The sequence below is a fragment of the Brevibacillus sp. SAFN-007a genome, from assembly GCF_051967035.1.
GTDB lineage: Bacteria > Bacillota > Bacilli > Brevibacillales > Brevibacillaceae > Brevibacillus.
The window spans coordinates 1-95,086 of the sequence record NZ_JBQCKK010000015.1 but is presented as its reverse complement, the minus strand read 5'-3'; the positions used below and the strand labels follow the sequence as shown (position 1 = coordinate 95,086).

The window sequence follows — 95,086 nt, the reverse complement described above, 5'->3', positions numbered from 1 at the left end:
AGGTGACCCGTAGGGGATTCGAACCCCTGTATGACAGCGTGAAAGGCTGCTGTGTTAAACCGCTTCACCAACGGGCCGTGAAAGTTTATGGCGGATGGAGTGGGATTTGAACCCACGAGACGAGTTATCCCCGCCTACACGATTTCCAATCGTGCTCCTTCGGCCGCTCGGACATCCATCCATGTATGCAAGGAAAGGGTTCAAAGTGATCGACCTTATTTGCCCTTCAGAATTCACATATTATCACAAGCTTGTCTGCTTGGCAAGAACTTTTTTGATTTCAGTAAAAAAGTTCACTGTCATATAACTTTTCTGTCAGGCACAATAGCCATTTTAGCGCGGTGACCATGTGCTGTCAACGAAAAAATAACAAAAAACGCCTATTTCTTTTCTCTGATTACGCCATCTTTGCAAGCTACGCATTTATCATTACCTGCGAAATCAAATTTTACTCCGTGCGCAAAGGCTTCTTTCACACGCATACCTGTACCCTCTGGCACTAGAAAGACCGGGGCCAGCAAGCTTTTGGGGCTGGCCGCCACCGCAAATGATGGTATACTTTCCCATAGGACAAGATTGGCGGTGGAAGGCCACGGCGCAGCTTCCTGCAAAGGGGGGGACGCTGATGGTCTCGCTCGGCACGCTCTACCTTTGCCTGAAAGTACTGGCAACGCTGCTCAGCCTCTGGTTTAGTGGCAGAAAGCTGTACCGATGGGCAAGAAAACGGCGTAACAAGCGAAAACCCACCGCCTAAGGTTGACCGCCCGACGGTGGGTTCGCTGGTTTTGTAATCATGCGCGCCGTGGGTGTGCCACAGCTTCTTGTCCCGGGAGTCCAATGCCGCTGCAACGGTGTTGGCTCCTTTTCATTCGTATGCCGAAAAACGCAAAGTCTATACTCCCAGTTTACCACCGTCCCCTTCCTCCTACAAGGAAGAGCGCACCAAAATGATGCTGCTTGCCTGCCACGGTTGATTTTCACCATTCACTGATTGCGCTCATACACCAGGCGCAGCCCTTTTAGAGTCAAATAAGGATCGACCACGTGAATGCACGATGTCTCGTCTGCCACCAGCGAGGCCATCCCGCCTGTCGCTACTACTGTCGGCTCGGTCTGGTACTCCGCTTTGATCCGGCGCACAATCCCCTCGACCTGCCCCACAAAGCCGTAATAGATACCCGCCTGCATGGCCGCAATCGTATTTCGTCCTACGACGCTCGCCGGCTTGGTGATTTCGATGCGCGGAAGCTTTGCCGCGCGGCTGAACAGCGCCTCCGTGGAAATTCCGATGCCGGGCGCAATCGCACCGCCCCAATACTGCCCGCGCTCGTCCACATAGCAAAAAGTCGTCGCCGTCCCAAAATCGACAACAATCAACGGAGCGCCATACTCGTGAATGGCCGCCACCGCATTGACGATTCGGTCCGAGCCTACTTCGCGCGGATACTCGTACTTGATGTTCAACCCGGTCTTGACCCCCGGACCGACGATCAGCGGTTTTTGCCGCAAATATTTGCCGCTCATGCGCTCAATCACCGTATTCAACGGCGGTACGACGGAGGAAAAAATAATTCCCCTGACCCGCTCCAGCGTCAGACCGGCACTGCTGAACAGGCTTTTTACCAGCATGCCGTACTCGTCTTCTGTCTTGTTCCGGTCGGCGGCAATCCGCCAATGATGCCGCAGTACCTCGCCCTCGTACAAACCAAGGACGATGTTGGAGTTGCCTATGTCGATCACCAGTAGCATACAGGTCGCTCCTTACCGTTTCCGCGTATTCAAATCCAGGCTGATGTCAAACGCCTTGACCGAGTGGGTCAGAGCGCCGACAGAAATGACATCTACGCCCGTCTTGGCAATATCTCCGATTGTCTCCAGCGTGACGCCGCCGGAAGCCTCGACAACCGCACGGCCATCAATCAGCGCCACCGCTTCTCTCATCGTTTCCAGCGACATGTTGTCCAGCATGATAATGTCCGCGCCCGCTTCCAATGCTTCGCGTACCTGGTCCAGCGACTCCGCCTCCACCTCTACCGTCATCGTGTGCGGAATCGCTGCGCGCGCCGAAGCAACTGCCTGTGCGATGCCTCCCGCTCCCTTGATGTGATTGTCCTTAATCATCACGGCATCGTACAAGGCAAACCGGTGATTGTGGCCGCCTCCGACGCGAACGGCGTACTTTTCCAGAAAACGCAGCCCTGGAGTCGTCTTGCGCGTGTCCACTACCCGCGCTTTCGTTCCCGCTACCGCTGCCACATATTCGCTTGTCCTCGTCGCGATGCCGGACAGGCGTTGCAGCAAATTGAGCGCAAGCCGCTCGCCGCTCAGAATGGAACGCACGGAGCCGCGCACCTCTGCCAGCTCCTGGCCGACTTCCACCCGCTGCCCTTCTTCGACCTTTGCCGTGAACACAAGCGCGGGATCAACCGTTGCGAAAACCTGCTCGGCAATCGGCAGTCCGGCGACCACTCCCGCTTCCTTGGCGTACAAAATTCCCGTTCCTTGCTCGGACTCGGGGATCGTACTCAGCGTCGTCACATCGCCAAAGCCCAGATCCTCCTGCAACCACTCTTCGATCTTGCGCTCCAGCTCCCGTTTATTCCACATCGTCTTTTCCACACTCCTCTTGAACGCCGTCCGCAAACGTCTGGATCAAATGCTTGCGCCATAGCAAATCGTCTTTATTCGGAAAATCGTTGCGATAATGGCCACCGCGGCTTTCCTCGCGAAGAAGCGCCGCTCTCGTCGTCAGCACCGCTGCGTTCAACAGGTTGAAAAACTCGAACGTCTCCCGATCCTGTGCCGCATACTGGTAAAACCGCTCCATTCGCTGCAACTCAGTCAGCGCTTTCATTAAACCTTTTTCGTCGCGTTTGACGCTGACATGCCGCAGCATCAGCTTTTGCAGCTTCACTCTTTGTTCCCGTGTACTAAACGTGCGCGCCTCCCGATATTCAGCCACGGAACGAATCGGGCGAATATCCGGCAGCGCAGGCAGATGCTTGATCCGCTGCGCAATGCGATGTCCGAACACGACCGCCTCCGACAGTGAATTGCTCGCCAGTCTGTTGGCGCCATGGACCCCTGTGCAGGACGCTTCCCCGCAGGCAAACAGCCGCTTTGTCGTCGTCTCGCCGTTCAAATCCGTCTGGACCCCGCCCATGATGTAATGGCACGCAGGAGCAACCGGAATCCAGTCCGTCACCATGTCCAGTCCGTATTGCAGGCAAAAGTTGTAAATGGTTGGGAAGCGATGCTTGATAAGCTCCTCGGACTCGTGCGTGATGTCCAAATACACAAACGACGACTTGGTTTGCTCCATCTCCGAGACGATGGCGCGGGCCACGATATCGCGCGGCGCCAGCTCCTTTTGCGGATGGTACTTGTCCATAAAGCGGTCGCCGTTGCTGTTGCGCAAAATCGCGCCTTCTCCCCGCACCGCCTCGGAGATCAGGAAGCGCGGCGCGCCCGGATAGTACAGCGCCGTTGGATGAAACTGAATGAACTCCACATCCTTGATGCGCGCCCCGGCCCGATAGGCAATGCCGATCCCGTCCGCAGTAGCAATGTCCGGATTGGTTGTATAGCGGTACAGCTGCCCCGCTCCCCCGGTCGCCAGCACGGTTGCTTTGGCCTCCAGGAAAAACATGTCCCCTTCCGGCTTTTGCACGATGACCCCCACACACTCTCCATCCTGTGTGACCACATCAATGGCAAAATGATGCTCCAGCACCCGAATGTTTTCCTGCTCCATCACCCGCTTGGACAGTGCGCGGACAATTTCTGCCCCGGTCGCATCCCCGTTTGCATGCAAAATGCGCCGTTTGCTGTGCGCGCCTTCCTGCGTCAGTTCATACCGACCTTGTTCATCCCGGTCAAACTCCGTCCCGTATGCAATCAGTTCTTTCAGGCGCTCGGGGCCTTCGTGCACGAGCACTTCCACCGCTTCGTACGAGCAAAGTCCAGCTCCGGCGATCAGCGTATCTTGCCGATGCAAGGCAGGAGAATCCGACTTGGCCGTCACGGCAGCTATTCCTCCCTGCGCCCAGCGGGTATTGCTGTCATCCAGCCCTTTTTTGCTAATCAAGACCACATCCGCATATTCACTCGTCTGCAAGGCGGTATACAACCCGGCTATCCCTGCTCCTACAACGGCTACGTCTGTTTTCAAGCGAGGCAACGACTGCAAATCAAAATCCGCGATATAACGGGGAATCATGGCTGTGTCCCTTCTCTCCGTAACTGATGATTTCCCCCCCATTATAGCAAATACCGCCCCGAATAAAACTACAGGGGCGGCCGTTCTTTTTCCGGTACAAAAAAGAAGCATCCGCCACCAAGCGAACGCTCCTTTGCAGACAACTCTTTCAATTGGACTGGGCAACGCACTCTTTGCAGGTTCCGTACACTTCAAACTTGTGCCCGGTCACCTGAAAATCTTCGGGGACAGCTGCCATGACGTTCATCGGACAGCCTGGCAGAGACGAGGTTTTCCCGCATTCCGTACAGATGACGTGGTGATGATGATGCCCGTCTGCCGAACAAGCCAAGCGGAAACGGCCTTCCCCCTCCAGCTCGGTCTCCTCCAAAATCCCCAGCTCAACAAAAGTGGAGAGGTTGCGATAAACCGTATCGAAGCTGAGCGTCGGATACTGCTCCTTGATTCGTTCCATAATGTCCTTGGCAGACAAGTAGCGCTTTTCGGCTGCGCAGATGCGGATCATTTCCTCCCGCTTGCCGGTATATTTGTACCCGTTCTCTTTAAGAATTTGCAGGGCTTCTTCCACTTTCATCGACAAACACTCCTTCCTTTTGTCTTAACCTGATGACTCTACCGCATGATCGCGCGCAACTTTTTGCCAGCCAAGACAACGAGCATAATCAAAACGGCCATCAACACAATTGTACCACCAGATGCCCAATCGAACAGATAGGCAAAATACAACCCGCTCAACACGGAGATTTCCGCAAACAAAATCGCGAAAAAGATCGTTTGGCGGAAGCTTCTCGCAATTTGTAGACTCGCCGCAACCGGAAGCGTAATCAGCGCGGAAATCAACAGCACCCCGACAATGCGCATGGAAGCGGCAATCGTCAGCGCAACCAGCACCATAAACCACAGGTTGATCGATCTGCGCGCGACACCGGACACCCGGGCAAACTCTTCGTCAAAGGAGACGGCAAACAGCTCCTTGTAAATCAAAAAGACGGTGCCCAGCACAACGACGGCCACGCCAATCAGCGCATACAGGTCCTCGATGGAGACGGTGACAATTTTCCCGAACAAATAGGAGTACAGGTCGGCATTGAATCCGTCCGCCACACTGATTAACACCGTAAACAGCCCCAGACCCGTGGACAAAATGATCGGGATCGCCAAATCCTGATACGCTTTGTACACTTTGCGCAGCCGTTCAATGAACAAGGAGCCGACTACCGCAAACAGCATTCCGAAAAACAGCGGATTTACGGCCGAGAAAAACGCCACTTTTTTCGAGACCAGCATCCCCGCCGCCACACCTGAGAGTGTGACGTGAGAAAGTCCGTCGGCCATCATCGACAAGCGCCGAACAATGAGAAATGTCCCGAGCAACGGGCAAATCAGACCGATCAAAATCCCCGAAAACAGGGTATACCGCAAAAAATCATACTGCCACCAATCAGCCAGCATGTTCATACTCCTTCTTTGGTTATCTCATTTGCAATGGCTTAATGGTGATGGGATAAAAGCCGAACGGAATCACCATACATGCTTTGCAATATTTTTTCCTGATTGTGCTCAAACTCGTGAGCCGTTCCATGAAAATGAATCTTCTTCTGCACGCAAGCGACCTTTGTCACCCATTGCGACATGACGCCGACGTCGTGGCTCACGATCATCATCGTCAGGCCGTTTTCTTCCTTGAGCGAGCGAAGCAGACCGTAAAACTGCTCAATCGACTCCTGGTCGACACCGACCGTAGGTTCATCGAGAATCAAAAGCTCCGGCTCTGCAACCAGCGCACGCGCGATAAACACGCGCTGTAGCTGACCTCCGGACAAACTGCCGATACGCTGGTTCAGTTTTTCCCCCAAACCGACACGCTCAACGGCCGCCCGAACGCTCGCATGATGCTGGGCGTTCAGTCTGCGGAAAAGTCCCACCTTCCCCACCAGACCGGAAGCCACAACTTCCTGCACCGTTGCGGGAAAACCGCCGGCTCCGTGAGCTACTTGCTGGGCGACGTACCCGATCCGGTTCCATTCGCGGAATTTGGACAGAGGCTGCCCAAACAGCTCGACTTTTCCTTTGTTCGGGGTGAGCAGGCCGAGAATCAGCTTCATCAGCGTCGATTTTCCCGAGCCATTCGGGCCGACAATTCCTACAAATTCTCCCCGTTCCAGCGAAAACTCCACCCCGTCCAGAACCAGTTTGTCTTCATATTGAAAGGAGACGTCCGTGAGCTTGACTACAGGCACTCCTTGTGTCATGGGTTCCATGCAATAATCATCCTTTAAATCGGATTTGTTCTGATTTGTTACCTTTCATCCTACTACGATTTTGCCCGAACCACAACCCTTCTATGGACAAAAAAGCTGAAATTCGCCCATTCGCCCCCCAATCGTGAGCAAAAAAGAAAAAATGCCGCAATTGATAGCGACATTTTTTCGCAAGCTTATTGCAAGGCGACCTTCAACGTCTCCAGGTTGTCACGCATGATGGACAAGTAGTCGCGTCCAGCTTTCACATCGTCCTCTGTCAGCCCTTCGAGCGGGTTGAGGGTAGCTGTCTTCACGCCGGCCTCCTTCGCGATCACTTCCGCTACTTTGGGCGAAACGAGCGTTTCAAACATCACGTAGGAGATGTTGTGTTCCTTCACATGCTCCACCAGGCTTTTCAATTCTGCTGGCGACGGCTCGTCAGCCGGATTCAGTCCCGAAATGGCTACCTGCTCCAGTCCGTACCGATTGGCCAGATAGGAGAAGGCACTGTGCGAAGTCATCAATTCTTTTTTGGCAGCGTGCGAGACCATGTTTGTAAACTCCTGGTCCAGCTGATCCAAATCGGCAGCCAGCTGCTCATAGTTTTTCTCATAGTCGGCAGCGTGCGCCTGATCGATTTGCACCAGTGAATTTTTCACCTTTTCCGCCTGCGCCTTCAGCTTTGTCGGGTCCAGCCAGACGTGCGGGTCAAATTCGCCGTGGTCGTGGCCGTGCTCCTCAGTCGCGGCTTCCCCTTCGTGCTCGTGTTCATGCTCTGTCGCTTTCAGCAAGTCCATACCTTCCGACGCATTGACGATCACGGTCTTCTTTTTGTCCAGGTTGCCTACCGCCTTATCGACCCACAGCTCCAGCCCACTTCCGTTGTAGACAAACATGTCCGCATTCGCCAGTGCCACCATGTCCTTGGCAGTTGGCTCGTAATCGTGCGGCTCTACTCCGAGCGGAATAATGTTGGTCACTTCTACATGGTCGCCGCCGACGCGCTTGGCTACGTATTCGAGCGGATAAATGGTCGTATATACTTGTGGCTTGGCACCCGCATCACCCCCGGTTTGAGGCGTGCTTGCTGTCTGCTCGGCTGCGCCGCATCCGGCAAGGCTGACCGCTGCAATCAGGCTAACGATCGCCATCAGGCCCTTTTTCATCTCTCTGCTCCTCCTGCACAATTCAAAATGATTCCGATTTAATTGCATGATCGTTTTTCATTATACGGACAGCAGCCCAAAAAGTAAACAGGATTTATTCCGATTTAATTGTCATTTGTTTGCCATGTCGATCATAGCTGCACAATTTCTCCATGCTGGTATGATAAGATAAAAGGCAGGAGGTATGTCCAAAATGAAACGTCAATCATGGTTAGCTATCAGTTTCATCACCGCAGCTCTGCTTGCCGGCTGCGGCTCTAACGATCAAGCTGGTCAGGATCACGCGAATCACGCACAGCACGCTCAGAATGGCGACTTGCAGGAAATGACCGCTTCCGTCGATCAGCTCCCGAAGTTTTTGGATAATCAAGACCCCGTTATTATCGAATCGTACAAAATCGCCGGCGCCAACCGCGAACTGCTCAAGTCCATCCCTTGCTACTGCGGCTGCGGAGAGAGCGCCGGGCACCTGCACAACGGCAACTGCTTTATCAAAGAGGAAAAGCCGGATGGCTCCATCGTCTGGGATGACCACGGCACACGCTGCGGCGTCTGCATGGAGATTGCCGTCATTTCTTCCAAGCTGAAACAGGCCGGGAAATCGACAAAAGAAATCCGCGATTACATCGACAATACCTACAAAGAAGACTACGCAAAACCGACACCGACTCCGATGCCGTCTTGAGCTTCGGGCTGATCTCATCAAAGGACTGGCACGCTGCCGCTCCCTGCCCATGGCCGTAAACCGCTTCCTCACGAGGGAGCTTTTGGGGGACAGCCTCTGGCGGAGCCGCAGACTGCTTCGCACGCGAGACAGCAACAAAGGGAGCAAAGCTTGCAACAAGCTCTGCTCCCTTCTCTCTTTTCATAAAAATGATTGCCGATCAACAGGCCATTCGCTTACGCCGGAGCCACTTCCAGCATCCGCTCCAGCGACGCGCGCGCCGCGTCTGCGATTTCTTTTGGCACGTAGATTTCCGGCTTCATGGTCTCCAGCGCCTCGACGCATTTTTTCAGGTTGTTCACTTTCATGTTCGGGCATACGAGGTATTTGGACGCGAAAATAAACGTCTTGTCCGGGCTGTCTTTTTCCAGCATATAGCGTGTGCCGTCCTCCGTCCCGATAATGAACTTCTTGTGGGACGATTCGCGGCAGTATTTGAGAATCCCGGTAGTGGAGCCTACGTAGTCGGCCAAGGCAACCACTTCCGGGCGGCATTCCGGATGCACGACAACCTCGGCATCGGGATGCTCCCGCTTCAAGGTCATGATATCTTCTACGGACAACTGGTCATGCGTATTGCAGTAGCCTTCCCAGATAATCATTTTCTTGTCTGTGAACTGGGATACATAGTGGCCCAAGTTTTTGTCCGGAACCCAAATGATTTCCTCGCTGTCCACGGATTCGATCACCCGCTTTGCGTTAGACGACGTACAGCAGATGTGCGTCTCTGCCTTGACGTCAGCAGAAGTGTTGATGTACGCCACTACTTTCGCATTCGGATGCTGGGCCTTTAGCTTGCGCAGCCCCTCTACGTTTACCATGTCCGCCATGGGACAGCCGGCACGCTCATCCGGGATGATAACCTTCTTTTGGGGATTGAGAATTTTTGCACTTTCTCCCATGAAATGAACTCCGCAGAACAAGATCACGTCTGCATCGGTTTCCTTTGCCTTTTGCGCCAGTCCAAAGGAGTCTCCAATGAAGTCGGCTACCTCCTGAATCTCGGGACGTTGGTAAAAATGAGCAAGAATGATGGCATTACGCTCTTTCTTCAGCTGCATCAGTCGTTCACGTAACTCAGCGTTGCGCTGGGCTTTTTTTTCTAACGCTAAAGCGTCCATGGAAAAAATCCCCCTACGGTGGTGTCATAATTTACGGTCATTGTAAGCTGATAAGCGGGACTTGTCAATGTAAGCGTTGTTACATGGTTTGCTTATTCTTGCCTGTTTGGACGACACCTAAACAAAAAGCTCATACCCGATACGGATATGAGCCTGTCGCTCTTGTTTACGCTGGCCGGAACAACCATTGCAGAGCGTCCGGGACATACTGTACCCCCAGATCAAAGGAGTGGTACTCGCTCTCGTAAATTACCTGGCGCACCGTGCTTTCGGTAAAGCCGTTTTGCAGCAAAAGTTCATACACCTTTTTGCTGTTGGGCACCATCCACTGTTGTCCGTTCGTGCGGCCCATTCCTTCCGCATGACCCAGGTTCATGTAGAGGCGTTGGCCGGTATGGCGGATCGGCAGCTGCTCCAGCCATTCGATCATGCCCGGAAACCAGAAGGAACCGGAAAAGCTTCCGATGCGTCCAAACCTATCCGGATACGAGAACGCCGTGTAGACGGAGATGAGCCCTCCAAACGAAAAGCCCATAATTCCCGTATGCTCGCTGGCCGGAAGCGTCCGCAGCTTGCTGTCGATGTACGGTTTCAACTCGTTCGCGAGAAACCGGGCATAGACGGAGGCACGGCCGCCAAACATCTTGCCTGGCTCAAACACATTGGGCGAAACAAACGGCGTGTATTCGTCGTTGCGATCAAACGAAGCCACTCCCACAAAAATCAAGCCGGGCAGCTCGCCCTTCGCGGTAAGCTCCCGCACTTTCAGCAAGGTGTCGCTCTCGTTCGGTTCAATCAAATCTCCGCTGTCCTGCACATAGACGACCGGGTAACGCTGGTCGCTGTCCGCATAACCGTCAGGCAGGTAAATCCATAACTGTCGTTCGTTAAACGTATCGTGCAGCACGCTAGGCTGACTCATCTGCCCGCTCTCCTCTCCGTCCATGCGATTGATTTTGGAGGCTATTCCGCAAGAACCCGGAGCAGCTCCCTCGTCGTGTGCTCAACCGCCAACGGACCTTTCGTACTGATCGAGACATCGAGCGGATACACCTGGTTTGCTTTTACAGCCTTTAGCGACTGCCATACCTTGCTCTTGTTCAGCTCGGCAAGCGTCGTATCCATATTGTCCAAATAATCGACGAGGAAAATATAGTCGGGATCGAGCACCGTTACCCCCTCCAGGGAAACGACGTCGCCCTCCAGCTTGTACGGTCCGGGAGGTTTCAGACCCAGACCGGACTTCTCATCGAACGCATACGAGACGTCATTGTCGTCCAGTACATAAAAAGTGCTGCCGTCTCCCGATGCCCGCAGGAACGTCACGGTTTTATCCTTTTTCGCGGCCAATTTTCCCCTGGCTTCCGCCATCAGCGCTTCCAGCTTGGTGATGTAATCCTCGGCCAACTGCTCTTTGCCGACCAGTTTGGCGTATTCGCGGAGCGTCTCGGCCCAAGTCCGCTCCTCCGTGTTGTTTATCATCGCCACAGTGGAAATATGACGTAAATCCTCGTAAACGTCGTTATGCGTGCCCGAGAAGGCCACAATCAAATCCGGCTCAAGCTCCGTCATCAGCTCCAGATTCGGCGTAGTCACTTCACCGATATCCTTGACTGTGGCTGTTTTGGCGTAAGGCTTCAACGTTTCAAACGATCCCAGCATGCGCTCTGCCAGCGTAGAAGCGATCGGCGGTGTTTCCAGCGCAAAGAAATACTCCATCATGCCAAAGTGCGTCACGGCAACACGCTGTGGCTGCTTGGCAATCACCACTTCTTTTCCTGTCGCATCCACATAGGTTCGCGGCCATTGCTGCTTCGTTTGCTGGGCATTCGCTGTGGCCGAAGCTTCTGTTGCTTGCTGCGTCGACTGCGGAGGATTGCTGTTGACTGCTCCGCCATTGCCCGGACCGGAGCATGCACTCAAAAGCAGCGCCAGCCCCAGCATCAGCTTGTGCATTTTGCCTTTGGTTCCCTTTCTGAATCGCTGCACGTTCTCTCCCTCACTTTTCTGATAATGATTTTCATTATTAAACAGATTGTAGTTGTACGGAGTGATTCCTACAAGGGAAGATCTTAGCCTTTTCACAGGATATTCCGAGCCTGCGCGTATGCCGGCCGCCTGTTCCTTACACTGTCCCGGCGTGACTCCGGTATGTTTTTTGAACGCGCGGATAAAGTAGGAGAGGTCGCTGTACCCGACGCCTTCGGCAACCTCCTGCAAAGAGGCATCGGTTTGCACGAGCAATGCCTTGGCCCTGTCCAGCCGCACACGGATAAGGTAGTCGATCGGGCTGTGCCCCGTCTGCTGCTTGAACTGCCTGGACAAATACGGAATGCTGTAGTTCAGCTTTTGCGCAATCGCCTCCAGCGTAAGCGGCTCGCTGTAATGCGTATGTATCAACTGCTTCGCCTGGGAAACGAGGTCGGCTTTTCCGTAGCCTCGCGCTTCTTCGTCCATTTGCCGCAACAGTTCGGAGACAAAAAGTTGAAACAGCCCTCTCGCCCGCAGTTGCCGCACAGGATTGGCGTCGTTCACCTGCCAAACTGCGTGCAACTTTTCCACCTGATCGAACAGGGCGACAGACTGTTGGGGAACAAAGGCATACGGAGCCAAAAACCAGTTGCGCCGCTCCAAAAGCTGCATGATTTCCTGGCGGCATGGCAAAGAAATAACCGCTTTATAAAAAAGAATGTAGTATTCCGAGTCGTTTTCGCAGGCCGTGATTTCAAGCGTCAGTCCCTTGCCGCCGTGAATGACGTGAAAGCGGCGCACAGAATAGGCCAGCTCGCCCAGGAGCACCTCGGCGCGGCCGCGAATGAAATACAGAAACACACTGGAAGGGAGCGGATCGAACCTCTGTGTTTCCCCCGGCTGCACAATCTGGTGGCGTACGTCCATGACTTTGACGGAAGCGTGATTCCACAGAAGCAACAGCTCTTTTTGCATCATGGGGACACCTCTCCTCTCCGAATCGCTACGCCCATTATAATTGATAACCATTCTCACTAACAACAAAAAAACCATCCAAGCCAAGGACGGTTTTTTGCAAGGGGAGATATGCTTCTGGTAGGTGCGGTTTACGCATCTCGTTTCGCTAGTTCGATTTCGACGGCTCACCAATGACCCGCTCCCAAATAAATCGGGCTACGCCATCGTCGTTATGATGCGGCGCGACATATTTGGCAATCTCCTTGATCGCGGGCGAAGCATTTTCCATCGCAACAGAATAGCCCGCCCCGATGAGCGCCTCCCGATCGTTTTCCGCATCGCCGAACGCCATCACCTGCTCTGGCGCAATTCCCCATGTCTGACAAAAATAGAGCAGACCTTCCCATTTGGAGACGCCGCGGGGAATGACCTCGATATTTTGCTTGCCGGAAGAAGTGATCGTCACTTGCTCCTGCCACGGACTGAACTGATCGGCAATCCACTTCAGACGTTCCGGATTGCTGTCCCAGATGAAAAACTTGACGATTTCCGCTTCGTTGCTCTCGATTTTTTGCAGCATTTCCGCAAGTGGCGCGACACGGGCGAGCCTGTAAAACGCAAACTGCCGCATGGAGACTCCCTCCACAGCTGCATCCTGCTCGATGATCGCCTCCAGACGCTCACGATCCTCCTGCACCATCCAGCGGTTACTGTTTGTATCATGCAGCTCGTAGTAAATCGGCTCTTGTCGCAGCGCATGGATCGCCCCGATCACCATTTCCTTGGACAACAAAAAGCGGCGAACCAGCGTGCCGTCTTTGTCATAAATCGCGGCCCCGTTGCTGCATACGTATCCGTCAAATGGAAACGAGTCAATCGGAACCTGAGCGGAGCCAAACATTCTGCCTGTCGACAACACCAGCTTGCAGCCCTTTGCTTGCAGCTCGGACAGTGCCGCTCTCGTCCCCTCTGTCATTTGCGATGCCTCGTTCAACAACGTACCGTCCATATCAAATGCAGCCATTCCCGGTGTAAGTAGCATCCTTTCTCCTCCTCCATCGATTCGGTTGTCTCTCTCTTGCCTATGCGAGCCTCTTGTCCGTTTATGAAGAAAAGAGGCACCTGAGGCGCCCCTTATTGTTTCGGTTCTTCGTTTGTTTCGTCTTGTTTGGGTTGAATGTTAACCACGACGTCACCGTTATTCGGATTGTCCGGATCGTTGTCCATTCTTCCCGTCTCGATCAACTGTCTGATCTGCTCGGCATCAAGCGTCTCCACGCGCAGCAACGTGTTGGCAATCAGATCGAGCTGATCGCGATGCTTCGTGAGCAATTCTTTACACCTAGCGTAGCATTCGTTGATGATGTTTTGCATTTCCAGATCGATCTCATAAGCGATCTTGTCGGAGTAGTTGCGCTCATTGCCGTAATCGCGGCCGAGGAACACCTGACCCTGGCTCTTGCCGAACTGCATCGGGCCGAGTCTGCTCATCCCGTATTCGGTAATCATGCTGCGGGCAATCGCAGTCGCGCGTTGGAAGTCATTGTGCGCTCCGGTACTGATATCCCCGAGCACCAACTCCTCCGCCACTCGTCCACCCAACAGCCCGACGATTTTATCGAGCAAATCTGATTTGGTAGCAAAGAAACGGTCTTCTTTTGGCAGCATCACGGTGTATCCGCCAGCCTGGCCGCGCGGAATGATCGTTACCTTATGTACCATTTCGGCATTTCTCAGGTGATAGCCGATAATCGTGTGACCAGCTTCGTGGAAAGCAACCAGGCGTCTTTCGTCTTCGCTGACGACACGAGACTTTTTCGCCGGACCGGCAATGACGCGGTCGATGGCTTCGTCTATTTCCTTCATGGTGATTTGCTTTTTGTTTTTGCGGGCGGTAAGGAGAGCAGCTTCGTTCAGCAGGTTCTCCAGATCGGCACCGGTGAAGCCCGAAGTACCGCGAGCAATGACATCCAGCTTCACGTCGTCGCCAAGCGGCTTGTTGCGGGCATGAACCTTGAGCACCGCTTCACGGCCTTTGATGTCGGGACGATCCACTGTAATTTGACGGTCAAAACGTCCTGGACGCAAAAGCGCCGGATCGAGAATGTCAGGGCGGTTGGTCGCAGCCACCATGATGATGCCTTCGTTGCCGCCGAAACCGTCCATCTCCACGAGCAACTGGTTGAGCGTTTGCTCGCGTTCGTCATGACCGCCGCCGAGACCAGCTCCACGCTGACGACCTACGGCATCAATCTCGTCGATAAAGATAATGCACGGAGCATTTTTCTTCGCGTTTTCAAACAGGTCGCGCACGCGGGATGCACCCACCCCGACGAACATTTCCACGAAGTCGGAACCGGAAATGCTGAAGAACGGAACGCCTGCTTCCCCGGCGACAGCGCGGGCGAGCAAGGTTTTACCAGTCCCCGGAGGACCTACGAGCAGGACCCCTTTGGGAATACGGGCACCCACGGCGTTGAATTTGCGCGGATCCTTCAGGAATTCCACGACTTCCTCCAGCTCCGCCTTTTCTTCATCTGCCCCCGCTACATCGTCGAACGTAACGCGCTTCTTCTCTTCGTTATACAGCTTCGCGCGGCTTTTTCCGAAGTTCATCACTCGGCTGCCGCCACCCTGAGCGTTGTTCAGAAGGAAGAAAAACAGGATGAAAATGATGACAAACGGAATGATCGAGGTCAGGAAGGTGAGCCAAATGCTGTTGCCCTCCGCTGGATTAAACTCCACCCTCTTCAGTTTTTGTTCATCAATTTTCGTTTCAACCAGCTTTACAACGTCAGAGTCATACAAAGGAACGTTGGTAAAAAATTTGTTGCTTTCCTGTCCCGGAATAGCTTTAGCCAGCGTACCCTCGACCCTGTATGTACCATTTTCAGGGCGTATGGATAGCTCTGTGACATTGTCAGCCTTCAGCTGTACCCGGAAATCCTGATATGTAAGTTTCCCAACCTTATCAGTACCGGAGAGGATGAAATTCACGATCCCGACCGTGACAAGAAAAATCAGTAGGTAGAACCCGGTATTACGAAAAAAGCGATTCATTCCTTACCTCCTCTCACGAACAGACACTCTTCACATTTTATCATATTTTGCCGAGTCTCCACAACAAAGCTACTTCGTGTAGACTTCCGGCTTCAATATTCCGATGTACGGCAAATTGCGATACCGCTCCGCATAATCGAGACCGTATCCGACCACAAACTCGTCGGGAATATCGAAACCGCTGTAGTCGGGCGAAATATCTACCTTGCGACGCTCCGGCTTGTTGAGGAGAGTCACCACTTTTACAGAGGCAGCTTCCCGATGGCGCAGCAGTTCTACCAGGCGGCTCAGCGTCAGCCCGCTATCCATGATGTCTTCTACTACCAGCACGTGTCTGTTTTGCACGGAGGTATCCAGGTCCTTCAGGATTTTCACCATGCCGGAGGACTCGGTGCCGCTTCCGTAGCTGGAAACCGCCATGAAATCCATTTCGCACGGAATGTCCATGTGACGGATCAGGTCGGCCATGAAAGTAACCGCGCCTTTCAGAACGCAAATCACCAATGGATTTTTGTCCTTGTATTCGGCAGTCAGCGTCTTGCCCAATTCCTGTACCTTTCCTGCAATATCCTCTTCTGATAGCAAAATCTTCTCGATGTCTTGATTCATGAAAAAACCTCCCGCCAATCTTCTCCAAACTCAACCCGCACGTGTAGAAAACGCCTGGTCTGTCCATTTACAGGCGCTACGGCGGAACGGCGCACGCCTGGTACCAAAATCACCTCATCGCCCGCCGTCAAGAGCGGAAGTTTGTCCCGCCATGCTCGCGGAATTTTGGCATCAATGAGTAGATCCTTCAGCTTCTTTCCTTCTGCCGAGCCAAACAGGGTGAGACGGTCTCCTGGTTTCCGGTTACGCAAATACAGCGCTCCTGGAAGCTGATCGGCGTCGAACACCGCTTCATTGTCCGGGAGTCGCCTCCAATCCATGGGACCTTCAAGGTAAGAAATATGTACCGTGGCATTGCTCTCGTCGATCCGGGTCACCCCAGGAACGGCGAGTTTGTAACGATAGGTATGTATGCAGTCTCGCCGTTTTCTACGACTAAAAAGAATTCGTCCGTACATCCGGCTTACCGCCAAGTTGTCGGGCAAATGCACTTCCGCAGAAGGGCGACTCCTCCCTAGCATGTGCAAAACGGTCTCCACATGCTGCGAAGACCATTCGGTATGTTTTGAGAGATAACTTAATATTAGAGTAATCATTCTCCTTTGTAAAGCAACGTCACAAGTTTGAAACTTGTCTTTGTCAATCAGAAAAGTTTCCTGTTTCTTTTCGATCGTGACCTCGTCCAGACGTTCGCGAGCCAGCCGTGTCAAAAACGCTTCGTCCTGCGAAATCGCCTTGGCCAGATCGAGAATATGCTCGCGATACTTCTCGTTCACCTGGGCAAGCAGAGGCATCACGTCCAGACGCAGCAGGTTGCGCGTGTACTTGCGCGAACGGTTACTGCTGTCCTCGCGCGGGAAAAGACCATTTTCCTGGCAATAGGCTTCCAGTTCCTGACGCGTTTTATGCAACAACGGACGAACTAGCTCGATCTGACTGTCTTCCAGCATCCGACGCTGCGGCATGCCTGCAAGTCCTTGCAGCCTGCTGCCGCGAACGAGGCGAAACAAAATCGTCTCGACCTGATCGTCTGCATGATGCGCGAGTGCCAGCTTGGTCGCGCCTTGTGCGACGCCTACCTCCCGATAAAAACGGTAGCGAAGCTCGCGACTCGCCTCTTGGCTCCCTTTTCCCGTCTTTTTCATATAGGCGGGAACATCGTACGCAAACAGGTGAAAAGCCACGCCAAGCTCGCGGCACAACGCTTCCGCGAACTGTGCGTCCAGCCTGGCCTCTTCTCCGCGAAAGCCGTGATCCAGGTGTACGGCGTGCAGCCTCCAGCCGTATTGATAGTGTTGATTGAGAGAAGCCAATATATGCAAAAGAGCTGTAGAATCATTGCCGCCGGAAACCCCCACGACAATGGTTTCTCCGGGAAGCAGGAGCCCGGAAGACTCAATCTCGTTGCGTACGCTTGCCAGCATAACGGGCTCCTTTCCAAATCGTCACGACGGAAATACCAAAAATAAGTCCAGATGCAATGGCACCGGCGACCATCATCGTCTTGGTTGCCAGCGTAATGCCTTCCACGTAGTTGTTGTTCACGAAAGCGAGCATCGACTTGTAGGCCAAAGACCCCGGAACGAGCGGGATAATGCCCGCAACGCTAAAGTTGGTCGAGGGTACACGAAGCAAGATCGAAAAAAATTGACTCAACAGCGAGACGATGGCCGCAGAAACAAATGTGGAGAGCAACACTTGCGCGCCCCAGAGCGGCAAAAGCGAGTACACGCAAAACCCGACCATTCCCGCCAATCCGCCGGCCAAAATCGTGCGGACCGGAACATTAAACAGCACACACCACGCCATGGAGGAAACGAAGCTCAGCGCCAGCCCTTGAAAAAACATACATCCTCACCCCACCCAGAGAATAATCGCTGTGGCTACGGCTACAGAGACGGCCGTCAACATGGCCTCAACTCCCCGTGAAACACCTGCAACCAGATCGCCTGCCAGCAAATCCCGCAGCGAGTTGGTAATCGCGATCCCTGGGAACAACGGAAGCATGGCACCGATAATAATGATGCTAATGTGCAGCTGCGGAAAGACGTTTACGGCCAGCAGGGCAAACAGTCCGCCCAGCAAGGCAGCCGAAAATTCCGTAAAAAACTTCATGCGAACAAACTGTTCCCAATATTCCAAGCTGAGATTGACGATCAACCCCGCCAATGCGGACGGGAGGAGGTCAAACCAGGTACCGCCCGCCAGCATGGCGAAGGAGCCGCTGGCGATAGCGGCTGCCATATGCTGCATCCATTTCGGATAAATCGGCTTTTCCTGATCGATTTGGCACAGCAGTCGATAGGCTTGCTCCAAATTGATCTTTCCGCCGACGAATCTTCGCGATACATCGTTTACGAGCGTGATTTTATTCAAATTGGTAGTCCGCTTCGGGGTCCGTACCATCCGGGTATGATCGAACCCCTTGCACCGGAAAGACAAAATAATGCTTGTTGGCGTGGCGGAGCTGTTGACGTCATCCATGCCCGCTGCCTCCGCGATCAAGGCCATCGTCTCTTCCGTCCGGTATGTTTCACCACCATTTTTCAATATAATTGAACCTGCCAACAAGCAAGTATCCATCACCAAATCCGGGGACACAACCCGTCACATCCTTCACATGAACCATGCATAATACAAAGTGCCAGCCAACAGCAAAAGCGAGGCAACGAACAAGCCGCTTATGCCTCCTCCTACCTTGCTTGCGGCAGCCGGAGCCTTCTTTTGCGGCTTCGCGACCGTTCGCTCCCGAAGCACCGCCAGCAGTTCCGCTCTCATTTCCTGCGCCGTGGCAAACTTCCCGTGAAAAGCCTTTAACAAAGGCACTCGATACGGGTACAGGCTGTCACTTTTCCGTATTATATCACAGAGCAATCCCGTGTGACGCGGTTCACGAAGGCTACTTTTCCACGTTTCCTTTCCAACGGTCAAACGCACCATCATGACGGCTGCGGAAAACAGATCGTAACCGGGTTCGGCCCGTCTGTCCCCTGCGTGCCAAAAAGCCCGGTCGTACTCCTCCGTAAACTGACGAACCGCATTTCCATGCTTCGTCACGCCGCCAAAGTCAATCAGCCGCACCGTTTTGTCCGTTTGGCTCACCATGATGTTCTCCGGCTTGAGATCGCCAAAAATGTAGCCATGCTTGTGCAAAACATCAAGTCGGGCCAAAAGCTGGACGATCATGACAGGCACCCATTCCGCCCCTTCCTTTTGGATGTACTGATCCAGCTGTTCGCCCTCCAGATACTCCATGGCGTAAAACGTACACGGCTTTCCGTTGACGACGAGGTCGTCGACATCACAGAGGAGCGGGCCCACTCTGGAATCCCGCCCCTGCTGTATGCTTTTCAGCACGTTTACTTCCATTAAAATATCCATGCCTTCCACGCCCACCTTGACAGCACGACGCACGCCGTCTTGGGAAACGAGGTAGACGGTACCGTTCGCACCACGTCCCAACTCCCGCAGAACGTGGTACGACTTCCGGTTCCATTTGCCCTGAAAATACTTGGGCAGATCAGGAGTCGCTGCCTTAGAAGACATGGTCGCGCAGACTTCCGTTCATGTCGTCGTTTTCTTCTTCGTCGCGATAGCGCTCCTGCAACGCGCTTGGGAGTTTGTCCTGCTCAAACAACGCAATCGCTTCGACAATCGCAGGTCCAGTCGGCGTAATGCCGCTCATGGCCAAATCGCTGGTCAGCTGATGCGCCTGCTCCACCTTGTCTGTCCACGGAATGCGGATATCCAGATACTTTTGTTTCCCAGGAAATGAACCCACTGCCATTCTGCTGTGCCCGCTTCGGGAGTGCAAGCTGATGCTAAAATCGTGAATGGCTTGCTGAACCGCCGACAGCTTTGGCTTCATGCTGCCCGATGTATCGACCAGCATCACGACGTTCAGGCTGCTTTTTTCTCCCAGCTCATCCACCATGCCTGCCACCTGCACGCGCTTGTCAGGAGCCAGTTCCTCTATACCGGAATCGCCCAAAATCTCTTTCAATTCTTTATTGACCACTTGATGGATGGTTCGCGTCATCGCCTTGCGCGTCAGCATCTGGACCGTTTGCGCCAGCTGCTGCGGGTAGACGATGTCGCACAGGCCGCCTCCCGCTTCGGCGATTTCGCGGATTTCACGCTCCCCCTTTTCGCCCAGTTCGCTTTTGTCAATAACGCCAATGACGTTTACCGTAATCCCTTGCTCGCGGGCAAGGGCAGCAGCTGCAACCGGGCTCATCCCCGAGTTGGAGCAGCCGTCTGTTACGACCAGAATCTGACGAAGTGTCGCTTCTTTCACAAATAATCTCCCCATTCAGCCTGTTTTAGCAACAGTATCGACGCTCTGATGGGAAAACATACCCCTAGCTTACAATCCGCGGTCGCTCCAGCTTCTCCATCCCGTGTACCTGAATGGACGACCATTGTGGCACAAAGCGGTCAATCCGCGCGACAAGCACGGTCATGTCATCGACAATTTTGCCGGAGTGCTGGCGAATGACTTTCTCCAGAAGCAGATCGGCGACCTCCTGCGGATCGTCCGTCTCCAGCTCGCTGATGATCCGCTTCATCCACGCTTGCCTGTTTTCGATATGCCGCGGAGCCTCGTAGATGCCGTCAGACATCATGACGAGCAGATCGCCCGGCTTGAGCATTCTCGACACGACGTCGACCTCGATTTCTTCGAGAATGCCTACGGGCAGATTGTTGGCCGTAATCGTGATGACATCGTTTTTGCGTTTGACGAAGCTTGGCGTAGAGCCGATTTTGATGAAACGGGTATGAGCTGTCTGCAAATCGATCAGCGCCAAATCAACCGTCGCGAACATTTCGTCTGTCGAGCGCAGCGCCAGAATGGAATTGACCGTCTTGATGGAAATTTTTTCGTCCATGCCGGAGCGAAGCAACTGCTGGAGCATATCGAGCGCGGACTGGCTCTCCAGGAAGGCCCGCTCGCCGTTGCCCATGCCGTCGCTGATCGCCAAGGCCATCTTGCCGTTGCCGAGATCCATGGTGCGGAAGCTGTCGCCGGACAGTAGCTTGCCGTCCTTGGCTGCGCCAGCCACGCCAATTTCGATCTCATAGGTTTTGGCGGAAGCGAGGCACATCGTGCAAGAGCCGTCTTTTTGCGCTTCGCATTGCCGCTCGCGTACCACAATGTTTTCGCCCAAAATTTCCGTCAGCATCGGTGCGACGATTTTGCCGCACTCGTCATGGCCGTAGCAAGTCGGCTGACTGATTTCGATATCGACCTTGCCTTCTTCCAGGCTGTGAATTTCCACCCGACGCACGGACAGTCCCAAGCCTTCCAGCGCCTTCGAGACTTGCTTTTCCTGAAAAGACAGCTCCATGCCTTCCCGCTGAATCTCGCGGGCAAAATCGCTCATGACCCGGGAAACGCCCGAGAGCTGATCGGCCACCAGCTTGCGGCTTTCTTTCACTTGCTTCTTCAATTGGTCAAAAGCTTGCTGACGATCGTACTCTTGCTCCATCACGGTCAGCACCTTTTCCGTCTTGACGCATTTTCGCTCCCAGTCGCGCGGCGGGGTTACACCTGCGAGCGTACCGTTTTCGTATACTTTTTCCATGAGATAGCGCATGCCCTCGTACGTAGCTTGCGTATCCTTTTCCCAGCATTGTTCCTTCTTCCAGCATTTTTGGCACGTGAACTCGGAGACGCGGCTGAGGAAGGCATCTGCCTGTTCCTCAAGCTCCTCCTGCTCGGCCGTTTGTGCAAAGCTGCGGGAGAGCTGGGTAAACAAATCGGAGAACTGTTGAATTTTGCCCGCCGTCACATCGCGGACTCTGCGCATATATTCCTGATGCGATTGCAAATTTTCGGGCGTGCCGGGAATGAAGCGGGCGACCTTTTTCCAGAGCACGGCAGGCGTAAGGAGGAAGACAACAATAGCCAAGGAGGTTTCAATCAAGGAGAAGTAGAGCGTATCTTCCGCACCGCCGTAGATGGCCAGGATGGCCGTCCCGATCAAAAGTCCTGCGGAGACGCCTACTTTTCCGCCTTCCTTGAGCAATCCTGCCAAAAGACCGGAAAACGCCAGCAAATTGATTTGCAGAAGGGCGCTTACATTTGCCAAACTGAGGATAAGACCCGTCACGACACCAACGGCTGCCCCCACGGTCCCACCTCCGACGAAGGCAAAGATGAGCAGCAAGTAGCGGGAGAGGACGTGTTCCATCGAGATGCCTTCGATCATCCAGTCGACCGTGCCTGTCATCAGCGAGGCCAGAAGAATCACAAGCGACACGATCTCTTCGTTTTTCAGCGGCTCGTAAGGCTTGGCCAAATGAATAATGGAAAGCGACTGGATAAAGATGAGCGTCAGCACGAAGCCGAGTACCGCTTCGACAGCGACCATGACCAGCTCATACGTGTTCACTTGATTGGTCAACACGGCGTACAGCAGCCGACTGACAAAGATGGTGATTACCACAAGCAGCGGCGTCCGCGAAAAGTCTTTCCTGCGCAATCGCTCCATCATTTTGCAGGCAAAGAGGGCCAATAGCATACTAAGAATGGTTTGCAGCCCGATGGGGACCGATTGGGTAAAGGCCCCGAGAATGAGTGCCATGCCCGTAACGAGGAGGCAATCTCGGCGAATATAGAACATCACGATAAAATACGGGATTGCAAAAGGCGTCAGTTCTTCCAAGATCAAGGCTCGCCCGAGCAAAAACCCCATCAAAAGCGGAAGCACATTCCATCTTTGTACAGCGTCGGCGATTTTGTCTCCCCATGTTCGTGCGGTCGTATCCATTCGTTCAGACACTTGGCGCGCCCATGCTTGACCAGCCTGGGACATGTTCTTGTTTGCGATCATCTTCCGTTCCACCCCGTTCTTGTTCAATGTGTTTCTCCATTATACGGAGGTGGGATTGTAAAATTTGTCAAAAAACCAGCGCATATTCACAGAATCGTGCGACAAATAAACCCGCGAATTTGGACAAAAAAAACCGACGTTATGGCGGATAACGTCGGCTGACAGGTGATTCGCGCTTTGCGAAACGGGCTTACGATACCTTATTCGTCACTACTTTCAAATGACCTTCCTCTTTTTTCTGTCAAAATAAGCTTTTGGCAAAAAAAGAAAAGTGATAATTTTCCGACCTGACATTACCGACCGCGTCCCTTTTTCTCTCCGCTCTTTTTCAGAGAGGACAGGCGGTCTTCGCTTTCTTTGAGGAAGCGGTTCAGCTTATCCTCAAAGCCTTCCGTTCGCTCCCGTGGCTGGCGGGGCTGCCGTTCTTTTTCCTGTGCCTTCTTGATCGACAGTCCGATCTTGCCTTCTTTGACACTGAGAACCTTGACCGTCACGATATCGCCGATTTTCAGAAACTGATGAATATCCTTGACATAGACGTCGGCGATCTCACTGATGTGCAACAGTCCGGTCACATTCCCCGGCAGCTCTACAAACGCGCCAAATTTGGTAATACCTGTGACTTTTCCTTCCAGTTTGCTCCCGACCTCGACTCCCATGTGCGTGGAAAGCCTCCCTCTCCTAGAAGATCACCCTGTGAGCTTACTCCGGAATCACGTAAATGCTTTCGCCCTGCTTCGTGTAATAAATCCGTTTGCGCGCCAGTTCCGCGAGGTATTCCTGATCGTTCAGCCGGCTCGCCTCATACGTCAGCTCCTCTTGCTTTTGCTGCAAGATAACCGCTTCCTGTTTGAGGGCTTCCAACTCGCTTCTCTTCTCGGCCAGCACCCCGCTTTGCAAATAAAGCGTATAGCCAGTCCAGATGAAAAAGCAGAGAATAAAAAAGAAAAAGAGCCGCATTCTCCGTCTTTGCCCTTTTCGATTGCTTGGAGAGGTCGTTGTTTCTTTCATCATCTCGCCACCTCGGTTTACTCCCGCTTTCTCTTTGAGTGAAACCAATTCTTCCAATTGGTCCAGATTCCTGTTGTTTTTCCGAACATTTTTTTCCCCAAATGTTGACCCCATCTGGCAAAAGGAGCGGTGACAAAACGCGTCACTTTCCACAAAAAGCCGAGGATCACGAGCAGCATGGAGGACAAAAATGTCAGCACCATGAAGATCACTCGGTATAAAAAGAGCACAGGACGCACAACCAGGGTGTCAATGATTTGTATCACCGTTCGGTACAACCACTGACAGAATTTTATCATGCGGTGTAGGAAAAGGATATACTTCTTACTGCCTAATAAGAAGTACAGCCACGCGCCAAAAATCATTCCAAAAAAGAGGGGAAAGCGAATAATTCCGTCGTTTACCTTCACTAAAATCCAGAAAACGGCGACCATACTGCCAACCCAAAACAGGATATCAAAGAAGAAGACCAGCCAGAGCGGCAGCCTGCTCTTCCCTTTCAACACATGGTACGTATCAAATCCCATCCCCATAAGCGCTCCGCATGTCGACATGGCCAAAACCGTCTGCAGCTGAAGGATGATATTCACTTGAACAACTTGCCGAAGAATCCTCGCGACCGATCCCCGGCCTGCCCCTGTTCCAGATAGGCCATTTCGTGAACCAGGCCCTCGATTGCCACTTCTCCGGTTTCCAGACTCAGATTTTTCATATGCAGGTTTTGGCCTCGTATGGTCAAAAAGCCGCCGTCCGTCTCCAAGAGGAATTCTTCGCTGTCAAAGCTTTCGACGTTTTTCACTCCCGAAATCGCCAAGCTGCGTCGATTAATCATCACGATTTCGTGGCGCGGCCGCTTCGTGTGCTCATTCATGATTACTCCCCCCTAACGTCCCCTTCTTGTACCATCGTATGGAGGGGGATGTCCTTTTAGAACAAAAAAACCCCGCCTGGAAGCGGGGTGACTTCTGTTCAACCTCATTTGTATACGGTGTAGTTTCCGTTTACGTAGATGATTTTGTAGCCGGTGCGATCGGCAATCGCCTTGAGCGGCAAGGCCGGGATGTTGTTTTTCAACTGAACCGCTGTCGGCAAGGTGACGTTTTGGCCGTTGACGTTCATGATGTTGGAGCCGACCTTGAACTGCATCACGGTGTTGCCGTTGATGACTTTGGCGGTTGTTTTCGTATAGCTGACCGAGAAGCCGAGTGCGTCGCGGAAAAACGTCGTCGGGATGAGGGTGTGTCCATTGACGGTGTAAGGAGCGGCTGCCAGCGCCGTTGTTTTTCCTGATTTGGTAAACGATGCGACATTCGCCTTGAAGCTTACGCCGTTCAGTGCGACGACATTGACCGGACGGGCGAAAAGCAAGCCTTTTTCCTCGGAGGTGTAGACGCCGATGCTGTAGACGCCCGGAGTAGCCGGATTCACAATCCCCGCTGTTTCCGCCATATTGATTTGCACAGCTGCTCTCGCCGGGATGTCCGTCGAAGGCACGATAATCAGATTTTGTCCGCGCGCGCCTACGTAATTGGCGGTAACGCCGTTCACCGTTACCGTATTGGCTGGTACGTAGGCCGGCACACGGAATCCGGCAGGAAATACGACTTCAATGAAGCCCTGGTTGCGAACGATCGGAACGCCGATTCCTTTGATGCCCACCTGCAAGCCTGCCGGCGTCGCTGCGGTCGCCCGGGTCAGGCCGAGCGTGGCCTGCGTATTGTCGACAGGCACAGGCGCCGTTACCCCGATGATTTGAAAATCTTTGGATTTATACGTTTTGTTATCAATTTTTGCCGTAATCGTATAGGTTCCCGACGACTTGGGATTGGTCAGGTACCCTTCGTAAGCGAATTGGATCGTCAGGCGGTTCGTGCTGGAAAAGCCGCTGGGCGTGCGGAAAAACACCTTGTTTCCGTTCACGCTAAGTCCCGTCACCTGATCGCCGTTGACGGTTACGTTCGCGTTCGTGATGACAGGCGGCACCATTTCCCAGTTCGGGAACTCTATCTGGATTTCTGTATTGCTGTACAGCTTGGACGCCAGATCCATGTCGAACGTGTAGCTGCTTCTCGCCCCTGCTGTATTGTCGGACAGGGAGACGGAGAACGGCGTGCTGCTCGCCCCCGTAATTTCTACATCCTTGGATTGGTACTCCTTGTTGTCATACTCGACGGTATAGAAGTAGGAGTTGCCGGGAGTGGACGGGTTGACAATTCCGGCAGACGAGCTGAATTCCAGCTTGATATAGTTGTCGCCATCTGCGCCGCCGGGAACCTCGATGCGGATCGAATCACTGTCGAGAACCGACACGTACTCGGCTTTGTAGCCGTTCACCTTCACATCCGACTTGCTGATGCTTTTGGGCAGCATGTCTTTGGTGGGAAAGTCGACATAGATGTATTTGCCCTCTTTCAGCTTGCTTTTCGACGCCAGCGTGAATTTGCCCAGCGTCAGGGAAATGCTGTCTTTCGCATTTTTGCTCGTGTGCGAAGCCTCGAAATCTCCCTTGCTGCTGCTGGAGGATGACTTGCCAATCGTGATCTTTTTGCTCTTGTACGTGCTTTCGGTGCTTGTTTTGACTTCAATGGAATAGCTTCCCTTGTCTTCGGGGTTGGTGATGTTGTCGATCGTCACGGTAACCACGGAGCCTTTTTTGATGCGCTCCCCGACCTCGATCTCCACGACATTTTTGTTGACGGACACGCTGTCGATGGTAACCTTGTCGCCATCGTCCTCGACGGAGACATCCGATTTCTTCAGCTTCTTGTCCACCAGAAAATCGGAAGGGAAACGGACGTAGATGAGATCTCCTGACGCCAGGTCCTTGGCAGTTTCAAACTCAATCGTATATTCTGTTTCTTCCTCCACGCCTGTATCGTCTGCCGAAACCTCTTCAAGGGAAAGAGCTTGAGCGGCTTTTGGCTCCATCACCAATGGACTTGTGAGCACCGTGGTCGCCAGCAGGACAGAGATACCTTTCTTCGCGCTTTTGTTCAACGGTAACGCCTCCTTCTCCTGTGAAAAACTTCCCTGGATGGATTCAGGGGGGCGAACAATTCGCCGTTTTTCCAATAGGATGTGGCCGCGTGCGGCCGCAAGCACATGGTCATGTATGTGCCCTCCCATTCCTTCTATGATAGGAAAAGTTCGGCAAGAAAGGGTTACAGACTGGTAACGAACAACCTTGTGCCGCAAACGCCAAAAAAGCTGCCCGATCAAGCTGTCGGGCAGCTTCCTGCGATTCTTCGTTTCGCCCTCTTATTGCGGGGACAGGCTTTCCAGCAAAGCATCTCCGTTGGCCCCGACTTTGATCGTGGCAAACTTCGCATTTCGCTCGAACTCCAAGCCGGTTCCTTCCGGGACGAAGTAGCTCTCGATCCCGTACTCGATCTGTTCTGCACCGAGCGTCTTTCCATTGACGACGACATCGGACGATTCAGCCGTATACGGCTTGTTCCATTGTCCGTCTAGCTCGTAATAGCCGCCGTAGTTGTACAGGTGATCGTCTTGCTTTTTCAGCACCACGCGAATTTTTTTTCCGGACGGGAACCCCTCGTTCTCCAGTGTCGATATCGTATAGCGCAATCTGACGTAATCGCCTTGCAACAGCGAGCGAGGATCAACCGGGGCCAGCTCTAGCTTGACGGAGGTGCCTTTGGACAAAATCGTCTCGCTGTTGTACACCTGATAGCCAGTCATGGCAAATTGCAGCAGGATCACCGGCACAAGAATCAAGGCCCGCTGCGTGAACAGGGCTGGTTTTGGCGTAGCCCACTCGGCTTTTATCCGGCGCTCCAGCCAGTAGCTGGCCCCGAAAAACACGACGCTCAGGAGGAACAGACTGAACGACTTGTGCAGCAAGCTCCACAGCAGGTCGTAGTATTTCATCAGCAAAAAGGCAAACCAGAAGGCGAGGACGATCCCGAAAGCCGTTTTGCCTTTTTGGCGCAAGGTCTGATACAGCAAGTAGGTAGTGAAGACGAAAAATCCTACATTGACCAGCACATTTCCGGCAAGCGAGTCAAAATGCCGCTCTGTCAAAGCGAGAAGCGCGAGCAGCGCATAGATGAGAGAGCTGTTCTGCAAGACGGCAGGCAAGCTTTTGACGTAGTACATCGCCAATTGAAACACAAAGACGATCAGCAAGACAGTCGCTTCCGGCACATCCCAGGTTATCAGCTTGAAATACAGTACGAGCAAAAAAGCAAATTGTGTCAAAAGTCGTGCGGGAACGCCCTTGACGCTCTTCCAGGCGTAAAGCAGAGCGGCGAGGAACAGGACCCAGTAAAACCCTTCCAGATAAAGCGAGGAGCCGACGCCGAGCATGTAGCCCATGGTGAGCAGCGTATAGCGCACCGTCGTGTTGATCTTTTCCACGATGAGGACAGGTGCAAGAAATCCGACCAGAGACAGGAAGAAGAGACAATAAGCAGCCACTTTTTCTTCAAAAAGAAGGGCAAGCAGCCCGGTCAACGAAATGGCTCCGATTAATGCCGCAATCGTCGTCACGAATACCGTAAATGCTTCCTGAAAAAACGGCACCCATTTGCTTTTTTGATGGGCGGATTCCTTGCGCAACCAGTTGATGCCGACAACAGCCCCCCAGACGATGCCTCCGGCCGCCAAAAGAGCGAGGAGGAAAAAGCCCTCGGAGTAATGCTCCAGCATAAAGGAGAAAAACTTCGCGAACAAGAACAGAGCCAGCAAGGAAGCCGTCACCATCAGCATGCCGCGATGGGGCCGCCATTTCAAAAAGACGACAAACAGGAGCGCCCCGATGAAGAGGTACAGCAATTCCGGCAACGCTCCGTACGCATCGACAAACGCCGACCAGAACAGGCTGACGGAAAAGACGAGAAAGGACAAATAGTAGATCGGCCGGGATTGCAGCTTACGTGTCGAAGTCAAATAAAAGAGCAGGATGTTGCCAAGCGCAATCAGCCAAAAAACCATATACCACCACTCTTGCTCATGGGTCACATGCACGACCGTGGGATCGAGGAAGAAGCCGAGCGCCAGGTGCGCAAGGACGTAGCTGATGACATAAAACGGCTGGTAGCGGGTGAAGATGGCGAAAAGCAAATTGGGGATGAGCCAAACGACAAACAGCATGTAGCTGTCTGCGTGGGAGTTGTAGATTTGCCCCACCAAAGCGACAGACAAGCCAAATGCCAGACCCCCGGCAACCAGCAGCCAGTTGCTGAGAAACGAGTGGCGCTTCCATACAAGGGATGCGACATAGGAAAACAGATAAAAAAGAACCAATACCGCGGCGCTGACGCCAATTTTCTCCCATCGATCCAACACCGGCCAGTTGGAGGCAAAAAAGTAAAACAAAGCTGAGAGCAAAAGTGAAATGGCCAAGAAGTACCCTGTCTGAACTCCTCTTTGCTCCATCCGCACCACATCCCTTCTCATTTGCTTCCATTATATCCTTCTTTCGGGCAAAAGCGTCCTGGGGTTTTTTAGAATAGCGAGATTCCTTGCATAAGAAAAAAGGGAACCCAAGAAGTCAGGTTCCCTTTTGCGCCATGACGACAGCCTGACTGCCACAACATCAGCCGCAACAGCGCTTGTCCTTTATTGTCCTTTGAGATACGCGTCTTCTTCCTTCTCGTCACGCGGAACAGGCACTTCGCCGATGACGGTGTAGAGCGAAGCCGCTTCTTCTTTGCGCGGGTTTTCCTTGATGTCCTCCACTTTGACGGAGACGATCTTCTGACCGAAGCGGATCGCCAGCTTGTCGCCGATTTTGACAGTGCTGGACGCTTTGGCCGGACGGTCGTTGATTTCTACCCTGGCTTTGTCGCACACTTCTTTGGCGAGCGTGCGGCGTTTAATCAGGCGGGATACTTTCAAATATTTATCCAGTCTCATCCTTACCCTCTCCCTTCTGTCTGGTGTTTGGCTTCCTCCCACCATTTGTCCATTTCCTGGAGGTCTGTCTGTTCAAACGTGCGCCCCGCCTCTTGCAGCTTGCTTTCGATATAGGCAAAGCGTTTCTTGAACTTGTTGTTCGTCAACGCCAGCGCTTCTTCCGGATCAAGCTTGAGGAAGCGGGCGAGATTGACGACAGCGAAGAGCAGATCGCCCAACTCTCCCGCGCGTTCTTCTGCGGGAGCTTCCCGCAGCTCGCGGTATTCTTCTTCCACCTTTTTGTAGACGTCTGCAATATCGTCCCAGTCGAAGCCGACCTCTGCCGCTTTTTTCTGGAGCTTGTAGGCGTACATCAGGGCAGGGAGATCGCGCGGAATGCCGGACAGCTTGGACGCGGCGGCCACGTCAATGCCTTTTGCCGCTTTTTCCTGGGCTTTGATCTCCTGCCAGTTCGCGAGCGCTTCATCCGAGTCGTTTGCGCTTTTTTCTCCGAATACGTGCGGGTGGCGGCGAATCAGCTTTTCATTCAAGGTCGCAACCACATCGTCGACAGTAAAATACCCGTCCTCCGCTGCCATTTGCGCGTGCAGCATAATCTGCATCAACAGATCGCCCAGCTCCTCGCACATCGCGTCCGGGTCTTCGTCGTCGATTGTCTCCAGCACTTCGTACGTTTCTTCGATCAGGTTTTTGCGAATGCTCTGATGCGTCTGCTCGCGATCCCACGGGCAGCCGTCCGGGCTGCGCAAAATCGCGACGATTTCCTTCAAATAGGAAAACTGACGGTAGAATACCTTCTCCTCTGTCGCTGGCGGTACGTACACCAACGACAAATTGCCAAAATGATCGACTCGATCCAGCTCATACAGCGGTACGCTCTCGATGCGCTCCTGCCCGGCTACTCCTACCGCCGTGGCCACCGTCACCCGATAATCGTCCGGCAGTACCTCCATCAAGGTCAGCTTCACGTCCGAAGCGACAAAAGCGTCGTAGACCTGAGCGATAATCGTGTGCAGACCCGGCGATACCTGATCCGCAGACAGCGCCGTTCCGTCCAGCAGGGAAAAGCCTTCGATCGGGTCGATGTGCAGGCGGGCAAAGAGCGGATCGATAAAGCTCTGGCCTCCGCCAATCTCGATCCGCACCCCGCGCTTTGGCCCTTCCGCGAGCAGCAGCTGAACGGTGCGCTCCGCCACCAGCGGATGACCGGGAACGGCGTAAACGATGCTGCCTGCTTCCTCCGCTTTGGCAAAAAGCCGCTGCACAATCTCGGCGTACACTTCGTCAAAGCCGTCATGCTGCTCGTACACTTCGTCAAAGGACGTCAGCGCGATGCCCTCGTGTGCCAGCTGGGCCACAACAGGATGTTCCTTTGTGCGCAAATAAAGCTGATTCGCTTGCTTGAGCGTCCGGTAAATGCCATAGGGCAGCTGGTCGAGATCGCCTGCGCCCAGCCCGACTACGGTAATGGTTTTTGGGTTCGTATCCAATCGTTTCGCCTCCGACATGCCTATGATTTAGGAAGAAGCTGGAACCGTGTCAACAGCGCAGCAATTCGCTTTCCTTTGGGCAGAAAATGAATATCGTTTCTTGTCAGTCCGCCCGTTTTCAACAGCGCCAGCACGTAGACCACTGCCCCCGCCCCTACGGAAAGCAGGCCAACCCCTGTCTGGAACAGCCGTTCGGACATTCCCGCCATGCCGAGCAGAGCGCTTGCTCCCCCTTCTACAAGCAAAACGACCACCGACATGACCAGGACAGACAAAAACGGTTTGAGAACCGTTTGCCGCAATCCAACCTGCGCTCCCGTGTATTTTTTTACCGCAAGCACATTCAGCCCCATCGCTACGAGATAAGCAATCACCGTCGACAGCGCGGCGCCTGCAATCCCCCAGAGAGGAACGAGCGCGAGATTCAGGACGAGCTTGACCAAGACGCCGATAAACAGATTGCGCGCTGGTCGCATGACGCGCCCCAGACCTTGCAGGATGCCGGCGCTGGCGATGCTCAGCGTGGCAAACATAATCGTGAACGATTGTACCGCGAGCGCTTCTGTTCCGTTGCTGTCGCCATACAGCATGACGTTGATTGGCTCCGCCAGCAAAGCGAGGCCAAACGAAGCCGGCAGTCCCAGTAAAAAAGTCAGGCGAATGGCGATTTCGGAACGAGACACGATCATGTGATGCTGCCTCTGCGCCACGGCTTCGCTGATCGCAGGCACGAGCGCCAACGACAGCGATGTCGCAAAGAACGTACCGAACTGGATGAGCGGCTGACCGCGGTCAAACGCCCCTTTTAACAGCTTGGCCATATCTTCCGGTGTTCCGCTAAGCTGGAGCATGTTGACAACCGTAATCGAGTCCACCAGCGGGATGAGCGGCAAAACCAGCGCTCCCATGCAGATCGGGACAGCGTACATCAACAGGCTGCGCAACACCTGACGATTGGTCCAGGTACTCACTCCCGCTCGCTGTGTCTGCTCGGGAATCAGTTGAGCGCCCTGCTTGTCCCTTCTCCAGTACCACAGCAGGACGAGAATGGCGGCCACACCTCCTGGAAAAGCGGCAAATACCGCTCCGGTACCTGCGAGATACGCGTCCTGGTACACATTCATCGCCCAGAAAGCGGCGAGCAAAATGAAAATCACCCGAATCAGCTGCTCGATGACCTGCGAAACTCCTGTCGGCATCATGTTCTGGTGCCCTTGAAAATATCCGCGCAAGATCGCTGCCATCGGCACGAGCGGCAAGGACCAGGCGACTGCCCGCAGCGGTGTCGTCAAATGTTCGTCTCCCATGAATCGGGCAATGACCGGAGCCCCTCCGTACAGCAACACGAAGAAAAACAAGCCGAGCACGACCAGCGAAATGCTGGCGACGCGGAACGCTCTTCGCGCACCCAGCGCATCGCCGATGGCGATACGCTCCGAAACGATCTTGGAGATGGCGATCGGAAAGCCAGCCGTCGCCAAAATCAAGAGCGTGGTGTATAGCGGGTATACTTGCATATATACGTACAAGCCGATATCGCCGGCAATGTTTTGGTATGGAATGCGGTATACTGCGCCAAGCAGCTTGGAGACAAGACCGGCAACCCCGAGTATGGCTGCGCCTTTCACAAATTGAACGGATGCCTTTTCTTGAGCCATGTGCGTGAAATTTCTCCTCTCCAACCAGAAACTTCGTCCATTATACCACAAGCAAATCGGCGAGAAAAAATGTGGGAAGGCTCGCCCGCAACAGACCAGGCAAGCTGGTCGGCAGCAAAAAAACAGCCCCGGCAAAATCGAGGCTGTTCTCATGCATACTTGCTATTGCTCCATTTGCTTCGCCAGAAAACCGGCTGCGGTCTCCGCCATTTTCATCTCCAGATCACTCATCTTGGTCGATTCGTTTTTGTTCAGGAGAATCACGGAACCGATCGGGTCACCACCGGCCACGATGGGAGCGACGACGAACGAGCCGTATGTCTCGTTCATATCGCGGCAAATCTCATAAGTACCGGCGTTTTTCTCCAGTCGGGTTTTGCGTTCCTCCAAACATTTTTCCACAATGCTGCCAATGGCTTTTTCCAGGTACTCTTTTTTCGATGCTCCAGCTACGGCGATGACGGTATCCCGATCTGAGATCAATACGGTATGATTCAAACTTTCATACAGGGAATCAGCGTATTCTTTGGCAAAATCACCTAATTCTCCTATCGGTGAATACTTTTTGAGAATGACTTCTCCGTCACGATCCACAAAAATCTCAAGCGGGTCGCCTTCACGAATGCGCAATGTACGACGAATCTCCTTAGGAATCACGACCCGACCGAGGTCGTCAATTCGACGAACGATACCAGTTGCTTTCATGTCATGTTGCCTCGCTTTCCCTGAGAAGTGGGTAGTGAATAAATGGTGGTTGGTTACTTGTATTTTTTCCTCAAATTCTAATTTTAACTATGGGTGCTTGCATCAATTTTTACCAGTTGCTTCAGTTACTCTCCCCCGGGTGGTAGCGAGTGATAATAGTATTTGCCCATGTTTCAAGAATATGCGAGAAAACGAAAAAACAGGGAAAGGAATTCCCTGTTTTCGATCTGCTGCGTTTTTTACTTTTTCGCTGCCTCGTTATTGGACTGCGGCAGGTTGTACTTCACGATCAGCTTGTCCAGCTCGTTTTTGCCAAACGCATCGTAGCCAGCCTCCAGCGCATTTGCGCGGAGCTCTTCCTTCATTTCATCGAAGGTTTTTTCCTTGCGGTTTTCAACCTTGATGATGTGGTAACCAAAGCTCGTTTTTACCGGAGGTCCTACTTCCCCGACTTTTTGCGTCAACGCTGCGTTTTTGAACTCAGGCACCCATTGGCTTACGTCGGCATTTTCGTACAGGCCGCCGGTTTCCTTGCTGCCCGGGTCGTCCGTAAACTCCTTCGCCAGCTTCGCGAAGTCCTCGCCCTTTTTCAGACGCGCTTCGAGGTCGTTGGCGATTTTCAATGCTTCCTCAGGCTTGCGCTTCTCCGTGGAAATCAGGATATGGCGTACCGATGCGATGGTGCGGGACGCTTTGTCCATCTGGTCGTACTTCTGCTTCAATGTATCGTCACTGATGTTCTTTTTCAGCACGGTGATCGATTCGTTGATGAGCGCCATCTGGTTGGTCACCATTTCTTTGGTGACGCCTTGGCCTTCCATCAGCTTGTTGAACTTGGCCTCGTCCTTGCCCAAGAAGCTCATGTACTGACCTTTGATTTTCTCAAAGGTCTTTTCCGCCAGGGCTTTCGCTTCCTTCTTCATGGCGTCATCAGAACGACTCGCCAAAATTTTGGTTGCCGTATACTCGCGCGCGAAAGCTTTCAGCGCTTCGTTGTCGGCTGCCTCGATCATGGTACCTTGTTGCGGATTCATGAAGTTGATGACGCGCAGGAACTCTTCGAACTCCTGGCCTGTCACCGTGCCGCCCTGATACTCAACAAAAGCCGCCTTCGCATCTCCCGTATAAGGCAAGGTCAGCTTGGGAAACTGCGTGAGTGGATCGTTGGCATCAGCAGCTTGATTTCCCTGTTTATTTCCGTCTGTCTGACTGGCTGCGTTTTGATTCGGCTGCGCATTATCTTCTGCCTTTCCGCAGCCGGTCATGAGTGCCACGACCAGAACAGCAGAAGATAAAATCGCTACAGAACGTTTCATACTAGGAATCTCCCTTCCCGGCAAGCCCCCTGTCCCTTAGGACACAGGACTCTCCGTACCGGTGTCTTTACGCACCTGATGAAATTGACGCAGCAGTTTTTCAACCAACTGTACGCCCTCGTCTTCTCTTAACCCCTTTACTTTAACAGTAATGGTGATCTGTTGTCCACCCGAGAGCCCCAGTCTTCGGCTCCAGTTGCTGGCAAGCGCGAACAGAGCGCCGCCGTCAATGTTGTTGTTCTGGCTAGGATGTAACACCAGCTTGATTTCATCCGGATTTTTTTGGCTGATCTCGGTAATGTGGTGTTGCAAGGCGTAGACGCGCAAGCGGGAAATCGTCAGCAAATTGTCAACCGGCTTGGGGACAGGACCAAAACGGTCAAGCAATTCCTCTGCCAGATCGTCGACATCCTCCAGCGTGGAAACCGCCACGAACTTTTTGTACATCTCGATTTTCTGGCGGCTGTCGGTAATGTACATGGAAGGAATGTACGCATCGAGTTGCAGGTTGATTTCCACAGGCGTCGCCACCTCCTGCTTGGTCTCGCCCTTCAGCTCGTCAATCGCTTCCTTGAGCATCTGACTGTACAGATCAAAACCGACTGTATTGATGAACCCGTGCTGCTCCGCGCCCAGCAGGTTACCGGCCCCGCGAATGGACAAGTCGCGCATCGCGATCTTGAAGCCGGAGCCAAGCTCGGTAAACTCCTTGATGGCTTGCAGCCGTTTTTCCGCGACCTCTGTCAGCACCTTGTCCCGTTGATACGTGAAGTAGGCGTAGGCGATCCGGTTCGAACGGCCCACCCGTCCGCGCAGCTGATACAGCTGGGACAAGCCCATTTTGTCGGCGTTGTAAATGATGAGCGTATTGACGTTCGGGATATCGACCCCGGTCTCGATGATTGTCGTGCTGACCAGCACGTCAAAGTTGCCTTCCAGAAAATCGAGAATGACGCCCTCCAGCTCGCTTTCGTTCATCTGTCCGTGCGCTACGGCAATCCGCGCATCAGGAACGAGCATGGAAATTTGCTCCGCCATTTGCTCGATGCCCTGTACCTGGTTGTAGAGGAAAAAGACTTGGCCGTCGCGCGCCAGCTCGCGTTCGATCGCTTCGCGTACAAGCGCAGGGCTGTATTCCATCACGTACGTTTGTACCGGAAAGCGGTTTTCCGGCGGCGTCTCGATGACAGACAGGTCGCGCACACCAAGCATCGACATGTGCAGCGTACGCGGAATGGGCGTCGCTGTCAGCGTAATCACGTCGACATTTGTCTTGATTTGCTTCAGCTTTTCCTTGTGGCTCACACCGAAACGCTGCTCCTCGTCAACGATAAGCAGTCCCAGATCGCGGAACAGCAAGTCTTTGGAGAGCAGACGATGCGTCCCGATGACGACGTCGACCGTGCCTTCCTTCAACCCTTTTAGCGTGGCGTTTTGTTCCTTGCGCGAACGGAAGCGGCTGAGCACCTCGACGCGAATCGGATACTCGGCAAAACGCTCGCGGAACGTCTCGTAATGCTGCTGGGCCAAAATCGTCGTCGGCACCAGTACCGCCACCTGCTTGCCATCCATGACGGCCTTGAACGCAGCGCGAATCGCGACCTCGGTCTTTCCGTAGCCGACGTCCCCACATACAAGACGATCCATCGGGCGTCTTCGTTCCATGTCTGCTTTGACCTCGGCAATCGCCCGCAACTGATCCGGCGTCTCCTGATACGGGAACATCGCTTCAAATTCCCGCTGCTCGGCCGTATCGGGAGAAAAAGCATGCCCAACCGCTGCTTCCCGTGCAGCGTACAGCTTAATTAAGTCTTCGGCAATATCTTTGACGGAAGACTGGACTTTATTTTTGACCCGTTTCCATTCGCTGCCGCCCAGGCTGTAGATTTTCGGCTGGGCTTCCTCGCTTGCCACGTATTTTTGCACGTGGTCGATCTGGTCGATGGGAACGAACAAGCTGTCTCCGGCCGCATATTGAATATGAAGGTAATCTTTATGAATTCCGAGTATTTCCTTGGTTTCAATTCCAAGGTATTTACCAATTCCGTGATTCACGTGTACCACGAAATCGCCGGGCTTCAGCTCCAAATAATTTTTGATCCGCTCCGCGTTGTTCATCGTCTGCTGCACTTTGCGCGCTTTGCGCTGCTTGGCGGTAAATACTTCGCCTTCCGTAATCACGACCAGCTTGTTTAACGGAAGCTCGAAGCCTGTCTGGAGGTTCCCCAGTATGATCGTAGGACGCCCTGGCGGCACTACATCCACCGGTTCGGTCAACACGTCCGCTTCCATCTCATAGTCGTGCAAGACGCGTTCCAGACGCTTGGCCCGCTCCAAATCGGCGGCGACAAACACAATCTGATCCTGAGACTTTTTCCAACGAGCCAACTCTGTTTTCAGCACATTCATCTGTCCGTGGAAGTTCTGCATGGTGCGACAGGTCAGGTTGACGATGTTTTGCGGCTGGGTTTTGGGAGACTGCCGGAGGAACAAAGACAGGTGGACAATCTGCCGCTTTTTCTGCGAGACGATATCCTCATACGTGCGAGACAGGCTGAGGTTCGCCATATACTCGCCCTGGGCGATTCGTCCAGTCAGCCACTCCGCCTCTTCCTTTTGCAGCTGGGCAGCCGTATCCAGGACGCGGGACGGTTCATCCATAATCAGAAGAGTCTCAGGCGGCATGTAGGACAACAGCGTGTCCTGCGACGGATAAATGACCGAGATGTACGCGTACAGCTGGGGAAAACGCTGTCCTGCTTTCATCCGTTCCACATCCGCGCCGATGCGCTCCGCCACTTTTTCCTTGGCTGCGCCATCTTTCAGCTTGGCAACGGTTTCACCGAGCTTCTGCTCTAAGCGGACAGCCGATTCCATCAGCAAATGCGTAGAGGCGATCATTTCCTTTGCCGGGCCCAAAACGTACGTCTGCACGGATTCCATCGAGCGTTGGGAAAGCATGTCAAACGTACGGATCGAGTCAATTTCCACATCGAACAGCTCGATACGCACAGGCCACTCGGAATCGATCGGATACAAGTCGATAATGCCGCCGCGAACACTCAGCTCGCCTTTTCGCTCGACCATATCGACGCGCTCATAGCCAAGCTCCACACAGCGGGACAAAAACGATTCGACATCCAGCTCGTCGCCGACGGACAGCGTGATCTGCGCTTCTTTCCACACCTGGGGCGGAACGACCAGACGGCGCAACCCCGCAAACGGCGCAACCAAAAAACCCGTAAAGCCTTGGGCCAGACGGTTGAATACATGAATGCGCTGCGCCAGCATCTCCGGGCTGGCGATGGCAAGCTCGGAGCCGATCAGCTCGTTGCCGGGATAGAGCAGCACTTGATCGGAGGGAACCAGCTCAATCAGGTCCTCATATACTTTTTGCGCTTGGTACATGTTATGCGTGACGACACAGACCGGACGCCCGGTCATTTGCTGGAGTGCCGCCATCAGTGTCTGCCGGGCCGAACCTGCCAGACCGGAGACGAGCTGCTCATGCAGACCTTTCTCCAAACCAGCCACAATTGTCCCGACGTTCGAGTCTTGTTTCATCGGGTTAATGATGACTTGCATTCACTAATCCCCTCTCTAATTCTTCTGTCATCTGCAACCAGAGCCTGACTGAGCTTGCGATTTGGGCCGCAGGTCGACCATGCGAAAAGAAGCCTTAGCTCCCCAAGCTAAGGCCTTGTCCGTACAAGCCTTCCTAACGAGTATCCGCTCCTCTTTTATTGAAGTGGATTTCCAACTAGCGAAAGCTCTGGATGCTGAATCAGCGCTTCACGGCAGTAATCGCACGTGATGCTGACGACCGTATCTCCACTTTGTTCTCTCGATATTATAAGAGCACGTTCCTCCGGGGTCAAGAAATCAAACCCGAGCTGCGCTTCCGTCACTTGCGATTCGTCAAATTCCGCGATTTTCATGCCGCAACAACGACACGTGTAGCGTATGCTCATGAATATGCCACCCCCATACCTTTTCCTATCGCTTAGTATGGTCGGTTGGGTGGAAAATCATACTAGCACAAACGTCTGCGCCCTTCTTGGCTGCTACGCTCCTCGCTTATTTCTGCAAGCTGTTGAAATGGTTCATCACCTTGACAAACGGCTCTCTTGTCCACATGACCGCGGCGTCGGCAGCATGCTCCACCGCTTCCTGAATCAACGTTCTTTCCGCAGCAGGGAACGATTGGAGTACGTAATCACTCACGCTTCTCCCCGGCTCCGGACGCCCGATCCCCACTTTGATTCGTTTGAATTCCTGGGTCCCCAAGTGCTGAATCAGCGATTTGATGCCGTTGTGGCCGCCCGCACTGCCTTTTTCCCGCAAGCGCAACTGTCCGGTCGGGAGGTCGAGATCGTCAAAAATCACGACCAGTTCATCGGGAGTCAGCTTGTAAAATTTCAACACCTCGGCGACCGACTCCCCGGAGAGGTTCATGTACGTTTGCGGTTTGACCAATAGCACCTTCTCGCCTTCCACTCTGCCTTCTCCGACAAGCGCACGAAACTTGTTTTGCGCAACGGGAATGCCCCATTTGTCGCTAATCTTATCTATGGCCATAAAGCCGGCATTATGTCTCGTGTCTTCATATTTTTTGCCTGGATTGCCCAATCCGATGATGACTTTCACGTTCATTCCCTCCTACTCTCTCCCATTGTACTAGAATGGTATCGCGAACAAAAGAAAAAGGGCCCGGCAGTATCGCAACCGGACCCTTTCGCCATGATTCGACTTTTTCCCTTATTCGGTCGCAGCCGCTTTTTCCGCGACGGCCTCCGCCTCTTGCTCCGCTTCGACAGACGCTTCGGACTTGGCTTTCACTGGCAGGACGCTAATCAGCACTTCCGTAGGCTCAACCAAAAGCTCTACGCCCGCCGGAACTTCCAGATCCGCGGCCAGTACGACGTCTCCAATGTGGAAGCCGTCGACATTCACCAAAAAAGACTCCGGGATGTTGCCCGGCAAGCAGTGGACGTCGACGTTGTGGCGCACGAGCGTCGCTACGCCAAGCTCCGGATCGCCGGTCATGAGCACAGGTACCGATGTGTGTATTTTTTCATTCATATCGATCTTCTTGAAATCAGCGTGCAAAACATGACCCCTGATGGGATGACGCTGCAATTCGTTCACCATCACGTCATGCGTGGTCCCATCGACAACCAGTCGGAACGGCTTGTTTGTCGTCTGCTGGCGCAGGGCGGCATCCAGCTCGCGTCCATGGATTTGAATCGACTGGCTGGTCACATCGCTTCCGTACACAACACCCGGCACCCAGCCTTCGCGGCGCAGCACCCTCACAGAATTGCCTGTCGTCTGTTTTCGTACGTGAGCCTGTATCGCTTCCACAAAAAAACCTCCTTGGACCGCTAGTAAAAGTTTCCTTATCTAGCTTGTCCAAAGGAGGTTTATTTCAATCCCCAAAAAGGGGAGGCTTTTCCTTAATCGAACAGCTTGCTGACGGACAGCTCTTCGTGTACGCGAATGATCGCTTCGCCAATGATCGGCGCCACGGACAGAACCGTGATCTTGTCAATCAGTTGCTCTTGGGTAAGCGGAATGGAATTGGTGACGATCAGCTCTTTGATCTTCGAGTTGGCAATCCGCTCAATCGCAGGACCGGACAGCACCGGATGCGTGCAACATGCGTAGACTTCACGCGCCCCTGCTTCCACGAGCGCATTGGCTGCCAGTGTGATCGTTCCCGCCGTATCAATGATATCGTCAATAATGATCGCTGTTTTGCCTTCGATGTTACCGACAATGTTCATGACTTCCGCTACGTTTGGTTCAGGACGGCGCTTGTCGATAATGGCAATAGGCGCTTCCAGACGTTCGGCCAGCTTGCGGGCACGCGTAACCCCGCCGTGGTCAGGCGACACTACGACGATATCCTTCAAGCCTTTTTCGGAGAAATGCTTGCCCAAAATCGGCACACCCAGCAGATGATCGACAGGGATGTCGAAGAATCCCTGAATTTGCGTCGCATGCAAATCCATGGTAATTACGCGCTGCGCTCCTGCGGTTTCGATCAGGTTGGCAACCAGTTTGGCCGTGATCGGATCGCGTGCGCGCGCCTTGCGATCTTGTCGGGCGTAGCCGTAGTAAGGGATGACAACGTTGATGCTTTTTGCGGAAGCGCGTTTCAATGCGTCGACCATTACCAAAAGCTCCATCAAATGCTCATTAACGGGAGCAGACGTTGGCTGAATAACAAATACGTCACAACCGCGAACGCTTTCGTTCAATTTAATTTGGCACTCGCCATCACTAAAACGCACAGCTTGCGCGTTACCGAGCGGCACGCCGATGTGTTCAGCGATTTCCTTTGCCAATTCAGGGTTTGCGTTGCACGTAAATACCTTCAGTTTGGGGTCGCGGTAATTAGCCATGATCTTCTCTTAGAACCTCCCGTTATGATTGCTTTTTGCCCTTGCGAGGCATTCTGCTAGCGTAGTCTAGTTTATTCACTTGACGCTCGCGTGCAATCGCAAGCGCATTGTCTGGCACATCCTGATTAATGGTCGAGCCTGCTGCTACATACGCATTTTGTCCAACGGTAACCGGAGCTACCAGATTGGTGTTGCAGCCGATGAACGCCCCGTCCTGGACGGTCGTTTTATGCTTGACGGCCCCGTCGTAGTTGACGGTGATCGTTCCACAGCCGATGTTTACACCATCGCCAATCTCCGCGTCACCGATATAGCTGAGGTGAGGTACTTTTGAGCCTTCGCCGATTTTGGCGTTCTTCAACTCGACGAAGTCTCCGATCCTGGCTTTGCGGCCGATCTGTGTTCCGGGACGAATGTAGGCAAATGGCCCAACGGTTGATTCCGCTTCCACACTTGCTTCTACCAAGACCGCATAAGAAATGGTTACGTCTGAGCCGACCTGGACATCTGTCAAATCAGCCTGCGGCCCAATCACGCAATTCGCACCGATGGTTGTCCGCCCGCGCAAAAACGTTCCCGGCTGAATCACCGTATCGGCCTCGATCACGACATCTGCTTCAATATACGTAGAGGCTGGATCGATGATCGTCACGCCGTTGCGCATATGGCTGACGGCAATTCGCTTCCGCATGTACGCTTCGGCTTCCGACAGCTGTACACGGTCATTGACGCCCATCGTTTCATCCGGATCAGCGGCTTCGAACGCCACTACCTTTTCGCCTGCTTCCCGCAAAATGCCGATCACGTCTGTGACATAGTATTCGCCTTGCGCGTTGTCATTTTTCACTTCCGCCAAGGCTTTCCATAATTTACGATTGTCGTAACAGTATATGCCTGTGTTGATTTCCCGGACCGCCCGTTCCGCTTCGGTCGCGTCCTTATGTTCCACGATTCGCAATACTTCGCCCGCCTCGTTGCGCACGATGCGCCCGTAGCCTGTCGGATCGGGGAGCACGGCGGTCAAAACAGTCGCAGCCGCTTGCTGCTCTTCGTGATAGGTCAGCAAGGCGGACAACGTCTGTGCAGACAAGAGAGGGACATCTCCGTACAAAAGAAATGTAGTGCCTTCTTTATCTTGTAAAAACGGCGCTGCCTGCGAAACGGCATGTGCCGTTCCCAATTGTTCTTCTTGCAGTGCGTAAGTGACGCCCTCGCCTAGTGTGGCGCGGACCGCGTCAGCACCATGACCTACGACGACAACGATGTCCTCCACCTGCATAGAGCCAAGCGTATCCACAACATGCTGGACCATTGGCTTCCCGCAAACAGGGTGCAGGACCTTGTACAGCTTCGATTTCATCCGCGTACCCTGACCAGCGGCCAGAACCACGGCATGGATCTTAGACATGTCAACCCTCCATCGTAGAAGTTCCACAATGACTATATCTTAATCATATGTGGATTTCAAGACAATCGATGCAGGATTATCGCCGTTTCCCTGACATTGCCTGAAAGTTGTTCATCTAACAGACAACATTTAATAATCTGATAAAAAATGATATAGTGATGGGCGAAAGAGGTTTGGAAAAGGAGGCCGGAAGGAATGCCAGCAAATGTCTACTTGCTGACCGGATATTTGGGCAGCGGAAAAACGACCCTTTTGCAAAAATGGCTGACTCATCTACGCGTCCAGAACGAAAACGTAGTCGTCCTGATGAATGAGATGGGCGAGGAAGATATCGACGGCGAACAGCTGCAAGGCTTTGGCTTTCCTGTCAAAAAGCTGCTCGACGGCTGCATATGCTGCTCGATCAAAGGGGAGCTGACCGAAGGCTTGCGCGACATTTTGAACGCGTTGCAGCCGGATCGCATCCTGATCGAAACGACGGGAGTTGCAGACCCGATCGACGTGATCGACACGCTGACCCACCCGGAGCTGTACGATCGCATCGAGCTGAAGGGCACGATCAGCGTCGTGGACGCGTCCCGCTTTTTGGATCTGAACTCGCGCTTTTCCTCCACAGGCTCGCTGGTCAAAACGGTACGCAACCAGGTGAAGTACGCCGACCTCATTCTCCTGAACAAAACGGATATGGTCAGCGATGAACAGCTCCAGCGCGTCAAGAAGAAGCTGATCGAGCTGAACCCGCAGGCACCGATTCACACAGCCGTTCAGGCGAATATCGACCTCAATCGGCTGCAATCCCTCAAGCGATTCGAGCATGCGCGCGATACCGAGGCTGTGCCCGCTGTCCCTGTGCAAAAAACAATCGGCCGCATGTCGGCCATGGACAGGCTCAAACAATCGCTCGGCCTGAAAACCAGCACACCTTCTCTGTACAATAGTATCGAAACGTTTTCCTACACCTTCACAGGACCGGTAGACGAGAAAAAATTCGAGGACTTTCTGTACGATTTGCCCAAAAATGTCTATCGGGCAAAGGGATACGTGCTTTTCCACGGAAAAAAGGAGCTGATTTCCTTTCAGCACACGGACAATCAAGTGCTGTTCTTCCCGTTTGAAAACTTTGGACCGAAACTGGTCGCCGTTTTTATCGGGGAAGGATTGGATCAGGAGGAAATCAAAAGAAATGTAGCCAAATGTTACACGTAGACAGACGCCGAAGCACCCTGCCAAAACTGACAGGGTGCTTTTGTATGGGGCACTATTTAGGCACCCGCTTCGATCGTGCTCTCTTCTTCTTGACCCACGCGTTCATACTCGGTCAAGACAGCAGCTTGGATCTTTTCGCGGGTGGTCGAAGAAATCGGATGGGCAATATCGCGAAATTCTCCGTCAGGTGTACGTTTGCTTGGCATTGCTACAAACATACCGTTGTTTCCGTCAATGACACGGATATCATGAACCACGAACTCATGGTCAATTGTAATGGATGCAATCGCTTTCATCCTACCATCCGTATTCACGCGGCGCAGTCTTACGTCTGTAACTTCCATCTAGTTCACTCCCTTTATCTATGAAACGCGTTTAGGAGTATTTCCACCCTCTGGGTAAATATTCCTGCTGATGTTATGCAATTTTTTAAAAAATATATAAATAGGTTCGGGATCGCGGCACAACAAAACAGCCTCATGCAACGAGCATCAGGCTGTTTCGAGCTACCCTTTATGGACTTCCGTACGATTACGCCTCGATATACGCGACAATCTCGATCTCGACCTTGACGTCGCGCGGCAGGCGTGCCACCTCCACCGTAGAGCGTGCGGGCTTGTGGTCGCCAAAATAATGGGCGTACACTTCATTCAACTGCGCGAAATCGTTCATGTCCTTGATGAAGACAGTCGCCTTCACCACGTTGGAAAGTGTTCCTCCTGCTTCCGCCAGAACAGCTTGCAGGTTGGAAAATACTTGATGAGTTTGTTCCACGATGTCGCCTTCCACCAGCGTGCCGTCTGCCCGAAGCGGAATTTGACCGGACGCAAACAGAAACGGACCTACTTTGGCAGCCTGGCTGTACGGGCCGATTGCTGCCGGAGCCTTGTCAGTGGAAACAAAAGAGATTGCCATCGCGATCTACTCCCCTCTATTTTCAAAAAAACTGCCTAGCTCAATTTCAATCTGCTTGCCCTTGAAGTCGACATCCCGCAGCTTGGCAAGAGACACGTATTCATCAATCAAACGCTCGGAAACATCTGCCGTCGTCTCGACGAGCACTCCGCAGCCCACGACCGTCGCCCGGAACTCCTGAAGCAGATCAATCATGCCGCGTATCGTGCCGCCTGCCTTCATGAAATCGTCTACAATCAGAACACGAGACTGCTCGGCCAATCCGCGGCGGGCAAGAGACATCGTCTGAATCCGCTTGCTCGAACCGGATACGTAATTGATGCTGACCACAGAGCCTTCCGTCACCTTGTTGTCACGGCGCACAATGACGACCGGCACGTTCAAAAACATGGCGGTCGCATAGGCGAGCGGAATTCCCTTGGTCTCCACCGTCATGACCACATCGACGTTTTTGTCCGCATAAGCGGTGGCAAACAGCTTGCCGATCTTCGCCATCGTCGCCGGATTGCCGAGAATGTCGGACATGTACAAATATCCGCCTGGCAAAAGCCTCTCCGGATTGGCCAACTGCCCGATCAGTTCGCGCATGAAGTGAAGGGCCTCTTCCATTTTTACCTGGGGGATATACTTCACTCCGCCTGCCGCTCCCGCCACCGTTTTCAACAAGCCGACACCCTGAACCTCAAACGCTTCCTTGATGATCGACAAGTCTTCACTGATGGATGATTTCGCCGCGCCGTATTGTTCCGCAAACAGAGTGAGAGGAGTCAGCGTATGGGGATGGGCGAGCAAGTGCTGCGTCATGTCAACCAGACGTGCACTTCTGCGCAATTTCTTCATGGCTCTTCCTCCAAAACCGAATGTTATGCTGCTAATGTATCATTTTTATACGTGTTCATGCAAGTATTTCCCCTTCTTGGGAGCCTAACATTCGGACAACAAACACATCTTTGACAAATCCTCTGAGCGCATTGTAGATCCGATGCACTTTCGCTTCCTTTTGTACGAGGGCAAATACCGTCGGACCGCTGCCGGACATCAATACTCCATCCGCTCCGGAAGCGATCATCAGTTCCTTGATTTGCCGCACTTGCGGATAGAGCGCGAGCGTCACGTTTTCCAGCACGTTTCCGAGGGACTGGCACATCAAGGAAAAATCCTGCTCGGAAACCGCCCGGAGCATCTGCTTTGTATCGGGATGATTGTCGATTTTGTCGACACGCAAATTTCCGTATACATCAGGGGTGGACACACCGATTGGCGGCTTCGCCAGGATGACCCAGCAAGAAGCAGGCGTTCCCAGGTGCGTGATTTGCTCGCCGCGCCCTTTTGCCAACGCCGTTCCTCCATAGACGCAAAAAGGAACGTCAGAACCGATTTCTGCGCCGATTTCCGCCAGCTCGTCCACGGTCAAGCCAAGATTCCACAGCTGGTTCAAGCCGCGCAGCGTCGCTGCCGCATCGCTGCTGCCGCCGGCCAGTCCCGCTGCCACCGGGATCTGCTTGTCTATATACAACTGTACGCCCTGGCGCACCTGATAGCGTTCTTGTAAAAGCACGGCCGCTTTATAAGCATGATTGCGGATATCATCCGGTACGAAGCTGGCAGAGCAGTCCAGCGTAATCTCACCATCTTCGCGCAGCGTCAAGTCTACACGATCTGCCAAGTCGACGGTAGTCATCACCATTTCCACTTCGTGATAACCGTCCGGCCGTTTGGCAAGCACATCAAGAGTCAGGTTGATTTTGGCCGGAGCTTTGACCGAGATACGCACGTTGTTCACCTCTGCCTACTTTACTAAATTTCCTAGTCTCTTATTGTAGCATAGCCCCTCTCTCCCCTGCCACTTGAACCCCTAAAAAGAAGAGGATCGCGATCATTATGGTTATTTCGAAAATTCAGCAGTGGATTCCAGCAGCAAAAAAGCCGGGAAGCCCCGGCTTTGTCAACGGTCTGTCTGGTATGATCCGTAATTGGGTGTGTCCGCCTGCGCACAACAAACGGCTATGACCGTCTTGCGGCCAACGCCTCTTCCGCGAGCTGTACAGCCCGCTTCACCATGTTTCCCGCGTCACGCGTCGTGATGCCTCCCCAGCCTTCTGCCTTTACCTTATCGTAAAAGCCAAGCTCCTTGGCGAGTTCCATCTTGAACTGCTCCGACATCATTCCTCGTCTGCGACCCATAGCATCCTCCCTTCCCGTTGACAGGTATAGTGTATGCGAAGTCCAGACCTTTCATTTGAAACCCAACTATTTACAATATTTTGATCCCAAAAATAAAACAGTAGAACCCACAAGGGCTCTACTGTTGTACAAATGTGATGCGGATGTGCTCGTTTTCGCGGCACACCGTCAACTCTACTGTTTCCGTCAAGATGTCAGCATAGCTGTAAGAGACCCGCTCAAAGAGCTGATCGTCGTCAAGCTTTACCACAAACACAGATGGGTATGTTTCTTCGAGGATGCCACTTCGTTCGACGGTTTTGCGGCGACCTCCATTGGCTTTCAGAAGGATGCGCTCACCAATGTGCCCGTCTAAACTGCGTTTAATGTCAAGTAACGCGTTTCTTGCCATTGTTCCATCCACCTCGCTTACATCTATTATAACAGCTCACATATATTTTGTCAAAGAAATAAAAAATTATAGCAACCCTGCAGATATTTTGTCAACGGGGTTTTTTTCATCAAAAAAGTAGATAATTGTCGCCACTTTGGCATCGTCTAGGCGCGCCCTTCCAAACCCTTGCTTCCGCAACGCTTTGGGGCGAAAGCCTGGCCGCCAGGGCTGCCCTTTTTCCTTCTGAATCGACAAAAAAACCCCCGCTTTTGGCTTTTTCAGCCCAAAAACGGGGGAGAGGCTTGTCTAATGCGCGATCAGCCCGCGCCGCAAGCCTTCGTTGGCTAGGCGGGCGAATTCTTCAATGCTGAGGGTTTCACCGCGTCGGGTCGGGTCAATGCCGATGTCGTCGAGCATCTGTATTACTTCATCCTTCTGTGTTTTTAGAAACAGACCGTTCAGCAGGTTGTTCAACAAGGTCTTTCGACGCTGGGCGAACGAGCTGCGCACCACGCGGAAAAACACGTCCTCATCGTCCACCTCGACAAGCGGACGCTCTCTGACTGTCAGCCGGATCACCGCAGAGTCGACGTTTGGACGAGGAATAAACACACTGGCCGGGACAATCATCGCCACTTCTGTTTCCGCATAAAATTGTGCCGCCACGGAGAGAGAGCCATAGTCTTTCGTTCCCGGCTTGGCTGCAATTCTCTCAGCCACTTCCTTTTGAATCATCACGACAATGTTCTCAAGCGGCAATCGTTCTTCCAGCAGCTTCATCAGAATCGGCGTTGTGACATAGTACGGCAGGTTGGCTACGACACTCAGCTTCTCTACCCCGGAGAGCTTCTCTTGGATCAGCGCTTTCAGATCCAGCTTGAGCACGTCGCCATGCACGATTTCGATATTTTCATACGGCGACAAGGTGTCCTGCAAAATAGGCAGGAGCCGTTGGTCAATCTCAATCGCCATGACCTTGCCTGCTGCTCGTCCCAATTGCTCGGTCAGAGCGCCGATGCCTGGGCCGATTTCGATCGCGCCTTTTTCCTTTGTCAGGTCCGCTTCGGCCACAATATGATGCAAAATGTTCGTGTCTACCAGGAAATTTTGTCCCAAGCTCTTTTTAAACGAGAAGCCGTACTTCTCCAGAATTTCTTTCGTTCGCGTAGGTGTGGCAATATCCTTGCCCGCTGCTTGCGTCATTGCTTACTCCCTCTCCTTGTTGATGGCTTCGATCGCCGCCTCGAACTCCGCGCGACTGATCTGGAAGGCGTTGAGCCGTTGCAGCATTTGCTTGGCATTGGCGTATCCGATGCCCAATGCTTCTCCCAGTTTGATTCTCCGCTCTTTGGCATCGCTTCCTGACGTCAACCCGTTTTCCAGCAGATCGTCAGCCGTAATTTCTCCGGCCGTTTCGGCCATCTCTGTGCGTACTTCCGACAGCGCGCGAATAATGACGTCAGGCGAAGCGTTCTCTACTCCGATATCGCCCTTTTTCGTGCCGTCCTCTTGGGTGATAAAAGCGTGCTTGCAGCCAGGCACGGATCGGCTGATGATTTTGCGGATGCGCTCTCCCTGATAATCCGGGTCAGTAAAAATGATGACGCCGCGCTTTTGCTGCGCCAGCCGGATTTTTTCGATCGTTCTGGCGTGAATGGCGGAGCCGCCTGTTTCAATCGTATCCGCGTTAACCGCTCGCTTGATCGCGGCGGTATCGTCTCTCCCCTCCACCACGATCACTTCTTTTATTTTCATCATGTACTCCCACTTTCGTACAAGGTTGCATTTGAAACTACCCTCGATTGGCGAAACGTTTCTGCGCTAGAATCCGTCTCTTTATTCAACAGCTTATCACGACTATTCCCCAAACGCCAAAGACAAAAGACAGGAGCGTTCGCCCCTGTCCTACGGTTTGTGCGGCCCAATGATATAGACGGTTCGGTTGCGCTTGCGGCCAAATTGAACGGCCTCTGCCTCTGTGCTGACAAACACGTCAATTTTTCCGCCGCGCATGGCTCCACCTGTGTCTTCTGCCCGGCGATACCCAACGCCCTCGATGTAAACCCACCAGCCATACGGAATCACTTTTGGATCTACAGCGATGGTATGACCTGCCTTTGCCTTTACGCCCGTCGCCGTACGGCCGTAGCCTGGCGAACTCGGATGTTTGCCTCCCCCGGCAGGGGAATAGGCGGTCAAGGTAACCCCGTTCAGTACTTTTTTCGGCCTAAATACTTTTCCACCACGCGAGACCATGCCCGATGCAGAAGCGACCAGGACCCGTTGCGACGGATCGTTGGTTTGCAGCGAAGGAGATGCTGTTCCAACCGCTACCACCTGGTCTTTCTTTGGCACGAGCACGTCTCTGGTCACCAGTTCACGGGAGACCTCCTTCCCGTCTTCCATGACCAGCTTGTAGTGTGCAATTGCCTTACCCTCTTGCCCGTTTTGCAATACACGGGACGTGCCTTTTGTTAACGCTGGGTCGTTTTTGCGTATTTCCTGAAAAGCAACTCGCTCCTCGACTTGTACCATCTTCTCGACGACACGCTTGATGCGGATCGTAGCGTCTTTGGTCAGCGAGGCGGTCAAGGCCGGTTCCACCCGGTCCTTTTCCCCCAGCGTAATGCCGCTGTCCTTCAACGCGTCAGCCACATTGCGACTGCGTGTCTGTATCGTTTTGGTCTGCCCGTCAACCTGGACCGAAATGGACCAGGCTGTATGTAAAGTAATCGTTGCTCCGTCTGATAACTTCGTCTCAGGTGTCGGTTGAAGGAAATCTTTTTCCGTTACCGTAATGTTTCGTTCGGTGAGGAACTGCTCAACGGTTCTTGCTTTGGTAGCTACCGTCTGGCTCTCTCCGTCCAACGAAAAAATGACCTGTTTTGGCTGGGTAGCCTGGGCAGAGAAATAGCCAATCATGGGAATGAGTATAAGAGAGAGGATGCCAAAAAGAACAAGCCCCCGGTTCTTATACCTATCCCATATCGCGCGTAACTCCATTTCCCACACTCCTTTTCCTAGAAAAGCACGAGGCTTCTCCTGTCTAGCCAGGTAAGGGTCGATGTAATTGCACCAATATTCTGGAAGTGGCCAGTACTTCGCAAGGTCGGTTTTGATTGTATGTCACTTTCCCGGCTTTGTCAAATTCACCCTCCCTTGGCTGAGCGATAACGCTAACAGACTAGCAAAAACCAGATGGCGAATGGTAGCGGATTCCTGTCGAGGAGCCGTGTCGGATGGACAATAATCGTTCGACACATTGTTCAAGGTATGCGCCGCCAAAAACGAGTAGAACAACAAGATCGCGGAACAAAAAACCGGGAAATCACGTGACAGGTCGTGATTTCCCGGTTTTGCTTGCGGTTTGTTTACGGTTGAAGGCGGAACAGACGCCTTGCGTTTTCCGTCGTGATTTGCGCCATTTCTTCGTAAGACAGGCCGCGAATGTTCGCCATTTCCTCGCAGACGTAGCGCACGTATCCACTCTCATTTCGCTTGCCGCGGAACGGGTGAGGAGTGAGGTACGGGCAGTCTGTTTCTATCAACAGCTTGTCGAGCGGTACTTTGGCCGCTACTTCTTTTGGCTGCTTCGCATTCTTGAAGGTCAGCGGACCCCCGAACGAAATGTAAAAATTCATGTCCAGCGCCTGCTTCGCTGTCTCCCAGCTGCCCGAGAAGCAGTGCATGATTCCCCCGACTTCCGCTGCCTTCTCTTCTTTGAGGATCGTCAAAACGTCCTGATGCGCGTCCCGGTTGTGGATGATGATCGGCATATCGAGCTTTCGCGCCAGCCGAATCTGCTTGCGGAACACCTCTGCCTGCACGTCTTTTGGCGACGTATCCCAGTAGTAGTCCAGGCCCATTTCGCCCAGTCCCACTACTTTCGGATCACGACTCAGCTCCTCGATCCATTCCAGATGTTCGTCTGTCATATCTTTGGCGTCCTGCGGGTGCCAGCCTACGACAGCGTAAATGAAATCATAGGTTTTCGCCAGCTCCATGCAGGTCGGGATGGTTTCGGCGTTAAATCCGATATTCACGATCGTGCTGACGCCGTTTTCCCGCGCGCGGGCAATGACTTCCTCGCGATCTTCGTCGAATTCCTTCGCGTTCAGGTGCGCATGCGTTTCGAATAACAAAATAGGTCCTTCCTTTCCCAGCCCTCGTTACTTCACGATCGCTCCGTTCGGCATGCTCGGATCGACTGTTGCCAACGTCAGCTGATCGCCTGCCGACGCTGCCAAAATCATGCCCTGCGACAGTTCGCCACGCAGCTTGACCGGCTTCAGATTGGCGACGAGGATGACTTTTTTGCCGACCATTTCTTCCGGCGTGTAGTATTTCGCGATGCCGGAAACGACCTGGCGCTTCTCATAGCCGAGATCCAGCTGCAAGACCAGCAGCTTGTCGGCATTCGGATGCTTCGCGCATTCGACTACTTGCGCCACGCGCAGCTCTACTTTGCCAAAATCGTCGATGCCGATCTCTTCTTTAGCATCCGCTGGTTTTTCTGTCCCTTCCGCTTGGTTGGCAGTCGTTTCGTTCACAGGTGCTTCCCCTTTCCAGGCTTCTTGCTTTTTCTTGTTTTCCTCTGCTTGGCGGCGCGCTTCCGCGGTCGATTCGTCGATGAAGGCCAGCTCCGCCTGCACGTCCAGACGCGGGAACAACAGTTCTTTGCGGCTGACCGTGCTTCCGACAGGCAATCCGCCCCATACGCCTGCGGATTCCCAGCTTGTTGCCTGCTCGTTGCCGAGAATTCCGAGCTGGTCCCAGATTTTTGCCGGAGCCTTGGTCATGAACGGCTGAATCAAAACGGAGACGATGCGGATGCTCTCCGCCAGATTGTACATGACGGTTGCCAGACGTCCTCGGGTTTCTTCGGATTTTGCCAGATTCCACGGCATGGTCTCGTCAATGTACTTGTTGGTGCGTCCAATCAGCTCCCAGATGTGGGCAAGCGCGTTGGAAAAACGCATTTCTTCCATATGCTCTTCGACCAGCGCCTTTGTTTTCATCGCCAGGCCGATCAGACTGTCATCCGGCTCTCCGGCGTCTTGTGCGGCAGGCACGATGCCATCGAAATATTTTTCGATCATGGTCGTGGTGCGGCTGAGCAGATTGCCAATGTCGTTTGCCAGATCGTAGTTCAGACGCTGAATGAACGATTCCGGCGTGAAAACGCCATCCTGGCCGAAGTTGATTTCGCGCAGCAGGAAGTAACGCACGCCATCGGAGCCATAGCGGTCAATCAGCAGCTTCGGATCAATGACATTGCCCTTGGATTTGGACATTTTTCCATCCGGCATCAACAGCCAGCCATGGCCAAAAACTTGTTTCGGCAGCGGAATATCAAGCGCCATCAGCAAAATCGGCCAGTAAATCGTATGGAAACGCAAAATGTCTTTTCCGACCATGTGCACATTGGCCGGCCAGAAACGGCGGTACTTGCTGTCGTCCTCGGACAAGTAGCCCAGTGCGGAAATATAGTTGGTCAGCGCGTCGATCCAGACGTAAATGACATGTTCAGGATCGCTCGGCACTTTGATTCCCCAGTCAAATGTGCTGCGGGATACGGACAAATCCTGGAGACCCGGCTTCAGGAAGTTGTTAATCATCTCGTTGCGGCGGCTCTCCGGCTGAATGAAGTCAGGATTGGCCTCGATGTGCGCGAGCAATCTGTCCTGATACTTGGACATGCGGAAGAAGTAGTTTTTCTCCTTCACCTTTTTCACTTCGCGACCGCAATCCGGGCAAAAGTAGCCTTTGTCGGTCTTACATTGAGTCTCGGTCCAGAAAGCCTCGTCCGGTACGCAGTAGTATCCCTCGTACTCGCCCAAATAAATGTCGCCCTGATCGAGCAGACGCTGGAACACCTTTTGCACAACTTCCTTATGGCGCGGTTGCGTCGTGCGGATAAAATCGTCGTAGGAAATGTCCAGCTTTTGCCACAGGTCGCGAATCCAGTCGACGACCGGATCGATGAACTCCAGCGGCTGTTTGCCGTCTTCGGCTGCGCGCTCCTGGAGCTTTTGTCCATGCTCGTCCGTACCTGTCAGGTAGTAGACATCGTAGCCGCGCAAACGTTTGTAACGCGCCAGAGCATCACAAGCAATCGTAGTGTAGGCATTGCCAATGTGCAGCTTGTTGCTCGGATAATAAATCGGTGTCGTGATGTAATATGTCGGTTTCATGCAACCTAACCCCTCCTGATAACGTTTAGAAAAATAGAAAAGCCCACCCCAAAAATTGGGGCGAGCTCTAACTCGCGGTACCACCCAAATGCTCCGCCCTCCTCACGGACAACGGACTTGGTGAGTCCAAAACAGACTCTGCCCGTAACGTGGGCGGACGTCACAAATTACTGGGCACGGTTCATGCATCCCGTGGCTGTTCATCTGCAAGACTCCGGGGCCATGTTCAGCCAGCTCGCTTATGCCGGTTTTCAGCTACCCCGGCTCTCTGGAATAAGGAGGATCGGCTTACTCTTCCCATCATGGTCGTTTGCTATGGAATTCCCTCATTTATCCTCTATTGTACACGACCGACTTGTTTTGTAAACATCCAGGAAGGCACAACGGCTACGAATTTCTTTCAGGAAGGAAAAGTCAAAAAAGAGAAGAGCAGGCTTTTTTGTCGAATCGACTCGGATTCATTCGACATAAAGTGACGGACTCCCTGCGTATTACTACCAGTTCACTTGATCTATAAAATTTTCCATCTCGTGCCTGATTTCCTGGGAAACACTGATATATCAGCCTTTCCGCTTTCAAAAAACACTTTTCTTTTCAAAGATTTGTCAAAATGATGTTGACACCTTTGGGAATCGCTGGTATGATAATGCCAACAGAAAAATGTCGAATATTGACGATTAATAGTGAGCGTTTACCAATAGCATCGACATATGAAGACATGAGAGGAGAATTTACTATGATGAAGTCAACCGGGATTGTTCGTAAAGTAGATGAACTGGGTCGTGTCGTTATTCCGATCGAATTGCGGCGCACACTGGGTATTGCGGAAAAAGACGCTTTGGAAATTTACGTGGATGGCGAGCGCATTATCCTGAAAAAATACGAGCCTGCGTGCATCTTCTGTGGAAATGCGGATAAAGTATCTCATTTTAAAGGCAAAATCGTGTGCCAGGATTGCCTGAGCGAAATGCCTGTTGTCAAACGCTAAACACAGAACTCCATACGTAGCTGATTTACATACGATATGCCTTCGCACAGGGACAAGCCTTGCGAAGGCTATTTGTATGGCCGGCGTCGTTCGCGGGTCGATCGGCCAAAAAGAAGAAGCCGACCTGGTCCGGTCAGCTTCCTACTCCTTTTACTTGTCTTCCTGGTCGCGGTGGTACTCGTTATACACATCGCGCTTGGGCAAGCCCCGATCGTCTGCCGCCTGCTTGATCGCTTCTTTTTTGCTCAAGCCCTGCCCGCAGTAATGATCGACATGCTGAACAACGCTCAACTGCTGCCACCAGCTGCTTTCCTCTTCTGGTTCGCCCGTGTCCGCGCCTGTGAAGCCTTCGACAATCACGCAAAATTCGCCACGCACTTCGCCACGACCGAGCCATTCCAGCAGTTCATCAAACGTGCCGCGAACAAACTCTTCGTAGCGCTTGGTCAACTCCCGCGCCAACACAGCCCGACGATTCCCCCACGCTTCCCGCATGGCTGCTATCGTCTTTTCGATGCGATGCGGCGCTTCATAAAAAATCAGCGTCTCCGGGTAGCGCTTGAGTCGTTCCAGCTCTTCGCGCCTCTCCTTGTTTTCCCGACCGATAAAGCCGCAAAACACGAATCGGTCTGTCGGCAGCCCCGAGGCGATCAATGCCGTCAGCCCTGCATTTGCGCCTGGCACCGGAACGACGGGGTATCCGGCTGCAACCGCGTCGCGCACAAGCTCAGCCCCTGGATCGGATATCGCCGGAAGCCCGGCATCGCTCACCAGCGCGATCTGTTTTCCTTCCGCCAGCCACTGCAAAAGTCCCTGGCCGCTCGCTTCCTTATTATGTTCGTGATAGCTCACGGTGCGCTTCTCGATTTGAAAATGGTTCAACAGCTTCCTTGTTTGACGCGTATCCTCGCAGGCAATCACGTCAACCGCCCGCAGCGTTTCCAGACAACGAACGGTGATATCATCGAGATTGCCAATCGGGGTTGCCACCAGATACAGGACACCTGTTTCCTCCTGCGCAAAACTGCGCTGTATGTTCATCGCGGCGTCCCTCCAATCAACTGTTCTTTTTGCTTGCGACTCAGCCGTTTGATTCCTTCCTCGCGCTTCAAGCCCCAGGACCGATCAGGCCCTTCCTCCCAAAAGACAAGCGATAACGGCCCGCGCCCTCTGGTGTACTTCGCACCCTTGCCTTCGTTATGCATCGCGAGGCGGCGCCGCAGCTCCGTCGTATAGCCGGTATACAAGGAGCCGTCCGCACAAGCCAGCATGTAGACAAAATGACTCTTATGCGAGGGAATCTCGTCTGCCAAAGTATATTTCCTGCAGTTCTTCACAGTATTCCTCACCGTTTTCATAGACAATCAGCGGCGGCTGAATCCTCAGTTCCGGCTTCCCGCCCTTGCTTCCTTCGATCAGCACCATATTCGGCTCGGCATCCTTGCGCGGGTAAATCAGCCGCATCCGCTTCGGCTCGATACCGTACTGGCGCATCAAGGAAATAATATCGATCAGCCTGGTCGAGCGATGGACGAGAGCGAGCTTGCCGCCGTTTTTCAACAGCTGGCTGCCCACCCGGATGACGTCTTCCAGCGAAAGCAAAATCTCGTGTCGGGCAATCGCAAAATGCTCGCTTCTATTTTTCTCCCCGCTGGTTGCAGGCATATAGGGCGGATTGCACGTAATCAGGTCGAATGTCCCGTGACCGAAAAGGGATACGGCTTCCTTGACATCTCCGTGGTGCATCTCGATCCGGTCCGTCAAGCGGTTGAGCTTCACGTTTCGGCTCGCCATGTCGAACAGCCGCTGCTGAATTTCGATGCCATCAAAACGGGCTTCCGGCGTACGCGTCGTCATAATCAGCGGAATCGCTCCGTTGCCTGTACACATATCGAGCACTCTTCCGCGCTTGGGAACGGACGCAAATCGAGCCAGCAGCACCGCGTCCATCGAAAAACAGAACACCTCATGGCTCTGAATAATTTTCATTTCATGTGTCAATAGATCGTCAATGCGCTCCGCCTCATAGAGCGGCACGTTGATGACTGGTTCCATCCTTTGTACCCTACTCCTTTATTGTGCAGATAAGAATGGATCGGATTCTTATCCAGTATCCGTGCAACGAAGGCTGCGCCACTGGCTTGGCGCAGCCATGTTTTCTCCATCTTGTTTTGGAAAAAGCGACCTGACACGTGGCACAGGTCGCTTTCTCCATGCGGTGATCGCTTGTCACCTTTATTTTTGAGGGCCGCCGCTCAAAAACGAGAGACAGAACAGGCAATCCCCTTCTTTGCGCAGACTGCCGAAATGCACATTGCAGATGTGAAATCCTTCTGCATACAGCCGGGCAAGGTTATCATACCCTTCCCCGACCACGGCTTTTTTCGTTTTCTCCTTGGCGACAGGGTTTGCCCCCTTCTGTTTTACCGGGGAGCCAGTTTTTTTCTTGTCCAGTCGGTTGCGAAGATGCTGGTTTTCAACGAGTAATTGGGCGTTTTCCTCCATCAAAACGACGATGACATCTTTCAACTCACCGATCTCTTTGTACAGGTCCCCAATTCGTTCTTCAATGCTCGCCATCTTGACGAAGATTTCCCGTTTGTCCACTAGCTCACCTCTCCCCTACCCCCACACTTTATTCATAGGTGGGGAGCCCTATCGCAATCTCATCCAAACCGAATTCCGTGATGCGTTTGTCGATCGAAAGCTCCACCTGAACGGACTGATTCAGAACGTTGACGGAAACGACTCGTCCATTTCCCATCGGGGTAGTGACCATTTTGCCGATATCCGGCATTTCATCACGCGTGCTTTCGTAGTTGTCATTCTCGTATTTTAAACAGCACATCAAGCGGCCGCACAGGCCGGAGATCTTTGCTGGATTCAACGAAAGGTTTTGGTCTTTGGCCATTTTAATCGAAACAGGCTCGAAATCGCCGAGAAATGTCGAACAACAAAGCAGCCTGCCACAGGGGCCAATGCCGCCCAACATTTTCGCTTCGTCACGCACCCCGATCTGACGCAGTTCAATGCGCGTACGGAACACGGAAGCGAGGTCTTTTACCAGCTCGCGGAAATCCACTCTGCCGTCTGCGGTAAAATAAAAAATAATCTTGTTGCGGTCAAATGTGTACTCCACATCGACCAGCTTCATATCAAGCTTGTGCTCCTTGATCTTCGTCTGGCATATGGCAAAGGCATTCTTGGCAGCTTGCTTGTTTTCCTCCACTTGCTTTGCATCTTTGTCGTCCGCCATACGAATGACCTTTTTGAGCGGCAATACTACATCGGACTCAGCGACTTGCTTTTTGCCGATGACGACCTTGCCATATTCGACCCCTCTTGCCGTCTCGACGATGACGGTGCAGTCTTTCTCTATCGGCAGTCGGTCAGGGTCGAAGTAATATATTTTGCCCGCTTTTTTAAAGCGGACCCCAACAACCTCATACAAGGGTTATCCCTCCTGGAATTGAAGAACCAACCGCTCAAGAGCCAACTGTGCGTTGGCGTTTCGCTCTATCCGATTTTTCGTATCCATGACCAAATCTATCCCATGCAAGAGCTCAGCTTTTGTCCATACCAGTGCTTGTCCTTGCAGCACATCCTGTTGGTCGCTGTTAATGAGATGGGCATGCCTGCCTACTTGCACATACAGGATATCGCGCAGCCAAAGGATGAGCAAATCTAAAAAGAGGGGTAGTTCCTCTTTGATTTTGTCGCTCTTTTGCAACATATCATGGATGGTGAAGAGCGCAGACGAATGACGCTGTTTGCACTCATGGCTCAATTGTATCACTAGATTTCTTAGCTGTGCAAACGATTCTGATTGGCTGAGTGCCTTGGCCTCTTCCACATTTGTCGTAATGTGGGAGGCAACCTGCGCCAATCCGGCCGTAACCCCATCTGACCGCAGTTGTTCGGCGATCGTTTCCGCAGCCAGTGGCGAGAACGGAACGATCTGGCATCGGGATAAAATCGTCGGGAGGATCGAGTGGCTGTGTTCCGTCAAAAGCAAGGCAAGCACGCCAGCGGGCGGCTCCTCCAAAAACTTCAGCAGACTGTTCGAAGCCTGGATCGTCATTTTGTCGACGTGTTCCACGATATACACCTTGTACGGGGATTCTACCGCACGCATTGCCATTTCTTTTTGCAGCGCACGAATCTGGTCGATTTTGATGGAGGCTCCATCCGGTGTCACAAACAACACATCGGGGTGGTTGCCCCCTTCAATCCGCCTGCATGTAACACAGGCCCCGCAGGCGTCCGCTTCCCTTTCCGGACAAAAAAGGGACTTCGCCAGATGCAGGGCCATCTGCTTTTTGCCTGCTCCCTTCGGACCGGTGAGCAAATAAGCGTGCGCCAGTCTGTTGTTGAGCAGGCTATGGTACAGCAACTCAGAAGCGCGCGGCTGCTGCTGAGAAAACCGGGTCCATGTCATAATGGTTTCACACCCACTAAAAATACAAATTAATCAGCATGCCGCGGATTTCGCCAATCCGGGCCAACAAATCAATCGTCGGCGCCTGATCGCTAAGCAGCTCGTCTGTCAGACGCAACAGTTCGGCATCGACCTGTTTGACGATTTTGTACAGCCTGCTGCGGCCTCGCCGATTCATTCCTCGTCTGTCGTCGAGAGCGACACCGTACTTGACGGCCTCCTCCATGAACTGTTTGACGAGATTTTTATAGGAATAGAAGTCGCGAACCGAGCGGGATCTGGCGAGAATTTGCCCCATCCTGTCAATGTCACCGAGCAGCCGGTTGAGCAGCTCCTGAGACATGCGCTCGTCTTCTCCTTGCATCATCGTGCCAAAATTCAGCTTTTCGAGCTGAGGATTTCTTCGCGAATCCGCAGCTTTTACCATGTCCAGCTTAGGTCTTAGCCCGTCGCCGATTTTCATCACGCCACCCCACAGAACCGATCAGTAGAGGATTTTTCCCCTATGAGATCCAGTATAAACCAAAGCAGCGAAAAAAGAGAGCAGGAACCTGTAGTGGGAAAAAGGATTCATCGCAGAATGACAACTGCGCCCCATTACATCGAAATCAAAACGAGTGGAACTCTCCAACGTCGAGTACAAATACAGCCGCTCCGCCCACCTGCACTTCCACCGGATACGGCATGAACGAATCCACCGCATTGCTGAGAGGGGAAACGGGCGTGACCATTTGTTTGCGGGATTTGCAGTGGTGCGCAATGATGTCGATGACTTCCGGCACGCTTTCGTCAGACGTACCGATCAAAAACGTTGTGTTGCCAGCTCGCAAAAAGCTGCCGGTACTGGCGAGCTTCGTCGCGCGAAAGCCTTTTTTCACCAGCTGTTGAGACAGACGACCACTATCTTTGTCCTGGACGACCGCAACTACCATTTTCATCGGCTATCACCCTTTCCGCTAGAATCAATCCCGCACGGTTTGCTTCATTGTATGAAAAACACGTAAGCTTGGTACGATATATCGCCTATCTATATTATACAGTATGTACCTGTCCATGCGGTAGCGAACCTTACAATCGGGCAAGCAAGGCACGCAATGCCGACTCATACACCTGCTCCAGCGGCTGCTCGGCATCAATGACGACAAAACGCGCCGGCTCTCTTTCCATGACCAGTTGATACCCTTCCCGGACCAGGCGGTGGAAGCGGATGTCTTCCAGATCGAGACGGTTGACTTCCCTCCCGCGCGCTTTGTTGATCCGCGCAAGCCCCGTCTCGGGCTTCACGTCAAAAAACAGCGTCAGCTCTGGCATGCAATCGCCGACGGCAAAGCGATTGATCTCGTACACCGCCTCGATGCCAAGCCCCCGTGCATGGCCCTGATAGGCCAGGCTGCTGTCGATGAAACGGTCGCACAGCACGAGCTTGCCAGCCGCGAGAGCCGGCAGCACTTTTTCCGCCAAATGCTGGCGCCTCGCGGCAGCATACAGCAGCGCTTCCGTCCTCTCGTCCATCTGGGTATGCGCCGGATTCAGGATAATTTCCCGGATTTTCTCCGCAATATCAATACCGCCCGGCTCCCGCGTCAACAATACGTCTACTCCGCGGGCGCGCAGCTCCTCGTACAGCCTCGCGACGACGGTCGACTTGCCCGCTCCTTCGCCGCCTTCTATTGTAATCAATCGGCCTTTTTGTCCTGTTGTCACTTCCATACTCCTTCCGCACCTGCTGTAACAGGCCACATGCTTCCCATCTTTGATTAGCGCACTACCTGGATTGTGAGCAGCCGGTCATCCTGCACCCCGTGAAACCGGGTATGCCCCCTGCGAAGCTCCGCAAGCATCGCCAAGCTTTCCTCATCCATGCGCTCTCCCGGCACCAATACCGGAATGCCTGGCGGATAAGGAATGACCATCTCCGCCGCCACTCGTCCCAACGCCTGCTCCAGCAAAATGGTCTCCCGCGGAAGGTCGACAGCCTCGTGCATCGGCACCGCCTGCTTCCGCACATAATGCGAAGAGACAACGCCGTGCAACAGAATCCGCTCTTCTTCCTGCTTTCCCTCGGGCGAGATCGATTCCAGCAAGCGGGCGAGCGCATCCAGATCCCGTTGAGAGGTTCCCGCAGACGCAGCCAACAGCACGTGCGACTCGTCGGCCAACTCTGGAAAAATACCATGTTTTTCCATTTGTTCCTGCAAAGCAAACCCACTTATCTGTCTGGTTCGCACATGCAAAAACAGCTTCAACGGATCAAACGTCGTGTACACCCGGCTTGCGCTGGGCTGCGGCCACTCCAGCCATTCCATCTTGGCCGTTCGCTCCCGCAGCTTGTCCAACAGCGGCAGCAATCGCTCCCACTCCTCATGAGCCTCCAGCGCCAGATGGCGTCTGGCCAGATCAAGCGAAGCCATCAATACATACGACGGGCTGGACGACTGAAGCATGGCAAGATGCCGAGACAGCCGCTCCCGGTCGATTCGTCCACCCTGCACATGCAGCATGGAGGACATCGTCATGGCCGCAGTCATTTTATGCGTGGACTGTACGGCCGCGTCCGCCCCCGACTGCATCGCCGAGCGGGGAAACGCCGAATGGAAGCCAAAGTGCGCTCCATGCGCTTCGTCTACCAAAAGCGGGATGTCATGCCGATGCACAGTTGCCGCCATTTTCGCCAGGTCGATGCCCATCCCGTAGTACGTAGGATTCGTTACAAATACTGCCTTGGCATCCGGATGCGCTTGCAGGGCCCGCTCCACATCCTCGCGTCTGACGCCAGCCGCCACACCTGTTGCCAAATCAACGGCAGGCACCAAAAATACAGGCGTCGCCCTTGCCAGGATGATTCCGTGAAACACGGATTTATGGCAGTTGCGTTGTACCAATATCTTATCTCCGGGTCGGCAGACCGTCAGGATGAGGGCGATATTGCCCACTGTGCTGCCGCCAATCAAAAATCTCGTCTCTTCGGCCGCAAAAGCCTCCGCAGCCAATGCCTGGGCTTCTGCAATCACGCCCTGGGGCTGGTGCAGGTCGTCGGTTCCGCTGATCTCTGTCAGATCAAGCTCCAGTATGGCTTGAAACCGCTGCTTGGCGTAGCTGTCAAAGCTGTGCCCCATCTTGTGACCCGGCACATGAAACGGATGCGGGCGATGCCTCGCGTGCCGCTCCAGCTGTTCATACAGGGGCGCACGCTTTTGCCGCTCCCGAAATTCAGCATTTCTCGTAAGCACGCGCGACTCACGTCCTTTGTCATGAATTCCTCATTATTTTAGCACGATTTGACAAGGGAATAACGGAATTTCGCCAAGCTTTTTGGCCATGAAAAAAGACACCGGGAATGCCGATGCCTTTTTCCGTCACGCATCTTTTCGCAGCCAAATACGTCTCATCTGGTGGATAAAAAACGGATACTTCTCGTCCTGGACGTCGGTATTGACCATTTCCTGTTCGCATTTCTGACAAATAAACTGCTCGCAAATGGCGATTCCGTCATTCTGCTCCTGTTCACAGACGATACATCGCTGAGCAACTTTTTCCATAGTGAAAACGCCTGCCCTTTTCCTCAATCTACCAACCATTATACCCCATTATAAGCCACGTCATTCCCAAACGTTCGTCTTTTCGCCGACAGCTCGGTACCCTTGGCAGAAGAGCCGGGCTTCTTGGGCGGGAAAACAGGAGGCGGCATCAATAATCAGGGATTGCCGCATCGTACGTGCCAGCTCTTGCAAGGAAAGCTCGGCAACCACCCCCAGCTCGGCACCGACCACCAGCAAATCGGCATCCTGCACAGCAACCTTCCAGGAATCGCAACGGATCCAATCCGGGCGAGCCTCGTTCGGGTTGGGCTTGTCCTTCCCCGTGTAGACAGCAATCTCCCTACCAGCCAGCCAGCCTTGGGGCATTTTGTCCCACAAGTCTTCCGGGCCGATCAGCGCGATTCGTTCTATGTTCGCTTTTTGCAGGACGTGCTGGCACTCCCGCAGGAGCCACGCACGGACAAGCGAATGATCCTGACACCCGGAAACGAGCCAGCCCTGGCCGATGCGCGTATCCAGCCCCAACGCCCGGGACACCTGCATGAGCGATACGCCTTGGGCGTCACACACCTCGCCCATCTCCCAATAAAACTGCTCCTTCCATGCCAGGTAACGGGGGAGTTGGCGAATCGCTTCATCGATTTCCCGTCGGCTGCACACCATGGAGATTTTACCGTGTTCAGCGAGGAGTCGGCGAAGAAAACGCAGCCGCTGGCCGGCCGGATCGCCTCCAAGCAGCACCCGTTCTTTTCCCGACCACAGGCTCATCCGCACCACTTCGCACGGCAGCTGGCTACTCTCACACGCTGTCGCCAGCTCATCTGCCCAAGCATAGGGCACGTCCTCCCCAAAGACAAGCAGCAAAACGGCGCTGTCTTCCTGACGCAAGCCGCTTCTGTAGATTTCCCGCAGGTGACCGTCATCGCCATTTCTCGTCAGCAGAAGTCCGTCCGCCCCTGTCGTGGATATCCCCGTGTTCGCGACGACCAAATCGATTCCGCATTCTTTGAGCGAATCGCCCCATCGGTATACGATTTGCTCAGAAGCAGCCCATAACGTCAAACGCTGCTGGCGCAATTGTCCTCCTCCTCTGCCTTGGCGACATGCTTTGCCGCCTCTTTCGTGCCCCATCACGGCCGATCCCATTTCATTCCTTTTTTATCGTTCCCATAAACCGCTTGCCCATCACAGAATCGGCTCCGTTCGCCCAAAGCTTTCTGTACAGGCGTCGACCAAAAAAGCCGCCAGTCCGGCAATGGACCAACGGCTTGTCCGTATAAGGGATTGGCTTTCTCAAGATTTGCGACTGTGCGATAATGATGAACAGAACAGAAAACCAGCGTGATCGCGATCGCGACATCCATACTCGTTTCGACAACCAGTCCGCAAAGGAAGTGACGTTTTCATGAAAGGACATGCCCCGCACACATTTTACAGCTACAAGCTGCTCTACCGTTTTCGCTGGGGGCTGACCGGGTACTTGTTTCAGCTCTTGTTGATCGGCCTGTCCCTGATCGGCAGCTCCACGCTGTTGCAGGTTCCCGTCGCCTCGCTCGTCGTCACGCTGGCGATCCTGCCCGTTATTCCGATCTGCCACCTGCTCATTTTTCGGCTTTTCGCCCGACTGCGCGCGCACAAGCCACGAACAACCGCCGACATGCTCGTCTCTCCCTGGTGGGGGGCAGGGTATTCGCTTCCCGTCCCGCTGTCCGTTTATCGGGCCAGCGAATACACGGTGCTGTTCGGCAGCGCCCTCATTGCGGCCGGGGCGTACGTATGGCTTTCGGCCGGCTATGGACTGACTTTGCTGGGCGGTGTCGTCATCGTAGCGCTGCCGCGTATGCTGGCTCTGGCCGCTTCGTATCGCCAGCCCAGCGGAAGCCGGGTCAAATACGAGTACCGCGGCGTTGCCTTTTTACAAACAGATGGGTAACCAATCGTCAAGACATGATCCACAGCTTAATGGCGATCAAGGCAGCAAGTCCTGGCAGGCGGAGAAATCCGGCGACCAAAGCGGTGACCGGGTTGATCGGAATGTGGAAGCTGGCCAGCTCGCCAACCAGATTGGTAAAAAACAGCAGAATGGCGCCAATGACGACTTGCATGACTCCAAATCCGATCCATCTGATCGGATTGGTGCCAGACTTGCTTGCCGCTATCATAAGCAAAATCCCGACAATAAATAGCGCGATGATCCAGCCTGTAGCCATGAACGCCCCTCCTACGCGTGCTTGCGATGCCGCTCTCGTTTTGCCTGCGCCAGCAAATACATATACCGCTTTTCCGTAACGTGCAAATAGTAAATAGCATCCTCCAAACCGCCATCCGGTTCGCTGACTTCGACGAGATGGCGGGCATGCTGCCAATCCTCACGGGCCTGATTCACGGCTACATCCAGACTTTCGGCATCCCAGTCGATGACAACCCGCTCCTTTTTCCCCCACCTGCTCACCTGTAGACCCTCCTTTAGTGGAAATAATACAAAACTCCCGTCATATTGTTCACCGCATGCAGCAAGATCGCTCCCCAGATCGACTGGTAGCGGTGCCGGACAAAGCCCAGCAAGAGCCCGATCACAAACAGCGGCGCAAACAACGCCACGTCCATATGCAAAAGAGCAAACCAGAAGCTGCTGAGGACAATGCCTGCGACTGCTCCCACGCGCCGAACCAGATAAGTCTGGATGACACCGCGAAACAACATTTCCTCTGCGATCGGCACCATGATTCCGATGACCACAAGCGAAGCCAGCGCCGCCAGCATATCGGTATCCTTGGCCGAAACAATCTCCTTTTCAATCTGCTGCTCTCTCTCCGAAGACAGCGAGAGTCCGAGCCAGTCAGCCAGCGGATTGGTCACCAGCACGTCCAGCAACAGCACAATCATCAGGAACAGCGCCAGCAGCAAGACGAGCATTTGCTTGATCCGAACGGGACGGCACACCCCGATTTCCCCGAGTCGCCCGCGAAACCACAGCGGGATCAGGATGAGCAGAAACAATTGAAAGACAGCCGACTCCAATGTGCCCGCAACCGTTCCGACAGCAAATAGCGAGTCTTCCAGCAGGAAGCCGTACACGATCAGCACAACCGTCTGAAACACGTGCATCCACGCTACAATGTGCACCACATCGTTGCCTGTCAGCCCGTTATTTCCCCACAGCCACAGCGTCTGCCTGCTTTCGCGCGCGAGGCCGTAAAGAAAGCCGACGGCTGCGATGAGGCTAAGCACGGCGACCCCAAAAACAAGCAGCCCTACCCATGTCTCCGGCTGGTCTGTCGTGGAAGCAATCCACCTGCCGTCCTCTCCGCGAGAAAAGCGAATCATGGAAAACTCGGCCGCAAACATCAGCCAATACCCGATAAACAGCATGATCGCCCACGGCGTAGACTTTTGTCGCCCAGCCCAACTCGCAAGCGACGGTCCTGGTCCTGTCAGCATTTCCTCACGCTCCTACTTCACTCTATGTCTCGTCCACGCAAAAAAGTCCGCCTTCTTCCTGCGATTTCTTGAATGTACAGGCAGCAGACTCCCAGATACGCACCCATGCTTTTGCCCGTATCAAAACGAATCTGCTGCGGCGCCTGAATCGTCAGCGCCATGCGAATACCCGGCAAGGTGCCCTTTCTCGCCCAAACGAAAAAAAGACAGGCAGTTCCCCCGTCTTCTTTTTCCTTATAGATCGCGCCTGCCTTCCAACGCTTTGCTCAAGGTAACCTCGTCCGCGTATTCCAGGTCTCCGCCTACCGGCAAGCCGTGGGCGATTCGCGTTACGCGAATTCCGAACGGCTTGATGAGCCGCGAGATGTACATCGCCGTGGCCTCCCCTTCGATGTTCGGATTGGTGGCGAGGATCACTTCCTTCACCTGTTCATCGCCCAGGCGCTTCAGCAGATCAGGAATGCGGATATCCTCCGGGCCGATGCCGTCCATCGGGGAGATTGCGCCGTGCAGCACGTGATAATAGCCTTCGAACTCTTTCGTCTTTTCCATCGCCACGACATCGCGCGGTTCCTGGACCACGCAAATGATCGAGCCGTCGCGGCGCTTGTCCCGGCAAATGTGGCACGGGTCAATGTCGGTAATGTTGTTGCAGACCGAGCAATAGTGAAGCTGACGCTTGGCGTTGACCAACGCCTTTGCCAGATCGAGCACGTCGTCTTCTTTCATGTTCAGTACAAAAAAAGCAAGCCGCCCAGCGGTCTTGGGACCAATGCCGGGCAGTTTCATAAAGCCTTCGATCAGCTTGGAGACCGGTTCTGGATAGAACATCGCGAATACCTCTTTTCCTGCCCGAATTTAGAACAGGCCCGGGATGTTCATGCCTCCGGTGAATTTGCCCATTTCTTTGGCCATCATTTCATCGGCTTTGCGCAGGGCGTCATTCACGGCTGTCAGCACCAGATCTTGCAGCATTTCCACATCTTCCGGGTCAACGACTTCCGGCTTGATGACGATGTCTTTGACTTGCTTGTGTCCATCGGCCTTGACGATGACCGCGCCGCCGCCTGCAGAACCTTCCACGATTTTGTCCTTCAGCGCTTCTTGCGTTTTTTGCATTTCTTCCTGCATTTTCTTCACTTGCTTCATCATTTGTTGCATTTGCTGCATGTTTTTCATTCAGGTATCCTCCCTATACATACGTTTTGACTGGCTAGTCTTTTACTTCTATGAGTTCTTCCCCTACAAGCCTGATCGCCTCTGCCAGGAACGGATCTTCCTGCTCTGTGACCGGGTCTTCCTTTTGTCCCGCCTGCTGATCAATGCCTTGCCACTCTTCCTCCATGACCGATAACAGCTGCAACGGCCTGCCCAGTACCGTAGACATGACCCGCTCCACGACGCCCTTCAACTCAGGCTCCATCGTTTTCTCACAATGGATCGCGCTGGAAAAAGTGACGATAACCGCATCGTTCCCGGCAGCCACAGGCTGACCGTTGACCAGCCACGCCTGATACTGGATTTTGATCTTTTTCAGCTCGGTTAAAATCTGGCTCCACTGCCCCCGAACCTGTCTGGTCAAATTCTCATCCAGCGCCTTGGCCACTTCCCTGACGCGATTGAGCGGCGTTCGCGAACTGCCTGCTGCCGCGGCCAACACGCGTCTCGGCTCGCTTTTGCGCGGCTCTTCGGCCCTTTGCTGAACAGGCAGGCTGACTTGACCTTGCAGCACCTGATTCAGCCGCTGCTCCAAGGCGCTGAGCCGCGTTGCCATGGCTGTCAGCTCCTCGCTGCTGACCGCTGGCGCCGTTCCGCTTGCCGCCGCTACCTGGGCGTTTGGCTGGCACAGCTTCACCAATGTCAGCTCCACGAGAACCCGCGCATACGTCGACCATTTTAACTGGGACAGCGCCTGGTTGCACGTCTCGATCGCCGCATACAGCGCTGGCAAGGAATACAGCTTGGCAACCTCCTGAAACTGGTCGTCGATCATGGTTCGCTCGATAATCTCCTCCAGTTGGGGAGCTGTCTTGAGCAACAGCATGTCGCGATAATAGTAGAGAAAATCGTGCAGAAACTGCTCCGGGTCTTTTCCTTGCACCATGACCCGATCAAATTGCTCCATCACCTGTGCAACATCGTTTTGGGCAATCGATCGCGCGAGGACGGAAAAATACGATTGGGCCACCGTACCCGTAATCTGCATGATATCGCTGGCGCGAACCTCGTCCTTGCTGTAGCTGATTGCCTGGTCCAGCAAGCTCAGCGCGTCACGTGCCCCGCCCTCTGCCATCTTGGCCACCAGCTGCAAGGCCTGCTCTTCGACCTTGACTCCTTGCGACTCGCAAATCCGCTGCAGGAGATTGACCATCACTTTTAACGGAATCCGGTGAAAATCGAAGCGCTGGCAGCGGGAGATAATCGTCGCCGGCAGCTTGTGCGGCTCTGTCGTCGCCAAAATAAAGAGGACGTGGGAAGGCGGCTCCTCCAGCGTTTTCAACAGGGCGTTGAATGCCTCTGTCGTCAGCATATGCACCTCGTCAATGATGTACACCTTGTACCTGACGTCGCTCGGAGCAAACTTCACCTTATCGCGAATATCCCGGATTTCCTCGACCCCGCGGTTGGAGGCGGCGTCGATCTCCAGCACATCCGTTACAGAACCAGTGGTGATCGCTTTGCATGTCTCGCATTGATTACAAGGCTCGCCATCCATCGGCTGCTCGCAGTTCACTGCCTTCGCCATAATTTTGGCCGCACTTGTCTTGCCCGTACCTCGGGGACCGTTGAACAAATAGGCATGAGAAAGCCTATTTTCGCGTAACGCATTACGCAAGGTTATCGTCACATGTTCTTGTCCGACTACATCCTGAAACGTCTGCGGCCGGTATACGCGGTATAGCGCGGTATAAGCCATGTTCGTGTGACACTCCCCATCTGCACAGTCCTCATCCATATCTTATTTATTATACACGATTGGTATCGTTCGCACAAAGAAAACGCCCCGTTCACCAGTGTACGGGACGCTTTTGCGGGAACAGGACCTTTACAGATACGGCAGCATGATATGAAAGGTCGTCCCATACCCTTTGGACGACACACGAATCTGACCGCCGATGTCGTGAATGATTTTTTGGCAGACAGACAAGCCAAGCCCTGTCCCTTCTTCTTTTGTCGTAAAAAACGGATCGAAAATTTTGTCGATAATGTAGAGCGGAATCCCTGGCCCTGTATCGTGGATGTCGATGCTCATCCTGTCTCCGTCCTGGTCGAGATGATGGGAAATGTGCAAGGTTCCCTGCTCGCCCATCGCTTCGATTCCGTTTTTGCATATGTTGATGAATACTTGCTTGAGCAGCTCGGTATCGCCCACTACCATCGGCAACTTGCCGCGAGAGGTGAACCGGACTTCGATTCCGTACAAGAGAGCCTGCGACTCGACGATTGGCATGATTTCGTCAAAAACCGTATTGAGGTCGACCATCGCATATTGAATATCGCGCGGTTTGCTCAGCAGCAAAAACTCGCTGACTAGCGAATTGATCCGATTGATTTCCGTCAGCATGATTTCTGTATACGTCTTTTCCCGATCCATGCCGCTGTCGGTAAACGACTTGAGAAACATCTGCAAAAAACCTTTGATGGAGGTCAACGGATTGCGAATCTCATGGGCGGTGCCGGCGGCGATCTGCCCGATCATCGCCAATCGCTCGTTCCGCTCGATTTTTTGCTCAAAGGAACGCAGGTTGGTAATGTCTTTAAACAGGATAAAGGCTCCGACGGTTTTGCCTGACTCATCCTGTAGCGTATGGGCGTCGACGATCAGCTCATAGCGCTGATTGTCATTCGTCCAGGACGTCGCGACATTTTGCAGCTTCACGCCTTCCAGAAGCTCCTTTTTAATCAGCCGATGCGGCTCGGGAATCCCGCTGAATACTTCATCGACGTGCTTGTTGATGACATGGAGCCGCTCCATTCCCAAAAGCTTGCAGGCTGTCTGGCTGGCCTCGATAATACGCGCATGCTCATCGAGAATAAACAACCCCATGCTGGTATCGTAGGTCAGCTTGGTCATGAGCCGCTGAGACAGGACCTGATCGGTTTCTTTCGCCAATTGGAAAAAGTGAACCAAATACAAGGGATTCTCTGCTTGCTGAACCAGTATCATCACAGGCGTCTTCCTGCTTTTCCCCTGTTTGTCGCGCCATTCTACTTCCACATTCGCTCCCGTTTCCTCTTCTTTTTGCAAAAGCTCCTCATACAACTGCTCCATGGAACCTTGGTAGGGGAGGATGGTCGCTACGGGCTGCTTGATGAGCTGATCGCGTGAATATCCGGTAACACGAAGCAGTTGTTCGTTTACTTCCACGATACTACCCGATTGATTCACCAATAAAACGGCAGTAGGCAGTTGATGCATGAACCGCTGCAATCGTCCGGACGAGCCAACGAGATGTAACGAAAAAGGTGCACTCACAGCTTGTCCCTCCTGGCCTATGACGTACTTCATGAACAAAGAAACCCATGGCATTTTTTCTCAACTATATATGAAACTTCGTGAAAAAAAGCGCAACACCTGCCCTCGAAGGCACAACTGACCGGAGAAATGTTTCGCTAGTGCTCGTCAAATTCCAACAAAAAATATATCGATCGGCAAATAAAAAAGCATGCTTCCGATCCGGAAACATGCGTGAGTATTTCATGTAGGTACCGTGCACCTATCTTCGATAATTCTTATCCAAGCGTTACTTATGGCCGCAGCTCAGGGCAGGCCACCCTGCGGCACACGCGATGATCCACTTATGGCTGCTTCCTTCCGGACCTGACCAGGTTCATGGGTTCGCGTTGCACAGGACCCGCCCCTCAACACCGCCGCCATAAGGCAGCCTCACATAAGAAAACCTAGGATAGGAATTCAACCCTGCTGTTGCGGATTGCAGGTTACAGGGCACCGCAACCTCCCCGTCTAGCACGGTACGATTAGAATACCAAAGATACGAGCGGATAGCAAGGTGAAAAGCCATCCAATGCTAGGTCGCGGTATTTTCTTTTCCCATACGGTCCCTGGAGTCGGTCGTCTCTGGCACCTGAATGGCCCCGCTCAGATAGGCCCTTTGAAAAATGGCGACGATGGCCGGATCGAACTGGGTTCCTTTGCAGCGCATGATTTCCTCATATGCCTCTTTTGCCGACATGGCATGACGGTAGGAACGCGTCGAGGTCATCGCATCAAACGTATCCGCGACTGCCAGAATTCGACCAATCAGCGGGATCATTTCCCCCTTCAACTGGTGGGGATAGCCTTTTCCATCCCAGCGCTCATGATGATGCCGGATGCCCGGACTGACATGGGCCAGACTCTCAATCTGCTCGACGATATCGGCCCCAATCGAAGGATGCCGCTTCATGAATTCGTACTCCTCGAAGGTGAGCTTGCCGGACTTCAATAGCACGTGATCGGGAATCGCCACTTTGCCAATATCGTGCATCAGACCGGCATAGCGCAAATCATCACGGGTAAATCCAAGCTGCTCCCTGTCCTTCATATGATCGTAAATGATTAGTGCATAGTGGGTGACTCTCTCTGTGTGCCCGGCCGTATAAGGGTCCTTCATCTCCACCGCCAGATAAAAGCTGCGGACAATCTGATCCAGCCCTTTTTGGGAATATTCCCGCTCCCGTTCGATCAGCGACTGCATCTGGGCGGCCATCATGTTGAACTTTTTTTCCAGGAACGTAATCTCTTGCATGCCTTCAATCGGGACGCGTATGGAAAAATCGCCTTTTACCAACGCATCGGTAGCGTCCACCAGCGTGTAGATTGGCTTGCCGATCCAGCGGGAAATGCGGTGCGCCACGTAACCGGAGAAGATCACCACCAGGCAGATCGTCCCCCACAAAATCATTTTCATCCGTTCCAGCCGATTGGCGATATCTTGATCGGGCAGCCATTCCACATAGGTGATCCCGCTCGTTGGCGAAGTCTGATGGTACGCATAAACACTCTCGTTCACGATAGGGACAGAGACTACTTTTTTCTCTTCCGAAGCGATTACGCGCTTGTGCAGATTGTCGTATTTGGACACAGCGAAAATACTTTTCCCGATCATCTCCCTGTCAGGGTGAATCAGGATTTTTCCGGAAGGCAGCAACACCATCAGGTTGTTGTACTTGGCAATCGGGCTGTTGTTCGCCCACTGGGCCAACTCGTCCAGGTTCATCTCTACCAGCAACAGACCAGATAAGGCATCGCCGTGACCTTCCACTCGCTGCGAAAAAAACAACGATTTCGGGTCTGCGTTTGCATCCGTGCGACTGAACAGCCAAATCCGGCTGTCTCCGGTCCCCCACGGCTCTTTTTGCAGCTTCAGCGACCGTTGCGTCTCTTCCCGGCCATCCTGCCGCCAGGAGATGACCTGCCCATCATCGCGCAAAAAATGCACATTGCGAATCAGATCGCGAAAGTAGGTGAAATGGGCGAAGGCATACCGTATCTTGCTTTGTTGAGCTTCCCACTCGCTTGCGGCGAGAGGGTCCAGTCGATCCTCCCGGGACTTGGGCATTGACAATCGCAAGACCGGATCGTTTGCCAGCTGATTCATGTCGTGTTGGATCGTCTGAAAAAGCGTATTCAGCCGCCTGTCAACAGAATCAAGATGCCCCCCCATGCTTGTCTCGTATTGTTCGAAAACCGCCTTCTGCGCCTCCTGATAGAAGAGAAAGCAGATGAGCAGGATGGGGAACAGGCTCAGCAATAAAAAGGTTGCAAATAATCGGTCTTTCAACTTCAATAACACAAGCCTCCCCCTTTTCTCCTGGTTGATCGCTTCTGCCGTTCGATATGCTTCTTTTGTATCCTTATCCCTATTACCGCACTAGGACAAAACGTAAACCTTTGTTTTACCATATCTGGCTTCCTCTCTTTAGACAAACAGCGGAAAATAGCGATTTTGCTCGCCTATCGAAACTGCAAGTGGCAGGCTTCTCCCAATCCTGCCGGGAAATGCGTACGCTATCCTCCTCCTGCGTAGACAAAAAACCCGTCCTTCGGCAGAAAAATTCTGCACGGGACGGGTTTCATCGTTCGCTGCTCTCTCGTTCCATCGTCAGCGAGGCTGTATTTGGAACCTGGTTCCTTTGTCTTTTCCATACCGTATATCCGTAATAGCTGATCGCGGCCAGAATCACAAGCCCCGCCGCGACGACGACGAGCGTTTGATTGAGCATGCCCACAACGGCATGAAGTCGTTCGACGTTGTTGCCCATCAGGTTGCCGGCGAAAAACAAAATCAGTGTCCAGACAAGCCCGGTCGTGTAGGAAAACAGGGCGTAACGGCGAAACGTCATCTTTCCGATCCCCACCAGATACGGAACCACATGCCGGACGACAGGCAAAAAGTAGCTAATGCACAAGGCGTAGCTGCCGTACCGATCCAGTAGCGCTTGCGCCCGATCGACGTACCGGTTCATGCCCTTTTTCTTGCCGAGCCAGTTCAGCACCGGGGCACCGAGCCATCTGCCCAGCACGTATCCGAGCGACAGACCGGAGACGACCCCCAGATAAGTCGCTACAAATGCCGGAAAAACATGCAGGATCCCAAGCGAGGTCAACACGCCCGCAGACAGGACAATCGCTTCATCCGGGATCGGCATCCCGACAATTCCCAGCCATAACAGGAAAAACAGAGCCAAATACCCAAACTGACCAACCGATTCGGTCAGCATATCCACAATCATCGCTTCCCCCTCCTATCCGGCCAGCTACCCGTGCCCTTTTCGGCACATGTAGACAAATGCCGGCGGCAGATTGAGCGGAACCAGCTTCACAGTCATGTCTTCAAAGACAGCGGACAGCTGCTTTTTCATCTGGAGCGAATACTGGAAGGTGACAAATACCCCGCCTGGCTTCAGGGCAGAATACACTTCGGCCATGATTTGATCGCGCAGCTCCTGCGGAAAGTTGGCAAAGGGCAACCCTGACACGATACAGTCAGCCTGGCCCAAACCGGCTTCGTCCAGAACACGGGTCAAATCGACCGCATCCTCGTGAAACAACACGTGAGGAAATTGCTGTTTTAGCCTTTCGCGCATGCTGCTCTCTTTTTCAAAAGAAACCAGAGTAGCCTCCGGCCGCTTCATCTGCTCGATCCAGGTAGTAAAAATCCCTGTGCCCGCGCCCAACTCGACAATCGTATGGGCCTGGCTCCAGTCAATCGGCTTCATCATCTGCTTTGCCAATGCGCGGGAGCTAGGTGTAATGCTGCCTACTTGCCCAGGTGACTGCAAAAAGGTATAGAAAAACATCAGCCGGTCCTTGATGCTACCCGGATGATGACAATCGATCATCATGTAAGACGCTCCCTTCGTCGTTTCCTTCCCTCTCATCCTTTTCTCCCTACTATAACAGTAAACGTTTGGAAGTCAAAATACCTCCGTCTGGAGTCGGATTTACCGATCACGCTTTTGATGGTTACCATCAGGCAGCTTTGTGGGTTACAATGGGTTCAACAAGATCATTCGTCACACAAGACGAGGAGGACTATTCCATGGATTATCGAGGGGTAAAAGCAATTACGCACGCCAGCACATTTTTTGCACCTTTTTTGGTGCCCATCGTCGTCTGGCTGCTGGTGCAAGAACGCGATGCAAAAGGGATAGCTCTCCAGGCTTTGCTCTTCCATCTGTTCATGAGCATTCTTATCAGCATTTCCTGGTTTTTGTCCTGGGTGCTGATCGGAATTCCGTTTTTGATCGTATTTGGCTTGATGGCGATTTACTACCCGATCAAAGGGATCATTTACTCCCTGCAAGGCCGACCGTTCCGGTACCCGATCATCGGTTCGCTCGTGGGGTAAGCCAGTCCGTGTTTCCCATGCAAAAAAAAAAAGGCCAACGCCCGTTCGGGATCGCTGGTCTTTTTGCCATATAACCTTCTTTTGTTTTAGGAACGGGAGCCAACGGTAAAACGTTGGTTCAGGTGTTTCGGATCTTCGATTTCATCGAGAACCGCAATGGCATAGTCCGCGTAGCTCACATAGCTTTGTCCGCTGCTGTTTACCAGCAGGTGATCTTTTCCCAGTCGGTAGGTGCCTGTTCTCTCGCCATCCGGATCGAAAAAGGCGGACGGACTGATAAAGGTCCATTGAATCCCTTCGGTGGCTTGCAAGATGCGAAGGTTCTCTCCCTGATTTTGCGCTGTCGCGAGATACGCCTCTGGAAAATCGGGTGTTTCTAGCAATCGCGTCGTTTTCGCTTCGTCGACAAACAAGCTTCCTGCTCCGCCAACCACGAGCAACCGTGTCGCAGGAGCGCCTTTCATCGCTTCGATCAAAACGTTGCCCGCCTCGACATGCAGGTGTTCTTGGCCAGCCGGAGCGTTGAACGCGTTCACAACCGCGTCAAAGCCCTCCACGTCTGCGGCTGTCAACGCAAAAACATCCTTCTCCCGTACAGCCACATTCGGCTCGTCGATTTTGGACGCGTCGCGGACGATGGCCGTTACTTGATGCCCGCGATCCAGTGCTTCCTTCATAATCCGTTTACCTGCTTTACCGCTTGCGCCTACAATGGCAATTTTCATCGTTTGGTTCCCTCCACGGTTATAGAATGAGTAGCCAAGAGTGTGACTAGGATACGATAGACCACTTTTGTTGTAACAAAACAAGTTACATCTAACACAAAAAAATGATGGCGTGACTTGCTTGCCTTGTTGTAATCATTTTAGTTACAACGAGTCCGAATGTCAATTCCGTTTTTTCCTTTCCACATGAAAGGCATCTGCCTCGCCTGGGATACAACCGTACGCTGTTGGCAGCTTCAGTGTTGCCCGGATGCAGCAGATGCCTTGTTTCTCATCATCGCTTTTGTTTGGTCGGTCCTTGCCAGGTAATTATTCCACCCTGGAGGTGTGCCATGTGCGCAACGCCGTGTTTTTTCAAGATTTTGGCTGCTTGCTTGCTACGCAGCCCGGTCCGGCAATAGAGCAAAATGTCGTTTTTGGGCGAAATCTCCTTCACTCTCTTGTTCAGTTGGGAGAGAGGGATGTTAACGGCCGTAGGAATGTGCCCGTTTTTGAATTCATGCGGCTCGCGCACATCAATCAGCATCACTCTGCTTTTCTGGTTCATCCGCTCCTTGAATTGCTCTGCCCGCAAATTTTCCAGCCCTTTGACGGGCATGAAGCGGGAGATCAAATACCAGGTGGTCAACGCATAGGCGATGATAAGCAAAATCGTCGTGAGGTCCATGAGAACATCCTTCCTAAGTGATTTAGCGACTTTTTACCAAAAGCTCTACCGCTTCTTTTACCATCTTGCTCGTGTCGCCGCCGTTCGCCTGCTCCTCCAGCAGGCAGTGCTGCAAATTCTCTGCGACGATCTGCGCAATGGCCTTGTCAGACGCGTTGCGCACAGCAGACAACTGGGCGACGACTTCCTTGCAGCTTTTCTGCTCGTCCATCATTTTCAACACGCCGCGGATTTGTCCTTCAATTTTGCGCAAACGTCTTTTGATATCGTTACCGTAGTGGTAATCCATGGGAAGTCCCCTCCTGCTCTTACGTTATCGGATTTATACATATACCCCTAGATGTATCGTGGTATGTGCAGAGGTTTTCTTTGTCAACAGGGATTCATTTTGGATTATGGCAGGGGGCTTTTTCGGGTGCGAAACTAGTTGTTGCGGGGCTTATTTTTGCAGGAGATGAAGAAACCAAAAATGACCCAACGGATTTTTCCGTTGAGCCACTTTGTAAGCGGAGAGAGTGGGATTCGAACCCACGCACGCCTCACGACGCCTAACGCATTTCGAGTGCGTCCCCTTATGACCACTTGGGTATCTCTCCATATTGGTTTGTCAGAAACATTATTTACTATAGCAAATCCAGGTCAAAAGTGCAAGAGTCAACTTCTGTACTTCCCCTTGATTTGCTCGCCGCATTAGGCCAAACTAATAACAACACCCGCTAAGGGGATTTTGGATCAGAAGAAAAGCGAGGAACATACATGAAACGAGAACGTTTGGACAAGGTGCTGGCGAATATGGCGTTCGGCACGCGCAAGGAAGTGAAGGCGCTGGTCAAGCAAGGACTGGTCGTCGTGGACGGCGTGGTCGCGACCGATCCGGGCATGCACGTCATTGCCGAAGAGCAGGATATCACCGTAGACGGGGAGCCGCTCAACTTCAAGCGCTGGGTTTACGTCCTGTTAAACAAACCCCCTGGGGTTGTATCGGCCACCGAAGACAATGTGCATCAAACGGTAGTCGACCTGCTTCCTTACGAATGGGCGGTCAAGGTACACCCGGTAGGCCGACTGGACATCGACACAGAGGGGCTTTTGCTTTTGACCAACGACGGTCAGCTTTCGCACAGCCTGCTGTCCCCGAAAAAGAAAGTGGACAAGGAATATTTTGCCCGCATCGACGGCCCGGTCACAGAGCGGCATGTACAAGAGTTCGCCAAAGGGGTGGAGCTGGAGGATTTCACCACGCTGCCTGCGAAGCTGGAGGTTTTGTCTTCGGGAGAAACCTCGGAGGTTCGCGTGACGATTATGGAAGGCAAGTTCCACCAGGTAAAACGGATGTTTGCCGCCTTCGGTCTGCATGTCACCTACCTCCAGCGCATCCGCATGGGCCCGCTCCACCTCGACCCGGCACTCGCTCCCGGCGAATACCGCGAGCTGACCGAGGAAGAGCTGCACCTGCTGCAAAACATAAACAAGGAATGATGTGCCCGCTGCCCGGCATGCACGGACGGCGCCCACGACAGTCGGATCAGCCCTTCTCCGACTGTCTTTTTTTGCGCAAACCGCGGAAAAAGTCCTTGAGCATCTGGGCGCATTCCTCTGCCAATACGCCGTCCAGGACGGGAACCTGATGATTGAAGCGCGGCTCGGCCAGCAGATTCATCAATGTCCCGGCACACCCCGCCTTGGGATCGCGTGCGCCGTACACCACCTGCTCGATGCGGCTTTGCACGATCGCCCCGGCGCACATCGGGCACGGCTCCAGTGTGACATACAGCGTGCAGCCGATCAGCCGCCAGCCGCCCAGCCGTTCACTGGCCTCGCGAATCGCAATCATTTCCGCGTGCAGCGTAGGATCTTTTTGCGTTTCCCGCAAATTGTAGCCGCGTCCGACAATTTCCCCGTCGCGGACGATGACAGCGCCAATCGGCACTTCACCGATCGCAGCCGCTTTTTGCGCTTCTTCCATAGCCGCTCTCATGTATGCTTCGTGTTTGCTTGCTTCCATCACGATGGGGAAAACTCCTTTGTTGACGTATTCAGCATGCTGGTTAAAATGCTGTTTCGCGAAGTTTTTGTCCATACCTGTTCACATACTCTCTGTGAGATTACATACATTAATGATGTACGGAAAATGTTTGCCTTTTACAGATTGCCTCTATACTGGAGGGATGCGAGTGGGCTTAACCTCTGCAAACACGTTGTTTGATCGTTTTCACAGTCCGACGATAGGTCAGCTGGCCAAAGAAGACGTGTTTTCCCACATTGAACAAACTATCTCCTCGATGAAGGGACCGTTTGAAATTATTGTGGGAGCCGATTCCCAGCTAAAAAGTCGCGGGACCTTTTTCGCCTTGGTCATCACGGTGATTCACCCCGGACACGGCGGGACCTTCTTTTACCACAAGTTTCAGGAACGGCGCTATTCATCCTTGCAGCAACGTATTTTTCAAGAGGCCCTGTATGCGGTAGGTCTGGCTACAGAGGTGCGCCAATATTTGCGCGATCATCAGCTCGATACCCCCATACGTTTGCACTTTGACATCGGCAGGAATGGCCCTACCCGTAAGTTTATCCAATCGCTTTTGAGTCTAGCAGAGACCAACCACTTCCGGGCGGAAATCAAACCGAACTCCTTTTGTGCATCGACGATTGCCGACAAATTCACCAAGTGATGAAGAGCATGCTTCTTCCTTGAACAAAGCGTGCAGGCGGATTGCTTTGGACGCATCCGCCCGCTTTGTTTGGGTTCTTCGCTGATCGGATGACGTATTTCTGGACAAGCAGGCGGAATTCCTTCTGCCCGGTCGCATCATCAGCCAAAATCATCCCGTCCGCCGTTTACCACTTGCGAAACGGCGTGAAGATCGTCAAATAGCCCGGTATCGGCAATCTGCCGCACCGGGCCTTTGCGTATGGGCATAGTGTCCTTCGTTCAATTGAGAAGCTTGGCTTTGCCTGCCTGATACCCGGAAAAAGGACGCTGCTTCCCTAAAAATGCCGGGCATTGGAGCCAACGAGCGCCCGTTCTGACGGGAACAGCGCTTGTTGCTCCAGCTCGGTTTCAAACCGCATGAGACGATCCAAAAATCCTGCGCATGCCGATTCGCTGTATGGCGCCATCATCTCGATTTCGTAGGATAATGTTTTTTTCCATAGCTCCAGCTGTCTCCTGTTCGCCTCCCACGCCTCCAATTCCATCCACCCCTTATCTGATATCCTCCCTTTGCTAAAACAACAAAAACAAACTCATAAAAAGCTCATGCAGCCCGCACTTCAGCTTCTTTGCCAAAATCGGCAGATGGTTCGCCTTAAAGTCGTATTCTCCCTTCTCGTATTTCAGGTATGTGGAAGCATTACGAAAACCGAGTGACTCCGCCATTTCCTGCAGCGTGAGCTTGCACTCACTTCTTCGTTTTGCGATGAATGAGAGGTTCAGACGTTCCATATTCAGCTTCCCTCTTCCTTTGCAGAAATGGCAAATATTTATAGTTACATGATATCGTTTCAATTTCAGCAAAGTCAACACATTCTTTGTCGTTTTAGCAATCTTGTTTTTTCCGTTATGGAAAATTGTTAGAATGATAGTGCCAAAACGAAAAAGGTGGTTTCACGATGTCCATAGTCGGTCAAAGGATAAAATGGCTACGCGAGCAAAGGCAGTGGTCACAAATCCAATTAGCTGAAAAGCTCGGCATTCACAACACGGTTTTGTCGCGAATTGAATCGGGCGAAAAGAAAGGCGTGGATTCTCAGTTGATATCCAAAGTCGCCGACCTGTTTGACGTATCGACCGATTACCTTCATGGAAGAACAGATAACCCGACGCCATTTTGGCGGCAAGCATCTGTGCGGGAAACACCCACTCCCTTTTTGGACATTGACGGGTTAACGGAAGAAGAACTGACGGAAATCAAGCGGCATATCGAATTTGTCAAATGGAAATCCAGGCATAACGAGCCGCAGGAAGACAGCTAGAGAACCGGGAAGCGTTCTCTTCAAGCCTAAGCATGCAGGAGCGGACGAATCGCTTGCGTGCCTGTCCGTGCGATCGGCACCGTTTGCGCTTGGCTCACGGTAGATGTTCGCCACCCCCTGTTCGAGACTCCCCCTAGAAATGACGCCCATGCCGGGCGTACAGACGAAAACCCCTGGACGACAGGGGTTTTTGCGTGGAAGGACCGCTTCAATGGATCAGCGCCAATAAACTCTTGATACTTTATAGAGCTATAACTGTGACTAGCAAAATTCTAAGTTCATACCAATTACCTTACACGAATTGATATTGCTAAATGACTTATTCTGCTGTTATTCCTGTACCTTTTTTGATCTTCTTATTCTCATAATCCCAGTTGTACAGGGTCGTGCTGTTTAACTCCCCGTCTGTATCAAAAGTCTGCACATATATGGTATTTTGTCCCCCACTGTATAAGCCAAACACGCGATTGGGAGCATCACCTACTTTGATCTCTCCCAGCGATGTAAGTTTCCCTGTTTCATATTGAAGGAGTTGTAAGAAAACCTCACTTCCGTTTCCATAATGGAATACATAAATTTCATACTTGCCATCATTGCTGAAGTAGTCCAGTTCAGCGAGTGCGGGAGTGAGCGAAAGCACCCCCGAACTTTTTCCCTCTAATTCTGCTGGAGCAGGAATAGGAAGTTTAATGCCGTGCATTCGATCTTCAAGCACTACTGTATTCCCAGGATTCCAGATAAGATGTAAGCCTTGTCCAAGCGGGGTGTCCGTTGACGCTGAAGTAGTGCTAGTCAATGTTGCATTGGGGTCTGTAAAACGAACCGCAGGAGTCTTGTTATCCCACTCCTGCTTGATCCCGAGCATATTGGCTACAGTTGCTACAGGAGCATATACGTTTCCGTTATAAATAAACGGTTCAGCTTTCGTGCTAATCGTCTGTCCGTTAACAATTAATTTTATGTTCGCAAACCGTGCTGAGATTTTCTCCATTAAACTTTTAGCAAAAACTGATGTTCCTCCAAAAATAAGAGTAAAGCCAAGAACACCTGCTAATATGTAATTCCATTTTTTCATGATAAATATCCTTTCTAATTTCAGCATGATAATAGACGAAGTATTTGGAGATTAGTTGCGAAACGAAAATAGCATTGCAACCTTCATTAGATCCATGTGATCCATGTGCCAATTATAAGCCTTTTACCAGAAACAAATCGCGCCCTTAAAAGGAACACCTTTAAATCCGAATAAAAGAGCTTGCCAAACAATCACCTCCATTCAATCAGGTACATCATTCCTCACTTTTCTCACATTCTTTGACACTGGCACTTCATATTTTTCCCTCTTCATCTGACTACACCACCTACTGTAATTAATCATTTCCACATTCTTCGAATTTTTCGTTAAGCTCACAACTTTCCCCTCCCTTTTGTCGTCTATAACGAATTGTTTAAAAAGAAAAAATTAGAAGAAAATAGGAAATGCAGAGCGGCGATTGTGGCGGAATATGACCTCACAGCCTCCGCTTTAGACCGCTAGATCAAGCAGGCTCAAACAACAGGCTCCTTGTGCGGGTCCAAACAAGGACACTGCACGGATTTCCCGCGCTTTTGCGACGGTACAAGGCGATTTACGCCAGATTGAATGGTTTCATACCGACTGTGGCAGCGAGTTCAAGAATCAAAAGATGGATGCGCTTTTGGAGACGTTTGAAATCGGCCAATCCCTAAGTATGAAAAGCTGTCCGTACGACAACGCTGTGGCTGACACCTACAAGGTCATGAAAACAGAGTTTGTGAACCAGATGAACTTCCAAAGTCTTCGTCACCTGGAGTTGGAATTATACGATTACGTGAACGGTTTTAACAAGCATCGTATTCCTGGAACATTAGGCTATATGACGCTTGTTCAGTATCGCCATACAGACCTTAAAAAGTTGTCTGATTTACTGTTGACAATCCACAAGAGTATCGGTGAATGGGGGGAACTGATGGGCGATCCGATACTTGCTACAACTATTCTGGATCGGCTCTTACACCATTCCCACATCGTCAATATTAGAGGGAACAGTTACCGACTCAGTGAAAAAAATGAGGACTGGAGCCTACGGCTCCCCCTCTTCTACCTAACCAACAAAAATCGACGGGTGGGTCAAAATTAAGTCGGCGTTGACAGCCAATCTATTCATGGAAGATGATGAGTTCATTTTTACATGGATCAAAATCCGCAAAGCCAGTTCCTAGCTTTATTGAAGAGTCATCTAATAAACTGTAATATAAAATTTCATTAGTTCTAAATTTTTTGGTAATAACACACTGGGAATTTCCCTCCAATATTCTTTCGTCAGGCGAAGTAATAAAAATGGTGTTTTCGTTCTCCAAATCGATGAGCCTCTGTTTCTCCCCCTGTTCCTTAATCAGAAAGTAGTTCCCATCTGATTGTTTTACTCTATTTTCTACCCCTTCTATGGTAGTTTTCTTGCAGATTTGTCCAGAATCAATCTCAATCATTTCCGTGTTATGAAGGTCGAAATTGTATCTGCAATAAAAAATAGGACCATGGGAAATCATCAAAGAGAAAGCACTTTCGTTCATACATGAATCCAGGATCGAGTCGACTCCAATTGGCACCGATTTTTTTACCCTAGTAATAAACTGCTTTATTTCCAGGCAAATGATGCTCTCCTTTGCTTCTAAACTCCTGTCACAATGATTTTGGTTCTTACGCACTTGATAAGCTCTTCTTTTTTCTGATACAGTGAATCTTCCCGTTTTCAAAAAAAGATAGGCATCGCCGTTACATTCTTGTATATACAGCTGATCGAATCGGGAAAACAACTCATGATCCCCCACCATATCCGGTATCGGATACAGCCTCTTTTCGACACTATCCAATAGGAATACTTGAAAAAAAGATGAGGTGTTAGCATCATCACTCATCTTTGGCAACGCGACAATGCAATAGCGCTCATCCATACCATATAATTCCATATGGGCTATCGTTGAATTTCCAAGATGCGATCCATTTTTATCCGCGAGATTGATTGAACAAATAAATCTGTTCGTAAAGGTATCACAATCGAAGTTATAAAATTCTACCCGTACTTCATGATTGTCCCATTCTGTTGAGGCATAGTACATAAAATGATGATCGCTTACGTGATTACTTGTAATGCCAACCGGCTTCGGAAAAAACCACTCTTCAAATTCATTGAAATGTACATGGTATTTCACAAGCTTATCGAAGTACATATCTTCGTGTTGAATGTTTTTGTACACCAGGAAAACTATACGATCTTCTAGACCTATCATGGACGGAACAATATTGTTGTTTTCAAATCCCCGTACATTTACTACTCGAATCATTTTTTGCCTCCAAACGATATGATTATCTATTTGATCTCCCCCGCGAGTATTTGGGTGATTATGTGGGTAATATCCATCCAGGAGATCACACAGTTATTTATAAGCCAGGCAATTAGACCAGCAGTTTCATGCCGATTGAAACCACAGTCCCCCTCACTTGAAAAGGGAAACGGTTGGTCATCAAGGTACCCATAAAAAAAGAAAAAGCCTTGGTGACTCAAGGCTTTTTTGTATGGCGTCCCCGAGAGGATTCGAACCTCCGACCTACAGTTTAGGAAACCGTTGCTCTATCCTGCTGAGCTACGGGGACATCAATTTTTCTCTTCCCATTATAAAAAGAATCACGTCATTTGGCAAATGAAGGACTAGGAGGCTCATCCCCCTAGTCCGCCGTTGTGTACCGCTATTTAGTTGTGCGCGAACTGCTCTTCTTCTGTCGACCCGGTCAAAGCTGTGGTCGAAGAATTTCCGCCAGCGATCACTTGCGCTACCTCATCGAAATAGCCGGTACCCACCTCGCGCTGATGGCGAGTTGCTGTATAGCCGTAAACCTCGCTCGCGAATTCGGCCTGCTGCAATTCGGAGTAAGCCGCCATTCCGCGATCGCGGTAGCCGCGTGCCAGCTCGAACATGCCGTAGTTCAGGGCGTGGAAGCCTGCAAGTGTGACGAACTGGAACTTGTAGCCCATCTCTCCCAATTCCTCCTGGAAGCGAGCGATCGTTTGCTCGTCGAGCTTCTTCTTCCAGTTGAAGGACGGGGAGCAGTTGTACGCCAGCAGCTTGCCGGGATATTGGGCATGGATGGCTTCCGCAAAGCGACGTGCTTCCTCCAGGTTTGGCTCGGACGTTTCGCACCAGATCAGGTCTGCGTATGGAGCGTAAGCGAGTCCGCGGGCAATAGCCGCGTCCAGGCCGCCGCGCAGGCGGAAAAAGCCTTCAGGAGTCCGCTCGCCAGTGAGGAACGGCTGGTCTTGCGGATCGACATCGCTCGTAATCAGGAAGGCGCCGTTTGCGTCTGTACGCGCTACGATGATCGTCGGAACGCCCATGACATCAGCAGCCAAGCGGGCTGAGATCAGGTTGCGGACAGCAGCCTGCGTCGGGATCAGCACTTTCCCGCCCATGTGGCCGCATTTTTTCTCGGAAGCGAGCTGGTCTTCAAAATGCACACCGGCGGCTCCCGCTTCGATCATGCTTTTCATCAATTCAAATACGTTCAGAGGCCCGCCAAAGCCCGCTTCCGCGTCAGCGACAATCGGAGCAAACCAGTACGTATCGGTGCCGCCCTCGGATTGGTCGATCTGGTCGGCTCGTTGCAAGGCCTGATTGATTCTTTTTACGACGTGGGGGACGCTGTTTGCCGGGTAGAGGCTTTGATCGGGATACATTTGACCGGAGAGGTTTGCATCCGCCGCCACTTGCCAGCCGCTCAAGTAAATCGCCTTCAGCCCTGCTTTTACCTGCTGGATCGCCTGATTCCCGGTCAAAGCCCCCAACGCTTTGATATGATGCTCGGTATGCAGCAGATTCCACAGCCGCTCCGCCCCCAGTCGAGCCAACGTATGCTCGATTTGGACAGACCCGCGCAGGCGGTACACGTCCTCAGCCGAATACGTCCGGGTAATCCCCTTGAAACGCTCGCTGTTCCAGCTTTGCTCAATCTGTTGAATCGCTTCCTGCTTTGTTTGTTTGCTCATTTTCTTTTCCCCCACTCGTTTTTATATGATGGTTTTATAGATAGCGATAGCCCGGTACAGTCAGAAAATCCTCGAAGTCGTCCTCCGTCACCAGCCTCAGGAACAGCTCGCCGGCAACCTGAAATTTGCTGTTTTCATAACGTTCCTGGCCAATCGCTTGTTTCAATGCCTGCAATTCCTCGCTCAGCCATTGCTTGACCAGACCCTCGGTGATCTTGCGGCCATCCTGGAGCACACCTTGTCGATGGCGAATCCAGTGCCACACCTGAGCCCGGGAAATTTCCGCGGTCGCCGCATCCTCCATCAAATTGTGGATCGGCACTGCGCCATACCCGCGCAGCCACGCTTCGATGTACTGCAAGCCTACGCTGATGTTGGTGCGCACGCCTTCTTCTGTGATGACGCCCTCTGGTACAGCCAGCAGATCGCTTGCCGATACCTGCACGTCCTCGCGTTTATACCAGATTTGGTTCGGCTCCCTCATCAAACGGTTGAACACTTCCATCGCCACCGGCACCAGGGCGGGATGGGCTACCCACGTACCGTCGTGTCCGTCGTAGGCTTCCCGCTCCTTGTCAGCGCGTACTTTGGCGAGCGCTTCCTCGTTTTTGACCGGGTCGTTTTTCACCGGAATTTGTGCCGCCATCCCGCCGATGCAAGGCGCCTGGCGCTTATGGCACGTCTTCACCGCCAAAGTGGTGTAGGCTTTCATAAACGGAACGGTCATCGTCACTTGCGCCCGGTCAGGCGTGATGACGTCCGGCTGATTCCGCAGCTTTTTAATGTAGCTGAAAATGTAATCCCAACGCCCGCAATTCAGTCCTGCGCTATGCTCCCGCAGCTCATACAAAATCTCATCCATCTCAAAGGCAGCGAGAATCGTCTCGATCAGAACCGTCGCCCGAATCGTGCCGCGCGGAATATTCAGCTCCTCCTGCGCAAACACAAACACGTCGTTCCAGAGGCGCGCTTCCAGATGGCTTTCCAGCTTCGGCAAATAAAAATACGGGGCTGTCTTGTTGGCCAGCAAGGCATCGACATTGTGGTAAAAGTAGAGACCAAAGTCGAACAGGCTGGCGGAAATCGGCTTTTGATCGAGAAGGATGTGTTTTTCATCGAGATGCCAGCCACGCGGCCGTACGATCAACACCGCCGTCTTCTCATGGAGGGTGTAGTGCTTTCCTTCCGGGCTGGTGTACGATATGTTGCGGCGAACGGCGTCCTTCATGTTGATCTGACCCTGAATGGTATTCTCCCAGGTAGGCGAGTTCGCATCTTCAAAGTCTGCCATGAAGATACGCGCGCCCGAATTGAGCGCGTTGATAACCATTTTGCGGTCGCCAGCAGGCCCGGTGATTTCCACTCTGCGATCCAGCAGATCAGGTGGAAGAGGAGCCACTGTCCAATCTCCGTTGCGAATGTCGGCTGTTTCCGGCAAAAAGTCGGGCAGTTGACCGGCATCTATTTTCCATTGGCGCTCCTTGCGATCGGCAAGCAACTGCCGCCTCCTGTCGCCAAATGCTTGTTCCAGCTTGATGACGAACTGAATGGCTTCCGGCGTGAGAATATCCTCGAAGCCGGAGCGCATCTCGCCGGTGATCTGGATTTCCAGCGGATACGGGTTTGTTGGAATCGCAGTCAAAACGGTTCACCTTCCTTGATAGCATTGAGTTATTATGGTACAGATAGAATTTTGTCGAATTATTATAGTACAGATGGTACAAAAAAAATGGTCTAATCCTGATATCCGCTGCCACTGCAATGACTGCAGCTCACATGTCCATCTCCCAGGCAATGATGGCAAGACACCCCGTGGTCATCATTACCAATGCCTCCGCACCTTGGGCAATTTTGTTCCCCGTTACCTTCACAACGATAGCAGTCCATTTTCATTCCCTCCTTATCTGTATTAAAACATTGTTCCTGTGATTTGTTTTTATTATATAACAGAGATTGGTACAGTGCAACACAATTTTCTAAAAATTATAACTGTATTAGAACACACTTTCCAAGCTGCCTGCTACGCTTTGCTTTCACGGCTTTCCCGGGCAAAAAGAAAGCAGCCCCTGACCCGGTTTCGATCAAAGGCTGCCGTCTTTATGCGTTTTTTTCCGGCGCTTATTTCGGCGCGATTTTTGCTACGCCACCCATATATGGACGCAGCACTTCCGGAATGGTGATGCTGCCGTCTTCCTCCTGGTAGTTTTCCAAAATAGCCGCTACGGTACGGCCGATGGCCAGACCAGAGCCGTTTAATGTATGCACGAATTCCGGCTTCGATTTCGTGTCGCGGCGGAAACGAATATTGGCGCGACGAGCCTGGAAGTCTTCGAAGTTGGAGCAAGACGAGATTTCGCGATACGTATTCGAGCTTGGCATCCATACCTCCAGGTCGAATTTTTTCGCGGCCGTAAATCCGAGATCCCCTGTGCACATGCTCATGACGCGGTAAGGAAGTCCAAGCAGTTGGAGCACCTTCTCTGCGTCCTTCACCAGTTTATCCAGTTCCTCGTAGGAATCTTCCGGTTTGACGAATTTCACCAGTTCCACTTTGTTGAATTGGTGCTGGCGGATCAGACCGCGTGTATCGCGACCTGCCGACCCTGCTTCCGAGCGGAAACAAGCACTAAAAGCGGCATAGTAACGCGGCAAATCGGCTCCATCCATGATTTCATCGCGGTGCATGTTGGTGACAGGCACCTCCGCGGTAGGGATCAGGAAATAGTCCGGTCCCTCCAGCTTGAAAGCATCTTCCTCGAACTTCGGCAATTGCCCGGTTCCGGTCATGCTTGCACGATTGACAATATACGGCGGGATTACTTCCTCGTATCCGTGCTCGTTGGCATGCAAGTCCATCATGAAGTTCATCAATGCGCGCTCCAAACGAGCCCCCAGCCCTTTGTAAAAGACAAAGCGGCTTCCCGTTACCTTTGCGGCCGTCTCAAAATCGAGAATCCCTGCCTGGCCCGCCAACTCCCAATGCGGCTTTGCCTCGAAGCCAAAATGGCGCGGCTCGCCCCAGGTCCACGCCACAACGTTGTCGTCTTCCGTTGTGCCAATGGGTGTGCTCTCGTGCGGCAGGTTAGGCAAGCTCAGCAAAATCAATTCCAGCTGCTCATCCAGCTGGCGAAGCTCTTCGTCCAATGTCTTGATCCGCTCATTTACTTCCTTCATTTCCGCAATCAGGTGGTCGGCGTTCTCTTTGTTGCGCTTCAACACCGCTACTTGTTCCGATACGGTGTTCCGTTTATTTTTTAGCGCCTCTGCTTCCTGAATCACGTGGCGGCGCTTTTCATCCACCTCTGCAAATTGATCCAGCGCCGAAATATCTTCATTGCGATGCGCCAAACGGCGTTTTACTTCTTCCAAATCCTGACGCAATACTTTTACGTCCAACATGTTCGAACCCCTCCGAATCCGTAATAAAATGCAAAAAACACCCGTCCCCTCATAAGGGACGAGTGTTGTGTACCCGCGTTGCCACCCTCGTTGATACATGCCCGACCTGGCGCATCTATCCACTCCATCCGTCATAACGGGACGGTACCGGGCAAAGTTCATTCCTTTGCCGCTCCGAGATGGATTCCCTCACATACCGGATCGGTTTGCACCTACCACCGACTCTCTACACCAGGTTGATGTGAAGTACTTGTTCTCGTCATCGCATTCTCATTCTTGCATACTTCTATTGTTAACTGTACTACAGGTTCTATACGTATGTAAAGGCCGCTCCGCCATCATCTTGTCCCCAAAAAGAAAAGACCGGCATGAGGAGTGCCGATCTTTTCGCAAGCGTTGCTTTTGTCAGCTTCGGTATTCCTTCACCATGTCGAGGAAGTATTTGTGCAATCTTGCATCTTCCGTCAATTCCGGGTGAAAGGCCGCTGCCAGGTAGTGTCCGTCTCGTGCTACCACGATTTTTTCTTCGTACTTGGCCAGCACCTCTGCGCTTGCTCCGACTTCTACGATATAGGGCGCCCGGATAAAGACTGCCGGGTAATCGGCACCGACGCCAGCGACAGGCATCGTTACCTCGAAGCTATCCTTTTGGCGGCCGAAGGCATTGCGTTCCACCTTGATGTTCATCAACCCGAGATGGCAGTCATCTTGCCCCTGGATCTCTTTTGCCAAAAGAATCGCGCCCGCGCATGTACCGAAGATCGGCTTCCCTGCATTTCCGAACGCGCGGAGCGCCTCCATGAATCCGTACTTGTCCATCAGCTTGCTGATCGTCGTGCTTTCTCCGCCAGGGAGAACCAATCCGTCGAGATCGTCCAATTCTTCCACTTTTTTTACGGGAACGGCTGTCGCCCCTGCCTCTTCCAGCATGTGCAGGTGTTCTCTTACCGCCCCTTGCAAAGCGAGTACACCGATTTTCATCCTGTTCACCTTACCAGCCGCGCTCTTGCATGCGGTCCGCTTCGCGAATTTTGGAAATCTCGATTCCGGTCATGGCGCTTCCCAGACCTTTGGATACGCGAGCAATCAGTTCGTAGTCGGTATAGTGCGTAGTCGCTTCTACGATCGCGCGAGCGAATTTCTCCGGATTTTCCGATTTGAAAATACCGGAACCGACAAACACGCCGTCCGCACCGAGCTGCATCATCAGCGCCGCATCCGCCGGAGTCGCTACGCCACCCGCCGCGAAGTTCACTACAGGCAGCTTGCCGGTTTTGTGTACTTGTTCCAGCAGTTCGTAAGGAGCACCGAGGTTTTTCGCTTCTGCCATCAGCTCATCGTAGGACATCGCTTGAACTTTGCGGATTTGCGCCATCATCGTGCGCATATGGCGAACGGCTTCTACGATGTTTCCGGTTCCTGGCTCACCCTTGGTACGGATCATCGATGCCCCTTCACCGATACGGCGAAGCGCTTCCCCCAGATCGCGCGCGCCACATACGAACGGCACAGTAAATTCCTTTTTGTTGATATGGTACAGATCATCGGCCGGAGTCAACACTTCACTCTCGTCCAGGTAATCGACACCCATCGCTTCCAGCACGCGCGCTTCGACAAAGTGTCCGATACGAGCTTTTGCCATAACAGGGATCGAAACAGCGTTCAGTACTTCCTCCACAATGCTCAGATCAGCCATACGAGCGACTCCACCAGCTGCACGAATGTCAGAAGGTACGCGCTCCAAAGCCATGACAGCTACGGCACCGGCAGCTTCCGCAATTTTTGCCTGCTCGGCGTTCACGACGTCCATGATGACGCCGCCTTTTTGCATTTCAGCCATACCTTTTTTTACGCGGGACGTTCCTACTTGTACCATGTGAAAATTCCCCCTACATCATGAAGTCAGAACCGTAACTGTTATGCTCTGTTATGGTTCCTTGTTACCGTCATTGTAAACGATAGAGGAGGGGGAAAACAACCGTTATTTAATTTCCTGTTCCGCTACTGAACAAATTTCCAAAAAATTGAATGATGCTGCGGAAGAACAAGCGAATCCAGCTGGCTTCTTCGACTTCCTGGCTGGCGACCAGATCTGCGCCTGCTTTCGCTGCGTCTTCCGGCTGCAAGTAGTCGGTGTCTTTGGCGCCTTCTTCTTTCAGGACAAGTTTCCCGATGACCTGACCTTGCTTGATTGGGGCGGTCAAGTCTTGATACGTGACGGTCGGCGTGAATTTGGTTTCTGCTCCGATTTTGGTCAGCACGTTCACTTCGGTGGCTGTTACGGCGGGTACGCTGAGTTCTACTCCGTTCGTTACAGGTGCGGTTTCAAACCCTTTCACCGAAACATTTTTATCCAATTGCTTCGTTAGTTTGAAATTACTGAATCCATAGTCATAAAGCTTTTTGGTTTCCACAAAGCGTTTTGTTTTGCTGTCTGTTCCCATCACAACCGAAATCAATCGCATGTTATCGCGAACGGCCGTACCCGTAAAGCAATTGCCTGCTGCTTGTGTATAACCCGTTTTTAATCCATCTACACCCGGATAGTAATTGGGTAGGTCAGGCAACATCCAGTTGTTATTCGCCATTTTTAATTCATTTTTCGAACCGGGACGGAAGGTAAAACGCGGGATCTTCGATACTTCCAACGCTTCCGGGAAATCGCGAATCAGATTTCTGGCAAGGATGGCAGAATCACGGGCGGACATCAGATTTTCCACTTGGTCGGTCTTGATGGAGTACGGCCCCAGTTCATTCGCTGGCAAGCCACTGGATGTGACGAAGGAGGTATTTTTCATCCCAAACTCGGCAGCCTTCTTGTTCATCATCTGCACGAAGTTCGCTTCACTGCCTGCGATCTTTTCAGCAAGCAGTACCGTTGCATCGTTGGCAGAAACGACAGCCATGGCATTGTACAGCTCTCTGACCGTAAAGGACTCCCCGAGATTCAGGTACACTCCGGAGGTATCGGAGATTCTTGCTACATAGAAGGCATATTCACTAACAGGTACCTTCTCATCCCAACTGATTTTTTTCTCCTTGATCGCTTCCAACACGAGGTATTCGGCCATCATCTTGCTCATGCTGGCAGGAGGCAGCGGGGCATCTGGATTCATGCTGTACAATATTTTTCCTGTTGATGCCTCTACCAGAATGGCTGATTTAGCTGCCAGTTGCAGATCAGCTGCAGGTGCTGCTTCCACCTTTGTCGCTGCTCCTCCCATTCCGGTAGCAAACATAGCGACAGAAAGGATAAAACCTGTCAGTCGTTTTGTCCAAGTAGTTCGCTTCATTGTTTCTTCTCACTCTCCAGTTTCTGTCATTAGTTCAAAAGGTAATGGCGCACCAAGTGTAAGTTTAACATACCATTACGATCGCATTGAAGTCCAAATAGGCTCATGAGAATCGTGCACGTTCACTATGATTTGTATCAATTTTTTTTGCCACTACCCATTTGGTAAACTAAACCCCCCTTTCTGGAGAGAAAGGGGGGTAGTTCTTTTTACCCTATGAGATCGAGTAGTTTGGCGATTCCTTCGTAATTTGCACATCGTGCGGATGGCTTTCGCGCAAACCGGCACCAGTGATGCGGACAAATTGGGAGTTCTGAATCAGATCTTCAATCGTTTTGGCTCCACAGTAGCCCATTCCTGCACGCAAACCGCCAATCAACTGGTAGGTCACATCAGCCAAAGGCCCTTTGTACGGAACACGGCCCTCGATGCCTTCTGGAACAAGCTTTTGCTCGTTCTCCTGGAAGTAACGATCCTTGCTGCCCGCTTTCATCGCACCAATCGAGCCCATACCGCGGTATACCTTGAAGCGACGGCCTTGAAAAATCTCAAATTCGCCTGGGCTTTCCTCTGTTCCGGCAAACAGGCTGCCGATCATAATCGCCGAAGCACCCGCCCCGATTGCTTTTGGCAAATCACCGGAGTATTTAATGCCGCCATCGGCAATAATTGGAATATTGTATTCGCGAGCTACTCGGGCACAATCGTAAATGGCGGTGATTTGCGGAACTCCGATACCCGCTACGACACGTGTCGTGCAAATCGAGCCTGGACCGATCCCGACTTTTATAATGGATGCTCCTGCTTCGATCAGGTCACGAGTAGCTTGTCCTGTCGCAACATTTCCTGCCACGATGGTCAGGTTGGGGTATTCCTTGCGAATCGCTTTTACTGTTTCGATGACGCCTTTGGAATGCCCATGCGCCGTATCGACTACAAGCATGTCCACGCCCGCCTGCACAAGCGCCGCTGTACGTTCAAACGTATCTGCGGAAACCCCTACTGCCGCCCCACACAGCAAGCGTCCTTGCGGGTCTTTGGCTGCTTGCGGGTATTGGATCGCCTTTTCAATGTCTTTAATGGTAATGAGTCCACGCAAAATATTATGCTCATCGACCAACGGCAACTTTTCGATTTTATGCTTTTGGAGAATCGCTTCCGCTTGCTGCAGGGTGGTTCCTACCGGAGCCGTAACCAGATTCTCTTTTGTCATTACTTCCTTGATTGGTGTCGAGTAGTCATGCACAAAACGCAAATCGCGATTGGTCAAAATCCCGATAAGATGCTTTTCTTCGTCGACAATCGGAACACCGGAAATGCGGTATTTCCCCATCAGAGCATCCGCTTCTGCAACGGTGTGATCCTGGGTCAAAGAAAACGGATTGGTAATGACGCCACTTTCCGAGCGCTTCACGCGGTCTACTTCACTCGCCTGTTGCTCGATCGTCATGTTTTTATGAATGACCCCGATACCACCCTGACGAGCCATCGCGATAGCCATGGCTGATTCCGTTACCGTATCCATTCCGGCACTGATCAGAGGGATGTTCAAGCTGACCGTTTCGCTCAGTTTTACGCGAACGTCTACATCCCTTGGCAACACTTCGGATTTTGCTGGAATGAGCAGTACATCATCAAATGTTAGTCCTTCTTTGACAAATTTATCTTCCCGCACAGTAGAAAGCCCCTCTCGGCAAATATTTTAAGACAGTTTAACAAACGGCATAATTTACTGTCAAGGAATGAGTAAAATGTTCGGTTATGGAGTTTATTAGACAGATAAATCAAAAAAATAATTAGAAAAAACAACCAAAACACGAAAATTGTTGGAAGGTGGTCACGATGAATCCTGCATGGAAAATGTTCCGTTTTTTCGAAACGGAGCCTACTGCTCGCAAATATTTGACAGCCTGCTACGACAGCATGGGATTGGAGCATGCTGATCGCCTGGCCTTTCACCAGAGCTCTCGCTTTCTTTTTTTATGGAAGCAGGCGAGGAAATTTTATACAACAGCAGCAAATGCCGATCTGTCCATCCAGCCATTGCTGCTCTTTTATGGATGCTCCCATCTGCTCAAAGGCATGCTCCTCACTCGCGATCCGTCCTATCCCCAAAACAGTCGAGTGCTTCAGCATGGGGTCACCACCCGAAAGCTGAAGAGAAACACTTACTTGCTGCTAGAGGATGAGGTTCGACCACAAAAAGAGGGCTTTTTTGCTTTATTGGCCCAGCGCTTTCATCTTTCCCCTTTGCAGGATCGCTACGCGATGCATGATTTGTTTGCTTCCATCCCGGCAGTCAGCGATGTTTACGCCGCTCTGTCTGAAAAACCGCAACACTGGTTGCAAGTAGACTGGAGCAAAATCTACAGAACCGAGCAAGCCCCCTCTGACAGCGAATCGTGGGTCCAGATTACTTTTCCCGAGAAAATGGACGGGCCTTTGGCGTACTCGTCAGAAACCTTTATTCAATACATCAACAGAGTCCGAACGGAGAGCTCCGGTTTGCAAGTACACTGGCGAGAAGGGAGTCCCAAGCAGGTACTTCTTCCCTCGTCCGCCTTGTCGCACCTGGATCGGCACCCTTTGTTTCGCTGGCATGCGCATCGTCTTTTCTTTTGGAATGGCTCATCCGATTCTCTGCCTCTTCCTGAGTGGGCCAGTCACTTTTTACTTTTGTATTTGCTGAGCATGCTTTGCAGATATGAAACGGAGTGGTGGGGAGAGCTGGTCTTATCCCACGGCCTTGCTGAACGCTCTCTCGTGGAGCTTTTCTTGGAGTACCATATGTCTGACTATCCCGCTGTTATTATGAGACAGATCCAGCAAAAAAACTCTTCGCTCGCGCTAGGTCTCTCCTTCGATGCTTACTGAGCTGTTTTCCTGGGTATACAAAAAAGCTGCATTCTCCATTACTCGAAAAGTAATCGGGAATACAGCTTTTTCTTGTTCCTTCAAAACTGGATCTGCATGTTAGCCAAGTGTGTGGATAAGTCCTCGACCGATTAGTATTCGTCAGCTCCACGCGTTACCGCGCTTCCACACCGAACCTATCA

The 95,086-nt window shown here is 52.5% G+C and carries 93 protein-coding genes, 4 tRNA genes, 1 other RNA gene, 2 pseudogenes and 2 other annotated features; of the genes and pseudogenes, 11 read left to right on the top strand and 89 right to left on the bottom strand.

What is annotated here, in order from left to right:
- Positions 1–3: 3 nt before the first annotated feature.
- From ACTHO6_RS15900 to ACTHO6_RS15860, 9 genes are all read right to left on the bottom strand, one after another.
- Positions 4–77, bottom strand: a tRNA-Glu gene (locus ACTHO6_RS15900).
- Positions 78–88: 11 nt separating this feature from the next.
- A tRNA-Ser gene (locus ACTHO6_RS15895) sits at positions 89–181 on the bottom strand.
- Between the two features lie 803 nt (positions 182–984).
- On the bottom strand, positions 985–1,749 hold the full coding sequence (locus tag ACTHO6_RS15890; RefSeq protein ID WP_440242754.1) for a type III pantothenate kinase: 765 nt from the start codon (positions 1,747–1,749) through the stop codon (positions 985–987).
- 12 nt (positions 1,750–1,761) lie between these two features.
- Positions 1,762–2,607, bottom strand: a complete 846-nt coding sequence (gene nadC / locus ACTHO6_RS15885; protein WP_440242753.1) for a carboxylating nicotinate-nucleotide diphosphorylase — start codon at positions 2,605–2,607, stop codon at positions 1,762–1,764.
- Positions 2,597–4,219, bottom strand: coding sequence for an L-aspartate oxidase (nadB, locus tag ACTHO6_RS15880; protein WP_440242752.1), 1,623 nt, complete (start codon positions 4,217–4,219; stop codon positions 2,597–2,599). The genes nadC and nadB overlap by 11 nt, the downstream gene beginning before the upstream one ends.
- A gap of 148 nt (positions 4,220–4,367) precedes the next feature.
- Positions 4,368–4,793, bottom strand: a complete 426-nt coding sequence (locus ACTHO6_RS15875; protein ID WP_440242751.1) for a Fur family transcriptional regulator — start codon at positions 4,791–4,793, stop codon at positions 4,368–4,370.
- 38 nt (positions 4,794–4,831) lie between these two features.
- The gene (locus ACTHO6_RS15870) at positions 4,832–5,671 is read right to left on the bottom strand and encodes a metal ABC transporter permease (RefSeq protein ID WP_440242750.1); all 840 of its coding nucleotides are present in this window, start codon (positions 5,669–5,671) and stop codon (positions 4,832–4,834) included.
- Between the two features lie 38 nt (positions 5,672–5,709).
- Positions 5,710–6,480: a metal ABC transporter ATP-binding protein gene (locus ACTHO6_RS15865; RefSeq protein WP_440242749.1), complete on the bottom strand. Its 771-nt coding sequence runs from the start codon at positions 6,478–6,480 to the stop codon at positions 5,710–5,712.
- Between the two features lie 176 nt (positions 6,481–6,656).
- On the bottom strand, positions 6,657–7,628 hold the full coding sequence (locus ACTHO6_RS15860; RefSeq protein ID WP_440242748.1) for a metal ABC transporter solute-binding protein, Zn/Mn family: 972 nt from the start codon (positions 7,626–7,628) through the stop codon (positions 6,657–6,659).
- Positions 7,629–7,821: 193 nt separating this feature from the next.
- Here ACTHO6_RS15860 and ACTHO6_RS15855 point away from each other — a divergent pair, with 193 nt between their 5' ends.
- Entirely contained in the window at positions 7,822–8,313 is a 492-nt protein-coding gene (locus ACTHO6_RS15855) for a PCYCGC domain-containing protein (protein WP_440242747.1), read from the top strand.
- A gap of 215 nt (positions 8,314–8,528) precedes the next feature.
- On the opposite strand, the gene nadA is transcribed toward ACTHO6_RS15855, so the two are convergent.
- The 29 genes from nadA to glmU form a co-directional block, all read right to left on the bottom strand.
- Positions 8,529–9,473 carry a quinolinate synthase NadA gene (gene nadA / locus ACTHO6_RS15850; RefSeq protein WP_440242746.1) on the bottom strand — a complete coding sequence of 315 codons (945 nt, stop codon included), beginning with the start codon at positions 9,471–9,473 and terminating at the stop codon, positions 8,529–8,531.
- Between the two features lie 166 nt (positions 9,474–9,639).
- On the bottom strand, positions 9,640–10,395 hold the full coding sequence (locus ACTHO6_RS15845) for an alpha/beta hydrolase (RefSeq protein WP_440242745.1): 756 nt from the start codon (positions 10,393–10,395) through the stop codon (positions 9,640–9,642).
- 41 nt (positions 10,396–10,436) lie between these two features.
- The gene (locus ACTHO6_RS15840) at positions 10,437–12,422 is read right to left on the bottom strand and encodes an AraC family transcriptional regulator (RefSeq protein ID WP_440242744.1); all 1,986 of its coding nucleotides are present in this window, start codon (positions 12,420–12,422) and stop codon (positions 10,437–10,439) included.
- A 145-nt stretch (positions 12,423–12,567) separates the two neighbouring features.
- Positions 12,568–13,443: an HAD family hydrolase gene (locus ACTHO6_RS15835; protein ID WP_440242743.1), complete on the bottom strand. Its 876-nt coding sequence runs from the start codon at positions 13,441–13,443 to the stop codon at positions 12,568–12,570.
- A 92-nt stretch (positions 13,444–13,535) separates the two neighbouring features.
- A complete protein-coding gene (ftsH, locus tag ACTHO6_RS15830; RefSeq protein ID WP_440242742.1) occupies positions 13,536–15,461 on the bottom strand; it encodes an ATP-dependent zinc metalloprotease FtsH in 1,926 nt (641 codons plus the stop codon).
- 69 nt (positions 15,462–15,530) lie between these two features.
- Positions 15,531–16,070, bottom strand: a complete 540-nt coding sequence (hpt, locus tag ACTHO6_RS15825; RefSeq protein WP_440242741.1) for a hypoxanthine phosphoribosyltransferase — start codon at positions 16,068–16,070, stop codon at positions 15,531–15,533.
- Positions 16,067–17,494: a tRNA lysidine(34) synthetase TilS gene (gene tilS, locus ACTHO6_RS15820; protein WP_440242740.1), complete on the bottom strand. Its 1,428-nt coding sequence runs from the start codon at positions 17,492–17,494 to the stop codon at positions 16,067–16,069. Before tilS ends, hpt begins: the two co-directional genes overlap by 4 nt.
- Positions 17,466–17,918, bottom strand: coding sequence for a threonine/serine exporter family protein (locus tag ACTHO6_RS15815; RefSeq protein WP_440242739.1), 453 nt, complete (start codon positions 17,916–17,918; stop codon positions 17,466–17,468). The genes tilS and ACTHO6_RS15815 overlap by 29 nt, the downstream gene beginning before the upstream one ends.
- Positions 17,919–17,924: 6 nt before the next feature.
- Positions 17,925–18,671, bottom strand: coding sequence for a threonine/serine exporter family protein (locus ACTHO6_RS15810; RefSeq protein WP_440242738.1), 747 nt, complete (start codon positions 18,669–18,671; stop codon positions 17,925–17,927).
- 15 nt (positions 18,672–18,686) lie between these two features.
- Positions 18,687–19,616 carry a serine/threonine protein kinase gene (locus tag ACTHO6_RS15805; RefSeq protein WP_440242737.1) on the bottom strand — a complete coding sequence of 310 codons (930 nt, stop codon included), beginning with the start codon at positions 19,614–19,616 and terminating at the stop codon, positions 18,687–18,689.
- Entirely contained in the window at positions 19,606–20,367 is a 762-nt protein-coding gene (locus tag ACTHO6_RS15800; RefSeq protein WP_440242736.1) for a hypothetical protein, read from the bottom strand. Before ACTHO6_RS15800 ends, ACTHO6_RS15805 begins: the two co-directional genes overlap by 11 nt.
- A 64-nt stretch (positions 20,368–20,431) precedes the next feature.
- Entirely contained in the window at positions 20,432–22,906 is a 2,475-nt protein-coding gene (gene spoIIE / locus ACTHO6_RS15795) for a stage II sporulation protein E (RefSeq protein WP_440242735.1), read from the bottom strand.
- Between the two features lie 293 nt (positions 22,907–23,199).
- Positions 23,200–23,565: a S1 RNA-binding domain-containing protein gene (locus ACTHO6_RS15790; RefSeq protein ID WP_440242734.1), complete on the bottom strand. Its 366-nt coding sequence runs from the start codon at positions 23,563–23,565 to the stop codon at positions 23,200–23,202.
- Between the two features lie 43 nt (positions 23,566–23,608).
- On the bottom strand, positions 23,609–23,920 hold the full coding sequence (locus ACTHO6_RS15785) for an FtsB family cell division protein (protein ID WP_440242733.1): 312 nt from the start codon (positions 23,918–23,920) through the stop codon (positions 23,609–23,611).
- A 14-nt stretch (positions 23,921–23,934) separates the two neighbouring features.
- Entirely contained in the window at positions 23,935–24,507 is a 573-nt protein-coding gene (gene yabQ, locus ACTHO6_RS15780; protein WP_440242732.1) for a spore cortex biosynthesis protein YabQ, read from the bottom strand.
- Complete coding sequence (gene yabP, locus ACTHO6_RS15775; RefSeq protein ID WP_005828636.1) at positions 24,504–24,788, bottom strand: sporulation protein YabP; 285 nt, start codon at positions 24,786–24,788, stop codon at positions 24,504–24,506. Before yabP ends, yabQ begins: the two co-directional genes overlap by 4 nt.
- Before the next feature lie 104 nt (positions 24,789–24,892).
- Positions 24,893–26,914 carry a copper amine oxidase N-terminal domain-containing protein gene (locus ACTHO6_RS15770; protein ID WP_440242731.1) on the bottom strand — a complete coding sequence of 674 codons (2,022 nt, stop codon included), beginning with the start codon at positions 26,912–26,914 and terminating at the stop codon, positions 24,893–24,895.
- Positions 26,915–27,175: 261 nt separating this feature from the next.
- Positions 27,176–29,314 carry a GDYXXLXY domain-containing protein gene (locus ACTHO6_RS15765; RefSeq protein ID WP_440242730.1) on the bottom strand — a complete coding sequence of 713 codons (2,139 nt, stop codon included), beginning with the start codon at positions 29,312–29,314 and terminating at the stop codon, positions 27,176–27,178.
- A gap of 183 nt (positions 29,315–29,497) precedes the next feature.
- Positions 29,498–29,794 (bottom strand): RNA-binding S4 domain-containing protein, encoded by a 297-nt coding sequence (locus tag ACTHO6_RS15760; protein WP_440242729.1) that lies wholly within the window; start codon positions 29,792–29,794, stop codon positions 29,498–29,500.
- 2 nt (positions 29,795–29,796) lie between these two features.
- A complete protein-coding gene (gene mazG / locus ACTHO6_RS15755) occupies positions 29,797–31,302 on the bottom strand; it encodes a nucleoside triphosphate pyrophosphohydrolase (protein ID WP_440242728.1) in 1,506 nt (501 codons plus the stop codon).
- Between the two features lie 2 nt (positions 31,303–31,304).
- Positions 31,305–32,942: a putative polysaccharide biosynthesis protein gene (locus tag ACTHO6_RS15750; RefSeq protein ID WP_440242727.1), complete on the bottom strand. Its 1,638-nt coding sequence runs from the start codon at positions 32,940–32,942 to the stop codon at positions 31,305–31,307.
- A 162-nt stretch (positions 32,943–33,104) separates the two neighbouring features.
- Positions 33,105–33,647, bottom strand: a complete 543-nt coding sequence (gene spoVT / locus ACTHO6_RS15745; protein ID WP_005828646.1) for a stage V sporulation protein T — start codon at positions 33,645–33,647, stop codon at positions 33,105–33,107.
- Positions 33,648–33,886: 239 nt separating this feature from the next.
- Positions 33,887–34,963 carry a peptidylprolyl isomerase gene (locus ACTHO6_RS15740; RefSeq protein ID WP_440242726.1) on the bottom strand — a complete coding sequence of 359 codons (1,077 nt, stop codon included), beginning with the start codon at positions 34,961–34,963 and terminating at the stop codon, positions 33,887–33,889.
- A 36-nt stretch (positions 34,964–34,999) separates the two neighbouring features.
- Positions 35,000–38,548: a transcription-repair coupling factor gene (gene mfd, locus ACTHO6_RS15735; RefSeq protein WP_440242725.1), complete on the bottom strand. Its 3,549-nt coding sequence runs from the start codon at positions 38,546–38,548 to the stop codon at positions 35,000–35,002.
- Between the two features lie 155 nt (positions 38,549–38,703).
- The gene (locus ACTHO6_RS15730; RefSeq protein WP_122905230.1) at positions 38,704–38,934 is read right to left on the bottom strand and encodes an anti-sigma-F factor Fin; all 231 of its coding nucleotides are present in this window, start codon (positions 38,932–38,934) and stop codon (positions 38,704–38,706) included.
- A gap of 106 nt (positions 38,935–39,040) precedes the next feature.
- The gene (gene pth, locus ACTHO6_RS15725; protein WP_440242724.1) at positions 39,041–39,610 is read right to left on the bottom strand and encodes an aminoacyl-tRNA hydrolase; all 570 of its coding nucleotides are present in this window, start codon (positions 39,608–39,610) and stop codon (positions 39,041–39,043) included.
- A 111-nt stretch (positions 39,611–39,721) separates the two neighbouring features.
- Positions 39,722–40,327, bottom strand: coding sequence for a 50S ribosomal protein L25 (locus ACTHO6_RS15720; RefSeq protein WP_440242723.1), 606 nt, complete (start codon positions 40,325–40,327; stop codon positions 39,722–39,724).
- 92 nt (positions 40,328–40,419) lie between these two features.
- Positions 40,420–41,370, bottom strand: coding sequence for a ribose-phosphate diphosphokinase (locus ACTHO6_RS15715; protein ID WP_440242722.1), 951 nt, complete (start codon positions 41,368–41,370; stop codon positions 40,420–40,422).
- 22 nt (positions 41,371–41,392) lie between these two features.
- Positions 41,393–42,778, bottom strand: a complete 1,386-nt coding sequence (glmU, locus tag ACTHO6_RS15710) for a bifunctional UDP-N-acetylglucosamine diphosphorylase/glucosamine-1-phosphate N-acetyltransferase GlmU (protein ID WP_440242721.1) — start codon at positions 42,776–42,778, stop codon at positions 41,393–41,395.
- Positions 42,779–42,973: 195 nt separating this feature from the next.
- Between glmU and ACTHO6_RS15705 the strand changes: the two genes are divergently transcribed.
- Positions 42,974–43,984 (top strand): CobW family GTP-binding protein, encoded by a 1,011-nt coding sequence (locus tag ACTHO6_RS15705; RefSeq protein WP_440242720.1) that lies wholly within the window; start codon positions 42,974–42,976, stop codon positions 43,982–43,984.
- A gap of 56 nt (positions 43,985–44,040) precedes the next feature.
- Here ACTHO6_RS15705 and spoVG read toward each other — a convergent pair whose 3' ends face one another.
- The 11 genes from spoVG to metG form a co-directional block, all read right to left on the bottom strand.
- Entirely contained in the window at positions 44,041–44,328 is a 288-nt protein-coding gene (spoVG, locus tag ACTHO6_RS15700; protein WP_005828662.1) for a septation regulator SpoVG, read from the bottom strand.
- A gap of 187 nt (positions 44,329–44,515) precedes the next feature.
- Positions 44,516–44,899 (bottom strand): RidA family protein, encoded by a 384-nt coding sequence (locus tag ACTHO6_RS15695; RefSeq protein ID WP_440242719.1) that lies wholly within the window; start codon positions 44,897–44,899, stop codon positions 44,516–44,518.
- Positions 44,900–44,905: 6 nt separating this feature from the next.
- A complete protein-coding gene (gene purR / locus ACTHO6_RS15690; protein ID WP_440242718.1) occupies positions 44,906–45,739 on the bottom strand; it encodes a pur operon repressor in 834 nt (277 codons plus the stop codon).
- A 55-nt stretch (positions 45,740–45,794) separates the two neighbouring features.
- Positions 45,795–46,673, bottom strand: coding sequence for a 4-(cytidine 5'-diphospho)-2-C-methyl-D-erythritol kinase (ispE, locus tag ACTHO6_RS15685; RefSeq protein ID WP_440242759.1), 879 nt, complete (start codon positions 46,671–46,673; stop codon positions 45,795–45,797).
- Between the two features lie 230 nt (positions 46,674–46,903).
- Positions 46,904–47,083 (bottom strand): small, acid-soluble spore protein, alpha/beta type, encoded by a 180-nt coding sequence (locus ACTHO6_RS15680; protein ID WP_440242717.1) that lies wholly within the window; start codon positions 47,081–47,083, stop codon positions 46,904–46,906.
- 118 nt (positions 47,084–47,201) lie between these two features.
- Positions 47,202–47,474: a biofilm formation stimulator Veg gene (gene veg / locus ACTHO6_RS15675; protein ID WP_005830485.1), complete on the bottom strand. Its 273-nt coding sequence runs from the start codon at positions 47,472–47,474 to the stop codon at positions 47,202–47,204.
- Positions 47,475–47,762: 288 nt separating this feature from the next.
- Positions 47,763–48,659, bottom strand: a complete 897-nt coding sequence (gene rsmA, locus ACTHO6_RS15670) for a 16S rRNA (adenine(1518)-N(6)/adenine(1519)-N(6))-dimethyltransferase RsmA (RefSeq protein WP_440242716.1) — start codon at positions 48,657–48,659, stop codon at positions 47,763–47,765.
- 3 nt (positions 48,660–48,662) lie between these two features.
- Positions 48,663–49,211, bottom strand: a complete 549-nt coding sequence (gene rnmV / locus ACTHO6_RS15665; RefSeq protein WP_440242758.1) for a ribonuclease M5 — start codon at positions 49,209–49,211, stop codon at positions 48,663–48,665.
- 150 nt (positions 49,212–49,361) lie between these two features.
- Complete coding sequence (locus ACTHO6_RS15660; protein ID WP_440242715.1) at positions 49,362–50,459, bottom strand: ubiquitin-like domain-containing protein; 1,098 nt, start codon at positions 50,457–50,459, stop codon at positions 49,362–49,364.
- A 368-nt stretch (positions 50,460–50,827) separates the two neighbouring features.
- Complete coding sequence (locus ACTHO6_RS15655) at positions 50,828–51,598, bottom strand: TatD family hydrolase (RefSeq protein WP_005830491.1); 771 nt, start codon at positions 51,596–51,598, stop codon at positions 50,828–50,830.
- A gap of 27 nt (positions 51,599–51,625) precedes the next feature.
- A complete protein-coding gene (gene metG / locus ACTHO6_RS15650; protein WP_440242714.1) occupies positions 51,626–53,734 on the bottom strand; it encodes a methionine--tRNA ligase in 2,109 nt (702 codons plus the stop codon).
- Positions 53,704–53,963: a binding site (T-box leader), on the bottom strand. (Overlaps the previous gene by 31 nt.)
- A 423-nt stretch (positions 53,964–54,386) precedes the next feature.
- Here metG and ACTHO6_RS15645 point away from each other — a divergent pair.
- Complete coding sequence (locus ACTHO6_RS15645) at positions 54,387–54,638, top strand: AbrB/MazE/SpoVT family DNA-binding domain-containing protein (protein WP_055746082.1); 252 nt, start codon at positions 54,387–54,389, stop codon at positions 54,636–54,638.
- A gap of 150 nt (positions 54,639–54,788) precedes the next feature.
- Here the strand turns inward: ACTHO6_RS15645 and rsmI are convergent, their stop codons facing one another.
- From rsmI to ACTHO6_RS15585, 12 genes are all read right to left on the bottom strand, one after another.
- Positions 54,789–55,679, bottom strand: coding sequence for a 16S rRNA (cytidine(1402)-2'-O)-methyltransferase (gene rsmI, locus ACTHO6_RS15640; RefSeq protein ID WP_440242713.1), 891 nt, complete (start codon positions 55,677–55,679; stop codon positions 54,789–54,791).
- Positions 55,676–55,951: a GIY-YIG nuclease family protein gene (locus ACTHO6_RS15635; protein WP_440242712.1), complete on the bottom strand. Its 276-nt coding sequence runs from the start codon at positions 55,949–55,951 to the stop codon at positions 55,676–55,678. Before ACTHO6_RS15635 ends, rsmI begins: the two co-directional genes overlap by 4 nt.
- Positions 55,926–56,693 carry a tRNA1(Val) (adenine(37)-N6)-methyltransferase gene (locus ACTHO6_RS15630; protein ID WP_440242711.1) on the bottom strand — a complete coding sequence of 256 codons (768 nt, stop codon included), beginning with the start codon at positions 56,691–56,693 and terminating at the stop codon, positions 55,926–55,928. The genes ACTHO6_RS15635 and ACTHO6_RS15630 overlap by 26 nt, the downstream gene beginning before the upstream one ends.
- A gap of 180 nt (positions 56,694–56,873) precedes the next feature.
- Positions 56,874–57,245, bottom strand: coding sequence for a DNA replication initiation control protein YabA (gene yabA / locus ACTHO6_RS15625; protein WP_440242710.1), 372 nt, complete (start codon positions 57,243–57,245; stop codon positions 56,874–56,876).
- Between the two features lie 28 nt (positions 57,246–57,273).
- Positions 57,274–58,089, bottom strand: a complete 816-nt coding sequence (locus tag ACTHO6_RS15620; protein WP_440242709.1) for a PSP1 domain-containing protein — start codon at positions 58,087–58,089, stop codon at positions 57,274–57,276.
- 3 nt (positions 58,090–58,092) lie between these two features.
- Positions 58,093–59,076: a DNA polymerase III subunit delta' gene (gene holB / locus ACTHO6_RS15615; protein WP_440242708.1), complete on the bottom strand. Its 984-nt coding sequence runs from the start codon at positions 59,074–59,076 to the stop codon at positions 58,093–58,095.
- A 16-nt stretch (positions 59,077–59,092) separates the two neighbouring features.
- Complete coding sequence (locus ACTHO6_RS15610) at positions 59,093–59,539, bottom strand: YaaR family protein (RefSeq protein ID WP_440242707.1); 447 nt, start codon at positions 59,537–59,539, stop codon at positions 59,093–59,095.
- 145 nt (positions 59,540–59,684) lie between these two features.
- Positions 59,685–60,014 carry a cyclic-di-AMP receptor gene (locus ACTHO6_RS15605; RefSeq protein ID WP_440242706.1) on the bottom strand — a complete coding sequence of 110 codons (330 nt, stop codon included), beginning with the start codon at positions 60,012–60,014 and terminating at the stop codon, positions 59,685–59,687.
- A gap of 130 nt (positions 60,015–60,144) precedes the next feature.
- Complete coding sequence (gene tmk / locus ACTHO6_RS15600) at positions 60,145–60,786, bottom strand: dTMP kinase (RefSeq protein ID WP_440242705.1); 642 nt, start codon at positions 60,784–60,786, stop codon at positions 60,145–60,147.
- A gap of 47 nt (positions 60,787–60,833) precedes the next feature.
- Positions 60,834–62,306, bottom strand: coding sequence for an aminotransferase class I/II-fold pyridoxal phosphate-dependent enzyme (locus ACTHO6_RS15595; protein ID WP_440242704.1), 1,473 nt, complete (start codon positions 62,304–62,306; stop codon positions 60,834–60,836).
- 126 nt (positions 62,307–62,432) lie between these two features.
- Entirely contained in the window at positions 62,433–62,615 is a 183-nt protein-coding gene (locus tag ACTHO6_RS15590; protein WP_005830511.1) for a sigma factor G inhibitor Gin, read from the bottom strand.
- Between the two features lie 60 nt (positions 62,616–62,675).
- Positions 62,676–63,692: a hypothetical protein gene (locus ACTHO6_RS15585; protein WP_440242703.1), complete on the bottom strand. Its 1,017-nt coding sequence runs from the start codon at positions 63,690–63,692 to the stop codon at positions 62,676–62,678.
- Between the two features lie 328 nt (positions 63,693–64,020).
- On the opposite strand from ACTHO6_RS15585, the gene ACTHO6_RS15580 reads away from it, so the two are divergent.
- Positions 64,021–64,548 carry a hypothetical protein gene (locus tag ACTHO6_RS15580; protein WP_440242702.1) on the top strand — a complete coding sequence of 176 codons (528 nt, stop codon included), beginning with the start codon at positions 64,021–64,023 and terminating at the stop codon, positions 64,546–64,548.
- A 7-nt stretch (positions 64,549–64,555) separates the two neighbouring features.
- Here ACTHO6_RS15580 and ACTHO6_RS15575 read toward each other — a convergent pair whose 3' ends face one another.
- The 11 genes from ACTHO6_RS15575 to ACTHO6_RS15525 all read right to left on the bottom strand — a co-directional run bounded on the left by ACTHO6_RS15575 (position 64,556) and on the right by ACTHO6_RS15525 (position 74,405).
- The gene (locus ACTHO6_RS15575; RefSeq protein WP_440242701.1) at positions 64,556–64,825 is read right to left on the bottom strand and encodes a pro-sigmaK processing inhibitor BofA family protein; all 270 of its coding nucleotides are present in this window, start codon (positions 64,823–64,825) and stop codon (positions 64,556–64,558) included.
- Positions 64,826–64,836: 11 nt separating this feature from the next.
- Complete coding sequence (locus ACTHO6_RS15570) at positions 64,837–65,067, bottom strand: DUF2508 family protein (RefSeq protein WP_440242700.1); 231 nt, start codon at positions 65,065–65,067, stop codon at positions 64,837–64,839.
- Positions 65,068–65,081: 14 nt separating this feature from the next.
- Positions 65,082–66,056 (bottom strand): lysostaphin resistance A-like protein, encoded by a 975-nt coding sequence (locus ACTHO6_RS15565; RefSeq protein WP_440242699.1) that lies wholly within the window; start codon positions 66,054–66,056, stop codon positions 65,082–65,084.
- 234 nt (positions 66,057–66,290) lie between these two features.
- Complete coding sequence (gene recR, locus ACTHO6_RS15560; RefSeq protein WP_440242698.1) at positions 66,291–66,887, bottom strand: recombination mediator RecR; 597 nt, start codon at positions 66,885–66,887, stop codon at positions 66,291–66,293.
- 27 nt (positions 66,888–66,914) lie between these two features.
- Positions 66,915–67,226, bottom strand: coding sequence for a YbaB/EbfC family nucleoid-associated protein (locus ACTHO6_RS15555; RefSeq protein WP_440242757.1), 312 nt, complete (start codon positions 67,224–67,226; stop codon positions 66,915–66,917).
- Between the two features lie 43 nt (positions 67,227–67,269).
- Positions 67,270–68,973 carry a DNA polymerase III subunit gamma/tau gene (dnaX, locus tag ACTHO6_RS15550; protein WP_440242697.1) on the bottom strand — a complete coding sequence of 568 codons (1,704 nt, stop codon included), beginning with the start codon at positions 68,971–68,973 and terminating at the stop codon, positions 67,270–67,272.
- Positions 68,974–69,102: 129 nt separating this feature from the next.
- Positions 69,103–70,533 (bottom strand): PAS domain-containing sensor histidine kinase, encoded by a 1,431-nt coding sequence (locus tag ACTHO6_RS15545; RefSeq protein ID WP_440242696.1) that lies wholly within the window; start codon positions 70,531–70,533, stop codon positions 69,103–69,105.
- Positions 70,534–70,766: 233 nt separating this feature from the next.
- An RNA gene (gene ffs, locus ACTHO6_RS15540) (signal recognition particle sRNA large type) lies at positions 70,767–71,031 on the bottom strand.
- A 55-nt stretch (positions 71,032–71,086) separates the two neighbouring features.
- A complete protein-coding gene (locus ACTHO6_RS15535; RefSeq protein ID WP_440242695.1) occupies positions 71,087–72,853 on the bottom strand; it encodes an HD domain-containing phosphohydrolase in 1,767 nt (588 codons plus the stop codon).
- A 280-nt stretch (positions 72,854–73,133) separates the two neighbouring features.
- On the bottom strand, positions 73,134–73,793 hold the full coding sequence (locus ACTHO6_RS15530) for a DedA family protein (RefSeq protein WP_440242694.1): 660 nt from the start codon (positions 73,791–73,793) through the stop codon (positions 73,134–73,136).
- Between the two features lie 24 nt (positions 73,794–73,817).
- A complete protein-coding gene (locus ACTHO6_RS15525; protein WP_440242756.1) occupies positions 73,818–74,405 on the bottom strand; it encodes a class I SAM-dependent methyltransferase in 588 nt (195 codons plus the stop codon).
- Positions 74,406–74,602: 197 nt separating this feature from the next.
- Here ACTHO6_RS15525 and ACTHO6_RS15520 point away from each other — a divergent pair, with 197 nt between their 5' ends.
- The gene (locus ACTHO6_RS15520) at positions 74,603–74,911 is read left to right on the top strand and encodes a DUF4870 domain-containing protein (RefSeq protein ID WP_440242693.1); all 309 of its coding nucleotides are present in this window, start codon (positions 74,603–74,605) and stop codon (positions 74,909–74,911) included.
- Positions 74,912–74,997: 86 nt separating this feature from the next.
- Here the strand turns inward: ACTHO6_RS15520 and ACTHO6_RS15515 are convergent, their stop codons facing one another.
- The 4 genes from ACTHO6_RS15515 to ACTHO6_RS15500 all read right to left on the bottom strand — a co-directional run bounded on the left by ACTHO6_RS15515 (position 74,998) and on the right by ACTHO6_RS15500 (position 76,899).
- A complete protein-coding gene (locus tag ACTHO6_RS15515) occupies positions 74,998–75,636 on the bottom strand; it encodes an NAD(P)-dependent oxidoreductase (RefSeq protein WP_440242692.1) in 639 nt (212 codons plus the stop codon).
- A gap of 274 nt (positions 75,637–75,910) precedes the next feature.
- A complete protein-coding gene (locus ACTHO6_RS15510; protein ID WP_440242691.1) occupies positions 75,911–76,303 on the bottom strand; it encodes a rhodanese-like domain-containing protein in 393 nt (130 codons plus the stop codon).
- A gap of 22 nt (positions 76,304–76,325) precedes the next feature.
- A complete protein-coding gene (locus tag ACTHO6_RS15505; protein WP_440242690.1) occupies positions 76,326–76,592 on the bottom strand; it encodes a metal-sensitive transcriptional regulator in 267 nt (88 codons plus the stop codon).
- A gap of 218 nt (positions 76,593–76,810) precedes the next feature.
- Positions 76,811–76,899: transfer RNA gene (locus tag ACTHO6_RS15500), tRNA-Ser, on the bottom strand.
- 160 nt (positions 76,900–77,059) lie between these two features.
- Between ACTHO6_RS15500 and ACTHO6_RS15495 the strand changes: the two genes are divergently transcribed.
- Positions 77,060–77,782 (top strand): pseudouridine synthase, encoded by a 723-nt coding sequence (locus ACTHO6_RS15495; RefSeq protein WP_440242689.1) that lies wholly within the window; start codon positions 77,060–77,062, stop codon positions 77,780–77,782.
- A gap of 46 nt (positions 77,783–77,828) precedes the next feature.
- On the opposite strand, the gene tadA is transcribed toward ACTHO6_RS15495, so the two are convergent.
- Positions 77,829–78,308 carry a tRNA adenosine(34) deaminase TadA gene (gene tadA / locus ACTHO6_RS15490; protein ID WP_440242755.1) on the bottom strand — a complete coding sequence of 160 codons (480 nt, stop codon included), beginning with the start codon at positions 78,306–78,308 and terminating at the stop codon, positions 77,829–77,831.
- 169 nt (positions 78,309–78,477) lie between these two features.
- On the opposite strand from tadA, the gene ACTHO6_RS15485 reads away from it, so the two are divergent.
- Positions 78,478–78,975, top strand: a complete 498-nt coding sequence (locus tag ACTHO6_RS15485) for a ribonuclease H-like YkuK family protein (protein ID WP_440242688.1) — start codon at positions 78,478–78,480, stop codon at positions 78,973–78,975.
- 316 nt (positions 78,976–79,291) lie between these two features.
- Here ACTHO6_RS15485 and ACTHO6_RS15480 read toward each other — a convergent pair whose 3' ends face one another.
- On the bottom strand, positions 79,292–79,501 hold the full coding sequence (locus tag ACTHO6_RS15480) for a hypothetical protein (protein ID WP_440242687.1): 210 nt from the start codon (positions 79,499–79,501) through the stop codon (positions 79,292–79,294).
- A 28-nt stretch (positions 79,502–79,529) separates the two neighbouring features.
- Complete coding sequence (locus ACTHO6_RS15475; RefSeq protein ID WP_440242686.1) at positions 79,530–79,748, bottom strand: helix-turn-helix domain-containing protein; 219 nt, start codon at positions 79,746–79,748, stop codon at positions 79,530–79,532.
- 167 nt (positions 79,749–79,915) lie between these two features.
- Between ACTHO6_RS15475 and ACTHO6_RS15470 the strand changes: the two genes are divergently transcribed.
- Positions 79,916–80,278, top strand: coding sequence for a helix-turn-helix domain-containing protein (locus tag ACTHO6_RS15470; RefSeq protein WP_440242685.1), 363 nt, complete (start codon positions 79,916–79,918; stop codon positions 80,276–80,278).
- 319 nt (positions 80,279–80,597) lie between these two features.
- Here the strand turns inward: ACTHO6_RS15470 and ACTHO6_RS15465 are convergent, their stop codons facing one another.
- A complete protein-coding gene (locus ACTHO6_RS15465) occupies positions 80,598–81,353 on the bottom strand; it encodes a stalk domain-containing protein (RefSeq protein WP_440242684.1) in 756 nt (251 codons plus the stop codon).
- Between the two features lie 610 nt (positions 81,354–81,963).
- On the opposite strand from ACTHO6_RS15465, the pseudogene ACTHO6_RS15460 reads away from it, so the two are divergent.
- Together ACTHO6_RS15460 and ACTHO6_RS15455 are read left to right on the top strand one after the other, a co-directional pair.
- A pseudogene (locus tag ACTHO6_RS15460) lies at positions 81,964–82,194 on the top strand (IS3 family transposase); the annotation flags it as partial.
- Between the two features lie 27 nt (positions 82,195–82,221).
- Positions 82,222–82,405: pseudogene (locus ACTHO6_RS15455) on the top strand (ATP-binding protein); the annotation flags it as partial.
- Between the two features lie 51 nt (positions 82,406–82,456).
- On the opposite strand, the gene ACTHO6_RS15450 reads toward ACTHO6_RS15455, so the two are convergent.
- From ACTHO6_RS15450 to guaB, 9 genes are all read right to left on the bottom strand, one after another.
- Positions 82,457–83,641: a hypothetical protein gene (locus ACTHO6_RS15450; RefSeq protein ID WP_440242683.1), complete on the bottom strand. Its 1,185-nt coding sequence runs from the start codon at positions 83,639–83,641 to the stop codon at positions 82,457–82,459.
- Between the two features lie 233 nt (positions 83,642–83,874).
- A tRNA-Arg gene (locus tag ACTHO6_RS15445) sits at positions 83,875–83,951 on the bottom strand.
- A gap of 97 nt (positions 83,952–84,048) precedes the next feature.
- Positions 84,049–85,338, bottom strand: coding sequence for an isocitrate lyase (gene aceA, locus ACTHO6_RS15440; protein ID WP_440242682.1), 1,290 nt, complete (start codon positions 85,336–85,338; stop codon positions 84,049–84,051).
- 34 nt (positions 85,339–85,372) lie between these two features.
- The gene (gene aceB, locus ACTHO6_RS15435; protein ID WP_440242681.1) at positions 85,373–86,980 is read right to left on the bottom strand and encodes a malate synthase A; all 1,608 of its coding nucleotides are present in this window, start codon (positions 86,978–86,980) and stop codon (positions 85,373–85,375) included.
- A 476-nt stretch (positions 86,981–87,456) separates the two neighbouring features.
- The gene (gene serS, locus ACTHO6_RS15430) at positions 87,457–88,737 is read right to left on the bottom strand and encodes a serine--tRNA ligase (protein WP_440242680.1); all 1,281 of its coding nucleotides are present in this window, start codon (positions 88,735–88,737) and stop codon (positions 87,457–87,459) included.
- Positions 88,738–88,788: 51 nt separating this feature from the next.
- Positions 88,789–89,009: a binding site (T-box leader), on the bottom strand.
- A gap of 133 nt (positions 89,010–89,142) precedes the next feature.
- Complete coding sequence (pdxT, locus tag ACTHO6_RS15425) at positions 89,143–89,718, bottom strand: pyridoxal 5'-phosphate synthase glutaminase subunit PdxT (protein WP_440242679.1); 576 nt, start codon at positions 89,716–89,718, stop codon at positions 89,143–89,145.
- Positions 89,719–89,728: 10 nt separating this feature from the next.
- On the bottom strand, positions 89,729–90,613 hold the full coding sequence (gene pdxS / locus ACTHO6_RS15420) for a pyridoxal 5'-phosphate synthase lyase subunit PdxS (RefSeq protein ID WP_440242678.1): 885 nt from the start codon (positions 90,611–90,613) through the stop codon (positions 89,729–89,731).
- A 109-nt stretch (positions 90,614–90,722) separates the two neighbouring features.
- Complete coding sequence (locus tag ACTHO6_RS15415; protein ID WP_440242677.1) at positions 90,723–92,030, bottom strand: D-alanyl-D-alanine carboxypeptidase family protein; 1,308 nt, start codon at positions 92,028–92,030, stop codon at positions 90,723–90,725.
- Positions 92,031–92,244: 214 nt separating this feature from the next.
- On the bottom strand, positions 92,245–93,705 hold the full coding sequence (gene guaB / locus ACTHO6_RS15410; RefSeq protein ID WP_440242676.1) for an IMP dehydrogenase: 1,461 nt from the start codon (positions 93,703–93,705) through the stop codon (positions 92,245–92,247).
- A 167-nt stretch (positions 93,706–93,872) separates the two neighbouring features.
- Here guaB and ACTHO6_RS15405 point away from each other — a divergent pair, with 167 nt between their 5' ends.
- Positions 93,873–94,904, top strand: coding sequence for a YaaC family protein (locus tag ACTHO6_RS15405; RefSeq protein ID WP_440242675.1), 1,032 nt, complete (start codon positions 93,873–93,875; stop codon positions 94,902–94,904).
- Positions 94,905–95,086: the final 182 nt, after the last annotated feature.

What these genes read in the sequence shown, in the direction of transcription:
- ACTHO6_RS15890 (WP_440242754.1), bottom strand. Translation starts at nt 1,749, where the DNA reads ATGCTACTGGTGATCGACATAGGCAACTCCAACATCGTCCTTGGTTTG.
- nadC (WP_440242753.1), bottom strand. Translation starts at nt 2,607, where the DNA reads ATGTGGAATAAACGGGAGCTGGAGCGCAAGATCGAAGAGTGGTTGCAG.
- nadB (WP_440242752.1), bottom strand. Translation starts at nt 4,219, where the DNA reads ATGATTCCCCGTTATATCGCGGATTTTGATTTGCAGTCGTTGCCTCGC.
- ACTHO6_RS15875 (WP_440242751.1), bottom strand. Translation starts at nt 4,793, where the DNA reads ATGAAAGTGGAAGAAGCCCTGCAAATTCTTAAAGAGAACGGGTACAAA.
- ACTHO6_RS15870 (WP_440242750.1), bottom strand. Translation starts at nt 5,671, where the DNA reads ATGCTGGCTGATTGGTGGCAGTATGATTTTTTGCGGTATACCCTGTTT.
- ACTHO6_RS15865 (WP_440242749.1), bottom strand. Translation starts at nt 6,480, where the DNA reads ATGGAACCCATGACACAAGGAGTGCCTGTAGTCAAGCTCACGGACGTC.
- ACTHO6_RS15860 (WP_440242748.1), bottom strand. Translation starts at nt 7,628, where the DNA reads ATGAAAAAGGGCCTGATGGCGATCGTTAGCCTGATTGCAGCGGTCAGC.
- ACTHO6_RS15855 (WP_440242747.1), top strand. Translation starts at nt 7,822, where the DNA reads ATGAAACGTCAATCATGGTTAGCTATCAGTTTCATCACCGCAGCTCTG.
- nadA (WP_440242746.1), bottom strand. Translation starts at nt 9,473, where the DNA reads ATGGACGCTTTAGCGTTAGAAAAAAAAGCCCAGCGCAACGCTGAGTTA.
- ACTHO6_RS15845 (WP_440242745.1), bottom strand. Translation starts at nt 10,395, where the DNA reads ATGAGTCAGCCTAGCGTGCTGCACGATACGTTTAACGAACGACAGTTA.
- ACTHO6_RS15840 (WP_440242744.1), bottom strand. Translation starts at nt 12,422, where the DNA reads ATGATGCAAAAAGAGCTGTTGCTTCTGTGGAATCACGCTTCCGTCAAA.
- ACTHO6_RS15835 (WP_440242743.1), bottom strand. Translation starts at nt 13,443, where the DNA reads ATGCTACTTACACCGGGAATGGCTGCATTTGATATGGACGGTACGTTG.
- ftsH (WP_440242742.1), bottom strand. Translation starts at nt 15,461, where the DNA reads ATGAATCGCTTTTTTCGTAATACCGGGTTCTACCTACTGATTTTTCTT.
- hpt (WP_440242741.1), bottom strand. Translation starts at nt 16,070, where the DNA reads ATGAATCAAGACATCGAGAAGATTTTGCTATCAGAAGAGGATATTGCA.
- tilS (WP_440242740.1), bottom strand. Translation starts at nt 17,494, where the DNA reads ATGCTGGCAAGCGTACGCAACGAGATTGAGTCTTCCGGGCTCCTGCTT.
- ACTHO6_RS15815 (WP_440242739.1), bottom strand. Translation starts at nt 17,918, where the DNA reads ATGTTTTTTCAAGGGCTGGCGCTGAGCTTCGTTTCCTCCATGGCGTGG.
- ACTHO6_RS15805 (WP_440242737.1), bottom strand. Translation starts at nt 19,616, where the DNA reads ATGTCTTCTAAGGCAGCGACTCCTGATCTGCCCAAGTATTTTCAGGGC.
- spoIIE (WP_440242735.1), bottom strand. Translation starts at nt 22,906, where the DNA reads ATGATCGCAAACAAGAACATGTCCCAGGCTGGTCAAGCATGGGCGCGC.
- ACTHO6_RS15790 (WP_440242734.1), bottom strand. Translation starts at nt 23,565, where the DNA reads ATGGGAGTCGAGGTCGGGAGCAAACTGGAAGGAAAAGTCACAGGTATT.
- ACTHO6_RS15785 (WP_440242733.1), bottom strand. Translation starts at nt 23,920, where the DNA reads ATGATGAAAGAAACAACGACCTCTCCAAGCAATCGAAAAGGGCAAAGA.
- yabP (WP_005828636.1), bottom strand. Translation starts at nt 24,788, where the DNA reads ATGAATGAGCACACGAAGCGGCCGCGCCACGAAATCGTGATGATTAAT.
- ACTHO6_RS15765 (WP_440242730.1), bottom strand. Translation starts at nt 29,314, where the DNA reads ATGGAGCAAAGAGGAGTTCAGACAGGGTACTTCTTGGCCATTTCACTT.
- ACTHO6_RS15760 (WP_440242729.1), bottom strand. Translation starts at nt 29,794, where the DNA reads ATGAGACTGGATAAATATTTGAAAGTATCCCGCCTGATTAAACGCCGC.
- mazG (WP_440242728.1), bottom strand. Translation starts at nt 31,302, where the DNA reads ATGTCGGAGGCGAAACGATTGGATACGAACCCAAAAACCATTACCGTA.
- ACTHO6_RS15750 (WP_440242727.1), bottom strand. Translation starts at nt 32,942, where the DNA reads ATGGCTCAAGAAAAGGCATCCGTTCAATTTGTGAAAGGCGCAGCCATA.
- spoVT (WP_005828646.1), bottom strand. Translation starts at nt 33,647, where the DNA reads ATGAAAGCAACTGGTATCGTTCGTCGAATTGACGACCTCGGTCGGGTC.
- ACTHO6_RS15740 (WP_440242726.1), bottom strand. Translation starts at nt 34,963, where the DNA reads ATGAAACGTTCTGTAGCGATTTTATCTTCTGCTGTTCTGGTCGTGGCA.
- mfd (WP_440242725.1), bottom strand. Translation starts at nt 38,548, where the DNA reads ATGCAAGTCATCATTAACCCGATGAAACAAGACTCGAACGTCGGGACA.
- ACTHO6_RS15730 (WP_122905230.1), bottom strand. Translation starts at nt 38,934, where the DNA reads ATGAGCATACGCTACACGTGTCGTTGTTGCGGCATGAAAATCGCGGAA.
- ACTHO6_RS15715 (WP_440242722.1), bottom strand. Translation starts at nt 41,370, where the DNA reads ATGGCTAATTACCGCGACCCCAAACTGAAGGTATTTACGTGCAACGCA.
- glmU (WP_440242721.1), bottom strand. Translation starts at nt 42,778, where the DNA reads ATGTCTAAGATCCATGCCGTGGTTCTGGCCGCTGGTCAGGGTACGCGG.
- ACTHO6_RS15705 (WP_440242720.1), top strand. Translation starts at nt 42,974, where the DNA reads ATGCCAGCAAATGTCTACTTGCTGACCGGATATTTGGGCAGCGGAAAA.
- spoVG (WP_005828662.1), bottom strand. Translation starts at nt 44,328, where the DNA reads ATGGAAGTTACAGACGTAAGACTGCGCCGCGTGAATACGGATGGTAGG.
- ACTHO6_RS15695 (WP_440242719.1), bottom strand. Translation starts at nt 44,899, where the DNA reads ATGGCAATCTCTTTTGTTTCCACTGACAAGGCTCCGGCAGCAATCGGC.
- purR (WP_440242718.1), bottom strand. Translation starts at nt 45,739, where the DNA reads ATGAAGAAATTGCGCAGAAGTGCACGTCTGGTTGACATGACGCAGCAC.
- ACTHO6_RS15680 (WP_440242717.1), bottom strand. Translation starts at nt 47,083, where the DNA reads ATGGGTCGCAGACGAGGAATGATGTCGGAGCAGTTCAAGATGGAACTC.
- veg (WP_005830485.1), bottom strand. Translation starts at nt 47,474, where the DNA reads ATGGCAAGAAACGCGTTACTTGACATTAAACGCAGTTTAGACGGGCAC.
- rsmA (WP_440242716.1), bottom strand. Translation starts at nt 48,659, where the DNA reads ATGACGCAAGCAGCGGGCAAGGATATTGCCACACCTACGCGAACGAAA.
- rnmV (WP_440242758.1), bottom strand. Translation starts at nt 49,211, where the DNA reads ATGAAAATAAAAGAAGTGATCGTGGTGGAGGGGAGAGACGATACCGCC.
- ACTHO6_RS15660 (WP_440242715.1), bottom strand. Translation starts at nt 50,459, where the DNA reads ATGGAGTTACGCGCGATATGGGATAGGTATAAGAACCGGGGGCTTGTT.
- ACTHO6_RS15645 (WP_055746082.1), top strand. Translation starts at nt 54,387, where the DNA reads ATGATGAAGTCAACCGGGATTGTTCGTAAAGTAGATGAACTGGGTCGT.
- rsmI (WP_440242713.1), bottom strand. Translation starts at nt 55,679, where the DNA reads ATGAACATACAGCGCAGTTTTGCGCAGGAGGAAACAGGTGTCCTGTAT.
- ACTHO6_RS15630 (WP_440242711.1), bottom strand. Translation starts at nt 56,693, where the DNA reads ATGGAACCAGTCATCAACGTGCCGCTCTATGAGGCGGAGCGCATTGAC.
- holB (WP_440242708.1), bottom strand. Translation starts at nt 59,076, where the DNA reads ATGACATGGACCCGGTTTTCTCAGCAGCAGCCGCGCGCTTCTGAGTTG.
- ACTHO6_RS15610 (WP_440242707.1), bottom strand. Translation starts at nt 59,539, where the DNA reads ATGAAAATCGGCGACGGGCTAAGACCTAAGCTGGACATGGTAAAAGCT.
- ACTHO6_RS15605 (WP_440242706.1), bottom strand. Translation starts at nt 60,014, where the DNA reads ATGAAAATGGTAGTTGCGGTCGTCCAGGACAAAGATAGTGGTCGTCTG.
- tmk (WP_440242705.1), bottom strand. Translation starts at nt 60,786, where the DNA reads ATGGAAGTGACAACAGGACAAAAAGGCCGATTGATTACAATAGAAGGC.
- ACTHO6_RS15590 (WP_005830511.1), bottom strand. Translation starts at nt 62,615, where the DNA reads ATGGAAAAAGTTGCTCAGCGATGTATCGTCTGTGAACAGGAGCAGAAT.
- ACTHO6_RS15580 (WP_440242702.1), top strand. Translation starts at nt 64,021, where the DNA reads ATGAAAGGACATGCCCCGCACACATTTTACAGCTACAAGCTGCTCTAC.
- ACTHO6_RS15575 (WP_440242701.1), bottom strand. Translation starts at nt 64,825, where the DNA reads ATGGCTACAGGCTGGATCATCGCGCTATTTATTGTCGGGATTTTGCTT.
- ACTHO6_RS15565 (WP_440242699.1), bottom strand. Translation starts at nt 66,056, where the DNA reads ATGCTGACAGGACCAGGACCGTCGCTTGCGAGTTGGGCTGGGCGACAA.
- recR (WP_440242698.1), bottom strand. Translation starts at nt 66,887, where the DNA reads ATGTTCTATCCAGAACCGGTCTCCAAGCTGATCGAAGGCTTTATGAAA.
- ACTHO6_RS15555 (WP_440242757.1), bottom strand. Translation starts at nt 67,226, where the DNA reads ATGCAGCAAATGCAACAAATGATGAAGCAAGTGAAGAAAATGCAGGAA.
- dnaX (WP_440242697.1), bottom strand. Translation starts at nt 68,973, where the DNA reads ATGGCTTATACCGCGCTATACCGCGTATACCGGCCGCAGACGTTTCAG.
- ACTHO6_RS15530 (WP_440242694.1), bottom strand. Translation starts at nt 73,793, where the DNA reads ATGATTGTGGATATGCTGACCGAATCGGTTGGTCAGTTTGGGTATTTG.
- ACTHO6_RS15525 (WP_440242756.1), bottom strand. Translation starts at nt 74,405, where the DNA reads ATGATGATCGATTGTCATCATCCGGGTAGCATCAAGGACCGGCTGATG.
- ACTHO6_RS15520 (WP_440242693.1), top strand. Translation starts at nt 74,603, where the DNA reads ATGGATTATCGAGGGGTAAAAGCAATTACGCACGCCAGCACATTTTTT.
- ACTHO6_RS15515 (WP_440242692.1), bottom strand. Translation starts at nt 75,636, where the DNA reads ATGAAAATTGCCATTGTAGGCGCAAGCGGTAAAGCAGGTAAACGGATT.
- ACTHO6_RS15510 (WP_440242691.1), bottom strand. Translation starts at nt 76,303, where the DNA reads ATGGACCTCACGACGATTTTGCTTATCATCGCCTATGCGTTGACCACC.
- ACTHO6_RS15505 (WP_440242690.1), bottom strand. Translation starts at nt 76,592, where the DNA reads ATGGATTACCACTACGGTAACGATATCAAAAGACGTTTGCGCAAAATT.
- ACTHO6_RS15495 (WP_440242689.1), top strand. Translation starts at nt 77,060, where the DNA reads ATGAAACGAGAACGTTTGGACAAGGTGCTGGCGAATATGGCGTTCGGC.
- tadA (WP_440242755.1), bottom strand. Translation starts at nt 78,308, where the DNA reads ATGGAAGCAAGCAAACACGAAGCATACATGAGAGCGGCTATGGAAGAA.
- ACTHO6_RS15480 (WP_440242687.1), bottom strand. Translation starts at nt 79,501, where the DNA reads ATGGAATTGGAGGCGTGGGAGGCGAACAGGAGACAGCTGGAGCTATGG.
- ACTHO6_RS15475 (WP_440242686.1), bottom strand. Translation starts at nt 79,748, where the DNA reads ATGGAACGTCTGAACCTCTCATTCATCGCAAAACGAAGAAGTGAGTGC.
- ACTHO6_RS15470 (WP_440242685.1), top strand. Translation starts at nt 79,916, where the DNA reads ATGTCCATAGTCGGTCAAAGGATAAAATGGCTACGCGAGCAAAGGCAG.
- ACTHO6_RS15465 (WP_440242684.1), bottom strand. Translation starts at nt 81,353, where the DNA reads ATGAAAAAATGGAATTACATATTAGCAGGTGTTCTTGGCTTTACTCTT.
- ACTHO6_RS15450 (WP_440242683.1), bottom strand. Translation starts at nt 83,641, where the DNA reads ATGATTCGAGTAGTAAATGTACGGGGATTTGAAAACAACAATATTGTT.
- aceA (WP_440242682.1), bottom strand. Translation starts at nt 85,338, where the DNA reads ATGAGCAAACAAACAAAGCAGGAAGCGATTCAACAGATTGAGCAAAGC.
- serS (WP_440242680.1), bottom strand. Translation starts at nt 88,737, where the DNA reads ATGTTGGACGTAAAAGTATTGCGTCAGGATTTGGAAGAAGTAAAACGC.
- pdxT (WP_440242679.1), bottom strand. Translation starts at nt 89,718, where the DNA reads ATGAAAATCGGTGTACTCGCTTTGCAAGGGGCGGTAAGAGAACACCTG.
- pdxS (WP_440242678.1), bottom strand. Translation starts at nt 90,613, where the DNA reads ATGGTACAAGTAGGAACGTCCCGCGTAAAAAAAGGTATGGCTGAAATG.
- ACTHO6_RS15415 (WP_440242677.1), bottom strand. Translation starts at nt 92,030, where the DNA reads ATGAAGCGAACTACTTGGACAAAACGACTGACAGGTTTTATCCTTTCT.
- ACTHO6_RS15405 (WP_440242675.1), top strand. Translation starts at nt 93,873, where the DNA reads ATGAATCCTGCATGGAAAATGTTCCGTTTTTTCGAAACGGAGCCTACT.